Source organism: Mitsuokella apri (assembly GCF_051886055.1).
Lineage (GTDB): Bacteria > Bacillota > Negativicutes > Selenomonadales > Selenomonadaceae > Mitsuokella.
Genome location: NZ_JBJEXT010000049.1, coordinates 1 through 108607 on the forward strand (window position 1 = coordinate 1; position 108607 = coordinate 108607).

Here is a 108607-nt window from a genome sequence, read left to right on the forward strand (position 1 = left end):
ATGAACTCCATCATCACGAGAATTACTGCTTTGCCGGCGAAGATGTCAAAAAGGGCACGGTACTTGTCAAAAAAGGCACAGAGCTTACGGCGGCACACCTCGGGGTGCTCGCGAGCCTCGGCTTTGGCAAGGTCAAGGTTTTCCGCCGCCCGCGCATCGCGATTGCGAGTACGGGCGATGAGCTCGTACTGCCGGGCGAGCCCCTGCAGCCTGGCAAAATCTACAACAGCAATCTCTACGTGCTGGCCGGACGTCTGCAGGAACTCGGCTTCGAGCCGGAAGTTCTCGGCATATTGCCGGATGATGTCGAGGAAGCAGCTAAATTTATTGATGCCTGGCGCGACAAGGCAGACCTGTTTTTGACGACAGGCGGCGTATCGGTCGGCAAGAAGGACATCATGCACGGCGTCGTCAAGAAAATCGGCACGCGCCTTTTTTGGCGCGTCTGCATCAAACCGGGGGCACCGGTCATTGCCTACACGGCGGGAAATATGCTCGGCATTGCGCTTTCGGGCAATCCCTTTGCTTCGTATGCGACGTTTGAACTCTTGACGCGGCAGGTGCTCGCGAAATTCTCGGGACGCTGTTCGGTGCAGTATACACCGGTGGCAGGCTTCCTCGCCGATAAATTCCCAAAGCCAAGTTACGGACGCCGTTTTATCCGTGCGCATTACAAGGATGGGATTTTCACGATTCCTACACAGCATGATTCGGGCTCGCTGTTTTCGGCCGCGGGCTGCAATGCACTCATTGATATCCCTGCGGGCACGGGGCCTGTGCCTGCAGGCTCTCGCGTCCAAGGCGTTCTTTTGTGAGGTGAAGGTCATGTACGACCGCTATCAGCGAAAAATTGAATACGTGCGCATCTCGCTGACGGACCGCTGCAATCTGCGCTGCCGTTACTGCATGCCGGAAGAGGGCATCAAGAAAATGCGCCATGAAGATATCCTGACATTTGATGAGATTCTTCGCGTCGTGCGCGCGCTGGCGGCTCTCGGTGTGCGCAAGGTCCGGCTGACCGGCGGTGAGCCTCTGGTCCGCCGCAATATTGCCGAGCTTGTCCGCGAAATCCATAAAATTGAAGGCATTGAGCAGATTGCCCTGACGACGAACGGCGTGCTGCTGGCCGATATGGCCGATGAACTCGTTGAGGCAGGACTCACGGGCGTCAATATCAGCCTTGATACGCTCAAGGCCGCGACGTTTGCCGACATCACACGCCGTCCTGTGTTCTCGCGCGTCGAAGCGGGCATCGAAGCCGTGCATGAAGCTGGCCTTACGGATGTCAAGTTCAACTGTGTGCCGATGCAGGGCATTAACGAAGCGGAACTGCCCGCGCTGGTCGAGCATTTCACGCATCTGCGTCCCTGGAAATTCCGCTTCATCGAACTCATGCCAATCGGCTGTGCCTATGAAGCCGGTCTCAAGGGCATCCCCATGGCCGAGGTGCGAAGTATTTTAGAGAAGGCGCTGGGGCATCTGCGTCCCATGCAGCCGGCCAAAGGCGTATACGGACCGGCCGTCTACTATCAGGCCGAAGGATTCCGCGGACAGATTGGCTTCATCGATGCGATGGAGCATAAATTCTGTTCTTCGTGCAACCGCGTGCGGCTGACAGCTGAGGGCTTTCTCAAGCTCTGCCTTAATGCGAAGACGGGACTTGACCTCAGAACACTGCTGCGCAGCGGCATTGGCGATGAAAATCTTCGTCTGGCCCTGCAGCAGGCCATTTACCATAAGCCGGAGGAGCATTTCTTCAAGACTTCTTCGTATGAGGAAAAAGACAGCCGCGCCATGTATCAGGTCGGCGGCTGATTCACAGCAGATATATGCTTGCTGTTATGAATTCGTTGAACGAAATATATATAATGGAGGACTTTCATGGGAACGATTAAGGCACTTTGCATCAGCGAGAAAAAAGGCACGCTCAAGACACCGGTACATAAGGCTCTTTTTCATACCGAATGGGGCATGGTCGGCGATGCTCATGCAGGCCGCTGGCACCGTCAGGTCAGTTTCTTAGGGCTGGCCGAGATTGAAGCATTCCGCAAACGCGGCATCGATGTCAAACTCGGCGCTTTTGGCGAAAATATCGTAGCGGAGGGCTTTCACTTCAAGGAACTGCCTGTCGGCACGCGCCTGCGCGCCGGTGAAGTCTGGTTTGAGATTACGCAGATTGGCAAAGAATGCCATAAAAGCTGTGCGATACGGAGTCAGGTCGGCGACTGCATTATGCCGCGCGAGGGCGTTTTTGCGCGCGTACTGCATGGCGGCTGGCTCGAAGAGGGCGATGAGCTTGAGCTTGTCACGGAGAAAATGCCCCTTGACGCGGCCATTATCACGGCCAGTGACAAAGGCAGCAAGGGACTGCGTGAGGATACGAGCGGTGCGAAGGTACAGGAAATGCTCGAAGCTGCTGGTTATACGGTAGCGCAGAAGGTCATTCTGCCGGATGAGCAGCAGGACATCGAACATAAGATGCGTTCGTTCGGCGACCTGGGCATCGGTCTCGTCGTGACGACGGGCGGCACGGGCTTCTCCGTGCGCGATGTGACGCCGGAGGCGACACTTGCCGTCTGCGAACGCTTGACGCCGGGTATCCCTGAGGCGATGCGCGCCCTTTCGATGCAGGTCACGCACCGCGCGATGCTGAGCCGTGCACAGGCGGGCATCTACAAGCGGACGCTCATCGTCAATCTGCCGGGCAGCCGCAAAGCGGTAGAGGAATGTCTGGGCTTTGTGCTGCCGGAACTTCAGCATGGCCTCGACATCCTGCGCGGCGATGCGAGCGAATGTGCACGCAAATAAGAGGGTGACAGCGTGGATTTTTCAGATGTTGCACTGCTCATTATTGCGGGCGGCCGGAGTTCACGCATGGGCGTGGATAAAAGATTTCTCACGTTTCAGGGGATTGGTCTGTTGGAGCGCCTTTGCCTGAAAACTGCCAAACTGCCCTTTGCCGAGCGCTTTCTCTGTGTTGAGCAGGTCTCGCCGGAGCTGCAGGAGCTGGCGGACCGTTTCGGGCTGACGCTCGTGACCGATGTTCTTTTGGAGCGCGGCCCGATGGAGGGCATCCAGCGCGGCCTCAGTTCGATGAAATCTTCGTATGCGCTGGCCTTATCCTGTGATATGCCGTTCCTGTCTTTGGCGAAGCTGCGCTTTTTGCTGGCCGCGGCCCATAAGCAGCCAAATCTGCGCGCGGTCCTGCCGCGTACGGAGCGCTGGCAGCCGCTGGCATCTCTTTACCATCGCGATATGGCGGGGCATTTTGCCGCGGCTTTGGCCCGCGGGGATGGCAAGCTCGGCATCATCATCGATGAAGTACCGCATGCCTGCGTGGATTTTCCCGACTCATGGGATTTCTTCAACGTCAATACCATGGCCGACTGGCAGCTGGCCTGCGGCCGCATGGCCAATGAAGAAAGAATCGTGCCGCTGGTGACCATCTCTGCCCCGGCTTCCAATACAGGCAAGACGACGTTCATCGAGAAACTGCTGCCAAAGCTCACGGAGCAGGGCCTGCGTGTCGGCGTGGTCAAGGGCGACTGCCATGGCTACGATGTCGATGAAGAAGGCAAGGACAGCTGGCGCTTCAAAAAAGCGGGGGCCAGCGGCGTGGCTGTTGTTTCGCCGCGGGGCTATTTCATTGAACAAAAGACACAGCAGCGTGAAAACCTCGTGGAAATTGCCAAGCGGCTCCATGATGTGGACCTCGTGCTCATCGAGAGCCGCCGCCATGGCACAGCTCCTGTTATTTCCCTGTATCGCGGCAAAGGCGAGGCGGAGCTTACGGAAGATACGGCGGTACTTTTTTCGAAAACGCCGCAAGGCATAGAAGGGGTTCGCGAATATTTACTCGATGATATTGATGCCGCCGCACGGCTTGTGATGTTTCTGATGGGCAGTGCCGGATTAAATTGACATGAGAACATCTTGGTGGTATCATACAGGCAAGGGAGTACTCCCGCAAACAAGATCTAGATTGAAACTGCTGAACAGCTGATGGCTTCTGTTTTTTCGACAGGAGTATCAGCTGTTTTTTTCTTGCCCGGACTGCAGCCGGACGAGTAAGAACATGAAAAATGCTGCAATGATTCAGGGAATGTGGAGGTTTATCATGAAATCGCGAAAAAGAATATCAACAGCGATGACATTTATTCTGCTCTTCGGCGTGGTCAGCCTGTTTTCGGACATGACCCATGAAGGTGCTGACAGCATACGCGGTGCGTACTTATCGATTATCGGTGCTTCGGCTGGCACGATTGGTTTTATTTCCGGCCTCGGTGAACTCATCGGCTACTCGCTGCGCTATGTATTTGGCCGTATCTGCGATAAAACGCGTGAATACTGGCGTATGACAATTCTTGGCTATGTACTTGATGTCATCTGCGTACCGGCTCTGGCCCTTGTCGGCGAGCATGGCTGGATTGCCGCCTGCGTCCTGCTCGTCTTCCAGCGTCTGGGCAAATCCATCAAGAAACCGGCAAAAGATACCATTATGTCATTCGCCGCGACGCGGGAGGGCGTGGGCAAGAGTTTTGGCATTCAGGAAGTGCTCGACCAGATTGGTGCGTTTCTTGGCCCGGTGTTCCTCTATGTCATCCTGCTCAGCAAGACGACGGGCACGACATTTGAGCGTTACAGCTTCTGTTTTGCTATGCTGTTGATTCCTGGCCTGCTCACGCTGTTTTTCCTCATCCTGACGAAATGGAAATTTCCGAATCCGGACCAGTTTGAACCGGAGCCAAAGCAGTACATTCCCTTCCATATGAAAAAGCATTTCCGCTTCTACATTGCCGGCATCAGCTTTTTTGCCTTTGGCTTCATCGACTATGCCATCATTGCCATGCATGTAGTGCGGACGTATATCGACCCGGCGGGCGGTTCTCTCCTGACGCAGGAAAATCTGCCGCTCCTCTATGCTCTGGCCATGCTGGTGGATGCGGTGGCAGCGCTGTTTTTCGGCCTTCTTTACGATAAAAAGGGCATGAAGGCGCTGGTCATTTCGACGCTGCTGTCCGCGCCTTTTGCCATCTTTATCTTCGGTGCTCATTCTTTTGCCGCCCTGCTGCTGGGAGTCATGCTCTGGGGCGTCGGCATGGGGGCTCAGGAGTCCATCCTCAAAGCCGTGGTGGCAAAGATGGTGCCAAAAGCGAGCCGTGCTACGGGCTACGGCGTTTTTGAATGTTCGTTTGGCATTTTCTGGTTCCTTGGCAGCTGGCTTTTAGGCCTGCTCTATGACTGGAATCTCACGCTGATGATTGCCGTATCGGTCCTTACTCAGCTGGCAGCCGTACCGTTTTATCTCAAAGTGGACAAAGAACTTCGCCGCAGCATCTGACTATTTTCTGTGCATAAATAAAATCACGATGTGATATGCAGCACTCTGATAGTGATGAAAATCACTGCCTTATTTCAGAGAGAATATCACAGCGTGATTTTTTTATGCATTTTCTATGTTTTTTCGATGTTAAAAACGTTTTGCAATATAATTTGTGCTTTTATGATTGATTTTGTGTGAAAAAAGTTGTTTACAGGCAGAAAGATAAGTGAGATAATAACTTTGCAATATAAAACAAGCATAAACAATAAATCTGTTTTATATATTATAGGGGGGATTTATGATGAAAGCAAGAGAGGATGAACTCACCGATTATCCGGTCATTCGCTATGTCAGTCAGCAGGATTCTTTCATTGACGACCATAAGTACACGTCAATGGAATGTTACCTTGACATCAATCTGAACGGCAACCGGTTCACGACCTCGTTCTGCTCACCGGGGGACCATGTGGATTTGGTTATCGGAATCTTGGCACAAATGGGACAGATTCGCAGTTACGACGATATCGTCAGCCTCGATATTGACGAAGAAGCACTGCAGGCCGACGTCATGACGACAGAACTGGCACAGGCCTGGGCGGCAAATCATGCGAGTGACCCGCGCTATTTCCGCGCACGCGAGATTCTTGACTGTGAACCGGAAAAAATCTTTGAGCGGCCGCGCGATGTACGCTTCAAAGCCAGTGACATTTTAGCCTGTGCCGACAAACTCTTGGCGGAGCTTGCAGCGACGCATGAAAAGACGAACGGCGTGCACAGCGGCATCATCTGGGACCAGCAGGCCGAGAAGATTCTTGTGTTCCGCGAGGACATCGGCCGCCACAATGTCTTTGACAAGCTCTACGGCTGGACATTGCGTCATCATATCGATATCACGGATAAAATCATTATCTTCAGCGGCCGCTGCTCGTCTGAGATGATGATGAAGCTCGGACGCATGGGCATTTCGACCGTAGCCGCAAAATCCGTGCCAACGACGCTTTCATTGGCCCTTGCCAAAAAGCTCGGCATCACCTTGGTCGCACGCATGGCACCGGGCAGCTTCTGTGTTTACACAAATCCAGAACGCATCATCTGCTAAATAAAAAAATTTTACGAATGAGGATAAATATTTAATATAACGCAGTGTAAATCATATTTACATAAATTATATCTTAATCAAAGGAGAGAGATAAGATGGATTTGAGCAGACGCGATTTTCTCAAAGCCGCTGGTATTGGCGGCCTCAGTCTGGCATTCTCCAGTCTCGGTTTTGACCTGCAGGAGGCCAAAGCGGCGGCACATACGTTCAAACTCAAGGGAGCGCGTGAATTCACGTCAATCTGCCATTTCTGCGCCTGCGGCTGCGGCGTCGTCGGCTATGTCAAGGATGGCAAGCTCATTCAGCTCGAAGGTGCGGTAGACAGTCCGATAAACCGCGGCGCACTCTGCAGCAAAGGTCTTGGCTATGCGACGATTCCAAATTCCAAGGAGCGCGCGACAAAGCCTCTGTACCGCGCGCCGGGCAGTAATCATTGGGAAGAAATCAGCTGGGATGAGGCCATTGACCGCGCGGCTAAAGCGATGAAGAACGCCCGCGAAAAAGGCTGGAAGCAGACCGAAGAGATCGACGGCCAGACGTATGAAGTCCGCCGCACCGACGGCCTTTCCTTCATTGGCGGCTCGCAGATCAACAATGAGGAATGCTATCAGAACATCAAGATGGCCCGCGCGCTCGGCGTTGTCTACATCGACAATCAGACGCGCGTCTGCCATGCCAATACGCCGCCGGCCATGGGTGCTGCGTTTGGCCGCGGTGCTATGACGAATCCTTGGGGCGATCTCAAGAACACGAAGCTCGTCTGGATTGAGGGCTCGAACCTCGCCGAATGCCATCCGATGGGCCTCAAGAATGTCATGAAGGCGCGCGAGCAGAACGGCACGAAAATCGTTCATGTCGATGTGCGTTACACGCGTACGTCGAAAATCGCGGATGATTTCTTCCAGCTGCGTCCGGGCACGGATATTGCGTTCATGGGCTATATCATCTCGCAGATGCTCGAGACGGGCAAGTTCAATAAGGACTATGTCCTGCGCAATACGAACGCTGCCTGCCTGCTGCGCGATGACTTCAAATTTGACGACGGCCTGTTCTCTGGTTTTGATGAAGCCAAGAAATCGTACACGAATACGGAGACGTGGGGCTATGCCCTTGGTGCCGATGGCAAACCGCAGAAGGCAAATGACCTCTTTGCACCGAATACAGTCATGTCGCGGCTCAAGGAATTCTACAGCCGCTATACGGTCGAGATGGTTTCGAACGTCACGGGCATGCCGGCCGCAGATATCCAGCGCGCGGCGGATATCTGGGTCAACCATGAAGGTCCGGCCATCATCATGTATGCCCTCGGCATGACGCAGCATACTATCGGTGTACAGAATATCCGCTGCTTCACGATTATGCAGCTGCTCAAAGGCAATATCGGTATCCCGGGCGGCGGCATCATCGCCATGCGCGGCCAGCCAAACGTACAGGCCTCGACGGATTTTGGCATCGAGTTCAACATGCAGCCGGGCTACCTCATCGCGCCGACGCATAAGACGAACACCCTCGCGAAGTGGACGGATGCTTATGGCACGTTCCGCCGCAAATGGTATGTCAATATGACCAAAGCATGGTTCGGCGAGCACGCAACGGCCGAAAACGACTACGGCTTCAATTACGGCGCCATCCGCAATGCCAATCATCCGGATTCCATCTACGCAATTTTTGAGGATGCTTACCGCGGCACGATGCACGCCCTCTATCTCTGCGGCCAGAATCCTCATGTGACAAATGCCAATGCCGGCCTTGTCCATGATGGCCTCTGCAAAATGGATTCGCTCATTGCACAGGATATTTTTGTCAACGAGACAGCAGAATTCTGGAACCGTCCGGGCGATAATCCTGCCGACATCCAGACCGAAGTCATCTTCCTGCCGGCCTGCTCGTACCTTGAACGTGAAGGCTCCATCACGAATTCGATGCGTCTCATTCAGTGGCGCATGAAAGGCCCGGATGCGCTTGGCGATTCCAAGCCGGATTATGAAATCAACGATATGCTCTGGAAACGTATTGTTGAACTTTATAAGGATTCCACGGAGCCGAAGGACGACCCGATTAAGTTCATGACGTGGAATTACTCGAAGGAGCATTACCTTGAGGATGTCATGAAGGAAATCAGCGGCTACGATGTCGCAACGGGCACGGTGGTCAACGGCATCGGCGAGCTCAAGGACAACGGCGAAACGGCTTCCGGCATGTGGATTTATGCAGGCTATTACGGCCGCGAGGGCAATATGACGGCGCGCCGCGGTCAGGAAGACCCGGGCAACGTCGGCATTTTCCCGAAATTTGGCTGGGCATGGCCGGATAACATTCATATCCTTTACAACCGCGCTTCGTGCCTTGAAGACGGTTCGCCAGCTGACAAAGAGCATCCGCTCGTCTGGTGGGATGCCGCTGCAGGCAAGTGGACGGGCTATGATGTGCCGGATGTCGGCAACCGCCAGCAGGGACCGGATACACCGGCAGGCCAGAAGCCGTTCCGCATGAATGGTGAAGGCTTTGCCCGCATTTATGCAGCGCCGTACAAGGACAAGAATCCGGACGGTACGACGCGCGATGCTTCTTCGACGCCGGTTGACGGCCCGATTCCGGAGCATTATGAGCCGTTTGAGAGTCCGACGCACAATGCCATGCATGAAAATGACAGTGCGCAGCACAATCCGTGCATCAAATATCCGCGCCTGCCGGAAAAACAGCCCATCGGCACAAAGGATAAATTCCCGTACGTACTCTGCAGCTCGGGTATTGCGGAGCATTGGTGCTCTGGCACGGTCACGCGCAACATCCCGTGGCTCAATGAGCTCGTCAAGGAGAATTTCGTGGAAATCAGCGAACAGCTGGCTAAGAAAATCGGCGTCAAGGCCGGCGATAAAGTCAAAGTCAGCTCGGCACGCAGCGAAATTACAGTCAAGGCCATGGTCACGAAGCGCGCACAGCCGCTTATGGTCAACGGCGAGGAGACGCACATGGTCTGGATGCCGTATTCCTTCGGTTTCAAGGGACTTTCGACGGGACCGAGCACGAACTACCTGACGAATGATGCCCTTGACCCGAATTCAGAGGAGCAGGAATTCAAGGCCTGCCTCGTCAATGTACAGAAAGCATGAGGGAGCGTTTTATGAAATCTGCTAACGAAACGAAGTGGGATGCGTATCTTGAGCAGCATGCGTATCTCAAGGAGACGGCCGGCTGGCGGAAATCTTTTGAAAAGGTTCTGCTCGAGACGGTTTCTCCCATCTCCCTGCCGCCGCAGGATACCTGGCAGTCTCTCGTAAAGGATGGTCTGCCGCTTTTGCAGCATGAAGAGCTGCAGCAGGAAATTACGGCGGCTGCTGCAGCTAAGCTGCAGGATGTACTGCAGAGCCTTTTAAAAGGTTCCGATATTGTTTTGCCAGAAGCAATGGAAAATTCCCTGAACGCGCTTGCCGCGTGGGCTGGGCAGACAGAACTTCCTTTGCGGCAGCAGCTTTTCCTTCTATTATTAAAGCAGGAAGACAAAGCCTTTGGCGAGTTTGTCAAAGTGCAGCAGCTTGAGGAAACCAGCCTGCGTCTCTTGGGCTGGGCTCTTCTCGACGCTCTCGTGCCGGCAGAAGCAAAAGACGCTGCTGTCTGGGAAACGATTGGCTGGAAGAGAAATTACTGTCCGGTCTGCGGCCGTCAGCCGGTTCTTGCCGTTCTGCGCAAAGAGCAGGAAGGCCGCGCGCGCTTCCTCGTCTGCGACGGCTGCCATACGGTCTGGCCGTATGCACGCGTAGGCTGCGTTTACTGCGGCAATGAAGACTTAAAAAAGATGCACGTACTGGAGCCGGAAGGCGAAGAAGCGATGCGTCTCGATGTCTGTGACAAATGCCATGCTTACCTGAAGACGTATCAGGGCAAGGATGAAAATGGGGAAGAAGAGATTTATCGTCACGACTGGGCAACGCTCCACCTCGATATTCTGGGGTCGGAGAGAGGCCTTGTGAAGAAGGGCAGCGTTTTGCTGGCCTCTGCAGAAGGGGAGGAAGAGTAAAATGGCACAAGAAATGGCAATGCTGCACGATATCGCACGCTGCAGCGCCTGCAGGGCCTGCATGGTCGCCTGCAAGCAGTGGCATGACCTGCCGGCGGATATGTCAACGCCGTTTGAGGGACAGTATCAGTCTCATAAGGATCTGACACCGACGACATGGACGCTCATTCGCATGACGGAACGCGTCGATGAGAAGAAAAAGTTCCATTGGGATTTCGTCAAGACGCAGTGCATGCACTGCGGAGATCCTGCCTGTGCGAAAGGCTGTCCGGAAGAGGCTATCGACAAACTGCCGACGGGCGCCGTGGTCATCAATCAGGATAAATGTGTCGGCTGCGGCTACTGCGTGGCCAACTGCCCGTTTGGCATTCCGAAAATCAACAAGGAGACGCATAAATCAACGAAATGCGATCTCTGCTTTGACCGCATCGAAGAAGGCATGACGCCTTCGTGCGCGAAGACCTGCACGGCCGATGCCCTGCAGTTTGCACCGTACGAAGAGATTGAGGAAATTGCCCGCCAGCGCGTGCAGGAACTCAAGAATGACGGGTATCCCGATGCCAATGTCTTCAATCCACAGGGCGTTGGCGGCGTGCACATGATTTATGTGCTGCCGGAAAAACCGGAGACGTACGGCTTTAAGCCGCAGGCTGTTACGCCCGTCTCCATTGATATCTGGAAGGATGTCGTACGTCCGCTTGGCAAGATCGCCGGTGCGGGTGCCTTGGTCGGTGTGCTCGGCCTTGCTGCAGTCAAGGGCCTGACGGGCAAGAACAAGGATGATAACGGAAAGGGGGAGAAATGATGTCAAAAAACACGACTTATATCAAACGCCATAAGAAAGGGTTCATCTACTTTCACTGGGTCAATGCGATTACGTTTTTCCTCTTATTCCTGACGGCGATGCCGCTTTATACGAATAAGTTCCTGTTCCTTTATGAGACGTTTGGTGCTGAGACGCTGCAGACCTGTCATCACATCCTCGGCGTCATTTTCCTGCTGAATCCGATTGTGGCCTTACTCTTCACGGCCCGCAGTGGCATTCTGACACTCATTCGCGAGGTCCTGCGTTTTGACAAGGATGATATTAAATTCCTCGTCAAATTCCCTGCAGAACTCATCGGCAGAGAGCCGAAAGATATGCCGAAACAGGGATTCTATAACGGCGGCGAGCGTTTGAATATTCTGCTGCAGGCCCTTCTCTGGCTCGGCTTTGTGGTCTCCGGCCTGACGCTCTGGCTCGGTGCCGGCCATATCTCTCCCTCTATCCGCACTTGGATGATTCCGCTGCACAGCATTTGTGCAGGCCTCGGCTTTGCCGCTGCCATCGGCCATATTTATCTGGCTATCGGCGTCAATCCCGATTCCTTCCACGGCATGCGCGACGGCACGGTCAAGGAGAGCTATGCGAAGCATCATCATGCGAAATGGACGGACCAGCTGGAAACAGAAGGCCGCCTTGAGCGTGAAATTAAATGAGTTGGAAAATCAGCTGTAATATTGACCTAACATAAAATAAAAATCCTGTCATGGTTTTCATGGCAGGATTTTTTTACTCTTCGGCGAAAAAGAATATATAGTTGTTCATAGCATAGATTGCATCGTATAGGAAACCTGAAAAAACGAACCAGGATATATTCATTTTGTTTTGCAACAAGGAAGAAGGGATCATCATGATCTGCAGGAAATGTGGCCGTATGCTGGAGTCGGGGACGCGGATCTGTCCCTTCTGCGGCGAGCCGGCAACGCTGGCAGCCAGTCCTTTAAAACAGGGCATGCCGGAACTCATATTATTGAAGAATTTGGCACCCGTGCCGGCGACACGGCAGGAGACCATCGCAGAACTGCGCCGTTTAGAACCGTATTTTTTGGAGCTTGAGGATAAATATGCGACACTTTCGGACCTCTGGCTCAAGGCCGTCTGCTGGCAGCCGCCGTCGAAACAGCGCTGGGGCATTGGCGGTTTCCTTTTGGCGCTGCTGCTCTATCTTTTAATCGGCGTTCATCTGCCGGCTGCATCTGTCTTTATTTTTGTCGTATTGTGGGGGTTGATTTCGTATTTTGGTTATGCGAATTCCTTAAAAAAATTCGAATCGTATAAATTCCAGAATGAATGTGCCATCCGCAGAATCGAGAATGAGATACGAGCCCATTATAATGAAGCAAAAAATTGTTTTCTGCCGCTTGATTACACGTCACCGGCGGCCCTGCATGAACTGATAGCAGGGCTTGATTCCGGTATGATTGCCTCGTTTGAGGATTACCGCATCAATAATTGACGAGAAATTGAAAAGGGCATAAAAATACCGCATCGTGCTGATGCGGTATTTTTTAGTGGAATTTTTCTATGAAAGGATATGTCAGCCCGTTACCCAGGAGACGAAGTAAATGCAGAGTGGAATGGTCACGCAGGCAATGCCGATGATGTCGATATAAACACCCGTGCGGATCATCTTGGTGATGGGGATGTATCCGGATGCGTAGACAATGGCATTTGGCGGTGTCGAAACCGGCAGCATGAAGCCGAGCGAAGCCGAAAGGGCAATTGCAACCGAGACCGGGATGGGGCTCATGCCGGCGGAAACGGCTGCGGTGATGGCCAGGGGGCCAATCATGTTTGTCGCAGCCGTATGGCTCGTGAGCTCGGAGAGCAGCAGGGCCATGACGGAGAAGATGGCAACCATGGCAATCGGGGATGGCTCGCCGCCCATCATCGCGATGATGGCATCGCCGACCCATTTGGAAAGGCCGGTCTTATACATCATACCGCCCATGGCAAGGCCGCCGCCGAAGAGAATCAGCGTACCCCATTCGATGCCGTCTTTTGCATCTTTCCAGCTCAGCGTAAACTCGCGTTTCTTGAAATTGACGGGAATCAGGAAGAGCAGCAGAGCGCCAATCATAGCGGCGACCGCTTCTGGGAAGAGTTTATTATACATCTTGAGGACGGGCGAGCCGCTGCCGAGGGCGATGGAGAGGATGCCCGGCAGTACCCAGAGCACGACGGCCACGACAAAGCAGAAAACCGTATTTTTCTGCGCGCGCGTCCAGCTGCCGAGTTCTTTGAGTTTATTCTGGATGAAATTCTCAGCACCGTCGATTTTTTCAACATCGGCAGGGAACATGCGAATCAGGACAACGTAGGCAATGATGAAATAAGCAATCATAGCGATAATACCCCAGGTCATCCATTCAAAGAAGGAGACCTGAATATCCGTCATCTGGTCGAGAAAGCCGAGCATGATGAGGTTAGGCGGGGTGCCAATTGGCGTCAGGACGCCGCCGATAGAGCAGGCATAAGCGGTCATGAGCATGAGGCCGGTTGCATATTTATAATCGTAAAGGTCAATCTTGCGGCCGTTGACGGCAAACATCTCTTTGATGGAAGCGAGCAGGCCCAGGCAAATCGGGAACATCATGGCCGCGGTCGCCGTGTTGCTGACCCAGCCGGAGCAGAGGGCTGCGGCAAGGCCGGTAGCGAGGAAAATACGGCGTGGGTTGGAGCCAACCCAGGATCTTGAGAGCAGCCAGTAGGCAAAGTGTTTATCGATGCCATGTGTCATCATGGCTTTGGCGAGGATGAAGCCGCCCATGAAGAGAAAAATCATGGGGTTGGCAAAGGCGGAAAAAGCCATGCTGACCGGCACGACGCCCGTGATGACGGCCAGAGTCGGGCCAATCAGAGATGTTACAGGAATGGGAACAGGCTCAGTAATCCACCATAATGCAACGAGTACCATAATGGATAAGAGTTTATGGGCTTCAAGTGTCAACCCGTCAATCGGGGTAAAGAATACGAGCAGGGCAAGGATGGGCGCGCCAAAAAGTCCGATGGTGCGGCGGCGGCGGTCAAAGAGCTGCTCCGCGCGTTTCACGGCCAGCGCCTCTTGGTTGATCTGGTTCATGGATATTCCTCCTTCGACGTAGTAGTGGGATTGACTGCGCAAGTCAGAACTGTGTTATACGTCTTATGATACAGAAATATCAGAACTTTATCAATAGAAAAATGGCATTCAAACGATTCTTTTTAGGAATGATTGAATGCCATGCAATTAAATTCCATTATTTATAATGGAACACGATATGTTATTCATCTTCTTTTAAGTAGCGGCGGTCGAGAAGATCTTTGACGGTGCGCTGCTTGTTATTCTCAATATAGCGATGAATGAAGATGTTCGGAATGGCCACGCCGATGGCAATACCGATGATGATGGTAACGGCAGCCACGCCGTCGCGCATCATGGTGAGCAGGGCCGCAGGCGTGATATCCTGGATGTTTAATAGGGCAAAGAGGACGCGGTAGAGCAGAACACCAGGAATCATCGGGATGGCCGAGGGGATGGTCAGGATGATATTTGGTGCGTGGAACCAGTGAATGGCCTTGAGCGCAATGAGACCGACCGCAGCAGCCCCGAGGAAGGAGCCAGCCGTCTGGGAGAAGCCGAACTGCAGGACCATGACATTGCGCAGCAGCACGGTGATGATGCCGCCGACTGCGACGACGGGCAGCAGGCGCCGCGGGATATTAAAGATGATGGAGAAGCCCATGGCTGATATCGCGGCTGCTATGGCCTGCGAGAAGTAAATATTGTCCGGCTGCAGACTGACCGTTGTGAAGTCTGAGACATTGCCGAGACGAATCGCTATGACAATGCCAAACGTCATGGCCCCGACAATCAGCAGTGTGTGAGTCGCTCTGGTCATGCCGGAAACGATGAAATTATTCAGGAGATCATCGACGGCATTGATGAGCGGGATACCGGGGACGAGGAACAGTGTACAGGAAATGAGCGGATACCAGTTCATGCTTCCTGTCAGGAACTGCGTTGCCCAGGCATACATCGTGGTCGCAAAGGACGTGATAGCGATGACAGCATAGGTGTTGAAGGCATAATGATTGCAGAGTCTTCTGGTATAGAACCCGAGAAAAGCACAGATGGCCGTAAGCAAAAAATCCAGCCATGTGCCGCCAAAAAGCTTGCAGAAGCCGCCGCAGGCAGCGCCGGCGCCGAGTGCTGTAAGCCAGACAGGATAATTGCGCGGCCTGTTCTTGATGCGCAGCAGATGGCGTTCGAACTCGTGCAGAGAATAATTTTTTTGCAGCGCACGCCAGGTCAGTTTGCTGACAGCCGTAAGCGTGGTCATATTGATGCCATGTGTCTTGCATTTGCGGAATTCCGTATAAGAATGAGTCTCATCGTTGACATTGAGCATCAAGGTCGTGTACATGACATGCTGATGAATGCGGTCTTTCGGGATGCCCATGTAGGCTGCTGCACGCATCATATCGCGTACCGTACGGTCACTGTCGGCGCCATTTTCCATCAGAAGCTGTCCGGTGTGCAGGAGAAGATGCATCTTAGGACCGATTTCGGCGAAAGGTTCCTTGAGTTCTTCAAGTGACTTCTCGTCCTTTGTCTCCATGATTTTGCCCCCTTTTTGCTGTTTTTCATGAAGAAAGACTATGGTATATTGAAATTATACAATGCTTGGAGATGGCTTTCAAGCGAGTTGATAATTGACTAAACAAAGTATTTTCAGTGTCTCTATTTTTTGCTATAATCAGGTCAGAAGTGAGGCGGGAGGTGTCTTATTTGTATCCTTGGCAAAGAAATTGGCGAAGAAAAATGTTGGCTGTGTGTATAAGCGGTACCATTGGGCTCGGTACGGCTTTTCTGCCGGCAGGCAGGGCGGAAGCCGTTGATGCCTGGGCTGTTGCCGCGCAGTCTTTGGGTGTTTATGCCGCTTATAAATCGAGTCTGTCGAGTATCCTTGCTCTGGGCAATGATGTCAGCGCGCAGGTGCAGAGCGCCCGGCAGGATTTAAAGGAAAATGGCGAAGATGGGAATCATCACGATTGGGACGTCGTCAATCGCGTTATGAGGCAGCTGGTCAATAAAGGTCAGTATGTCCTCAGGACGAATTCCCTGCCCTTCATATGGGGCGTGAATAACAGCAGCGATTTCAATGCCTCGTGTTTCCCGACGGATTATGTCAGCATCAACCGCGCTCTGGTACGCGGCCTTGAGTGCGATGAGGATGAACTCGCAGCCGTCCTCGGTCATGAGATGACGCATGGTATTGAACAGCACAGTGCAAAAAACTATGCCAAGGCTGTCGCGCAGTATTACGGCATGAGTTTTCTCAATATGGATGCAGGGCTCATGGATTGGAATAAACTCAATGCCCTGGCCAATTATTCCATTGCAAAAAATGTCACGCTGCCGACGGAGTACGATGCCGATGCAGGCGGATTTTATATTATGACGAGTGCCGGCTTCAACCCGGGCGGCCCTGCTGCTGCCATGTACCGCATGGCTTATTATCTGACGTATGAGACGCGCAATGTACTCGAGTATCAGGACCCTGACGATAAGAAAAAGAATCAGGAGAATTTTTCCGACCATCCTGAAACAGAATTGCGTGAAAAGAGACTCGCGCAGATGATGACGGATTATGGCTGCGGCCATGTGACCGTCAAAGACCGCAAAACCGTCTGCATCGATGGTCAGGATTTGCTGACCGTGGATTTGACACGGGATGATTACGATAATACGGTGGAAAATGCGTATTATGTCGCAGGCGGACTCGCGAAGGCTTTCCACGATTGCGATTCTCTGGAGGCATGGAATTTTCGCGATGATGGCGAGGGCGGTCTGAATTTTTTGACATCCGACCGTGTCTATAAGCCCCTGCAGGATTTTGTGTCCGTCCAGCACCTTGGCAGCCGCCTGCAGGAACTGGTGCAGAATGCATATGCAGGAGAAGCAGCAACAGGTGCCCGCACGAAAATGAAAGAGGCCGAGGCAGCGCGTCAGCAGGAACTGTCAGCAGCTAAGGCTGAAGTGGCTGCTGCCGATGAAAAAACAGTCAAAAAGATGCGCGAGAACGGCGATGCCTACAGTGATTATGGCATGGGAAAGCAGGCTCTGTGGGAACTGGGGCGCGTTTTCGCGGCCAAGCATATGGATAATGAGGCGGAGAGCTACGTGATCCGTGGCCGGGCCAAAGCCGTGGATGGTGATTATACAGGCGGCCTGGCTGATGCAGATCAGGGCCTTGCCCTGGATGATAAGAATGCCTATAATTTCCTCAACCGCGCTGATATTTACCGCATGCTCGGCAATCGCGAGGCAGCTCTTGCGGACTGTCAGAGTGCCATGAAGGTCGATGCGGAAAACCCATACAGCTATCTTATGAGTGCGGAAATCGAAGATGAGATGAACCGCAAGGATGAGGCGCTGGAGAGTTATCAGAAATTCTACAAACTGCGCCCCGCTGCCTTTCGCCGCATTCCTTCGGAATATCTGCAAAAGATTTCAGAGAAGGATTATAAGACGTGGCAAAAAGAACAGGCGGAGAAGGAAAAGGCAAGACTGGAGGCCTGGAAAAAGAAGCAGAAGGAAAAAACGGCACAGACCGCGAAAACGGAAAAAACAGAAGCCTCTGCCAAAACAGAAAAGGATCAGCAGAACAGAAAAAAATAAACAGTTCGAAAAAAGCCTTTCTCTGTCAGATTGGGAACTCTGACAGAGAAAGGCTTTTTTTACTGTTTGAGCAAAATTAACGGCCGCAGGGATAACCGGCTCCGCAGCCGCCGCGGTAATGACCGCGCTGAGGCCCGCTGCAATAGGCGTTATCGTCACGGCAGTAAGCGCGATTGCCACTGCAGTATGCACCATTATTGCAGGCCGCGTTATTTTCGTAGCAGCTTCTTACCGGGCACGTGTTGTTATCGTCCGCTGAAGAAGCAGCCAGTACCGGCACAGCAATTGAGATGAGCAGTGCTGCCAAAACAGCAGCTATGACTTTCTTCATAAAAATCCCTCCTTGGCATTTGCCGCTTTGAAAGAAGAATACTCTAAATACTACCTTTATTATACCAGAGGGATGCAGATTTTTCTGTACCTATTTTCAGAAGTGGTTATTTATTTTTAGAAGAAAGTATGTACGATGCCAATGGCAAGTCCCATGATGACGAACGAGCAGAGAATGGCGCCAATCAGAGGGCGGATGCCTTGTTTGAGGATGACGCCGAAATTGACGTTGAGGCCGAGTGCAGCCATGGCCATGCCGAGCAGCAGATAGGCGAGCTGGACAAAGGAAGGAACATACTGCTCAATGCCCGGCACATAAGAGCCAACGGCACTGGCGATAATGAAGCCGCCCATGAACCAGGGGATTGGTACAGACATTTTGCCTTCGCTCTCGCCATTTTGTTTGCGGAAGCGGCGTGCTTCGAGGATGCCGACAATGATTGCGACAGGGGCGAGCAGCAGGACGCGCGAGAGCTTCGCGATAATGGCACTGTCTGTGCCGACAGGACCGGCTGCGCCGCCAGCCGCTACGGCATGGGCAATCTCATGCAGGCTGAGGCCGGCCATAACGCCAAACTGACTGTCCGTGAAGCCTAAGAAAGGCTGCAGGCCGACTTCAATCAGGGTAAAGACGGTACCGAGAATGGCGACGATTGCCACAGCCAGCACGGATTGATTGGCCTTGGCCCTGACCGCACTGGAAACGCCCATGACGGCGGCCGCACCGCAGATGCTGCAGCCGCAGGCCGTGAGCAGGGCAAGGGTGTGTTCTACCTTGAAGAAGCGGGCAACGGCAAAATTCAGGGGAATCATGATGGCAACGACCACGACGGCAGCTTCGAGACTCTTGAGTCCGGCACTCATGAGGATGACGAGGTTGAGCTTGAAGCCTAAGAGGATGATGCCGGCACGTAAAAATTTATTGGCGATGAACGGCGTACTGACCTGTGCGGCCAGCGTTACCGGCCGCAAAAGCTGCAGGCACATGCCGAGCAGTAAAGCGAGCACGAGGTGTCCGACGAGGGAAAAGCCCGGCAGTTTGGCGAGGTATTGTCCGGCAAACGAGCAGATCAGCGTGACAAGAAAGCCAATGCTTGCGCGATGCCAGATGAGATTGATATTACGAATGCTCATAAAAGAAAATCTCCTTATTCTGATATTTTGACCTGCGCAAAAGTCAAGTTGATTATAAATGGCAGGGATAAAAATGTAAAATTATGTATTATAATATATCGATAAGATAATATTATTAACAGGAGGGCATGATATGTTGGATTTTCGGGTGGAGACCTTTCTCTGCGTCTGCCAGACGATGAATTTTACACAGGCTGCCAGGCTGCTGAATATTACGCAGCCGGCTGTTTCGCAGCATATTCATTTTCTGGAGGATGCTTATGGTGTAACGCTGTTTCGTTATGAGAATAAAAAACTTTATCTGACGCCATCTGGCGAAATCCTGCGCAAGCGCTTTTTAGCGATGAAGAACGATGAGGCGGAGCTTATGGCCGAGCTGCACAGTCAGATACAGGGAATTGAAGAGCTTTCTCTTGGCGTGACCATGACAGTTGGGGAATATGCTGTTATTGAGCCGTTGGCCAAAATCCTGAAAAAACATCCGGAGCTCAATATCAAACTGGTCTTTGGCAATACGCAGCAGCTGCTGCAGATGCTCGCGGAAGGGCGTATACAGCTGGCGCTCGTCGAGGGATATTATCCTCAGGAAGAATATGAACATTGCCATTACAGCACGGAGGCGTATATCGGCGTCTGCGCATCTGAGCATATTTTTGCCGCAGGTAAGCCCCGTTATTTCCATGACCTTTTGCAGGAGCGCCTGCTTATTCGCGAACCTGGCTCGGGCACGCGCAATATCCTTGAACGCAATCTCGCTCTGTACGGCATGAAGGTCCGTGATTTTATCCATTTCACGGAAGTCGGCAATATGCATACCATCATTGGCCTGCTGGAACGCGATGCCGGGATCTCGTTCCTTTATAAAATCGCTGTGACAAAGGAGCTGCAGCAGGGCATCCTGCAGGAAATTCCCCTGGCAGATTTCTCGATGAAACATGATTTTGATTTTATCTGGGAGAAGGGCAGCATCTACACGGAGAAATATGCTGCCTTTTGTCAGGAACTTCGCGAAGCAGCCGGATTTTGAAAAGAAGCTTCTGAAAAAAGAAGGGATGTTTGCATGGGAGGGCGAATATTAAAGTAGATTATTGAGGTCAGTTAATACTTCTATAGAAGCCTTTTTCTGTTTTTAGTCAGGGGGGATTGTGATGATCAGTTTGACTGACAAAAAGGAAATCTGGCGCAATATGCCTGAAGATACGCCGGAGCAGCAGCTTTGGGCAGATAATTATTACGACGCCGAGCTCATGCCGATGGCACAGGCACATTTCAGGAATCATTATGCTGCTGAAAAAAAGGATTATTACGGCATCTTCCTGCTCATGGGCTCTGCATGGGAACTTTCGACCTTTACCGTGTCCCTTTTTGAACCGCAGAACGTGCATATATTCTGCCGTAAGGAACAGGCCCTGCAGGTCAAGCTCCTGCAGAAAAATCTCGGACTTGACGAGGGCAGCCTCTGCTGCACGTATATTCAGGGAGAGGATGTTTCCTCGCTTTACCGCGTCATGAAGAAGCAGCATGACATCTGGGACTCCGTGGGCCGCAGCGCCATCGATATCACGGGAGGTTCCGCAACGATTGCATCGGCAGCAGCAATGGCCGCCACGTATCTCGATATTGATGTCTACCGCATTGAAAGCCAGTATCTGGCAAAATACCATCATCATGACCCTGGCTCTGAAAAGCTTTGTTCGATTCCGTCTGTACAATCCGTCATTGGTGAGGAATGAGCAGATTTTTTTGATTCTTAACTGGCTTTTCAGAAGAGTTTATGCTATAATGAATATAAATTAATTAATAAGTATTATTTGTTAGGAGGAGCAAAAATGGCAGAAGAAAAGAAAAATCCGTATGCAGGTACGCAGACTGAGAAGAATCTTTTAGCGGCGTTTGCAGGCGAGAGCGAGGCAACGAATAAGTATACCTATTTTGCTTCGCGGGCAAAGAAAGACGGTTTTGAGCAGATTTCCGCCTTGTTCCTGAAGACCGCCAGCAATGAGCGCGAGCATGCGAAGATGTGGTTTAAAGAACTCTTCGGTATTGGCGATACGGCAGAAAATCTCGGCAACGCAGCTGACGGCGAGAACTACGAGTGGACGGATATGTACAAAGGCTTTGCTGAGACGGCTGAAAAAGAGGGCTTCAAGGCATTGGCTGCGAAATTCCGTATGGTCGCCGAAATCGAAAAGCATCATGAGGAACGCTATCGCGCTCTCTTGAAAAATGTCGAGACGGCACAGGTCTTTGAGAAGAGCGAAGTCAAGGTTTGGGAGTGCCGCAACTGCGGCCATATCATCGTCGGTACGAAAGCACCGGAGATTTGCCCGGTCTGCGCACATCCGCAGAGCTACTTCGAGGTTCATGCCGAAAATTATTGAGATGGAGAAATGTCATCCAGACGTTTCGTGTCTCGTGACTGAAGCCAAAATTTAAGATTGACAGAATAAAAGCCTTTGGAAATGCGTTTGCTTCCCAAAGGCTTTTTGTTTTTTGCGTATTTATTTATCGTCAGCAGGGCTTAAGGTGCGCAAAAGGGCCTGACAGCCCTTGAGAACATCGTTATAGGTAGCATCGAAATTGCCGGTATACCACGGGTCCGCGACTTCGCGGTGTTCGCCGGCAAAATCGAGCAGCAGGCAGGTTTTATGCAGTGGGTCCCCGTGGGTCAGGCGCCTCAGGTCGCGCATGTTTTCCTGATCCATGCCAATAATCTTGTCATAGGCTTGATAATCTTCTGCTGTAATCTGACGGGCATGGCGCGGCGTAAAGGGGATGTTCATCTCTCGCAGTTTTTCTTTGGTGCCCCAGTGTGTATCCGAGCCGATTTCATCGCGCCGGCAGGCTGCCGAGTCAATTTGGAACTGATCGGCAAGGCCTGCCTTGCGTACGAGGTCTTTCATGACAAATTCGGCCATTGTTGAACGGCAGATATTGCCGTGGCAGACAAATAGAAGTTTATATTTTTTCATGGAAGAAATCCTTTCGTTATTTTGTCTTATCCATTATAACACGATTTATTCAGTTAAAAAAAGAAGATTGTGACAGGATTACAAATAGAACAGCGATGATGTTCATTTACAGTAGACAATAAAATTATTATAAGTTATTGAAAGATAAACGAAAAATATATAAAATATATGTAAGGAATCAACAGAAAAATCTTATAAATTGAATGGAGGTTTTCTTATGTTACTTGCAGGAGGTCTCATCGTCGTCCTGACGTTCGTGCTGATTGTCAAGAAATACGAGGCAAGGCTTGTCCTTTTTTTGGCTGGTCTTTGCATGTGTTTGATTGGCGGCCTGCCCGGTGATGTCATGAAGGCATTTACCAAGGCAATGGTCAATAATTCTTTGGTGCCGACAATCTGTACCGTCATGGGTTTTTCGTACGTCATGCGTTTGACGACCTGCGACCAGCATCTCGTACAGTCAATTTCAGGTCTTTTGAAAAAGGGACGTGCCATTTTAGTGCCGATTTCGTTCTTTCTGACCTGGTGGATCAGTCTGGCCATTCCCTCGGCGTCAGGCTGCTCTGCTGCAGTCGGCAGTATTCTGATTCCAACGCTCATCGCGGCCGGTGTCCATCCGGCCATGGCGGCAGCGACGGTGCTGGCGGGCACCTGGGGCAGTGCGATAAGCCCGGGCAATGCCCACAATCCCTTCGTGGCGGATTTGGCCGGTACGGACATGATGACGGTCATCATCAATGAGACGCCGGCTTCTGTCATTGCTTCGATTGCCTGTGTTATTGTCATGACGGCTTATGCAGTCATTCGCAAAGAAGGAGCGACAGACGAACGCCGTCAGGCGTATCTGGCTGCTCTTGGCGAAGATTCTGCCAAGACAGAAGAATTTCATGTGAAACCATTATTGGCCGTTGTGCCGCTCGTGCCGCTCATTCTTTTGATTCTTGGCTCGAAGCAGGTCGGCGTACTGCCGCCTGTCAGCGTACCGCTGTCGATGCTCATTGGCGTGGCTCTTGGCTTCCTCGTCACGCTGCAGGATGCACAGGCCATCTGCCGCAAATTCTTTGAGGGCATGGGCAATGCCTATGCCGATGTCATCGGTCTTATCGTCTGCGCGAGTGTCTTCACGACAGGCATGACGGCTATCGGCCTTACGGGTGCGCTGACGGACCTCATGGAAGGTTCGCAGGCAGCCGCGGCCGCTGCGGGCACGTTTGGTCCTTTCTTCATCGCCGTCATTTCCGGTTCAGGCGATGCGGCGGCGTTTGCCTTCAACGGTGCCATCACGCCGTTTGCGGAGCAGTTCGGACTTTCTATCATGGACCTTGGTTCTCTGGCGCAGATTGCCGGTGCCATGGGCCGTTCAATGTCGCCGATTGCCGGCGCTGCTATCATCTGTGCCGGCCTTGCCAAAGTCAACCCGATTGAAGTATCCAAGCGCAATGCACTGCCATGCATCGCCTCTGCCATTGTCTTGATGCTTTTGTTATAATGTAGGAAGGAAGTCATAACATGATTAATGAGGCACGTGTGCTTAAGGAATTTCTGGAGCTTATCCATATTCGCTGTTCGACGCATGACGAACGGGAAATTGGCGACCTTTTGACAAAACGCTTGCAGGAACTCGGCGGTAAGGTCAAAGAGGATCATGCCGGCGAGAAGCTCGGCGGCAACTGCGGCAATCTCGTGGCCGATTTTCCGGCAACTGCAGGGAGAGAATATGTGCCGACCGTCATGCTTACAGCTCATATGGACTGCGTAGAGCCCTGTGCGGATATTCATCCCGTTATTGAAAATGGCATTATCCGCTCCGATGGCACGACGATTCTTGGTTCGGATGATAAGGCAGGCGTTACGGCTATTCTGGAAACGCTGCGCCAGCTGCAGGAACAGAAGCTGCCGCATGGCCCTCTGCAGGTTGTCTTTACGATTTCGGAAGAAAACGGCGTGCATGGCTCACAGAACCTCGACAGCAGCCTGCTGCATGCGGATATGGGCTTTACGCTCGATACGCACGGTCATCCGGGTGTCATGAGCTATAAGGCGCCGGGCAAGAATCAGATTCATATTCATATTGCCGGCAAGGCTGCTCATGCCGGCGTTGAGCCGGAAAATGGCATCAATGCGATACAGGCAGCCGGTGTGCTGCTCGCCGATGCTCCGCAGGGACGCATCGATGCCGAGACGACCTGCAACATTGGCCGCATTGCAGGCGGCAGTGCGACAAATGTCGTGGCAGACAGCTGCGATATTTATTACGAGTCGCGCAGCCGTGATAAAAAGAAGCTCGACGAAATCACGCGCCGCATTGTCGACCATTTCAAACTGGGTGAAGAATTAACCCGCTGTAAGATTACGGCAGAAGTCAGCCCCGACTATGGCCCATATGAGATTCCGAAAGATTCGCCAGCCATTGTCATTGCTGCGTGTGCGGCTGAGAAGCTCCATTTCCCCATCGAGCTTGAAGAATCGGGTGGCGGCTCGGATGCGAATCATTTTAATACCTATGGTGTGCCGACGGTCGTGCTCGGCGTGGGCATGACGAACTGCCATACGAAAGAAGAATATATTGAAGAAAAAGACCTCTATGATGCGGCCAGATGGGCTCTGGCCATTGTCTGCGAAGCTGCTAAAGAGACAAAATAAGCGGAGTAAGAGAAGCGGCTTCGGCGGCAGAGGGGCAGGAGAAAAATATGACCTGGATTTTATTTGACTGGGCCGGTACACTGGCTTTTGCCGTTTCGGGGGCCATGGTCGGACTGTCGCGCCGCATGGATATCTTCGGTGTCACGGTTCTTGCCGTGTTGACGGCCGTGGGCGGCGGCATGGTCCGCGATGTCTTAGCCGGCGTGACGCCGCCCGTGGCTCTGCGTCAGCCTACGGACCTGCTGCTGTCGGTCGTGACGGCCGTCATCGTTTCCTATGGTTATGAAACGTTTCAGCTTGACCGCAGGCGCCGCAAAACGATGACGCGGCTCTACGATATTTCCGATACCATCGGGCTCGCATCTTTTACGGTAACCGGAACCTTGACGGGGCTGACGCTGGGCACGGGGAATCCCTATGTTTTCCCGATGATGCTCGGTGTCATCACGGCCGTGGGCGGCGGCATGCTGCGTGACCTCATGGCACAGCGTGTGCCCGTCGTCCTGCGCATGGATGTCTATGCCGTGGCCTCGCTCGTCGGTGCCTGGTTCATGTGCTGGAGCTGGCCGATCTGGGGAGCAGACGTGTCTTCGTGGCTTTGCTTTGTCATTGTGCTGGTCCTGCGCGGCTGCGCCCTAAAGTTTGGCTGGCAGCTCTATCATCCGCGCCCCGGCGGCCGCATTTTTCGCCGGAAGCCCTGAGGCTGCAGGCATTTGCAATGGTTATAACATGGCCATCTGCCTTGTTTTTTGAGGCAGATGGCTTTCTTTTTAATTTTTTTTCAAAAAGGTGTTGACAAACGCGGTATAAATGGGTAAAATAGTTTTTGTCAGTCAGCGAGACACAAGTTCTTTTGAATGTCTGCTGAAGGATAACAACAAGATGAGATGCGGAAATAGCTCAGTGGTAGAGCACCACCTTGCCAAGGTGGGGGTCGCGAGTTCGAGCCTCGTTTTCCGCTCCATTTGCGGAAATAGCTCAGTGGTAGAGCACCACCTTGCCAAGGTGGGGGTCGCGAGTTCGAGCCTCGTTTTCCGCTCCATTTGCCTGATTCCGCTATGCGGATCACATATATCAATGGGCCTATAGCTCAGTTGGTTAGAGCAACCGGCTCATAACCGGTCGGTCCTTGGTTCGAGTCCAAGTGGGCCCACCAAAATACAACTTTATAACCAAACTAACACATGACTCAGTAGCTCAGCTGGATTAGAGTATTTGACTACGAATCAAAGGGTCGGGGGTTCGAGTCCCTCCTGGGTCACCATTGTGGGTAGGTGCCCGAGTGGTTAAAGGGAACAGACTGTAAATCTGTCATCTTCGGATTACGATGGTTCGAATCCATCCCTGCCCACCACCTTGAATGCATAGCGTCGCGCAAGCGGCGCTTTTTTCGTGTGTGTGCAATCTTGCCGCCCTTAGGGGAAGATGCTACTATAATGATAATATGAAGAAGTTATTAGCGAAAAGGAAGAGGCATATCATGAAATTTCCAGAAGGATTCCTTTGGGGCGGCGCAGTGGCAGCCAATCAGTGTGAAGGTGCGTATAACGAGGATGGCAAGGGCCTTGATATTCAGGATGTCATGCCGAAAGGCGTGCTGACGGGACCGACGAAAGAGCCGACGCCGGATAATCTGAAGCTTACGGGCATTGACTTTTATCATCGTTACAAAGAAGATATCAAACTGTTTGCCGAGATGGGCTTTAAGGTATTTCGCACTTCGATTGCCTGGAGCCGTATTTTCCCCAATGGCGATGACGCAGAGCCGAATGAGAAGGGGCTGCAGTTCTACGATGACCTTTTTGACGAATGCCATAAATACGGTATTGAGCCGCTCGTGACGATTTCGCATTATGAGACGCCGCTGCATCTTGCAGAACAGTACAACGGCTGGGTCAACCATGACCTCATCGGCTTTTACGAGCGCTATGTGCGCACGATTTTCAACCGCTATAAGGGCAAAGTCAAATACTGGCTGACTTTTAACGAAATCAATTCTGTGCTGCGCCAGCCGCTGCTGTCCGGCGGCATCCTGACGCCGCGCGAGGAGCTCAGTCTGTCGGACCTCTATCAGGCCTGCCATCATGAGTTCGTGGCTTCGGCCCTTGCGACGAAATTGGCTCATGAGATCATGCCAGACGCCAAAGTCGGCTGCATGATCCTCGCCCTGCCCATCTACCCGCTGACTCCTGCTCCGGATGACGTCATCGCCGTCATGGAAGCCAATCATTTCAATGATTTCTTCGGGGATATGCACGTGCGCGGCCGCTATCCGGGCTACATGAAGCGTTATTTCCGGGAACAGGGCATCACGGTAAACATGACAGCAGAGGAAGAAAAACTTCTCGCAGAGAACACGGTTGACTTCGTTTCCTTCAGTTATTATTCGAGCCTCTGCGAGGGCAGAAAGGGCAAGGAGAGCGAAAGTGCCAATCTCATGGGTGGCAAGGACAATCCGTATCTCAAGAAAAGTGAGTGGGGCTGGACCATCGACCCGCAGGGCCTGCGCTATGTGCTGAACCGCTATTATGACCGCTGGCAGAAACCGCTGTTCATCGTTGAAAACGGCCTTGGCGCCAAAGATGTGCTCGTGGATGATGGCAAAGGCGGCAAGACAGTCGAAGACGATTACCGCATCGAGTTTTTGCATGACCACCTCGTACAGCTCGGCGAGGCCATAAAGGATGGTGTGCCAGTCATGGGGTATACGACCTGGGGCTGCATCGACCTCGTCTCGGCCTCGACCGCCCAGATGAGCAAGCGCTACGGCTTTATCTACGTTGACCGCAATGATGACGGCACGGGATCGCTTGCCCGTTACCCGAAAAAATCCTTCTATTGGTATCAGAAGGTCATCGCCTCGAATGGCGCTGCGCTGGATGAATGACAGAAATAAAATATAGGGGATAAAAAAATCCGCTCCATGACGGGGCGGATTTTTATGTTAGGGCCGTTATTTCTTATTTTTCAATCGGGCAGGAATGGACTGTCCCGTCTCTGCGCTCTGCCGCGTGCTTTCCTTCGAAAAGGGCCTGACTCACGCGGCGCATGAGTTCTTCTTCCTCAGCTGCGGCGCTGAAAATGAGCTGCTTGTCTTTGGGCTGTACCTCGCCCTCAAGTGCGGTGATGGCCAGCTGCAGGCGGTGGTCCTTGTCCTTGCGGAAGGAGTAGGTGTGGCGCGTGGCCAGCCATTCCGTGATCATCTCGATGTTCTGGAAGGAAGCGTTTTTATTGTAGTCCTTGTAGACATCGGCGGCGATGGCAGCGGCGCGCTTTTTGTCTTCGCTGGCGCCGATCAGGGAAAATTCCTTCTGCTGTCCTTCGGTGACGAGTTTGGTGATGATGTAGAGCATAGAATTAATCGTTCCTTTCTATGATAATAGCTTCTGTACGGATGATACGAAAAAAGCACTTGCCGAGGCAAGTGCTTGTACTTTCAAATGGTGACCCAGGAGGGACTCGAACCCCCGACCCTTTGATTCGTAGTCAAATACTCTAATCCAGCTGAGCTACTGAGTCATGTTCTTGTTGATGCTTATCGCTGTCAACGAATATTATAATATCACCTTATGGCGGTCCTGTCAACACTTTTGGTGAAATAAATTTTTAGGCATGATTTTTTGAAATATGAAGCTCATAAAATAAAAAGATGAACTATGTTCATTTTTCTCTTTATAAAAAGTGTATTTTCCGATATAATGGAATAGTCAACAGAAGTCAGTTATAGCAAATAGACTGGAGCGATACAAATGGAAGAGAAGATGGGGCGCAGAGAGAGAAAAAAATTGCAGTCCCGCAAGGCCATCCTCGATGCCGCTGTCCGCGAGTTTTCCCACCAGGGCTTCAAGGAAACCTCCATCGCCGACATCATGAATGCGGCGGACCTCGGTATTGGCACATTTTATAATTACTTCGAGTCGAAGGAAGAAATCCTCATGTGCCTGCTCGGGCGTTTTGTGCAGGAGGTCAATGCGGAGCTGCAAAACATGCGTGAGGCAAAACGGCCTTCCTATGAGCTTTTAGAGGCAGGCAGCGCCATTACGGCAAGATTCCTCGATGAAAATCGTTTCCTTCTGCCGCTCTTTCTTTCGGCGGCCGAGCATTCGGCAAAACCGCAGGAGAAGGCACGCAGAGGCATGGCCACACCGGGATTCAAGTCCATTTTTGAGGAAATCCTGCATCAGGGGCAGCAGGCAGGGGAGATTCGCGATGATGTGCCGGCGGACCTCATTGCCGAGATGTTTCATTCCATCTATCAGGCAGCGGCTTTCAGCAAGCTGCCCATCAGCTTCCAGCAGAATGTAGCGCTCAAGACGCGGCTGCTGCTGGCAGGAATCCGCAAATAGTAAAATGTGCGGGGCCGCTGGCTTCGTTTCCTTTTACTTTTCAACGTCTTAACGTCTTAGGAGAAATTTTATGATCAGTGTTACGAAACTTTTATTTGCGCGGGAGTATTTTGGCGACCGCCTGCGCTATACGAAAAATGCCCATACGATGCGTAACGGCGCGGCAGAGGGCGTGGGGCCTGTCGTGGTCTGGAACTCGACGAAGACCTGCAATCTCAAATGCATGCATTGCTATATGAAGTCCGATGCGAAAAAATATAAAGACGAGCTGACGACAGAAGAGGCGAAGAAGTTCATCGACGACCTCGCGGACTTCCATGTACCGGTACTGCTGTTTTCGGGCGGTGAGCCGCTGATTCGCCCGGATTTCTTTGAGCTGGCAGCCTACGCGCAGAAAAAGGGCGTGCGTCCGACGCTTTCGACGAACGGTACGCTGATTACGCGCGAAGTCGCCCAGCGCATCAAGGATATCGGCGTCGGCTATGTCGGCATTTCGCTCGACGGTCTTAAAGATGTCAATGATAAATTCCGCGGCGTGGAAGGCGCCTACGAAAAAGCCATGCAGGGCATCGAGAACTGCGTGGCCGTAGGACAGCGCGTCGGCCTGCGTTTTACTATCAACCATCACAATATTCAGGAGCTCGACCGCATTTTCGATTTCATTGAAGAAGAGAATATCAACCGCGTCTGTTTCTACCATCTCGTCTATTCGGGCCGCGGCGAGCAGATGATGGATCAGGATGTCACGCCTGAAGAATCGCGCCGTGCGATGGACACAATTATCCGCCGCACGAAGGATTTCGAGGAACGCGGCCTGCAGAAGGAAATCCTCACGGTCGACAACCACTGCGACGGTCCGTACATGTATCTCAAGGCTCTGGAAGCCGGAGATGTGGAGACGGCTGCACAGATTAAAAAATACATCTCGATGAATGGCGGCAACCGCTCGGGCATTGCGTTTGGTGAAGTGGACCCCTTAGGCTATGTTCATCCGGACCAGTTCACGCAGCATCATACGTTTGGCAACGTACGTGAGCGCAAATTCGGCGATATCTGGCAGGACACGTCGAATCCCATCATGGCAGGTCTCAAAGACCGCAAGCATCTTTTGAAAGGACGCTGCGCAAAATGCAAGTGGCTCAATAACTGCAACGGCAATTTCCGCACGCGTGCCGAGGCGCGCACGGGCGATTTCTGGGAATCGGACCCGAGCTGCTATCTGACGGATGAGGAAATCGGACTGACGGAGGAACAGAAATGAAAATCATCTCGTGGAATACGACGAACGCCTGCAATATGTACTGCGCCCATTGCTACCGCGATGCCGGCTGCAAGGCCGAAGAGGAATTAAACACCGAAGAAGGCAAGAAACTCCTGCGTGAAATTGCCAAAGCCGGTTTCAAAATCATGATTTTCTCGGGCGGCGAGCCCTTGATGCGTCCGGACATCCTCGAACTTGTCAAATACGCTGCGGATTTGCATATGATTCCGGTATTCGGCACGAACGGCACGCTGATTACGCTCGACATGGCGAAAAAGCTCAAGGAAGCCGGTGCCCGCGCCATGGGCATTTCGCTCGATTCGCTCGACCCGGCCAAGCACGATAAGTTCCGCAGTTTCCCGGGAGGCTGGGAAGGCGCCGTACAGGGCATGAAAAACTGCCGTGCCGTCGGTCTGCCGTTCCAGATTCATACGACTGTCATGGACTGGAATCAGGGCGAACTTGAGGCCATGACGGATTTTGCCGTTGAGATTGGCGCGAAGGCCCATCATTTCTTCTTCCTCGTGCCGACGGGCCGTGCGAAGACGATTGAAGAAGAATCGCTGCGTGCGGAACAGTATGAAGATGTGCTCACGCGCATCATGAAAAAGCAGCAGGAAGTCGATATCGAGCTCAAGCCGACGTGTGCGCCGCAGTTTTTGCGCATCGCGGATCAGCTCGGCTATAAGACGCGCTTCCACAGAGGGTGCCTCGCTGGTCTTTCTTACTGCATCATCAGCCCGCGCGGCAAGGTCCAGCCCTGTGCCTACCTCAATATGGAACTCGGCGATGTGCGCGAGACGCCGTTTGATGAAATCTGGGCCAAGAATGAGGTCCTGCAGAAACTCCGCACGCTCGATTACAGCGGCGGCTGCGGCTCCTGTCAGTACAAGGGTGCCTGCGGCGGCTGCCGTGCGCGCGCTGCGTACTATCATAATGGCGACTACATGAGCGAAGAGCCCTGGTGCCTCTACCATGGCCGCCGCGGCGAATAATCTCTCTATATTATAGAAGCAAACAGGCAAAGAAAAACGCGAACCCATTGGGAACGCGTTTTTCTTTGCCTGTTTTATTTGCCGAGCTGCTTTTTGGCCACGGCCTTGACCCACTGCCAATGCCAGACGAGATGGAAGAGCAGGCCAATCATCATGATGTAGCCGCTGTAGGTATGGACGTTGGTGATAATCCCCTTGACGGCACGTCCATTGCCGAAGCCGGCGAAAAGATGGAAGTCGAGCACGATGCCCGTGACGATGCAGACGAGGCCGCTGAGGAATAGCAGCAGGTCAAGATAAAAATTCTTTTTCATGAGAATCCCTTCTTTCAGTCGGAGGTATTTCAATTACATTTAGTTTAGCGAGTTTAACTGAAATTTTGGTGTAGAATATATGAAAATAAAATAAAATTTTCTTATATTATTTTTCTGAGTAAGGTTCTATTTGTTTGTGCTGCAAAGCTGCCGTCATTTTTAGCAGGCAGTATCAAAAAAGATAGGAATTGATTTTCGCGCCTGCCCTGCGTTAAAATAGAGATATTCTCAATTGACTGGTCATTTTGGCGACCGGTTGAAGATGTTCCGTATTTTTGTGTATGAATCCGTGGTGAAGCATATGACCGTTACAAACAGAAATAAGATTCTTCTCATCATGATGATGTCGTCTTTCGTGACGCCGTTTACAAGCAGCGCTTTGACGCTTTCACTTCCAGACATCGGCAGGGCTTATGGCGCTGCTGCCAACGAGCTCGGCTGGGTTCTGGAAATTTTTCTGCTCGTCTCCATCGTTTTTTTGCTGCCCATGGGCAAGCTGGCCGACCGGTTGGGCAAACGGCGGATTTTCTTCTGGGGGACACTTCTCTTTACAATTTCCTCATGTCTATGTATTTTTACCCCCAACATGACGTTCTTACTCGCAGCGCGGGGGCTGCAGGGCGTGGCGGCCGCGATGCTCTACGCGACGAATATGTCCATTGTCGCTTTGGTCTTTCCGCCGGAAAAGCGGGGACAGGCCCTTGGCTGGATGGTCTCGATGGTCTATGTCGGACTGGCTTGCGGGCCGGTCCTCGGCGGCCTCCTCAATTATTACGCGGGCTGGCAGAGCATTTTCATCTTTATCACGCTGGCCTGTCTTGCCTGCGTGCTCGCGACGCAGCGTTATCTGCATGAGGAATGGCTGGCACAGAAGGTCACGGGAGTAGATGGCAAAGGTGCTGTCCTTTATGGTTTTGCCATGGTGCTGGCGATGTTTGGCCTGTCGGAGCTCGCGAATCTTTCGTGGGCCTTTGCAGTGCTTTTGGGCGGCCTTTTCGTATTTGCTTTTTTCGTACGTCATGAACTTCAGGAAAAGGACCCCATCCTGCCGCTTTATATCCTTGCCGGCAATCGTGAATTCTCGTTGTCGAATCTTGCTGCCATGATCAATTACAGCGCGACGTTTGGCATCAGTTTCCTGCTGTCCATTTATCTGCAGTCGGTTCTCGGGCTTTCGTCACGCGAGGCTGGTTTCATGATGCTGATTCAGCCCATCGTCATGGCGATGCTTTCACCAATGGCGGGGAAACTTTCCGACAAATATCCTCCGGGAAAGATTGCCTCTCTGGGCATGGGCGTTACAGCCCTTGGTATTTTGGGGCTTGTCCTCGCGGTGCATCTTGAATCCCTCTGGCTCGTCGTGCCTGTCGTCATGATCATCGGCGTGGGCTTTGCCCTGTTCGCCGCGCCGAACAACAATGCCATCATGGGCTCGGTGCCGAAGAAGTATTACAGTCTGGCGACATCGATGCTCGGTACGGTGCGCCTTGTCGGTCAGGTCACTTCGGTGGCCATTGTGACGATGATTATGTCATTGGACTGGGATTTTTTGACCTCAAATGATGAGCTCCTGCGCAATATCGAGATTTCCTTTATCGTCTTTACGATTCTCTGCGCTATTGGCATCGTGCCTTCGGCTGCCCGCAGGGAGCAGAAGAAAGCGAAATAAAAATGAAAAAACGTCTCTTTGAACGGATGTCAGAGAGACGTTTTTTGATGAACAGATAGCTGAAGGGTTATTTTTTCAGGTAGGCGTCGCGTCCTTCTACGATGGTGCGCTGAATGTGGAACGCATCGTCAAAAATCGTGATATCTGCTTTTTTGCCGACACTGAGGGAGCCGAGGTCATCATAAAGGTGAAGTTCCATGGCGGGTGTCTTCGTGACCGTGGTGATGACTTCTTCAATGGGAGCATTTGTATTTTCGTGGAAGATGCGCAGGCCGTCATTCATGCAGAGCACGCTGCCGGCGATGGTGCCGTCTGCAAGTGTGGCGAGCGTGCCTTTGACGAAAACCTTCTGCCCGCCGAGTTCCGACGGGCCGTCGCCGAGGCCGCAGGCGCGCAGGGAGTCGGTGATGAGAATCAGATGATTTTTCTTGAGCTTATAGACAAGGCGCTGGACAGCAGGATGAATGTGAACGTTGTCGACGATGAGCTCGCAGTTTGCATCGGTATCGAGCGCGGCGCCAACGACACCCGGACGGCGCTGATGGAGACCGGTCATCGCGTTAAAGAGATGCGTGATGTGCTTGGCACCGTATGTTTCAATGGCCTTACGGGCCGTGTCATAGTCGGCTGCCGTATGGCCGAGTGAGACGACGATCTGATGCTTGTGGCACTGCGCAATGAAATGTCCGTTATCGTGAAGTTCTTCAGGGGCAATCGTGATGATTTTGACGATGTCCTGATACGGGGCAATTTTCGTGAAATCTGCGGGCACAATGTTTTTCTCGGCCTGTGCTCCCTTTTTGGCGGGGCTGATAAAAGGCCCTTCCATATGACAGCCGAGCACGCGCGCGCCGTCCTGCCGTTTCATGGCCTCGCGCACATGGGAGAAAGCGCGGTCGAGTGTCTTAAAATCATAGGTCATGGTCGTCGGCAGAAAAGATGTCACACCTGTCTCAGCCTGAAACAGCTGCATTTTATGAATGGCCTCCGGGTCATCATCCATCGTATCGGCGCCGACGCAGCCGTGGATGTGGACGTTGAGGAAGCCCGGAGAGACATAGCAGCCTGCTGCATCGATAGTTTTATCGACCGCATAGCTGCCGGAAGTGAATTCCTCTTTTTCTAGGATATGGCGGATTTTCTGGTCATAGAGAAGGACAAGCCCTTCCCGTACCTTAAAGTCTCCCGTTTCATCAGGAAGAATGCATTTGCCGTTGATGATTGCTTTCATTATTGTATGTAACCTCGCATTTTATTTATTTGTTGGTGTATGTCTAAGCCCTATTATAAGACATGCTGAAAGAATCAACAAATCTGCGGTATGGCGGATTTTACGTTGTTTTGTCAGGGGTATCGTGCAGCCTTAGGTAATCGTCGAGATAAAAAGCCAGTATATAATGGAAGCAGACGATGGCATCCGCAAAATCGCTGCCGGTGATTTCACGGATTTTGTTCATGCGGTAATTGACGGTATTGCGGTGCGTGAAGGTCAGGGCAGCCGTCTGCTGCAGGCTGTTGCCGTGGAAGAGATAAGCGCGCAGAGTGTCTAAGAGATGTGCGTGATGCACCTTGTCGTATTTCTGCAGGGGAACAAGCTGTTCATCGCGCATCGTTTGAAGCAGTTTCCGGTCGGAGGCAGCAAAGAAAAGGCGGTAAATGCCGAGTTCGTCAAAACAGAGGTGACTTTTCTGCTGGAAATTGGCTGCTGCGGCCGCTGCACAGGCTTCCGCATAAGAGGCAGGGAGCTCCTGCCAATCTGCATGCATCCTGCTTTCGCCGCTGGCGGCGGGAAGTGCGCCCTTGGGCAGCTCTGTTTTTAGTTCCTGCAAAAGGCCTGACTGGATTTCCTGAGGTTTGGCGAGAATCAGGATAAGCTGCTTTTTATAGAAGAAGAGGCTGTAACGGCGGGAAAGATGATTGAGACGGCGTTTCCAGGCAAGGCGGATGGACTGCTGCTGTTCATCGGTGAGATGTGCTGCCCTGAGAGGGAAAACGAAAAGGGAAAAGGGCATTTCCTCGAGACCGCGTTCCCGAAGTTCCTGCAGGTATTTTTCAGATTTTTCCGGACGGCTGCAGGGAAGCAGCAGACTGCGCAGCAGCCGCTCCAGGTCCATTTCCTTTTGACGGGCGCGCAGCAGGCGCTCGCAGTAATCCTGCATGATGTCGGCCAGATGGACTTGCCATGGCAGGGAAAATAAGGGGAAATGCTGCTCCTGACAGAAGGCAATGATATCCGGCGTGATATCTTTTTCCTGAATGTATTTGCCGATGTAGATAATGAGGCCGCAGGCGCGATGGCGGATGAGTTCTTTGATGAAATCCTGCAGCCAGTTTGCGTGATTGGACGAGAGTCCCGTCGTGATGACGAGTTCATTGCCGCGGAAAAAACTCGCATTGCCGATGTCTTCGCAGAGCTGTACCCAGGTAAATTCTTTTGTGAGGCCGTTTTCACCGGTCAGCAGGCGCAGACCGTAGTGGGCTCCTGTTGTTTCGTAAATGGCCTGAATGGGAATGGACATGCGGAATCCTCCTTTCTCTTCTGTTGGTATTATATAAAATTTGTGCTGTAAGTACAATTCTTTAGGAGAAAATCATGTTTGCGGCCCCTTGCCGCGCGGTCGGCCCTGCGTTAAACTAAATGCATAAAACAAAAGAGACAAAAGCGATACGGCAATGGCGCTGGTACAGGCAGCCTGCCGTATCGCTTTTCTTTTGCCAAAAATGCAATTGGAGGGATTCATCATGTTAAGCGATGCTTTGCCTGAAATCATTACTGATACACTGCCGGGGCCTAAGTCGGCGGCTTTGATTGCCCGCCGTGAACAGGCCGTTCCTGATGCCATTTCCTGCGGCTACCCAGTCGCAATGAAGCGGGCGGCCGGTGCCATCATCGAAGACCTCGATGGCAACCGCTTCCTCGATTGGATTGGCGGTGTCGGTGTCTTAAACATCGGTCACTGCCATCCGGAAGTCGTGGCAGCCGTCAAAGAACAGGCTGACAAATATTTCCACGGCATGTTTAACGTGGTCACGCATGAAGGGTATGTCAAGCTCGCTGAGAAACTCAACAGCATGGCACCGGTGCGCGGCGCGAAAAAACGCACGTATTTTGCCAACAGCGGCGCGGAGGCCGATGAAAATGCGGTCAAGGTGGCCAAGGCTTTCACGAAACGACCGAATATCATCGTCTTTTCCGGTGCCTTTCACGGCCGCACGCTGCTGACGATGTCCATGACGGCGAAAAAAGCTTACGCGAAAGGCATGGGGCCGTTCCCCGACGGGGTCTATCGCGCGGAGTTTCCTTATCTTTACCGACGTCCGGCCGGCATGCCGAAAGAAGCGGCTCTGCCGTATTACATCGGGAAATTGAAGGAAGTCTTTGAGAATGCTTCACCGGCCGAATACGTTGCCGCCATCGTGGTGGAACCGCTGCAGGGCGAAGGCGGCTTTATTCCGGCCCCGATTGAATGGGTCAAGGCCGTGCGGAAAATCTGTGATGAGCACGGCATTCTGCTGATTGCCGATGAAGTGCAGTCGGGGTTCTGCCGTACGGGACGCATGTTTGCCTCGGATTATTGGCAGGATGCCGGCGTACAGCCTGACATCATCGCCACGGCCAAGTCCATTGCCGCCGGCGTGCCGCTGAGCGCCATCATCGCGCGGGAAGAAATCATGCAGTCGGTGCCAAAAGGCGTCATCGGCGGCACGTTTGGGGGCAACGCGCTGGCCTGTGCTGCAGCCCTCAAGACCATCGAGATCATGGAGCGCGATCATTTGGCAGAGCGTTCCGTATCCATGGGCCGGAAGGTCATGGCCCGCTATGAGGAATGGAAGCAGAAATACGGTGTGATCGGCGATGTACGAGGCCTTGGCGGCATGGTCGGCATCGAATTTGTCAAAGATCTTTCGACGAAAGAGCCTGCCCCCGAACTCACGAAGGCCATCATCGAGGAAAATGCCCGTCATGGCCTGCTCGTCGAAGGTGCCGGTATTTACGGCAATGTCATCCGCTTCCTGGCACCGCTGGTCATGACGAATGTGCAGCTTGAGGCGGGCCTGCGTATTTTTGAACAGTCCATCCGCAAAAGCATTGGTTATAAAGAACAGGTCCATGCAAATGTCGGTGCCTGAAGTCAGCCTTTCAGCTATTTGTTTTTAGATATGGATGCATTTCATTAATTTTGGAGAGGAGCAGAAAAAATGAGAGTGGAACATGATTTCCTCGGTGAGATGGAAGTGCCGGATGAAGTGCTGTATGGCGTACAGACGATGCGTGCCATGGAGAATTTCAAGATTACACATCAGCATCTGGACCCTGAATTCATCGCTTCGCTGGCGAAGGTCAAGAAAGCTGCTGCTATTGCCAATATGGAGACGAGCCGTCTGACGCCGCGCATCGGGCAGGCCATTATCACAGCGGCTAATGAAGTCATCAATGGCCGCTGGGATGACCAGTTTCCAGTGGACCCGATTCAGGGCGGTGCAGGTACTTCCATCAATATGAATATGAATGAAGTACTCGCCAACCGTGCCCTTGATCTTCTCGGAAAGCCGCGCGGCTCTTATGACATTGTTTCGCCGAACAATCATGTCAACATGGCCCAGTCCACGAATGATTCCTTTCCAACTGGCATCAAGGTATGCCTCTGCAGCAAGAGTCAGCGCCTGACTGCAGCGCTTGATAAACTGGCAGACGGCCTTGACGCCAAAGCCAATGAATTCCATGATGTCATCAAGATGGGCCGTACGCATCTGCAGGATGCCGTGCCTATCACGTTAGGGCAGGAGATGGCGGCATATGCTTCAGCTGTGCGCCGTGCCAGCCGCCGCCTGCAGACTGCCATTGCGGGCATCCATACCATCAATATGGGCGCAACGGCTGTGGGGACGGGCCTTAACGCCGAGCCGAAGTACATCCGCCTTGTCGCCGAGCACCTTTCCGCGATTACGAAGGAAGACTTCCATACGGCCGACAATCTCGTGGATGCCACGAATAATACGGATGGTTTCGCCGACGTTTCCGCAGCCATGAAAGTCACGGCCCTCGTCCTCATCAAGATGGCCAATGATATCCGCCTGATGGCCTCAGGTCCTCGCTGCGGACTCAACGAGCTCAAACTGCCGGCGCGCCAGCCGGGCAGCTCCATCATGCCGGGCAAGGTCAATCCGGTCATTGCGGAAGTCCTTGACCAGGTCTGCTATCAGGTCATCGGCAACGACCTTGCGCTGAGCATGGCCGTGGAAAACGGACAGTTCGAGCTCAATGTCATGGAGCCGGTCATGGCCTTCAATCTGTTCAATTCGATGAATTACATGACGGAAGCCGTCAATACGTTCCGCGAAAAACTGCTTGAGGGGCTTGAGGCCAACCGCAAACAGTGCACGGAATGGGTCCGTCACAGTGTGGGCGTTGTCACGGCCCTGCTGCCGCATATCGGCTATGAAAATTCGGCACGCCTCGCGCGCAAGGCCTATCAGACCGGCCGCCCCATCGAAGAAATCGTGGAGGAAGAGGGCCTGCTGCCTGTCAGCCGCCTGCACAGCATCCTTTCCCCGGAACACATGACGACGCCGGGCATTGCCAGCTGATTTTAAATATCCTGAAACCGTCCATTTTTATTCCCTTTTCTTACGCTCAGACTGCTGCATCTCCTCGATGCAGCAGTTTTTTCTGCATTGAAACCAGCCGGCCATTCCTGTTATAATGAGAATGTCTTTTGATGCTGTAAGGACCGCTTTGGGCGGGTTAGAAGTTTAGATTGTGAGGGAATGTATGATAAAGATTATTTTCTCGGATATGGACGGGACGCTGCTCGATGACCGGGGCAATGTGCCGGCAGGCTTTGACGAAATCGTGACAGAGCTCAAGAAGCGCGGCGTGATGTTCGCGCCGGCTTCCGGCCGTCAATACTATTCTTTGGAAGACAGCTTCCAGAACTACAAGGACGACTTCCTCTTTCTCGCGGAAAATGGCACGATGGTCATGTATCGCGATGAATTGATTTTTTCCTGCCCGATGGACAAGCAGCTGGCCCAGCAGGTTTTAAAAACAGCAGAAAGCCTGCCGAATATTTACGGCGTTTTCTGCGGCATGAAGAACGGCTATGTGCTCACGAGACAGTATACGGAGGAATTTCTTAAGGAGCTTCATAAATACTATACGCATTCTGAGCCGATTCCGTCGTTTATTGATGTGCCGGATACGCCAATCAAGACGTCATTTTTTGACCCTTCCGGTCACGCAGCGGAGACGATTTATCCCGTTATGAAGCAGTTTGAGCCGCAGCTGCAGGTCGTTTTGTCAAGCGACTATTGGGTGGACCTCATGCATCCGCATATCAATAAGGGCATTGCCGTGCAGGAAGTGCAGCGGCGCTTTGGCATCCGTCCCGATGAATGCGCAGCGTTTGGCGATTTCATGAACGATGCGGAAATGCTCGCTTCGGTAAAATACAGCTTTGCGATGAAAAACGCCTATCCGGAAATCAAGAAGATTGCCAACTTTGAGACGGATACCAATGAAAATAAGGGCGTGCTGCTTGGCATCAAACGTATGATGAAAGAAGGACTGATGTAAATGCGTACGGATTATCACATGCATTTTGAAAAGGGCTCTTACGATGAGAATTGGGTCGAAGGGTTCTTTACGGCAGCGAAGAAGCGCGGCCTCAAAGAAATCGGCATCTCGGAGCATTCGCATACGTTCCCTGAGTTCAAATCCCTTTACTATGAGGACCTCGTGCTCGATGATTCGTTCATCGGCAGGTTTCAGCAGCAATGGCTCAAGAGCAATAAGTTCAAGTATACGATTGACGAATACTTTGCCTTCATGCACAAGCTGCAGCAGAAGCACAATGTCAAGATTGGCATGGAAGTCTGCAATTTTCAGGATCAGGGGAAAGTGCGGGATATCCTCAAGGACTACGACTTTGACTATCTGATTGGCTCCGTCCATTTTCTGCATGGCTGGGCCTACGATTCATCGGAAATCAAGGCAGAATGGGACAAGCATCCCCTTGAGGATATTTATGAATGGTATACGGAGGAAGTCGAGAAGCTTGCTGACTCGGGCCTTTACGATGTACTTGGCCATCCGTTCAACATCCGTCTGTTCCGCTATCTGCCGGATTTTGATGTCACGCCGTATCTCACGCGCGTTGTTAAAGCGCTCAAGAAGGCCAATATGGTCGTCGATGTCAATACAGGGACGTATTACCGCTATCCCATTCATGAAATCTCGCCGTATCCGGACTTCATGAAGCTCGCGGCGCAGTATGACCTGCCCATCATCACGACATCGGATGCGCACAAGCCGGAGGACTGCGGCAACTACAACCAGATGGCTGTGGACTATGCGAAACGCTTTGGTTATACGGGAACAGTCCGCTTTGATAAACGCAAACGCACCTTTACTTCATTCGATTTGAAATAAATTTCGTATATTGTATCATGTTTTTTATTGATTGCCTCTTGACGATTGGAACCGGTCACGGTATAATAATCATCGAACCGGGATACAACTCAGCTTGAAAGAAAGTCATCTGATTAACAAGATGGTGGCACAGACTTTTAGCAGCGTGGATGTTCTCCTTGAGAACCAGCACATGAAGGAAAGTTTGTCTTGTGATCTGGACGATTGACAGAAGTGAGTCGTGGGTGTTTGTTACCATTACTGATTTTGCGATCATGCAGTTCAAGGAGAGATTATCATGAAAGTACAGATTTATTCGCAGTGGATGGAAGAAGTATACGTGCCGGTAAGAGTCAGACAGTTTGGCAAAGCTGCCAAACTCATGGGCAAGAGCTTTGCAGAATACGCAGCCGGCTCGGATGTCAAGGCAAAGGAAGCCGATGAGCATGAGCTCGTAGAGAAATGGCTCAATAAGCGCACGGCTGTTGCTGCAGAGGGTGTTGCCTAAACAGCTGCTTAAATTTTGTTCAATAAAAAAAGACTCGTCACAAGAGACGGGTCTTTTTTCTATCTAATGCAGGTATTGGCAGATAGGCTGTATATTGCTATATATTAATGAAGCTTTTTCTTAGCAGCTTCAGAAGGGGCGAGTGGAATGTCAAGAGGGACTTCCTGTACGGCAGCTGCTTCTTTACGCATCATGGCCGGTGTTTTTGTCTGCCAGATTTTTTGGACCTTTTTGCGGAAGCCTTCGTCGGAGAACGGCTTCTTTTTTTGTGTCTCAACGTGTTTTTGGATGATGGCCCGGCATTTATCATTCAGTTCAATGTCACGCTGAGCCAGCAGAATCTGCAGGGTCGTATCGACTAAATAGAGATGAAGCGTCTTATCCTGCAGGCTCTTTTCGTTGGGCAGGAATTTCGGTTTCAGGGTATGCAGGGAAAGCGGCGCATCGCCCCAGCCTTCTTTGAAGATGCCGTCAATCTGGTAAAGCAGAAAGAGAAGTCCATCCTGCTCGTAGAAGGCAAATTCCATTTTGCCCGTGCGGAAGGCTTCGCGTGCAATGACATCTGTGTGTGAAAGCTGCAGGATGAACATGGCGCCGTTGGCGTCGACCTGGAACATAGCACCATCGGCCTGCGTGGCAATCGGCAGTGGAAATTTCTGGCCGACTTCAAAATTTGTGTAATCGCTCATGGTAAAACCTCGTTTTCTTTACTGGAATAATTCTATTTTATCATGGGAAGGTATTTTCTGCTATGATATACTGAAAGCATGAGAATGGAGGGAATGTGTGATGAGTCTTAATGATACGCCGAGGGCCATGCGCCTGCATATCGGCCTGTTTGGCCGCCGCAACAGCGGCAAATCATCTCTTGTCAACGCTTTGACAGGGCAAAATGTCGCCACGGTCTCGCCGGTGCCGGGAACGACTACGGATCCTGTCTATAAAGCCATGGAAATACACGGCATTGGGCCGGTTGTCTTTATCGACACGGCTGGTTTTGATGATGTGGGCAGTCTTGGCGGGCTGCGCGTCTCCCGCACGAAGGACGCAGCGAAGGAGACCGATATTGCACTGGTGCTGTTTCATCAGGATGAAATTTGCGAAAAGCGCGCTGCGGAAGACGATTTTGCCGAGGAATTTTGCTGGCTGCAGTCTCTGCAGAAACGCCAGATTCCAGTCATTCCGGTTGTCAGCCGTACGGATGAAATGGAAGATGGCGGCCGCGCGCTGGCAAAATGTATTTTTGAGGGGACAAAGATTTCGCCGGTCTGCATCAGCTCGAAGACGGGAGCTGGCATCGAGAAACTGCGCGCCGAAATCGCAAGACAGCTGCCGGAAGATTATCAGGCCCGCTCCATCACGGGCAAAGTCTGCCAGAGCGGCAGCCATGTGCTTTTGGTCATGCCGCAGGATATTCAGGCCCCTAAGGGGCGTCTGATTTTGCCGCAGGTGCAGACCCTGCGCGAACTTTTAGACCGCAAATGCCTGGTTTCGTGCTGTACGACGGACTGTCTGCCGGGTATGCTGGCATCATTTGTCAGGCCGCCGGAGCTTGTCATTACGGATTCACAGGCTTTTCGTGAGGTCCATGCACTGCTGCCAAAGGGCAGTCAGCTGACTTCTTTTTCGGTTTTGTTTGCTGCTTATAAGGGCGATGCTGCCTTTTTTGCGGCTTCGGCGCGCCAGCTGCTGAAACTTTCGGCAGATGCACATATTCTGATTGCAGAGGCCTGCACGCACAAGCCTCTGCAGGAAGATATCGGCCGTGTCAAACTGCCGCGCCTGCTTCGCAGAAATTTAGGCAAAAGCATTGAAATTACCGTGTGTTCCGGACATGATTTTCCGGAGGACCTGTCTTCTTTTGATATGGTCATTCACTGCGGGGCCTGCATGTTCAACCGCGCTTATGTCATGAGCCGTGCAGCTGCCTGCCGCAGGCAGAATGTACCCATGACGAATTACGGCATGGCCATTGCGGCACTGCTGGGCATTCTCGACGATGTCAGGATTCCGGGCGTCCAATGATGCGAAATGACTTACAATTTTACAGACGCGGGCTGTCCTTTATACCGAAGCAGATGTCTTTTGTCCGGCTTGGCTGACTTTTTTTACAGCGTCTGTGGTATAATAAAAAAGATTATACCTTTTGCACGTTTTATTTGCCGCAATTATCATGTAGAACATGTCTGAGACATGTTTGTGGCATGTGGAAGGAAGTGTTTTCATGCCAATTAAAATACCGAACAATCTGCCGGCTGCCCATATTCTCGAGGGGGAGAATATCTTCGTCATGGATGCAGACCGCGCCTATAGCCAGGATATACGACCTCTTAAGATTCTCATTCTGAACCTCATGCCGATTAAATACATCACGGAAACGCAGCTTTTGCGTCTGCTCGGCAACACGCCGCTGCAGGTTGAAGTGGATTTTATTTATACGGAGTCGTATACGCCGAGCCATACGCCGCAGGAGTATTTGACGGAATTTTATGGTACATTCGCCGAAGTTCGCCACAAAAAATACGATGGCATGATCATCACGGGCGCTCCGGTCGAGATGATGCCGTTTGAGGAAGTCGCTTATTGGGACGAAATCTCCGAGATTATGGAATGGAGTAAAACACATGTCTATTCGACGTTCCATATCTGCTGGGGCGCTCAGGCTGGTCTTTACTATCACTACGGCGTTCCCAAGTATCAGGTGCCGCAGAAAATCTTTGGCGTTTATAAGCACCATCTCTGTGTCGAGCATGAGAAGCTCTTCCGCGGCTTTGATGATGAATTCTATGTGCCGCATTCGCGCCATACGGAAAATCACCGCGAGGATATCGAGAAAGTTCCGGAACTCACGATTCTGGCCGAGGCAGAGGGCGATGCCGGCGTTTATGCCATTGCCAATCTCAAGAAGCGCCAGTTCTTCATCACGGGCCACGCAGAATACGATCCTCTGACACTCAAACAGGAATACGACCGCGATGAAAAGGCTGGCATGCATCCGAAAATCCCGCAGAATTATTATCCGGATGATGATCCTACGAAAAAACCGATTGTGCGCTGGCGCAGTGTAGCGCATCTCCTTTTTGCCAACTGGCTCAACTATTACGTCTATCAGGAGACGCCGTATGTTCTTGATGAGCTTTACAAAGAGAATGATGATTAAAGCGTCCTGAGACTTCACTTAACTTTCAGCCGCCTGTTCTATAATAATCTCATTCCAGAATATAGGGGGAAAATTCTTCATGAGAGCTATGAGAATCATCAAAAATGCATGTTTCGGCGTTATGACAGCAGCTGTCCTTTTTTCGGCGGTACCGGTTTGTCAGGCGAGTGCACGGATTGAAGTGCCGGAAACAGTCTTTCAGTGGGTGCAGTCGACTTCGCGCCAAAATTATTACTTCAATAAAGAGCAGATGTGCTACGGCGTTAAGCCAAATGGTGATATTGATATCGGTACCCTGATTGTGCCGACGCTGCGCACGTTTGACGATGTGCAGAAGCAGGATGTCATCGACAAGCGCCGCTGGAAGATGGAATCGGTCAAGGGCTACGATGATCTCGTCGGCTCGGCCGATTATCTCGCCATTGATTTGCGCAGCCGCACGGTCAAAGTCACGAAACATGATGACCTCGACAGTACCTGGTCGGCACTGAGTTCCAATACAGATGGTCCGACGATCGATATGAACAAGATGTCCGGCAAAGATGTGGAATCCAAGTTCTGCAATGCCATTTTGCAGTATGCGGCCAAACATCAGGATGAACTCTTAGCGCGTACAAAGGGCAAACTCAGTGCAGCGGACGCCAAAATCCTCAAGACGAAGAAAGATCCGCTCTTCCAGCCGGCTGTGAATCCTTTGCAGAACGACACGGTGACGAAGACTGCAGCGAAAAAATGATGACTGGCCAAACTCTTGAACAAAAACTCATAGCAAAGGCGGAGACGGCGCATCAACTGACAAAAATGGAAATTGTACATTTGCTGCAGGCTGTCGGAGCAGAAGATGATTTGGCGAAGGCAGCAGACAGGGTCAGGCAGATTTTTGTGGGAGATGGCGTGCATCTGCGCGGGCTTATTGAGTTCTCGAATATTTGCCGGCAGGACTGCATGTACTGCGGACTGCGCCGTGACAATCATAAGATTGAGCGCTACAGGCTGACGGCTGATGAAATCGTCCGTCTTGCCCAAAAGGCAAAGGGGTATGGCTATCAAACTGTCGTACTGCAGTCCGGTGAGGACCTGTATTTTACGGCAGAGCGACTGGCGGAGATTATTCGGCGCATCAAGAGCATGGACCTTGCTGTCACGTTATCCGTGGGGGAACGCAGTTTTGACGAGTACAAACTCTGGCGTGAAGCTGGGGCTGACCGCTATCTGCTGCGCATTGAAACGACGGATCAGGCCCTTTATGAATCTTTGGATCCCGGCATGAGCTATGAAAACCGCGTGCGCTGTCTCATGGACCTGCGCGCTCTCGGCTATGAAGTCGGAACAGGGACGCTGGTAGGTCTGCCGGGGCAGAGTGTAACTTCCATTGCAGAGGATATTCTCTTTTATCAGCAGCTCGATGCCGATATGGTCGGCATCGGCCCGCTGATTCCAAATCCGGACACGCCTTTAGGGAAGGCGGACAAGGGCGATTTTCATTTGACGCGGCGTATGGTGTCGCTTTTGCGCCTGCTTCTTCCGGAAGCGAACATCCCTGCGACGACGGCAATGGAGACGATGGTGCCGCGTGGAAGAGAGCTCATCCTCGCGTCAGGAGCCAACGTCGTTATGCCGAATGTCACGGAAGGGGATTCGCGCCGGAAATACGCACTTTATCCCGGCAAAATCTGTGTGGCCGATACGCCGGCACAGTGCCGCAGCTGCATGGGCGGACGCATCAAGGCGATGGGGCGCTATGTTGCATCAGACAAGGGCTTTCGTCATCACCGGCAGGTGCAGCAGGAGCGTTCCTGATATCAGGCCGATAGAATATAGAAAGGAAGGGACTTTATGAAAAAATATGCTGTCATCGATATAGGCGGTACTTCCATCAAATATGGCTGTGCTACGGAAGAAGGGTCCTTCCTGGAAAAATCTTCACAGCCGACACGGGCACGTGTTGACGGCGGTGCCGTCATCCCGCAAAAAGTCATCGCGATTGTCAGGGACCTGGCAAAACGTCACGAACTTGCCGGCGTGGCCATTGATACGGCCGGTATTGTGCGGCCGGGCACAGATGGTGAGATTGTCTTTGCTGGCGAGGCGACTTTTCCCGGGTACAGCGGCACAAAGCTCGGTAAAATTGTCCGCGAGGCGGTCGGTCTGCCTGTTCTCGTTGAAAACGATGTCAATGCAGCGGCACTCGGCGAGGTCTGGCTGGGCGCTGCTAAGGATGCAGAATCCGCCTTTATGATGACCATTGGCACGAATCTTGGCGGCTGTTTTGTGCAGCAAGGCAGAATCTGGCATGGTGCAAGCTTCAGTGCCGGCGAGCTCGGGTATCTGCGCCTGCACGGAGAGAAGCGCATTTTAGAAGATGTCGCTTCGACCCGCGCCCTGATTCGCGACGCCGCTTTTGCCAACAATATGAGCCCCTCGGAAATTACGGGCGAGATGGTCTTTGAGTGGGCGCAGGAGGGCGATGAAGATGCGCTGACGGCAATTTCCACCTTGGCGGATAATCTCGGCGAAGGCATTGCGGCCGTCTGCTGCCTCTTAAATCCTGAAGTCATCGTACTCGGGGGCGGCATCATGGCTCAGAAGAAAATCATGGGGCCCATGCTGCAAAGAAGACTGGAAACGCTCGTTATGCCGGCCATGCGGGAACATACGCGTTTGGAATTTGCCGTACTTGGCAATGATGCGGGCATGCTCGGCGCATTGTATGCACTGCTTCATGCATGAAAAAACAGGTCATCCTTTTGGGATGGCCTGTTTTTTATTGCCCTGAAGGCATCAGTGGAATAAAATCATGATGATGCCGCCGACTGCCGGCATGCCGACAATGGCAACTTTCAGGAGGGGCAGGGGGGCGAGATGCGTGCCTTTGGCGCCGAACCAGGCGCCGACCATGAGCCCTGCAAGTGTCTGGATGAAGATCGGAAAATCGAGACGGCCGTTGAAGAGATAGCTGAGGCCGCCGGCTGCCGAGATCGGCAGGATGACCATCATGCAGGTACCGATGGTCTGCAAAAGCGGTACGCCAAAGACGACCATGAGGGCGAGCTGAATATAGGCAGCGGCACCGATGCCGAAGGCACCGGAGATAAAGCCCATGAAAACGCCGATGGCAATGCCGTGTGTCCATAGTTTGCGGCCGGTCAGGAGTTCATGGCGGACGTGAAGGTGGCGGTCAAGCCACTTGGCTTGATAGAGCTTGATGTAAAGCGTGACGGCGCTCGAAAAGAGCACAAAGCCCGTGATGGAGCTCAATAAATTAGAAGGCATCATATTGGAGAAATTCGCGCCGAAGATGGCACCGACAATGCCGCCAAGGCCGAGTACGGCACCCGTCTTGATGATGACTTCGTGCTGGCGGAAATGACTGATGGTGCCGGAGAGCATGGTAAAGACCATGGAAGCCAAAGCCACGGCAAGGGCGGTGTGAATCGGTACATGAAAGCCGACGGTCAAAAGGGTGATGGTAACGCCGGCACCGCCTGCACCGACGAAGCCAATCAGGGCGCCGAGGGCAAGCATAGAGGCAAAGAGCATGGGAATCGTCCTTTCTAACTTTTATAAGTCGTATAAGAAGAAAGAGAAAAATAAAAAGCCAGGAGCTTGCGCGTCCTGGCTGTAATTTCAAATGGTGACACCTATGGGATTCGAACCCATGAACCCGGCGTGAGAGGCCGGTGTCTTAACCGCTTGACGAAGGTGCCGGAGTGGTGACACCTATGGGATTCGAACCCATGAACCCGGCGTGAGAGGCCGGTGTCTTAACCGCTTGACGAAGGTGCCGGAGTGGTGACACCTATGGGATTCGAACCCATGAACCCGGCGTGAGAGGCCGGTGTCTTAACCGCTTGACGAAGGTGCCACGTAACTGACTTAAATAATTATATTACAACTCCTGCAGTTTGGCAAGACTTTTTTTGAGGCGCTCCATAGAAATTTTTTTGCCAAGCAGCGAGAGAATCTCCGTAGCACCGCCCGGCGTGACTTTCTGACCGGCAGCAGCAATGCGCAGAACCCACATGGCAAGGCCTTTTTTGATGCCCTGTTCTTCAATATACGCATTGAGTTTTTCGTAAAGAGCATCGTTGTTCCAATTTTCTTCTGGAACGGCCTCGAGCAGGGCCATCATGCCCGGCAGGAGTTCAGCGGCTTTTTCCGGCGTGACTTTGTTGCGCTTGTTGACATAGAGCTCCGCGTCAAAAGCCGGTTGCTCGATGAGGAAGGCGATTTCCTGCGGCAGGTCGCCAAGGCGCTGGATGCGGGTTTTGAGGAGTGATGAGAGACGGCCCCAGTTCTTTTCGAGGTAATCCGGCAGCTCGCCTGCGAACGGGCGCGCCATCTTGGCAAAGTCTTCGTCGCTCATGGCCTTGAGGTATTCGCCGTTGATCCAGCCGAGCTTGTCGTAGTCGAAGACGGCCGGCGATTTGGAAAGGCCCTCGAGGCTGAAGTGTTCAATGAGTTCATCCATCGAGAAGATTTCCTGATTCGTCGTTTTCGGATTCCAGCCGAGCAGGGCAACGTAGTTGACAATGGCATCGGGCAGATAACCTGCCTTGACAAGGTCGTCGAAGCTCGTGGCACCATGGCGCTTCGAGAGTTTCGACGTGGAACCGTCGGCGTTCTTGCCCATGACCGGAGCGAGGTGGATAAACGTCGGAACTTCCCAGCCAAAGGATTCATAGAGCAGGATGTATTTCGGCGTAGACGTGATGAATTCGGCACCGCGCATGATGTGCGTGATATGCATGAGGTGGTCATCGATGACGTTGGCAAAGTTATAAGTCGGCATGCCGTCGCGCTTCAAAAGGACCTGGTCCTCGAGTTCTTCGTTCTTGATGGTGATGTTGCCGTGCAGCACATCGAAGAAGGTCGTTTCGCCCGTCAGCGGCATCTTCTGACGGATGACGTACGGATCGCCGTTTTTGAGGTGTTCTTCAATGACTTCCGGGGAAAGATTGCGGCAGGTGCGGTCATAGCCGCCGAATTTGCCGGCCGAATGGTCTTCTTCCGGATCGCAGAAGCAGTAGTAGGCATGGCCCGTCTTGACGAGTTCTTCTGCGTATTTCTTGTAGAGGTCAAGGCGTTCGCTCTGGACGTATGGGGCATAAGGGCCGCCAAGCGCCGGGCTTTCGTCCGGGATGATATGGGCCATCTCAAGCGTGCGGTTGATGAAGTCGACGGCATCGGCGACGTAGCGCGTGCGGTCGGTATCCTCAATGCGCAGGATGAACTGGCCTTTCTGGGATTTTGCATAAAGATAGCCGTAAAGGGCGGTGCGCAGGTTGCCGATATGCATGTAACCTGTCGGGCTCGGCGCGAAACGCGTGCGAACAATCTGCTGTGTCAATGGAATTCCTCCTCTTATATATAGAAGCATTGTCTTCGAAATATCTTTTAAAAGTATACTACAGAAACTGTTTGGAGACAAGAAAAGACAAGGGGCTCAGGCCGCCTTGCCTTTTTGTGTATCTGCTGTTTTTATTTCTTGAGGAAATTATAGAGAGCGCGGTACATGAGCATCGAGCTCACGGCGCCGGGGTCCTCATGGCCGATGCTGCGTTCTCCGACGAGACTGGCGCGTCCGCGGCGGGCAGCGACCGTCTTCGTGAAATCAACGCCTTCCTTTGCGGCGTGTGAAGCTTCCTGCAGGACTTCAAACAGCGTTTTGCCTTCGGCATTCTCAGGCAGGAAGCAGTCGTGAATCGGAATCAGGGCATCGAGCATGGTCTTATCGCCTTTTTGGGCATGGCCGCGTTTTTCAATGCCTTCAATAGCGGCACCGAGCAGCTTTTCAAAAGAAGCGATATTGAGCTTGGTCTCGTCATCGCAGACTTCGGAAGCTTTGACAAAACCCGTGCCGTAGAGAGGACCGGCGGCTCCGCCTACATTGTGAATGAACGCTTTGCCGATGGTGTAGAGGACAGGTCCTGGTTTTGTCGTATCGTCCATTTCTTCTACCGCATCGACGGCAGCGCGGAAGCCGCGGGCCATATTGATGCCGTGGTCGCCATCCGCAATCTGCCGGTCAAGGTCTGTCAAATAATCTTTCTGGGCAATGATCGCGGCAGCCACTGCGTCGAGTGCGTCTTTGATTCTTGTCATATGAAAAACTCCTTTTTATAACATAACGATGTCATCAATCGCAATTATCCCGATAATACAAATTATATTATAGCATGAGCTCTAAAAATCACAAGTGTGAATTGACAGAAATATAGGAGAAGAATAACTCTTCCAATCTATAATTTTATGGAAAAAGATTTGCCTATTTTTGAAGGAAAAAGTATAATAGCATAAAGAGATATAGGACGTATGAATATTTGCTATAGACGACGGCTTGGTCCGGAAAGAGAGAGTATTATGGAAATCAAGGATATGCGGGCATTTTATGCCATTGTGGAAGAAGGCAATATCAGTCACGCGGCGCAGAGGCTCGACATCGCCCAGCCGGCACTTTCCAGGCAGATGAAGAGACTGGAGACATCGCTCGGCGTGCAGCTCTTTGAGCGCGGCAGCCGCCGCATCCGTCTGACGGATGCAGGACGCGTGCTGTATTCCCGCGTGGAACACATTCTCGGCATGGTCGATGGTACCGTGCGCGAAATTACCGAAATCGGCTCTGGCGTGGCTGGTTCCATTCAGCTCGGCACCATCACGACCTCCGGGGCTCTTTTGCTGCCGGAACTCATCTCGGAATTTCATCGCCGTTATCCGCAGGTGACGTATCAGATCTGGGAAGCAGAGGGGGCGCGCATTCTCGAGCTTCTCGACAACCGCGTCATTGAGATCGGCATCACGCGCACACAGGTCGACTCCAAAGTCTATGAGTCCATCGTCCTGCCGAATGAACCGCTCGTCGTTGTCATGAATAAGGAAAAAATCCTCGGCGGTTCGCGGCAGGAAATCCGCATGGAAGAACTGCGCGATGTGCCCATCATTATACCCCTGCGCTGGCAGAGCATGTTTGTGGCCAACTGCCGCAAACTCGGTTTTGAGCCTCATATTGTCTGTGTTTCGGACAGTATTGTACAGGACCTTCTGCTTGCTAAGATGGACATGGGGGCAGCTATTCTGCCGGTTTCTTCAAGGACACTGCTGACGGACGGCAACCTTTATTATAAGAAACTTGTGGAGCCGGAGATGAGCACACATACGGTCATTGCCTGGCTCAAGAACCGTACGCTGTCTTCTTCGAGCAAGCATCTCATCAAATTGTTCCGTGAGATGTTCCTCGGGGAGCAGGACCGTTAATATAAGATCGTTGTTTGAAAGCAATTAAATTCGAATTAAATCAGAAGAAAGGCCTTCCTTTTTTCCTGCAACTGCGATATAGTAGAGATATATTAAAAAATATATCTCTTTTTTTCTTATCTTTTGTTCGTGCATACATGCATAATGGAGGGACAGACATGGATAAACCAGTTCGTATCTTTATTGTAGAGGATGAACGCCGCATTGCGCGTTTCCTGCAGATTGAGCTTGAACATGAAGGCTTTGAGACGGAGACGGAAGAGAACGGCACGCGCGCGTATGAGCGCATCATGCAGGGAAATTTTGACTTGGTGCTTCTCGATGTCATGCTGCCGGGTATGGATGGCCTGACCATCTGCAAGCGCGTGCGTGAGGTTTCCTCGCTGCCCATCATCATGCTGACGGCCAAAGATGATGTGGAAGATAAAGTTGCGGGCCTTGATATCGGTGCCGATGATTATATGACGAAACCGTTTGCCATCGAGGAACTCATGGCGCGCATCCGCAATGCCCTGCGCAAGCATATACCGGATCAGGATGGTGTGCCCCTCGAAGAACGCCTGCAGGTCAAGAATCTCGTCATGTATCCGAAGCGTTATGAAGTTGAGGTCGATGGCGAGCCGGTCCATCTGACAAAAAAAGAATATTCTCTGCTCGAGTACATGATGCGCAATAAGCGCACGGTGCTGACGCGCGACCAGATTCTTGAAAAGGTCTGGGGCTATGATTACAGCGGCGACACGAATGTCGTCGATGTCTATATCCGCTATCTGCGCGCCAAACTTGACGACCATTTCCATGAAAAATACATCTATACGGTGCGGGGCGTAGGCTATGCTGTCAAAGAGTAAGGCCGCTTTGCGCAGACTGTATCTTGAAAGTCCTCTGTGGCGCATGAAGATTTCTACAAAAATCACCTGCCTTTACGCAGCTATCCTGCTTTTGGTACTGGTGCTCACGAGTGTCATCATGGGGCTCGGCACCTATTACACCTTTTATCATGAGGCGGAAACCGAAATCAAGATCGCCATGGAGCGCATGCAGGAGGGAATCGAAGAATCCAGCAGTCTGCAGGCTTACTTGAATGAGAAGGATCTTGTTCCGCCGGGAATTGTGCTGCGTGTGACGGACATTACGGGACGCATTGTCTACGAAACGGACTCGCATTATCCATCGCTTGATGTTCTGGATGCGAATCGTGTCAAGAATCCGCCTTTTTGGGCCAATAAAGATATGGATGTTGTGAAGCTGGACCGATTTGTCTTTTACCATGCCAAAATGGATGTAGTGGATCACGGTCAGTTTTACCAGCTTCATTTTTTTAGGACCATTACGGCAGAGAATGTATTTTTGGAAGATCTGCAGATTCTGCTCTTCATCATTACGATTGCAGGTTTCATCATCGCGCTGGCAGCGGGCTATTTTCTCAGCAGGCGTATCCTGCAGCCAATCCGCGATTTGACACAGACCGCGCGCAAGATTGAGGTCGAACGCATGGACAGACGCATCGAAGTGCCGCCGGCCAAGGATGAACTGGCAGAACTTGCGTTGACTTTCAACCACATGCTTGACCGGCTGGAACGCGGCTTTAAGCAGCAGCAGCGCTTCGTTTCCGATGCTTCCCATGAACTGCGGACGCCGGTGACAGTCATTTTGGGGTATTCGGATCTCTTGTCACGCTGGGGCCGTAAGGACACGAAAGTCCTCGATGAAGGCATCACGGCAATTCGCTCGGAGGCCGAAGACATGCAGGACCTCATTGAGAAGCTGCTGTTCCTTGCACGCGCAGACCAAAAGCGCCAAATCCTGCATAAGGATTATGTGAATCTGGCGGAGATTGTCGACGATGCCGTGCGCAAGATGAAACTGGTCACCAAAAACCATACTGTAACACTGACTGCCAATGAAGCGGGCACGATTTATGCAGACCCCGCGACGATGCGTCAGATGATGCGCATTTTCCTTGAAAATGCTGTCAAGTATACGCCGGAAGGCGGTCATATCACAATATCTTCCAGACGTATGCCAGGGGAAAAGGCGATGAAACTGGTCTTTGCCGATGACGGCATCGGCATTGCGGAAGATGACCAGAAAAAGATTTTTGAGCGGTTCTACCGCGCAGACAGTTCCCGCACCAAGGCAGCGGGCAGCGTCGGCGGCACGGGCCTGGGGCTTTCTATTGCCAGCTGGATTGCAGAGCAGCACGATATCAAAATCGAGGTGGAAAGCCAGCTCGGCGAGGGGACGAAATTTATTCTGACCATTCCGCTGGCCGCTGAGCAGAAAAAAGAGAACAATTGATACATCAATACGGCAAAAAGTCCGCCGCGATATTTTCGCGGCGGGCTTTTTTGTTATGACTATATTTTGTGATTTTGCAGGTCAATCAGTGGAACAAACGGCCGAACAGATTCTTTTTCTCGCTGGAAGCGATATGGCGGATGCTGAGTTCATCTGCACCGTTAAAGAAAGTGTCCGGGTCTGCAATTTCAGCCAGCCATTCTTCGGAGTAAATCGGCTTATCAATGAGCATGGAGCTGATTTTTTTGCGGATGACCTCAAGTTCTGCTGCATCGGTTGTGTGCATGGCCTGGGCCAAAAGCTGTCCGACCATGACCATTTCCTTTTCTTTCAGTGAGCGCGTCGTCGGATTGAGACTCGAAAGGCGCAGGACAGGATGGGCAGGGGCATTATCCTTTGAGGACAGGCGTGCTGACTTGACATGGAAACCCGCACGGTGCATATGCTGTTCAATCTGCTGCGGGTCCGTGCCATCTGGCAGGGAAGCGACGACGAGATGGCAGTCTGTATCTCCGCCCCAGACGGTGACACCGGCATCCTGTAAGACGATGCTGAGGGTCTTGGCGTTGTCAATGACCTGTTTTCCGTACAGCCGGAAATTTTCGCTGCCGGCCTCGAGCAGGGCGACAGCAAGTGCGGCCAGGCGGTTTTTATGCAGGGCAGCGTGGCCTGTGTTGACAACAGCGCGGTCAAGCGTTTCGGCAAATTCTTTTTTGCAGAGGATGATGGCGCCCTCAGGCCCCTGCAGAGAGTCGTTCGTCGGGAACGTCACGATGTCGGCATCGGCAACCGGAGAGGGGAGCAGCCCTGCGGCGACAAGTCCGACATTCTGCCCAATATCGACCCAGAGCAGGGCGCCTGCATCATGTGCTGTTTTTGCCAGGCGTTTCGTATCGATGTTGAAGGGGAAACTCGTTGGCGAGAAAATCACGATTTTTGGATGATGGCGTTCAATCTGTTCCCTGAGCTCCTCCCAGTCGATATCGCGGTGCTCCCAGTCGGCACCGAAAGAGGAAAATTTGTAAGAGAGACCGCGGCAAAGCTCCTGCTTGCGTCCATTGAAGGAAAGAACGGGGTCGCCGGGTTTCAGTAAGGCCAGAAAGACAACACGGGAAGCCGAGCGGATGCTGCTGAGACGGACGATGGCGTGCTCTGCACCAAAACGCCTTTTTGCGCGTTCAGCTGCGATGTGCTCGAAACGGCCCGTGCGGCTGATGCCGTGATAGTCCGTGCTGACGTTGGCAAGGATGCTGCCCTCAAGATAAGCAGCGAGTGGGGACTCGGCATTGATGGTCGGGATGAGCGACAGGGTAAAACGCTGTTCTTCGATTTCATCCTGGAACTCCGCAAAAACTTCTTCATCGAGTTTTTTCAGTGTGCCCAATAATTCTTCTCTATCCATATGATTACCTCGTATTCTAAAAGATTCGTAAAAATATCACAAAATCATCGTCTGTATCTATTGGCAGCTGTCCTTAGAACGGCCATACGAGCGGGATGATGACCGCACATACAATCAAAGAAATGAAGACGAGCGGCAGACCGACTTTGACATAATCCATGAAATGGAATTTGCCCGGGCTCAGGACGAGCGTATTCGGCGGCGTAGCAACTGGCGTCGTGAATGCGCAGGAAGCGGCGATGCCGATGGCCATGAGTACTGGGAACGGCGAAACGCCGATGGACTGGGCAATCGAGATGCCAATTGGCGCCAGCAGGGCCGCTGCTGCCGTGTTCGACATGAACTGCGTGAGACCGCAGGAAAGCAGGAACAGTGCTACGACGATGATCATCGGGGATGCATTGGAGCCGATGATGTTGACAACGAAGGCTGCAATCATGGCGCCGGCACCAGTCTTATCCATGGCCTCTGCCAGCGGCAGCATGCCTGCAAACAGGAAAATTGTCGTCCAGTCAATGCCGCCGTAGGCCTGTTTTTCACTGAGGCAGCCCGTAATGACGCAGGCCAGTGCACCGATGATGGCAGATACCTGCATCGGGACGTTGATGGTCTTGGAGAGGGCCATGGCGACGACCACGAGAATCAGGATGGCTGCGCAGATGGCCATTTTGCGCGTATCTTTTGGCAGGTCCGAAGTGAGATCGCTCAGGGCACTGTCGATATGGCCATGCGGGCAGAGGCGGCGTCCGATTGTCAGCATGTAAATGAGGCCGGCCAGGGACAGCGGAATGCCGATCCAGGCGAATTCGAAGAATCCGAAAGGCTGCAGGCCGCTGGCGGAAAGCGTTGCACTCATGAGGATGTTTGGCGGCGTGCCGATCATCGTGATGGTACCGCCGACGTTGGCAGCTACAGCAAGGGCCATGAGCTGCGGCGAAACGGCAAGGCGTGCAACCGCGCAGATCTGGATGACGACGGGCATAAGGCAGGCGACCGTAGCCGTATTCGAGGAGACGGATGACAGGGCGATCGTGACAATCATGATGGCGGCCATCAATCGTTTTTCGCCTGTGCCGGCAGCATGGACGACAGTGATGCCGATGCGTTGGGCAAGGCCTGTCTGGAACATGGCCGCACCGATGACGAACATGCCCGCGAACAGGACGACCGTGGAATTCGAAAGACCGGAAAATACCTGCTTTGGCGTCAGGACGCCGAGCAGACCGAGCGCGATAGACGCTCCCATGGCGGTAACGGCCAAGGGAATGAGCTCGGTTACGAAGAAGAAAGCGGCAACCCCGAGGACAATCAGGGTCAGTACTGCTGGATCCATACATCAGGCCCCCTTAAAAAAATAAAACAAATAAACAATCTTATTTGCTTTATTTATTCGGCGCTTTTTGTATTTTTTCCTTGTTGGTTTAAAAATTTTATGGGAAGAAGCGTGAAGCGTATTTTATTTTTTTGTTTCCGTGGCAGCAGGGAACTGTTTTTTTCGATAAAGATAGACGATGCCGCGGGCGATGTAAGGGAAGACCAGCATGATGAAAAGCAGCCGCGTGAGCTGATATGCAACCATCGTTGAGCTGTCAGCACCGACAACGAGCGCGGTGATGCCCATTTCAGTCAATCCGCCGGGCGCGGTTGAGAGAAAAGCCGTGGCGAGGTCGATGCCCGTTAGATTTGAAATCGTATAGCCAAGGACCATGCTGATGCAGAGCACGAGCAGCACGCCGCCTAAGAGGAGCTTGCCCATGCCGTGATATTGATGCAGGCGTGTGAGGTCGACGCTGGAACCGATATAAGCACCAACGAGAATCTGTGCGGCATTGATGTAATGAACCGGAACAGCTGGCGCGGAAGAATCCGTGAGGACGACAAAAGCTGCCGTGCTGAGGATAGGACCGAGCATTGGCGCGGTCGGCAGATGAATTTTTTTGGCGATGATGGCGCCGAGAATAGCGACAGCGGCAAACATCAGGATTTCTGTCAGGGAACCTGCCTGATGCACAGCCTGCGCTGTTCCTGTATGAGAAGCAGGCGGCAGCACATGGATGGTCAGGAAAGGGATGACGAAAACAACGGAGAGCATGCGCAGCGTCTGCATGATGGTGACAGCGGTGAGGTCGGCATCGCGTATTTCATCGGCGAGGATAACCATCTGGGAAAGGCCGCCCGGCACGCAGCCTAAAAGGCAGCTCGTGAAATTGATCTTTGTATGGCGGAACATCAGCCAGGCCGTGAACACGCCGGCTGATACCGTGATGAGGGTGGCCGAAATCATCAATGGGAACTGCGAGAGGATGGCACGGCCCGTCTCGATGGTAAAAGGACGCCCCATGGCATAGCCGAGCAGGATGAGCGCTGTATTGCGGATGCGCAGGGACCAGCAGAAAGGCCGTTTGCGGATGAGGGACCCCAGGGCGACGAAGACAATCGGACCCAGTGTCCAGGGCAGCGGTGCATCGAGAAAGCTCATGACGATGCCGCCGATGATGGAAAGAATCAGGGTTTTTAAGTATTCCATAAAATCTCCAATATCCAATATTAATGATACAAAAAGAAAGTAAAGCTCTGTGCGACTCACTCAGTATAACATAGATACGCAAATAAGAAACAGGGAAAATCTTTCATTCTATACTTTTCTAGAATAGAAGCAGGAAGTTTGTACTTTATGGAAGAATAGATAAAAAGATTTAAAATGCGAATATGTGAAACACATCGATGCGGAGTGAGAGAAAGAGAAGGGAGTTTATGAGCATGAGGGTACTGGTTACGGGTGTTACGGGGCAGCTTGGCCACGATTGTGTCCTGGAACTGAAGGACAGAGATATAGAAGTACAGGGGGTATCAAGCAGGGACTTTCCCCTGACGGATGCGGAGGCAATGCGCCGTTATATGGAAGCATATAAGCCCAGCGTGGTCATTCATTGTGCAGCTTATACGGCTGTAGACCGTGCAGAGGATGACGAGGCGCGCTGCATGGCTGTAAATGCTCAGGGAACAGCGGCCCTGGCACGCCTTTGCCGTGACTTTCATGCGAAAATGGTTTACATCAGCACGGACTATGTCTTTCCCGGAGATGGAACAGAGCCTTATGAGATTGATGATCCAAAGGGGCCGAAAAACGTCTATGGCAAATCGAAACTGGAGGGGGAAGAAGCCGTACAGCAGATACTCAGGCGTTTCTTCATCGTGCGGATCTCATGGGTATTTGGCATCAACGGGGGAAATTTTGTTCGCACGATGCTGAGACTTGGCAGAACGCATAAGGAACTCACGGTCGTCGATGACCAGGTCGGCTCGCCGACTTACACGCGTGACCTTGCGGTGCTGCTGGCAGATATGATTCAGACAGAGCGCTACGGCATTTATCAGGCGACGAATGAAGGCTTCTGTTCGTGGGCGGAATTTGCAGCCGAGATTTTCCGTCAGGCAGGCATGGATGTCAAGGTGGTGCCGGTGCCTTCTTCTGCTTATCCGACGCGCGCTGTGCGTCCGCATAATTCAAGACTCAGCAAGGCTAGTCTGACGAAAGCAGGATTTTCTCTTTTGCCGCGCTGGCAGGATGCCATAGGGCGGTACTTCATCGAATTGGAGAGCCTGAAGGAGCAGGAAGCGCGGGAAGAAGAAATGGCACAAGTCTGATTTACAAGAACTGTATTCCAAGCGTGCACATATTTATGATATGTGCACGCTTTTTCCATGGGCTGGATACAGAGTACGCGTATAATACACAAAAAACGTAAAAAGTCTTGCATCCTTACACTGTTTAGTATATACTAACATATGTATTTTTGAGAGAAACGCTTGGCGTTCAAGGAGGATTCATATGTTACATAAGATTGGCAAGAAGTATCAGGAGACCGCTCTCATCAAGCTCATTGCGGTCGGTCTGGTGCTCGGTATCATCATTGCCCTGGCTGCACCGCAGGCCGTACCGGCTGTGGCAGTTCTCGGCGATCTCTTTGTCCGTGCCCTCAAGGGCGTGGCTCCGATTCTCGTCTTTATACTCGTCATGAATGCACTGGCACAGAAGAATTCGGATGCCAGTGCCTCGATGAAACCGATTGTGCGGCTCTACATCGTGGCTACGTTCTGTGCATCGCTCGTCGCCGTGGCATATTCTTTTGCATTTCCGACGGTCCTGCACCTGCAGGTCGCTCCTGACGCGCAGCTGGCACCGCCGTCCGGCATCATCGAAGTTCTGCACAACCTCATTCTGTCAGTTGTCGATAACCCGATTCATGCCCTGGCAAATGCAAATTACATCGGCATCCTCGCATGGGCCTGCCTGGCGGGCATTGCGCTGCACGCTGCCAACGATACGACAAAGACCATGCTGAACGATTTTGCCAAGACTGTTACGAAAATCGTGCAGTGGATTATCCGCTTTGCTCCGTTCGGTATCATGGGCCTCGTTGCCAATGCCATCGGCACGAGCGGTCTCGGTGCACTGCTTGGCTACATCCAGGTCCTCGGTGTGCTGCTTGCCGCGTTCTTCTCGGTCGCTTTGATCATGAATCCGCTTATCGTGTACCTTCATATTCATCGCAATCCGTATCCGCTCGTCTGGACGACACTTAAGGAAAGCGGCCTCTATGCATTCTTTACGCGCAGTTCGGCAGCAAATATCCCGGTTAATCTTTCCCTTTGCAAGCGCCTCGGCCTAGATGAGGATACGTACTCGATTTCCATTCCGCTTGGTGCGACCATTAACATGAGTGGTGCAGCCATTACGATTGCCGTGCTTTCGCTCGCCGCAGCGCATACGCTCGGCATCAGCATTGACCTGCCGACGGCCCTGCTTCTCTGCATCGTTTCGACCATCGGCGCCTGCGGTGCGTCGGGTGTTGCCGGCGGTTCGCTGCTGCTGATTCCAGTTGCCTGCGCATCCTTCGGCATCGGCAATGATATCGCCATGCAGGTCGTCGGTGTCGGCTTCATCATCGGTGTCATTCAGGATGCCTGTGAGACGGCCCTCAATAGTTCGACGGATGTCCTGTTTACGGCAACGGCGGAATTTGCCCAGCGTGCTAAGGAAGGCAAACTGCGCGATGAAGACCTTGTCCCGCATAACAACTGATTGCAGCAAATCATGAAATGAGAGCATAAAAAATGCTGTCCGTTTTCGGACAGCATTTTTATTTTGCAGATGACAGGAAGCGTCCGTCACTTGCGGATGATCAGGGCCATGAAGACAAGGTCTTCGGTTTTTGAGATATTGCGGATACCGTGTTTTTCTCCGTCCGGGCAGAACGTGGTCGTGCCGGCGCCGATTACAGACTCGGTGCCGTTGTCGTTGTAGAGGGCCTCGCCCGAGAGAATGTGATACGTCTCGGTGTTGCCTTCGTGCTTATGGACATCGATGCCGCAGAGGGGCGGGACGATGACTTTTGCGTACATGTCGCATTTGCCGTCGAGCTCTGCCGGCGTCAGGAGCTTGACGAGCGAAATCGTGCCGATGCCTTTATTTGCCTGCATGGGTGCTGGTTCAATGAATGCCATGATAAACTCTCCTTTTTAACGAGTGAATGCCTTGCCGCAGGGCGGCAAGTCTGATACAATGGATATACAATTTATAGTTTCTAGATAAATGCGGGGATTCCTCTATGCAGATGGAATTTGCGCTTTATTTTTTTGGATGATATTTGGAGGATATGAAATGGTTTATCTCTTGAAGTTCGGAGCGAGCTGGATTCTGCCGCCCGGTATCTTCATCCTGCTGTTTTTTGCTTTAGCCGTCTGGCTCTGGAAAAAACGCGGCGAAAAAAAGGCTGCAGCCATACTATTTGGACTGACTTTCGTCTTTTATCTGCTCTGCACGGGCTTTGTGGCTGAAAAGACGATGGGCAGTCTCGAATCTGTCTATGCCCCGCCGGAGAATCCTTCCGGCGATGTCATCATCATGCTGGGCGGCGGTGCGTATAATGATACGCCCGATGTTGACGGCACGGGGACGCTCTGTTCGAGTCCTGCCAGCCGCCTGCTGACGGCCGTGCGACTGCAGCGCAAGCTCGATGTGCCCATCTTGCTTTCCGGCGGGCAGGTTTATGAAGATACAGGCGCGGAAGCAAAGATTGCCAAGCGCGTGCTCATGAGCCTTGGCGTGCCGGAAGATAAAATTCTGACGGAGACCAAGAGCATCAATACGAGCCAGAATGCCAAATATTCAGCGGAAATTTTGAGGGAAAACGGACTTTCCCGGCCAATCCTTGTGACGAGTGCCTTCCATATGAAGCGTTCGGTGCTGAATTTTGCGAAGCAGGGCATAGATGTGGAGCCGTTTCCTACGGATTATATGGTGGCGCATCATCCTGTTTTTCACTATACGAAGCTGCGGCCGCAGACGGAGACCCTGCTTGACAACGTGACGGTCCTGCAGGAAACGCTGCGCACGTTTGTGACGAGGTATCTGGAATGACGAAGAATCTTACCGAAGGCTCGCCGGCCAAATTGATTTTTTTCTTTACGATGCCGCTGATTGCCGGCAATATTTTTCAGCAGCTCTATGCCTTTGTCGATACGCTGATTGTCGGCCGCTTTTTAGGGGTCAACGCGTTGGCTGCTGTTGGCTGTACAGGCTCTTTGATGTTTTTGATGCTCGGCTTTGTCATCGGCTTTTCGACGGGGCTCTCTATTTATACGGGGCAGCGCTTTGGCGCGCGTGATGAAGAGGGGGTACGTCAGAGTGCGGCTGCCTGTGCCGTGCTTTCCCTGTTTGCTTCTATTATATTGACGGCAGTCGGTGTCCTTTTATGCCGCCAGCTGCTCATCTGGATGCAGACGCCTGTTGAAATTCTCGATGGTGCTTATTCCTTTATCAGCATTGTTTACGCCGGCATCGGCCTGTTCGTCTTCTATCAGACGCAGACGAATCTCATCCGCGCGCTTGGCGACAGCAAGACCCCGACGATTCTTCTGGCCTGCGGCCTGACGCTCAATATCATCTTTGAGCCAATTGCCATCCTTTGCTTTGGCTGGGGGATTCCGGGCGCAGCCCTCGCCACCTTGGCTTCGCAGGTCTGCGGCAATCTCTTGTGCCTGCTCTTCATCATGAAGAAAGTGCCGGCCCTGCACACGCATAAAAGCGACTGGCGGCCCAATCTCAAATTTTATTGGGAGCATCTGCGCATTGCCCTGCCCATGGGCTTTCAGTCGAGCATCATCGCCATCGGCGCGGTCATCCTGCAGGTCGCTCTGAATGACCTTGGACCTCTGGCCGTGGCGGCTTATGCGGCTGCGCAGAAAATTGAATCCATTGCCATGATGCCGATGATGTCGTTTGGCATCGCTATGTCGGCGTACACGGCTCAGAACTACGGTGCACGGAAATTTGAGCGCATCGGCGAAGGCGTGCGCAAATGCTGCTATATGTCCGTGACCTTTGCCGTGCTGGCCGGCGCGGGGCTGATTTTCTTTGGCCCATCCATCATGCATCTCTTTGTCGGGGATGGTGCCCCAGAGGTCATTGACTTTGGTCATGAGTATCTGATTGTCAATGGCTCGTGCTATTGGATTCTTTCGTTCCTATTCATTTTCCGCTATACGCTGCAGGGGCTCGGACAAAGCATCGTGCCGACGATTGCCGGCATCATGGAACTGCTCATGCGTACGGCGGCTGCCCTTTTCCTCTGCAGCTGGCTCGGCTATCTCGGGGCCTGCCTTGCAAATCCCATGGCCTGGATTGGCTCCTGTGTGCCGCTGACCATCGCGTTCTATTGGACGCACAGAAGCTTCCAGAAAAAATATCATCTCAATTGAACGGACTGATGGCAGGATAAAGGCGTTTTCTGTCGAAAAAGAACTATAACAATAGTGGACAGCTGTTGCTGACCGACAAAAGTCAAAATACGATTGCTGACAATGGATTCAGGAAGGGATGGATATCTATGTATCAAGACGAGTACAAACGCTGGGCCGCTGCAGACCTCATTGATTTTGACCTCAATAAGGAACTCAATGATATTGCAGGTGATGATGAGGCCATCAAGGACCGCTTTGCTGTAGCTCTGGAGTTTGGCACGGCTGGCCTGCGCGGTGTGCTGGGCGCCGGCACGAACCGCATGAATATCTGGGTCGTTCGTCAGGCGACGCAGGGCGTAGCCGACTGGGTTAAAACGCAGGGCGGCACGCAGACCGTGGCCATAAGCTATGACAGCCGTCTCAAGGGCTGGAATTTTGCTCGTGAAGCCGCCGGCGTTCTGGCGGCCAATGGCATTCATGTACGCCTTTATGAGGAACTCATGCCGGTGCCGGCCCTGAGCTTTGCGACGCGCTACTATAAATGCAATGCCGGCATCATGATCACGGCTTCGCATAATCCGGCTCAGTACAACGGCTACAAGGCCTATGGTCCCGATGGCTGCCAGATGACGGATGACGCTGCTGCCGTGGTTTACGATTCCATCCAGAAGACCGATGTCCTGACGGGGGCTAAGCATATCAGCTTTGCCGAAGGCGTCGAAAAAGGCCTGATTCAGTTTGTCGGCGAGGACTGCAAAGATGCCTTCTACCAGGCCATCGAAGCACGTCAGGTCCGTCCGGGCCTCGCCAAGACGGCAGGCCTTAAGCTCGTTTATTCGCCTCTGAACGGCACGGGCCTTGTGCCGGTTACGCGTGTCCTCAAGGATATCGGCATCACGGATATCACGATTGTGCCGGAGCAGGAATATCCGAACGGCTACTTCACGACCTGCAGCTATCCGAATCCGGAAATTTTCGATGCTCTCGCCAAGGGCCTTGAGCTTGCCAAGAAAGAACAGGCTGACCTCATGCTCGCGACGGACCCGGATGCAGACCGCGTGGGCATTGCAATGAAATGTGCCGATGGCACGTACGAGCTCGTCTCGGGCAACGAGATGGGCGTACTGCTGCTCGACTACATCTGCCAGGGCCGCATTGAGAAGGGCACGATGCCGAAGAATCCGGTCGCTGTCATGTCCATCGTTTCGACGCCGCTGGCCGATAAGGTCGCAGAGCATTACGGCGTAGAACTTCGCCACGTATTGACGGGCTTCAAGTGGATTGGCGATCAGATTGCCCAGCTCGAAGCAGCAGGCGAGACGGACCGCTTCATCTTTGGTTTTGAGGAAAGCTACGGCTACCTCGCCGGCCCGTATGTCCGCGATAAGGATGCTGTCGTTTCGTCCATGCTGATCTGCGAGATGGCCGCTTATTACCGCTCCATCGGGTCTTCCATCAAGCAGCGCCTTGAAGAAATTTATCAGCAGTATGGCCGTTATTACAATAAGGTCGATGCCTTCTCGTTCCCGGGCCTTTCGGGTATGGACAAGATGAAAGGCATCATGGTGAACCTGCGCAAAAATCCGCCGACGGAATTTGCCGGCAAGAAGGTCGTGGCGACGATTGACTATGCGGAGCCTGAGAAGACGGGGCTGCCGAAGGCCAATGTCCTCATCTATAAACTCGATGACGGTTCTACGGTCGTCGTTCGTCCATCCGGTACGGAACCGAAGATCAAGACGTACTTCACGACGCTGGGCAAGGATCTTGCGGAAGCAAAAGCAGAGAAAGATAAACTGGCAGAAGCCGTCAAGCCGCTTTTGGCCTGAGCTGCTGCCTGATAAAAGTCAGAGGTGTATTGGATGAATTTATCGGCAAAGGGCTTTGGTGCTTTTGACATCCGCGGCCTTTATCCGGAAGTAATCAATGAAGAACTGGCCTATCGCATCGGCCGTGCTTTTCCGGCTCTGTTTGACGCTAGGAAAATCGCGGTCGGCCGCGATATCCGCCTGTCGAGCCCGGCTCTTCAGGAAGCGCTTGTAAAGGGGCTGACGGAAGCCGGCTGTGACGTCATGGATTTAGAGCTCTGCGGCACAGAGATGATTTATTTTGCTGTGCTGCATCATGAACTGGATGGCGGCATCATGGTTACAGGCAGCCACAACACGAAGAAATACAACGGTTTTCAGCTGGTACGCCGCGGGGCACAGCCGATTTCGGAAGATACGGGGCTCAAAGAGCTCGCCGCGGCCGTCATGGCAGGAAATTTTGCCACAGCTGACGAAAAAGCCGGACACGTCGAAAAGATGGATGTCATGGACGATTATATCGACTATCTTCTTTCTTATGTTGACCTTTCCGCTCTAAAGCCCTTTAAGGTCGTGGCGAATACGGGCAACGGTTCTGCCGGTCCTGTCATCAATGCCATAGAAAAGAAGCTGCCGTTTGACATCGTCAAGATTCATAATATCCCCGATGGCGATTTCCCGAACGGTGTACCGAACCCGCTGCTGCCTGAAAACCGCGAAGCGACCGCAAAAATTGTGCGGGAAGAAGAGGCTGACCTCGGCGTGGCCTGGGACGGTGACTTTGACCGCTGTTTTCTGTTTGATAAAGACGGGAACTGCATCGATGGGTATTATCTCGTGGGACTGCTCGCAGAGGCTTTTCTCAAAAAGCAGTCGGGAGAGAAAATCGTCTACGATCCGCGTCTCATCTGGAATACGGAAGAAGTCTGCCGCAAATTTGGCGGTGTGCCGGTCATTTCACGCAGCGGCCATGCCTTTATTAAGGATAAGATGCGTGACTGCGGTGCCGTTTATGGCGGTGAAATGAGCTCACATCATTATTTCCGCGACTTTTCATACTGCGACAGCGGCATGATTCCCTGGCTTCTCGTCATGGAACTCCTGTCGAAGACCGAGGGCAGCAGCCTGTCGGATTTTGTCAAAGCGTGTCGGGAGCGTTATCCGATATCAGGGGAAATCAACAGCAGGGTGGAAGATGCGGATGACGTCATGGCCAAGGTTGAAGCGGCCTATGCAGGTAAAGGCGAGGTCACGAAGATCGACGGACTGTCCATTGCCTTTGACAAGTGGCGCTTTAATCTCCGGAAATCCAATACGGAACCCGTCCTGCGCCTCAATGTAGAAACGCGCGGCGATAAGAAGCTTTGTCAGGAAAAGACGGATGAGCTTTTGCAGCTCATTCGCACATAAGGGAATATTCACAGGAAAAGGGATACATGATATAATAAGTACGTATGGAACCATAGACCTGCTGCATGTATCCTTTTCCCGTGACATCATGCAATGAAAATGGGAAAAAGAAAAGCAGTCAGAATAAGCAGAGGAGTGTTAAAACATGAGTTTGAAACTGAAATCCGGTTTTACGTTCGACTATGACAATCTTTATGGTGAAGGTAAAGTCACGGAAGCAGACCTCAAGTCTTACGAGGAAGACCTCAAAAAAGCGCATGAGGCCATGAAAGTCATGCGTGAAACGGGCTTCATCCGTGCGCATCTTTCCAAAGACGGCGAACCGGAGAAAGTTCTCTTTTCTCAGACGCCGTATGTAGAAGAAGGCCATATCAACAGCCCGAGCTCTTTGAAGCGTCTGCAGGAGCTTCAAGACCATGTCAAAGGCAATGTTGATGTTGTCGTTTCGATGGGCATCGGCGGTTCTTACCTTGGCAACAAGGTTCTCTTTGATGTACAGTGCGGTGCTTATTGGAATGAACTGCCAAAAGAGGAGCGCCATGGCTTCCCGAAAGTTTATTTCAGCGGCAACAATATCGATCCGCGCAGCACGGGCGACCTCATCCATCATCTCGAGAATGAGTCGAAGATTCTTCAGTATCATGAGAAACGCAATCTGAAGGTCCTGCTGCTCGTCATCTCGAAATCCGGCGGCACGCTCGATACGATGTCGGGCTTCATGGTCGTTTATGATGCTCTGCAGAAGTTCCCAGGCATTGACGTGGAAGTCGTCGCTGTCACGGACCCGAACATGGAGAAACAGACGCTCCTCAAGAAGCTGGCCATCGAGAAGGGCTGGCCGCAGTATGCTGTTCCGGACGGCGTCGGCGGCCGTTTCACGGTATTCACGGAAGTCGGCCTGACGCTGGCTGCCTGCATTGGCTTCGATATCCAGTCTTTCCTCAATGGTGCAAAAGACATGGATAAGGCCTGCCAGAACGATGATATCTGGCAGAATCCGGCTATGCTAAACGCAGCTCTGAAATTCGCCGCTTCGGAGAAACACGGCCGTGATATCGAAGTCATGATGCCGTATGGCGATTACCTCAAATCCGTTTCGGAGTGGTACATCCAGCTGCTCGCGGAATCCCTCGGCAAACAGTTCAACAAGGAAGGCAAGGAAGTTTGCTACGGCCGTACGCCGGTTGTTGCTGTCGGCACGACGGATATGCATTCCCAGACGCAGCAGCATCAGGAAGGCAAGCTCAATAAGGTTGTCCAGTTCGTCAAAGTCGAGAACTGGAAAAATGATCTCGTCATCCCGAATGTATTCCCGGAGGCTAAAAAGCTTGCCGATATCTCGGGCGTTACGATGAGCGAGGCCCTTGAGGTTGCTCGCCAGTCGAATGCGGATGCTCTGTCTTCGAACAAGCGTTACAATGCCTGCTTCACGCTGCCGGAACTCAACGCTTACCATCTTGGCGAACTCCTCTATATGCTCGCTATGAGCGTTGCTTATGAAGGCGAACTCGCAGATGTCGATGCCTTCAACCAGCCGGGCGTTGAATCCTACAAGCGCATCATGGGCCCGAAACTTCAGGCTCTCAAAGCTGCTAAAGCAGCAAAATAAAAATATCCCGAGGCTCATCTGTGCCAATCCACAGGGAAAGTCAACGGCACAGAAAGGCTCTGTCATTTGGCAGAGCCTTTCTTCATAATTGCTTTAGTCAGAATAATGAAACATTATAAGGAGGGAGGCTGTATTGGAACAATGGACAATAAAGAGAAAAAAACAGGCTGGCTGTTTTTTGGCCGGCTGTCTGCTTCTGTCAGTGTACTTTTGGCAGTCTGATGAGGATACGGGGCTGACTGTGTCGGAGTCGGCTGTTTCGGGGCAGTCTGCTGCAGGATTGGAACAAGTCTCAAAAGAAAAATCAGGCAGTCTGGATGCTGGCCGGAAAGCACAGCAAAAGGAAAATGCACGCTACCAAAAGATACGGGGCATGGAAAGCCAGACTTCTTTAGCAGAGCTGCACAATCCATTCTCGCCTGCTCATGAAAAGCGCGGGGAAGCAGCTGCAGCGGCAAGTCGGGATTTGAAGGAGCCGGCGGGGATGCAGAAAAAAATATCGGCAGGTCCTATTGGAGCAGGAAGTCCCTATCGTAATGAGAGTCAGACTGGTCAGAAGGCTGCCGAGATGCAGCCGGAGTCTGCAGCACAGGAAAAAACGGCTGCATTGAGGCTGAGCGGGATTGTGCAGGGCGGTATGCCACTGGTCATTTTGACAGATGGACGCCAGAGTGCGTCTTTGACAGTAGGAGAGCATTTTGCAGGCTGGGAAGTGCTGGAAATCGGCTCACAAAGTGTCCATCTGCAGGGACCGGCAGGAGAGAAATGGCTGGATCTGACTTCGCTGGAATGAAGGACAGGCGTATCAGGCATATGGATCAGACCTAATGGATGGAAAATGAAAATAAAGCAGAAAAGCAGGAAAGAAGGCAGAGAAAAATTTTTTAAATGAGGAGGCTGTGAGATGACGACAGTCAAATGGAAGAAAATGATATTCGCGGGATTTTTAACGGGAATATTCCTGATGCCGGTTTTTCCGGTCCGGGCTGAGGCTGCGCCCATTGCGATGCGGGTGGTAGAGGGCGATGTTCGCTCTGTTCTGCTGACATTGGCCAGAGCTGGCCATGAAAATATCGTTCTGGATGACAGCGTGACAGGAACCGTAACGCTTAATGTCACAGAAGAGCCGCAGAAGCTCCTGCAGATGGTAACAGCTGCCAAGGGGCTGGTCGTGGTCAAAGAGGGGTCGACCTATCTGGTGACAACGGCTGCACAGGCAGAAAGTCTTCGCAGGGTCCATGTGTATCCGGTCCGCTATGCTGACCCTGCGGATCTGGCACGGGCTGCAGAATTGTCCCTGCAGCATCATGGGACAGCGTCTGAGAGCCGTGACTCTGCAGACAAAAAGGGAAAAGAGTCTCCTGCAGGAAAAGGTCAGGCCGAAGGACAGCGCGTCCTGGTGGACAGTGCGACCAATTCGCTCTTGTTCTATGGTACGGCAGCTGAGGCAGCAAATGTCGAACAGGTCGTAAAAAAGCTTGACTGCCAGCCGCAGCAGGTATCGCTTGAGGCCAAGGTTGTGGCGCTTTCGAAAGATGCTTCGAAAAAACTCGGCGTGGAATGGAATTGGTCTTCCCTGCCACAGTATCCGGATTATGAAACGACGTACCGTCATAAGGGCAGCAGCAATGAAGTGCAGGAAAAGGAAATCAAGCGCCATACGCAGGACGGGACCATTCCGGGCATCATCCAGTTCGGGCGCGGCCCTGAGGGCATTCCGTTTGAGTTTTATTACGGGGCAACGATACAGGCCCTTGTGACGCAGGGCAAGGCCAAGATGCTCGCGCGCCCGAACATTACGACGGTGCAGGGCCGCGAGGCCGTCATCAACATCGGCGGCGAAGTGCCGGTGCCGACGCAGTCCGTGACAGACAGCACGACTACAACGACTTATACATACCGTCAGGCCGGCATCATCCTGCGCTGCACGCCGCGCATTCACGATGATGGGCGCATCACGGCTTCTGTTCATACGGAAGTCAGCTCGCCTCTTTATGTCGAAGATATCAAAGCCTATCGTTTTCAGAATCGCAGTGCCGATACGACAGTCAGTCTGCGCGATGGTGAGACCATGGTCATCGGCGGTTTAATTGGCAGCGATGAATCGAGGACGCTTTCGAAAATCCCATTTCTGGGAGATCTGCCAATCCTCGGTTCGTTCTTCCGCAGCGTGCGCAGGAGTCATTCAGAGTCTGAAATCATGATTTTCCTCACGGCACATGTCATTCCGGAGCACGAAAAAGTCTAAAATCCGTCAGAGGAAGGACAGACAGGGAAGTCAGGAGCAAAAGTCAAAACGACTTTTGCTCCTGACTTCTTTTCTTTTGCGGATGCATAAGTTATAATAAGAAAGTAGTTGAAATAAATGAACGAGATTCGTAATTGATGATGATTCAGATTGAAGTGAGGGATGAGCGTGCAGTATCCAATCAATATGGAAATTGCCGGACGCGTCTGCGTGATCATAGGCGGCGGACGTGTGGCGGAGCGCAAGGCACAGGTCCTGCTGCAGGCGGGGGCTCATCTGACCATCATGGCACCATCGCTTACGAATGCGCTTTATCAGGAAGCTTCGACGGGATGCTTTTTCTGGCTGGCGAGACCGTATGAAGATGGTTTTTTGCGGCGGGTCAGGCCCTTTTTGGTATTCTGTACGGCAGATAATCACGAGGTTAACCGCTTGGCTGCTGCTGAGGCGAGAGAAGCGGATGCTCTCGTCAATGTCGCCGATGAGCCGGAGCTTTCGGATTTTTTCGTGCCGGCGAGCATTCGGCGCGGGAAATTCCTGCTGACCATCGGCACCGGCGGCTTGAGTCCTGCTTTTTCGCGCTGCCTGCGCGGTCAGCTCGAACAGGCTTTCCCGCCGGCGTTCGGCATCTGGGTGGAGCGTCTATCTGAGATACGGAATGAAATGAAGGAAAAGCTGCCGACGAGCGATGCGCGTCAGACGTTCTGGCGCTTGGCGCTTTCAAGAGAAGTGATTAATTTAGTCAGGGCCGGCCAGCTGGACCGGGCGGAGGTATTGATTCGACATGCAGTTATTGGTTTTAGGTCTCAATCATAAAACGGCACCCGTGGAGGTGCGTGAGAACTTTTCCATCCCGAAGCCGTCCATACGCGATGGCCTTGAGAATCTCAATGAATATGAAGGCCTTTCGGAAGCCGTGGTCCTTTCGACCTGCAACCGCAGCGAGATGTACGCGGTTGTTGACGATGCCAAGGAAGACCTCGCCACGCTCAAGCAGTTCTTATTCGATTTGACCGGCAATGACGATGATATTGACGAATATCTTTATTCATTCGTTGATGAAGAATGCATCCGGCATCTTTTCAACGTGGCCGCGAGCCTCGATTCGCTTGTACTCGGCGAAGGTCAGATTCTTTCGCAGGTCAAGGAGGCTTATGCGATTGCGCGCGAGGCGGGTTCGACGAGCACCGTGCTCAATACGCTTTTTCATCGCGCCATTGCCACGGGCAAGCGCGTGCGCACGGAAACGCGCATTGCCTTCAGTTCGGTTTCGGTCAGCTATGCGGCCGTGGAGCTCGCAAAGGAAAAGCTCGGCACACTGGAACAGTCAAACGCTTTGATTTTCGGCGCGGGCAAGATGGCGGAACTCACGGCTCAGCACCTCGTTTCGCATGGTGTGCGCGAGATTTACGTGGCGAACCGCCATATCGAGAAAGCCGAGCAGCTCGCGGCAGAATTCGGCGGCGAGGCCGTGCCTTTTGAAGGAGCCCTGAAGCGGGCCGTGGATGTCGATGTCATCGTGACTTCGACCGGTGCGCCGCATTACGTCGTCAAGCCTTGGGAAACGCGTCAGCTCATGACGAAGCGCAAGGGCAGGCAGCTCTTTTTCATCGATATTGCCGTGCCGCGCGATGTTGACCCGGATGTCAGCCAAATCAAGGGCGTGACGCTCTACAACATCGATGCCCTCGAAGAAGTGGTCGATGAGCATAAAGAAGAACGTCAGCAGGAAGCGAAACTCGCCCATAAGATTGTCGAAGAGGAAGTCAAGTCCATCGAGGATAAATTCCAGTATCTTTCGTTTCGCCCGCTCATGGCCCTGCTTTCCGAGCGCTGTGAACGCATCCGTCAGCGTGAGATTCGGCGTGCCTCTTCGAAATTGCCGGACCTTACGAAGGCAGAACGGCGCCAGATTGAGCATATGACGCGCATGATCGTGCGCAAGATTCTGCGCATGCCGATGATGAAGCTCAATGCCTCGGCCGGCACGCCGCAGGAAGCATTTTATATTGAAGCAATGCGGGCTTTATTCAAGCTCGACACGATAGGGGAGGCGGCAACGAGTGAAGAACGGCACAATCGTTATCGGAACGCGCAGCAGTAAATTGGCCTTATGGCAGGCCGACTACGTCGCAGGATGCCTGCAGAAAAAATATCCGGAGCTCAAAGTGGAAAAGAAGCTCATGACCACAAAGGGTGATAAAATCCTCGATGCGCCGCTGGCGAAAATTGGCGGCAAGGGGCTTTTCACGAAGGAACTCGAACAGGATATGCTCGAGGGCGGCATCGACCTTGCTGTGCACAGCCTGAAGGACATGCCGACTGAGGTGCCCAAAGGCCTTGTGATTTCGGCCATCACCAAGCGTTTTGACGCAGGCGACGCCGTCGTAAGCCCGAAGTATAAGACGTTTGCAAATCTGCCAAAAGGCGCAAAAGTCGGCACCTCGAGCCTGCGGCGCAAGGCACAGCTGCTGCACGCCAGGCCGGACCTTCACATCTGCGATTTGCGCGGCAATGTCAATACACGCCTTAAGAAACTCGAAGAGGAGCATTTCGATGCCATCATTCTCGCCGTGGCAGGCCTTAAAAGACTGGGCTTTGCGGACCGCATCACGGAGGTGCTGCCCAAATCCATGGTTCTGCCGGCTGTCGGGCAGGGGGCACTTGCCATCGAGACGCGTCAGGATGATGACGAAATCCGCGGCCTTATCGATTTTCTCAATGATGAGGAAACCGGGGCCTGTGCAAAGGCTGAGCGTGCTTTTCTTGCGCGCGTCGAAGGCGGCTGTCAGGTGCCGGTCGGCGTTTACGCGGTGCCGACAGAAGAGACAGAAGGAAAGAGTGACCTGCGTGTCGAAGCTGTCATTGCATCGCTTGACGGTCAGCGTCTTTACCGCGATGCCATAGAGGGCAGTGCGGCAGAGGCCGAAAAAATGGGGACGGAGCTTGCCGATCAGCTGCTTAATATGGGCGGCCTGGCGATTCTGCATGAAATCGGCCTGCTGCTGGACCGCTGAGAGCTGTTCTTGAGGATTTTATAGGAAATGTAAGAAGAACGGCAGGACGGGAACTCCCGTCTGGCCGTGTGTATCATAAAGGAGAGTAACATGGCAGGTATGGTATATCTGGTCGGAGCGGGTCCCGGAGACTATCGCTTAATCAGCCTTAAGGCAGTCGACTGCCTGAAGAAAGCCGATGTCGTCGTCTATGACCGGCTCGCAGATGACCGCATTTTAGGCTGGGCGCCAAAAGATGCAGAATTCATCTATGTGGGCAAGGCTTCGAGCCATCATACGATGAAGCAGCCCGATATCAATCAGCTGCTCGTCGATAAGGCCAAGGAAGGCAAGACCGTCGTGCGCCTCAAGGGCGGCGACCCCTTCGTCTTTGGCCGCGGCGGCGAGGAAGGACTGCTGCTCGAGGAAAATCATCTGCCGTTTGAGGTAGTGCCGGGCATCACCTCGGCCATCTCGGTGCCGGCTTATGCGGGTATCCCCGTTACGCACCGCGGCATCGCGACATCGTTTGCCGTCATCACGGGGCACGAAGACCCGACGAAGGGCAGGAGCAACATCCGCTGGGATAAACTTGCGACCGGTGTTGACACCTTGGTATTCCTTATGGGCGTGGCCAATCTGCCGCACATCACAGAAGAGCTCATCAAAAACGGCCGTCCGGCCGCTACGCCGGCAGCCGTCATCCGCTGGGGCACAAAGCCGGAGCAGCGCGTCCTGATGACGACCGTGGGCAAGGCGGCAGAGGATGTGGCCAAAGCCAATCTCAGACCGCCGGCCATCTTCATCGTTGGGGATGTCGTCAAACTGCGCGAAAAACTTCAGTGGTTCGATAAACTCGCGCAGAAGCCGCTGTTTGGCAGGACCGTGCTCGTCACGCGCGCCCGCAGTCAGGCTTCGAAACTCACGGCAAAACTCGAAGAGCTCGGTGCCCGCGTCATCGAAAAACCGGCCATTGCCATTGCCGCACCGGATGATGCGTATGCGGCTGTCGATGGGGCTATTGCGGAGCTCGACAAATATCAGTGGCTGATTTTTACGAGCACGAATGGCGTGGAACATTTCTTCGACCGTCTTTACACTGCCGGCAAAGATGTGCGTGCCCTCGGCTACGCCAAAGTGGCCGCAATTGGCCAGACGACAGCGAATAAGCTCAGGGAATACGGCATCATCGCCGACGTTGTCCCGCAGGAATTCCGCGCCGAAGGCATCATCGAAGCCCTGAAGGGCAAACTGCCGCCGCATGCCAAAATTCTGCTGCCGCGCGCCGCTGCCGCCCGCGAAATCCTGCCCGAAAAACTGCGCGAACAGGGCGCAGAAGTCGACGTCGTGCCGGTCTATCAGACCGTGACGGCAGCAGCCACCCCGGAAGAAATCGCAGAGCTCACCAAGGAACTTGAGGATGGCAGCATCGACTACGTGACCTTCACGAGCTCTTCGACCGTCCACAACCTCATCAAACTGCTCGGCAGCACAGAGCCTCTTGCGAACGTTAAAAAAGCCTGCATCGGCCCCGTGACAGCGGAGACAGCAAGAAAAGCCGGCCTTGAGCTGGATATCGTGGCCAAGACTTATACCATTGAGGGACTGGTTCAGGAAATCGAGCAGCATATCTAACTGGCAGGGAGGAAGGAGCGGTGAGCCATAAGCGAAGCTTCAGCCTGCTGCGCGAAGCGTTGGCTCATTGCTCCTTCCGGACGTTTCTGCACATGAGGGCAGCGTGGCATGACTGCCCAACGCTCCGCGTGGCCTGCTGCTAAACCAATTTTTTGCTCTATAATGAATCCCATCAAAAGAGCTAAACGCACTTCGTTTGAACGACGCTCTTTTGACGGGGGTCCGGTCGGCAAAAAATTGGTTCTTAACGCAGAAGGCCAAAGCTCCGCTTATGGTCAGCCATGCCACGCAGGCTGCTGTTGTATCTTTTGTGTAAGGTTTTGAGACGATTCTATAATTTGATGCAGTGATTCATTACTGAATTTTTTTAGGAGATGTTTTTCATGTATAATCAGAAGCTTCGTCCGCGCCGTATGCGCATTTCGCCGGCCATGCGTGCCATGGTTCGGGAGACGACTCTTTCGGCTAAGGATTTTGTTTATCCGATTTTCGTCGTGCCGGGTGAAAATGTCAAGGAAGAGATCCCGAGCATGCCGAACTGCTATCATCTGTCGGTTGATAATGCCGTAGAGCTGGCCAAAGAGATTTATGAACTCGGCATTCCGGCCGTTGAAGTCTTCGGCCTGCCGGAATACAAGGATGCAGACGGCTCTTCTGCCTGGGACCCGACGAGCCCTGTACAGCGCGCCATCAAGGCCATCAAAGCGGCTGTGCCGAATCTCATGATTGTCGGCGACGTCTGCCTCTGCCAGTACACGACGCACGGCCACTGCGGCCATCTCGAAGGCCACTATGTCGACAACGACAAGACGCTGAAGCTCCTGCAGAAAGTCGCGGTCTCGCAGGCCGAGGCTGGTGCGGACATCATCGCTCCTTCGGACATGATGGACGGCCGCGTGGCTGCCATCCGCGAAGCCCTCGATGAACACGGCTTCATCAATGTCTCCATCATGAGCTATGCCGTCAAATACGCTTCGGGCTATTACGGCCCGTTCCGCGATGCGGCAGACAGTGCACCGGCCTTCGGCGACCGCCGCCAGTATCAGATGGACCCTGCCAATGCCCGTGAGGCACTCAAAGAAGTCGACCTCGATATCATGGAAGGTGCCGATATCATCATGGTCAAGCCGGCTCTTGCCTATCTCGATGTCGTGCGTCAGGTCCGCGACCACATCCATCATCCTGTTGCCGTTTACAACGTCAGCGGCGAGTACGCGATGGTCAAGGCTGCTGCCCAGAACGGCTGGATTGATGAAAAACGCATTGTCCTCGAGACTTTGACGGGCATGAAGCGTGCCGGTGCCGATATCATCATCACGTACCATGCCATTGATGCCGCTAAGTGGCTCAAGGAAGAAGAATAAGGGAGGATATTCCTGTGCTGAATCTTGAAAAATCTCTCGCGGCTTTCAATGAAGCCAAGAATCTCATGCCGGGCGGCGTCAACAGCCCTGTGCGCTCGTATGCCAATGTCGACTGCAACCCGCCGTTCATCGCACGCGCCAAGGGCGACCGCATCTTCGACATCGATGGCAATGAGTACATCGATTATGTCGGCTCGTGGGGCCCGATGGTCGTCGGCCACGCGCATCCGAATGTCGTCAAGGCCCTGCAGGAAGCCGTCACGCGCGGCACGAGCTACGGCGCGCCGACGCTTTTGGAATCTGAGCTTGCCAAGCTCGTCATGAAGGTCTATCCGTCGATTGAAGTCATCCGCATGGTCAACTCGGGCACCGAGGCGACGATGAGCGCCCTGCGCCTGGCACGCGGATATACGGGTCGCGATAAGATTGTCAAATTCATCGGCTGCTACCACGGCCACAGCGACAGTCTGCTCGTCAACGCCGGTTCGGGCATGGCGACATTCGGTGTGCCGAGTTCGCCGGGTGTGACGAAGGGCACGGCGGCCGATACGATTTCGGTGCCGTACAACGATGTCGAGGCCATCACGAAGGTCATGGATGAAATGGGCGACGAAATTGCGGCCGTCATCATCGAGCCGGTGGCCGGCAATATGGGCTGTGTGCCGCCGAAGCAGGGCTATTTGCGCACGATTCGCCGTTTGACGGAAGAGCACGGCACCATTCTGATTTTTGATGAAGTCATGTGCGGCTTCCGCGCTTCTTTGGGCGGCGCACAGGCTGCCTACGGCATCACGCCGGACCTCACGTGCCTCGGCAAGATCATCGGCGGCGGCCTGCCGGTTGCCGCTTATGGCGGACGCCGCGACATCATGATGAAGGTCTCGCCGGCCGGTCCTGTCTATCAGGCAGGCACGCTTTCGGGCAATCCTCTGGCCATGACAGCAGGCATCGAGACCTTGAAGCTCATCACGGCAGAACCGGAGCCGGGCGAGGCTGACTACAGCCGCATGCTGACGCTCAAGACGAAGAAACTGCTGCTTGGCTGGCTCGAAAAGGCTAAGGAAGCCGGTGTCGCGATTCAGGCGCATCAGGCCGGTTCGATGTTCGGCATTTTCTTCAACGAGCACGAGGTCTACAATTACGACGATTCGTGTGCTTCGGATCAGGAGGCCTTCAAGGTCTGGTTCAAGAGCATGCTTGAGCAGGGCATCTACCTTGCTCCGTCGCAGTTTGAGACACTCTTCATGTCGGGCGCGCATAGCGACGAAGACATTGACCGCACCATTGAGGCGGCGGGCAAAGCCTTCAAGGATGTGGCGGAGAGCCGCAAATAATATAGGAATGAGACAAACCGTCGGTCTGTGGTGACTGGCGGTTTTTTTCTATGAGGGAATCCGGAACGGGCTGGCCAACACTGCGCGGTGTGCTGCGGCTAAACCGATTTTTCGGCACAATGTTCACTAAGGTCAGTTTCTTTTTATGCAATAGGTCAGATTTTATCTTCAAAGATGAGAAATTTTTTCTTCTAAACAAAATTGGCCATATCATAAAGCGATGGATTGAGACTTTTCGTATGGTCAGAAAAGCGTATACTAAAGGCTGTAATCATTTTTCAGCTCTTGCTGATGAGGAGGTCTTTTTAGATGAAGGAATCGGTAGAAAATCGTTATGAGCTCAACAAGCAGCTGGCGCAGATGCTCAAGGGCGGGGTCATCATGGATGTGACGACGCCGGAGCAGGCAAAGATTGCGGAGGAGGCTGGGGCCTGTGCGGTCATGGCACTCGAGCGCATTCCTGCGGATATCCGGGCGGCGGGCGGTGTTTCGCGCATGAGCGACCCGAAGATGATTAAGGGCATCCAGAATGCCGTTTCCATTCCGGTCATGGCCAAATGCCGCATCGGTCATTTTGTCGAGGCGCAGATTCTTGAGGCCATCGAGATTGACTATATTGACGAGAGCGAGGTCCTGTCGCCGGCCGATGACGTCTACCATATTGACAAACATAAATTCCGCGTGCCGTTTGTCTGCGGTGCCCGTGACCTCGGCGAAGCTCTGCGCCGCATTGCGGAAGGCGCCTCGATGATCCGCACGAAGGGGGAGCCGGGCACGGGCGATGTCGTGCAGGCCGTACGCCATATGCGGAAAATTAACGCCGAAATCGCATCTCTCACGGCTAAGCGCGGGGATGAACTCTTTGAAGCGGCAAAGACTTTAGCCGTGCCGTACGCACTCGTCAAGTACGTCCATGACAACGGCAGGCTGCCTGTCGTCAATTTTGCTGCGGGCGGCGTGGCGACACCGGCTGACGCTGCGCTCATGATGCAGCTCGGCGCCGAAGGCGTTTTTGTTGGTTCGGGTATCTTTAAGTCAGGGAATCCGGCGAAGCGCGCGCGTGCCATCGTGCAGGCCGTGACGAATTACGACAAGCCTGAGATTCTTGCGGAGCTTTCCGAAGACCTCGGCGAGGCCATGGTCGGCATCAACGAGGAAGAAATCAAGCTTCTGATGGCAGAACGGGGGAAATGATATGGCTAAAATTGGTGTACTTGCCGTGCAGGGGGCTTTCATCGAGCACGAAAAGATGTTGGCATCACTCGGCGCCAAGTGCGTGGAACTTCGCAATGCGGCAGATCTAAAAGAAAAGCCAGACGGTCTCGTGCTGCCGGGCGGCGAAAGCACGGTACAGCGCAAAATCCTTATGGAAACGGGCATGTACGAGCCGATAAAAGCGTGGCTTGACGAAGGCATGCCCGTGCTTGCGACCTGCGCAGGACTGATCCTTCTCGCTGAGCATTTGAGTAACGACACGCGGACCTGCTTTAAGACCCTGCCCGTCACGGTCCGCCGCAACGCCTACGGCCGCCAGCTCGGCAGTTTCATCACCGAGGCCGACGTCCGCCACATCGGCGTGATGCGTCAAAATTTCATCCGCGCACCCTACATTGAAAAAGTCAGCCCCGAAGTCGAAGTCCTCTCGAAGACGAATGGCCATGTGACGGCCGTACATTATAAGAATCAGCTGGCCCTGTCTTTTCATCCGGAGGTCGGGCACGATGCGCGGCTGCATCAGGCTTTTCTCGATATGACCGCATAAAAAAATCAGGAGATATCTTAACGTATCTCCTGATTTTTGTTTCTTTATTTCACGATGTGTTTGCCGCCGATGTATCTTGGCTGCCAGTAGCTGTTCGAGAGGCTGTCGATGCGGACGCCTTTGCTTGAGGAGGCATGGATGAACTCGTTGTTGCCGAGGTAGATGCCGCAGTGCGAGGGGCCGGGCTCATAGGTCTCGAAGAAGACGAGGTCGCCGGGTTCAAGCTGGCTCTTACTCGTCGTGCGCAGGCCGAGACGGTACTGGTCGTCGGCGAGACGCGGGATGCTGATGCCGTTCTTGCCAAAGACGTACTGCAGGTAGCCCGAGCAGTCAAAGGCCTTGGGCGTGGCGCCGCCAAAGCTGTAGGGCACGCCAATGTAGGATTTTGCCGTTGAGATGATACTGCTGACCTTGCTGCGGTCGAGGATGGGCTTGTTGTTCGGGACGGTCGGGCCGTAGTTTGGCGCCGTGCTCTTGATGCGTTCGAGCAGGGCTTCTTTGTCCTTTATGGAACCGTGGTAAATCGACTTTGTGTCCCGCAGGGCCCGCCACGTCGCGTTGTTGACGATACCAGTCGGACGAATGTTGTTGTCGCGCTGGAACTGCGTGACGACGCGCTTCGTCTCCTCACCGTAAATGCCATCGATGTCCTTGATCGTATAGCCGACATTCTGGAGCTTCTGCTGCAGGAGCATGACGTCGCGTCCTGAAGAATTGAGTTTGAGCACAGGCGCGGCAAGGCCTGTCGCGGAAAAAAGCAGGGAAAAGAGTCCGGCAATGAGACCGGCTTTTATAAAATGACTCCTGTGCATATGAATCGGGTCCTTTCCAAAAGTTCCAAAAGAAGTTCCAAAAGTCTATAAAAGTCGCTGGAAATCTGCGCAAACCCGTGTCAGGTCATGGATTCGCGTACGTGGTCGAGACCCTGACACATGAGTTTGACGACATGGTCATCGTCGAGGGAATAAAACGCTTCCTTGCCGTCCTTGCGGTATTTCACGAGTCTGGCCGCGCGCAGCACGCGCAGCTGGTGGGAGATGGCCGACTGTCCCATCTGCAGGGATTCCGCGATATCGCAGACGCACATTTCTTTTTCTACGACAAGCAGCGAGAGTAGTTTGATGCGGGTCTTGTCACCTAAGATCTTGAAGAGGTCGGCAAGACGCAGGCTGGTTTCGTCATCGAGTCTGTGCGACAGTGCGTCGTGTATCTTATCCGGATGGGGATGATTGATCTCGCAAAGGTCACAGAGCTCGTTCTTTCTGAGATTATCGTTCATTGGTATAACGTATTCCTCCGACTACTTACATATACTTATATTATATCAGTTTCTGCATCGAACTGGAATGAAAACTTTCTTCCGGGGGTGATGTACTGCAGCATATTGCACTCGCTTTCATCGATCATCGCGGCGACATTCGTGCGCGGGTCGGCTTCCTGCGGCGTGCGGATAATCTGGAGTTCGCCCATGTAGCGGCCGTAGCCTTTATTGTCAATCGTGATGGCGCCAATGGGGCGCATGGTTGCGTTGTCCTGTTCGATGACAGCGTTCATTTTCTTTAAGAGAGGGCGGCTTTCCTGTGCGCGGATGGCGTCGCGCGCTTCATCGAGTCGTGACGTGAACGTATGAGAAAGTAATTTTCGCTGTACGGGGTCTTTTGTCAGCAGCCGGGCACGCAGTGTAATCTGGTCCCCCTTCAGGGCTCCGAGGGCGGCGATTTCCTCATCCGTCGGCAGTGAATCGGCGAGAAAGACAGAATCACAGCCAAGAGCCACGAGATGACGGGCCGAGACCTCCGCTGCTTCATCACGGTGTTCCTCCAGTGTCGGAAGGCCGTCTTTCAGCGGGGAGCGGCGGCGTCCGTCCTGACTGGGGACAAAGGCGCCGACGCGGATGCCGTAGTGATGAAGCAGGATGTTTGCGTGCACGAGGGCCTGTTCACTGAGCCCTGTGCCGCGGCGCGGATAAAAATTATGCAGGGCATCGATGCGGGCAAAATCCGTGCCGGCGTCCTGCAAATCCTGCAGAAGGCGGTGCGTGATGGTCGAAGCGTTGAGCTGAAAGCGCATTTCCGGGAAGCGGTGGGAAAGCGAGGCAATTTCCTCCGCAGAAAAACCGTAGTCAAGCCGCAATGTCGTGATGCCGAGCATGCGGAAGGCCGTGGGATTGAACTCGGGCAGGCCGAGGAGTTTCATGGTTGCGGGAGAAACATCGGAAATGACTTCCATATGACGATGGCGGGCGGCCTTTAAGAGAACGCCGATTTCTTTTTTTAAGGCATTGACGTTGGTTTCCGGGATATGCAGGGAGGTGAAGATGCGCGAAATGCCGGCGCGGGCGGCTCTGGCGAGGAGTAGCAGGTTTTCATCGGGCGTGTTGTCGAGCCCCGGATAAAGGGAAATACCGTTTTCCATATAAAACTTCCTTTCTTTTGCAGACATTTGCTCATGCAAAAGTCAGTATTCAACTTTCTTCCGGCGGGTCATCGAAGCCGATGAGCCATGTGGCAATGAAGCCGCCGATATAGGCCGTGACAAGTCCGAGAAGATAAATGGGAATCTGGTCCGTGGCAGCCGCGAGCGGCAGTCCCGAAATGCCGAGTGTCGCCGCACCGACCATGAACTGGGCCTGCACCGCGCCGCCGCAGGCCCCGCCGATGCAGGCACCGATGAAGGGCTTGCCAAGGGGCAGGGTCACGCCGTAAATCAGGGGTTCGCCGACTCCCATGATGCCGACGGGCAGAGCCGAGGCGATAGTTTTTTTGAGGAAGTGATTTTTCGTCTTGCAGTAAACGGCAAAACTGGCGCCGACCTGTCCGGCACCGGCCATGGCGAGTACGGGCAGCAGGATGGTCACGCCATAGCGCGCGAGAAGTTCCGCGTGAATCGGCGTGAGCGTCTGATGGATGCCGAGCATGACCATCGGCAGAAAGGTGCCGCCTAAGATAAAGCCCGTGATGGCGCCGCCGGAGCCGATGGCGCTCGTGGCAGCCGTGCCGATGCAGTCGGACAGAAAGCCGCCTAAGGGCTGCAGGACGCAGATGGCGATGGTGCCAGAGATTAAAAAGGTGAAAAGCGGTGTGAGGAACAGGCTGAACATCTCGGGGATGATGCGGCGCAGCTGTTTTTCAATCAAGGCGGCGAGGGCGGCTACGAGCAGCACGGAAATGACGCCGCCGCGTCCCGGCACGAGCGGTTCGCCTGTGAGATTGACCGAGGCGAGCCCCGGATGGGCGAGCAGGGCGCCTAAAATGCCGCCCAAAATCGGCGTGCCGCCAAATTCCTTGGCCGCGTTGTAGCCGACAAAGAGATTCATGCCCCAGAAGACCGTGCTGCCGCCAATGGCCAGGAGCTGATAGACGGCCGTCTGCGCAAAAGCAGGGTCAACCTTGCTGACGACATTTAAGGTGCCGCTTATGAGGCCGCAGGCAATGAAGGCTGGAATCAGCGGAATGAAGATGCTGGCGATGCGCTTAAAGAGAAGCTTTAGCGGCGTGGCGTTCTTCGCGCGTATTTTTGCGTGCAGGGCTTTGCCGTCGCCGACTTTGGCGGCTTCGGCAGCGGCTTTTGTACTGGTCTTTGGCGGCGTTGGCGAAGATTTTGCTTCCGAAGGAGCGGAAAGAGCAGAAGGAGCCGCTTTTTCTTCCCCGCTGTCGGTACTGTCCTGCTCTTTTGAGGCAGACTGGTTGCTGAGCAGGGCCGAAAATGCCTCGGTCACGCGGTCCACGCGTCCGGGACCGAAGATGATCTGGAGCTCTTCGCCGGCATCATGGACGCCGAGCACGCCGTTTATTTTTTTGAGCTTGGCGAGCATCGCTTCATCCTTATGCACGAGGACAAGGCGCAGCCGCGTCATGCAGTGTGTGACGGACTGGATATTTTCCGCAGGTCCCGTCAGGAGATAAACCTGCCAGGCAATATCTTCATAATTCATGGGCGGTTTCCTCCTGTGCTGAGGCTTTGCCGAGTGTTTGCCGTATGGCCGCAGCGAGATGGCCATATGCTTTTTCGAGAGCATTTCGGCCTTCGAATGCGGAAATGCCCGTCACGACCATAAGAATGGCGAGCTTGGCATGGCCGTCGGCTGCAGCCAGGGCTTTTTCCGCTTCACCGCGCTCACAGCCGCTTCCTTCCATGACGATGCGCACGGCGCGTTCGCGGAGTTTCTGGTTGCTGGCCCTGACATCGACCATGAGGTTGCCGTAGACCTTGCCGAGTTTGATCATCGTACCCGTTGAAAGCATATTGAGTACGAGTTTCTGGGCCGTGCCGGCCTTCATGCGCGTCGAGCCCGTGACGATTTCAGGGCCGGTGACAGGGGTCAGGGCAATGTCGGCGAGGGCGGCAATCTTTGAATGCTCGCTGCAGGAGAGCGCAATCGTCAGGGCACCGAGCTCATGGGCATACTGCAGGCCACCGATGACGTAGGGCGTGCGTCCTGAGGCAGCGATGCCGACGAGTACATCCTTTGCTGAAAAATTGTGTTCCTTGAGGTCTTTGACTGCTAAAGCGGGATTGTCCTCGGCGCCTTCCTGTGCGCGAAAAATGGCGGGAATGCCGCCGGCGATGAGTCCCTGCACGAGTTCCGGGTCCGTGCCGTAAGTCGGCGGGCATTCCGAGGCATCGAGAATGCCGAGGCGTCCTGAGGTGCCGGCACCGATGTAGAAGAGGCGGCCGCCATCTTTCAGGCGTTGGCTTGTCGCGTCAATCGCTTTGGCGATGGCGGGCAAGATTTTCTTTATTGCAGCCGAGATTTTGCTGTCCTCCTGCTGCATGATCGTGACCATCTCCAGCGTCGTGCAGGTATCGATATGGGCAGAAGCCGGATTGCGGCGCTCTGTCGTGAGTTTTGTTAAGTCCATGGTTGTCATAAAGGGAAAGCTCCGTTTCTATATATAATAGTAGGAATCATAAATTACATAGTATAGTATACCACAAGAGGGAAAACGCCGGAAATGCAGGTCTGCGCAAAGAAAAAGACTGCCGCGGCAAGGCGGCAGCCAAGGATGTGTGTAAGCTGGCATCAGACAACGAGGGATTGACCAAAATAGACGATACAGCCCATGATGATGATGAACGGGATGTAGAACTTGACGGCAAAGTGCAGGAGTTTGCCCTCGCAGCCGACCGTGCCGATGGCCGCCACGGCGATGGCAATGCTCTGCGGCGAAATCATCTTGCCGGCACAGGCTCCCGTGGCATTGGAGGCGGCAATCCAGGCCTGTACGCTTTTGCTGGCACCAATGGCCATGGCGGAGTCCGTCTGCAGCTTGCCGAAGAGCACGCACGAAGACGTGGCCGAACCCGTGATGAAGGTACCGATGGAGCCGATGAACGCGGCGATGGCCGGATAGGCCGTACCCGTAGCGGCAACAGCCGTTTCGGCGATTTCATGCGTCATACCGGCGTAGCCCATGACTTTGGCCGTAGCGATGACGGTGATGATCGTGACGATCGTAAAGCGGAGGTTCCAGGCCGTGCGGCGCAGGCACGAGGTCATGCCGCCAAACGAAGCGCCCTGGATGGCACCGCCGATGAAGGCTGCAAGAAGAATCAGCACGCCCGGCGTTGCCAGCCAGGTGAACGTATAGGGCTCACCGCCGGGGCCGTCGTAAATGAGGACGCTGCTCTTGATGAGGTTCAGCGGGTCATGGATGGCCGGAATGAGTTTTGAGGTCATGAGCAGGAAGACGAAGATGAGGATGAAGGGCATCCAGGCGCGGATGCCGCCCGCAAGCGTGAACGGCTCTTCATCTTCGTGCGGCGGCATGGCGTGTTCGGGGTCGTTGACCGGGAAAAGTTTGGCACAGCCGATGATGGCTGCCATGGCGACAATCGCGCCGCCGACAACGGCGAGCTCCGGACCCATGAACATCGAGATGGCAATTTCGGCTGCCGAGAAGCCAACGCCGGCCGTCAGGCACATCAGGAACATGCCCTTGAGCCCCTTAAGGCTGTGGCTCGCGACGATGACCATGAGAAACGGGCAGAGGATGGTGAGAGGTGCAAGCTGCAGGGCTGTGTAAGTGGCGAGCAGGACAGGGTCCGTATCGGTGACACTGCCGAGCGTGACGAGCGGAATACCGATGGAGCCATAAGCCGTCGGCACGGAGTTGGCAATGAGGCAGACCATAGCAGAAAGGACCGGATTGATGCCGATGCCGGCGAGCATGCCGGCAGGGATGGCGATGGCTGTACCAAAGCCGGCCATGCCCTCGAGGAAGCCGCCAAAACCCCAGCCAATCAGGAGAATCAGTACGCGGCGGTCGTTGCTCACGGAAGTCAGCATTTTTTTGATGGTATCCATGGCCTTTGTCTGGAGCGTCAGATTGTACGTAAAGATGGCCGCAATGATGACGAGCAGGATTGGCCAGCAGGCAAGAGCCACACCTTCGAGGGTGGCCTGCACAGCATGCGGGATCGTCATGTCATTGACAAAAATGCCGGCTGCCAGGGCGATGACGAGTGCAATCGGGCAGGCCTTGTAAGCTGCCATCTTGAGCACACTCAGCGCGATGATGAGCCAGAGGATTGGGGAGAGCGCGATGAGAAACATTGGGTCCTTCCTTTCTAAGCTTATCGTTTAATTTGATGTACTTCATCTGAAAAAAAGATGAACGGATAACTCATTATATAGACAGCTTCCCGGGAAAGTCAATGCAAAAAATAAAGGTTTTATCTTTTTAAGAATCAGAATTTTCACCTGTAATAAAGCAAAGAAAAAACCCCCATTGCTGGAGGTTTCTTTGCTTTGTTTTCTATGGACTTCTAAGAATCTAAGCCTTAGTAAATCTTCTGGATTTCGTAGCCGTTCTTGTTCAGGGCTTCGACGATATGCTGGATATGCTGTTCGTTGTGCGTCTCAACCGTGACAGTCAGCACGACCTTCTTGAAGCTGTCCGTGACCTTTGTCTGGTCGTGGTCGAGCTTGATGACATTGGCATTCTCTTCGGCGAGGATGCGCGAAACATTGAGAAGCTGGCCCGGCTTGTCCGGCAGCTGGACGGCAAAGCAGAAGACGCGGCCGCGTGCAATCAGGGCCTTGTCGATGAGTGCCGAGATGGTCGAAATATCGATATTGCCGCCCGAGATGATGCAGACGACTTTTTTATCCGTGAATGGCAGCTTGGCAAGGGCGGCGAGCGAGAGTACGCCGGCACCTTCGGCAACGAGTTTATGCTTCTCAATCAGCGAGAGCAGGGCATTCATGATATCGATTTCGGAGACCGTGATGATGTCATCGAGGTATTTCCTGCAGAACTCAAATGTCAAAGTGCCGGCCGTTTTGACGGCACAGCCGTCGGCGACCGTATCGGCCGTTGGCAGCGTTACGATTTTGCCCGCTTCGAGCGCTGCTTTCATGCAGGCTGCGTTCTCCGGTTCCACGCCGATGACTTTGACATTCGGGTTGACGAGTTTCGTTGCGAGAGCGACACCGGAAGCAAAGCCGCCGCCGCCAATCGGGCAGAGGATGGCATCGACGTCCTTGAGGGCATCGATGATCTCAAGGGCCGTCGTGCCCTGGCCTAAGAGAACCTGCAGGTCGTTGAACGGATGGATGTAGACATAGCCGTATTTTTTCTGGAGTTCAAGGCTGTGTGCATAGGCATCGTCAAAGCCATCGCCGAAGAGGACGACCTCGGCGCCGAGAGCACGCGTGCCCTCGACCTTGAGGATTGGCGTCGTAGCAGGCATGCAGATGACCGCTTTGACGCCAAGTTTCCGGGCAGCGTAAGCGACGCCCTGGGCATGGTTGCCGGCAGAAGCCGTGATGACGCCTTTTTTGCGCTCTTCCGGTGTGAGCTGGCTGATTTTGTTGTAGGCACCGCGCAGCTTGAAAGCACCCGTATGCTGAAGATTTTCCGGCTTGAGATAAACGTCGTTATGACAGAGCTCGGAAAAATAATCGCTGTGAATGAGTCTTGTTTTGCGGGCTACGCCCTCAAGCTGTTTGGCAGCGCGATAGACGTCAGCAATCGTCGTATGTTCAACAATCTCAGCATTGGAAGGGCTGGAAGGATTAGAAACTTTTTTTTCTTCAGACATATTTAGGTTCCTCCTTTTATGAAGCGCGATACTTTCCGTATTTTATCCAGTTTATCACCATGAGCTTATAAAAGTCAATTACAACTTTACACTTGACTTGTGAAAAAATATTGGAAAAGAAAAAGAAGTTTTTGGAGAATTTAGAGGAATTTGCCCATGTGTTCGCGAATTATACCACATGAAGAAAGAATACTACGGGAGGGATTCTTGTATGGAAAGGTTGGCGCGTATCCTGGTTCCGGTTGACGGATCTGGTGCTTCCGACCAAGCCGTGCGTTTTGCCGCCATTCTGGCAGATGCAACAGGGGCTTCTGTTGACATCCTGCATGTATCTTATTTTGACAGCAGTACGGATGCGGACGAAGTATCGTGGCTGCCGGATAGTGTGGCGGGTCCCATAGGACCGGAGGCTGAGAAAATTCTGGAGCAGGCGAAAAGGCTCATTCCCAAGGCGGTGCTCTTTGAAGCACATCACCGCATTGGCAGTCCTGCTGAGACGATTTTGGACTTTGCCGAGGAAAGGCACAGCGATATGATCGTCGTCGGCAGCCGCCGCATGGATGCCCTGCATGCCGCCCTGCTCGGGAGTGTCAGCACAGAGGTTCTGTACGAGGCGAAATGCCCTGTGACCGTGGTCAAAGAAAATCCTCATCCGTAATGGATATCATGTTAAGGGGGTAATACTATGATGAAGAATATCCTGGTACCGGTCGATGGCTCGGAAGGTTCGGACCGCGCTGTAACGGAAGCGATTTCTCTGGCAGAAGCATGTGATGCAAAGCTCAATTTCCTGTATGTCGCAAACATCAATCAGCTTGCCATCAATGCCTGCCTGTCCGATGCGATCCTTGAGGCTGTTACGAAAGCGGGCAATGTGGTACTTGACCGCGCCATGGAGATGGTTCCGTCTGGCATCGAAAAAGAAGCGTTCTCAGAGACAGGATCTCCTGCCGTCGTCATCCTTGACTTTGCGACGAGCAATGACATGGACCTCATCGTCATGGGCAGCCGCGGCCTCGGCGTCGTCAAAGGCGTACTGCTCGGCAGCGTCAGCCAGTATATTGTCGAACAGTCGAAATGCCCGGTACTCGTGGTAAAATAACACGGCATTTGTGAGTCAAAAAAGAGGTGTCCATAAGCGAAGCTTCAGCCTGCTGCGCGGAGCGTTGGACACCTCTTTTTTGACGCCTTTTTTAGAGGAAAAGCCGCTCAATCTTTGTAGAGCAGCACGATTTCTCCTTTTTTGCGCGTCGCGTTCATGTCGATGACGCGCTGATTCGAGGAGCCGCGGAAGTGGAGTGTGAGGTCGCGGAGTTCCTCGATGTATTCGCCGTCGACGAGAACGTCAATTTCCTTTAAAAGGTCGTCTGTCGCTTCATCGTGACGGTTCTGGAGCTCTTCAAGCGTATAGCCGGAGTAACTCCAAATGTCGAGACCGGCCTTGTGAATTTCTTTGGCCAGACGGGCAAGCGGCGCGCACTGCAGGAAGGGTTCGCCGCCGCTGAACGTGACGCCGGTGAGCAGGGGGTTGTTTTTGATTTTCTGCAGGATTTCGGCAATCGTCTCCTCGCGGCCGCCGTCTATAGGCTGGGTTTCGGGATTTTGGCAGTTAAAGCAGCGGCGCAGGCAGCCCTGTACAAAAATCGTAAAGCGGAAACCGTCGCCGTCGACAATGGAATCTTCCACGATGCCGGCCACGCGCAGCGTATCATCCTGTCCTGACATAGTAAATCGTCCTTCCTGATTCATTCATTTTGTTATATCTATCGTATACGGGCAATAAAAAGCCGCTGCCGGGGGGATGGCAGCGGCTTTTTGCATTTCATCAAAGTGCTCAGTGCAGGCCGTGCTTGACGCGGTCATGCTCTTCTGCGCGCTTCGCGTCGTTCCAGCGGTCGATCGTGCCGACCAGATAGCCTGTAATGCGGCGGATGCGTTCGAATTTCTGCGGCTGGAGTTCGTAGCGGATATCGACCTGGCCGTCCTTCGTGGCGGAGAGTTTCAGCGTATTGACTTTTTCTTTCGTCTGCTGCTCAACATAGTCGATATAATTGACGATTTCCTGCTCGGAGATATCGTTGAGTCCATTTACCTGTACATCAATGCCGTTTACTACCATCTGGGGTCACCCGTCCTTATCTGAATTGAAATGTTTTTGCAATCTGTATGTTTAAGCATCTTCAAATATATGGCGTATCTCGAATGCTTGGGTCAATTATACAATATATATTGCCCATGCGTCAAGGCACCCACTACATATAGTTTTCTGACAGTTCTACTTATCCACAAGAAGATAAGAATAAAAATGCATAATATAATTTTATATTCATATTGACAAAATGAGGAGAGGGAATGCAGTCATGATTTATCAGGCTGTTATGGTGAAAATAGAAAAAGCGAATGAATAAAGATTCTCCATAATAAACTTATCCACAGAAAAAGAGGGATAAGTCCTCTCTTTTCTGTGGATAAAAGAGTACTAGATCTTGTGGCCGAGTTATCCACAGCCCCTTTATTTAGGGGTGGATTCGTCTGGCTGCAGAACCGTGCGTGTCGGATATGGGATTTCGATGCCTTCTTCTCGGTAGCGGCGCGTCAGGGCCTTGATGAATTCGTGCTTGAGCAGGAATTGGTGCTCAAAATAGCTTGAGTGCAGGACGACGTTGAAGTCGATGCTCGATTCACCAAACGTATGGAAGCGTACGGCAGGCTCAAATTTGACATTTTTGTCGATGCGGGCCATGACGTCGTGTGCGACTTCGAGGGTTACGCGTTCGACCTGATCGAGGTCGCTGTCATAGGAAACGCCGACCGGGATGCTGATGACGATATCCTTGCGCGGCATGCTGTAATTCGTGATATTCGAAGAAGCGATTTTCTGGTTCGGGATGACAATCATGTTGCCGCCGCCTGCCGGTACGATGGTCGTAAAGCGCCAGGTGATGTCCGTGACGCGTCCTTCCTCGCCCGTGCTGAGCTTGATATAATCGTCGATGCGCAGCTGCTTGGAAAGAATCAGATGGAGCCCCGAGAAAATGTTAGCGAGTGTTTCCTGCAGGGCGAGGGCGACGGCCATACCGCCGACACCCATGGCGGTGAGGATCGGGGCAATCGAGATGCCGTAATACTGCAGAATGACGAGCACGCCCATCGCGTAGATGATGACGTTGAGGATGGTATTGAGGAGAGTCGTTTTTGGCAGTTTCTCCTGCGAACGTTCGATGTGCAGCGAGATAAAACCATTGATGGTGCGGGCTGCCACACGCGTAATCGAGAGGATGATGACGGTGAAGAGAATGTAGGAAAACAGCCTTGTAAGCGGCTCGATGATGTTGATGGTATTGACAATCCAGTAGAGGCCGACGACAAGGCACAGGGAGACCGGCACGCCGCGCAGTGCATTGATGAAGATGTAGAACCACGAACTTTCGTCGATGTTCAGATGATTTTCGATACGGCGGTTGATGAGCTTGTTGAGCATGATGCCGATGGTCAGAGATGCGGCTAGGATGCAGACGGGGATGAAGAGCATCTCCATCAGATGCGTCCAGTCAATCCACGAGAGCCATTCGGGAAACATAGAAAAACCTCCTTCGTTGTTATGAGATTAGCAGAAATCACTTGCAGACTAAAGTATATCCATTATACTATAGATGGGACAAAAGAAAAGTCAAAAATAACAAAAAGGTTAAAAACTGAACATAAAGGAGTGTTTTTTATGGCAGAAATCCTGCATGTCGGTCATCGTCTTGAGCTGCGCAAGGCAACGATGGATGACCTCGATTTTATCATGAGACTGGAGTACGACCCGGAAAATCTCAAATTCATTGTACCGTTTGACCGCGATTTCCATACGAAAATCATTACCGAGGGCAAGGCAGCCATGGATGTCATTGTCGAGGAAATCGACACGAAGGAGCCGGTCGGCTACCTGCTCATCAATGGTCTGACGACGCCGGCCAAGGAACTTGAGTGGACCCATGTCATCATCGACAAGAAGGGCAAAGGCTATGGCCATGAGGCAATGAAGCTTTTGAAAGCCTGGGGCTTTGATGATTTGAAATTCCATCGCGCCTGGCTCGACTGCAAGGATTACAATGCCCGTGCCCTGCATCTCTACGAATCGGAAGGCATGCAGCGCGAGGGGCTGATCCGCGAAACCATCCTGACAAACGGCGTCTATGAGAATCTTGTCATTCTCGGAATTCTCGACCGTGAATATCAGGCCCGCAAAGAGCAGGGCTTGGAACTCTGATGCTTCGGATTCTATCCTGGTAAAATAAAAAGTAAAATAAAAAAGAAGGTGTGGCTGGAATGCTTTTGCATCCCGGCTGCACCTTCTTTTGGTCTTATGGCTGATTGCGATAGCGCGTAGCGGTATCTTCAAAGGAAAAGCGTTCCGGATGATGGCGGGAAATGGTGTACTCAATCTGTATGCCATTGTCGTTGAAGGTTTGGCTGGTAATGACCGCCACGCAGTTGTAATCGCCGAGTTCCAGGCACTGCCTGTCTTCTTCGGTAACGCGTTCGACGGTTATGCGCCGTTTGCTCGTGACGATTTTGATGCCGAGAACATCTTCAAGGTATTCATAGATGGACTGCTGGGCAATTTCACTCGTGAGAGCCGGAACGAGATCTGCACGGAAAAAATTTTTGTCGAGGATCAGAGGCTGCCCGTCAAGCAGCCGCACGCGGTAAATCTTCCAGAGGATTTCTCCTTTGGGAAAGCCGGTTTTCCGGGCCAGGGCTGCCGTGCACACACAGCGCTCAAAGCGGAGGACTCTTGTCTTTGACTGCAGATGATTGCGCTGGGCTGCTTCCCTAAATGTCTCGATGCCGCCTATGCGAAATTCGCTCTGGGCGGCAGGCTGATAGAGCACGCGCACACCTTTTCCCTGAATAGCCTGTACGTATCCCAGCTCAATCAATTCGCGCAGGGCCCGTCTCACGGTGTTGCGCGAGCAATTGTAGGCTGCAGTCAGTTCGTTTTCTGAGGGCAGCAGTTTTTGATAGGCATATACACCTGTTTCCACTTTCTGCCTGAGGTCCTGATAAATATCAGCAAATTTTGCTTTCGGCATGAAAAATCCTTCCTTATTCCATCATCAGTTTTCAATTCTATCATCAGTTTTCACATACTTATTATAACGAGGTGGAACGTATTTCTGCAAATTTCGACAGGACAAGGAAGAATTGCTGATTTTCACAGTTGACTTGTTTAAACAAGCATGTTATAACTGAAGTATAAGAGATGTTATTTTGTAAGAAAGAGGCAGCGCTATGACAAGCTTTCACGATAAAGTCGTCTATCAGATTTATCCGAAGTCGTTTCAGGACACGAATGGCGATGGCTGGGGGGATTTAAAGGGAATTACGGCACGCCTCGATTATCTTGCAGACCTCGGTGTCGATTATCTCTGGCTCACGCCGATTTTTCCTTCACCGCAGCGCGACAACGGCTACGATGTAGCGGATTACCGCACCGTCGAACCGCGTTTTGGCACGATGGCGGATCTCGATACACTCATTGCGGAAGCGGACAAGAGAGGAATCGGCCTGATGTTTGATATGGTGTTCAACCATACCTCGACGGCACACGAATGGTTCCAGAAGGCCTTGGCTGGTGACAAAAAATACATGGACTATTATATTTTCCGTGACGGCGCTCCCGAAACGCCGCCGACGAACTGGCAGTCCAAATTTGGCGGCCCCGCCTGGGAGTATGTGCCAAAACTCAAGAAATGGTATCTGCATCTCTTTGATGTCACACAGGCTGACCTGAACTGGGAAAATCCGGAAGTCCGCGCGGAACTCAAGGACATCCTGCGCTTCTGGAAGGAAAAAGGCATCAAGGGCTTCCGCTTCGATGTAGTCAATCTGATTTCCAAAGGCGAATACCGCGATGATTTTGAGGGCGATGGCCGCCGTTTTTATACGGATGGCCCGCGCGTACATGAATTCCTTAAGGAAGTCGTGCATGACAGCGGTATTGACGGCATGATCACGGTCGGCGAGATGAGTTCGACGACCATCGAAAACTGCATCCGTTATTCCAACCCGAAGGAACATGAACTTTCGATGACCTTCAGCTTCCACCACCTCAAGGTCGACTATAAAAATGGGGATAAATGGTCTTTGATGGCTCCTGATATGCATGCTTTGAAAGAAATCTTTGCCAAATGGCAGGAGGGCATGGAAGAGGGCAATGGCTGGAATGCCGTTTTCTGGTGCAACCACGACCAGCCCCGCATTGTCTCGCGCTTCGGCGATACCGGGAAATATTGGCGCGAGTCTGCGAAAATGCTCGCAGCGGCCATTCATCTCATGCGCGGTACGCCGTACATTTATCAAGGTGAGGAAATCGGCATGACGAATGCGGATTTTACTGACATCCGTGCATACCGCGATGTCGAAAGCATCAACTACCATGATATCCTGAGGAAGAATGGCAAATCGGAAGAAGAAACGATGAAAATCATCGCAGCGCGCTCGCGCGACAACAGCCGTACGCCGATGCAGTGGACAGCCGGCGAAAAGGCCGGTTTTACGACAGGTACGCCGTGGCTGGGTCTCAACAAGAATCATGAAACCATCAATGCTGAGCAGGAGAGTGCAGATGGAAACTCGATTCTTTCCTTCTATAAAGAGCTCATCCGTCTGCGCAAAGAAATGCCGCTGATTGCCGAAGGCACCATTCATTTCCTTGAGCGTGAAAACGACGATGTGCTCGCCTATGAGCGGCAGCTTGGCGAAGAGCGGCTGCTGGTCTTCTGCAATTTCCGCCCGCAGGAAGCAGATTTGCAGGAATCGCCGCTGACGTATGAGAAAAATGGCTGGCAGAAACTTTTGGGCAATTACCCGGAATGCAGGGCAAATCTTCGTCCGTATGAAGTCGTTGTCTTGAAAAAATAATAAAATAACAGCATAACGATTAAAAAATCAGCCTTTCCTTTTTGGGGGAAAGGCTGATTTTTGTACACGGTATCACATGAGGTCTTCCCGTGTCAGGTGTTTGGCCTGTTTATCGTGGTACATGTTGGCATCGGCTTTGCGGATGAGGTCATCGATGTTGCCGAAAGGCGCTGTCTCGATGACATAGCCGAGGGCGGCGCTGGCCCTGTGGCCCTTGAGGTTTACCTCAATGCGCTGCAGGAGATTGCCGGCACCGATGGCATTTTCACAGGGCGTGATGGACAGAAATTCATCGCCGCCGAGACGGAATACTTTGTCACGGCCCATGATTTCCGTCAGGACGAAGGAAACGGTCTGGATGAGCAGATCGCCGCGTTCATGCCCGTAGGTATCGTTTGTCTTTTTGAGGCCGTTGATATCGGTGAAGATGATGGCATAGGAAACGCTGTTTTGAATCTTGTTTTTCAGGTAATCGTTCAGCGCACGGCGGTTGCCAATGCCCGTCAGCTGGTCAACGGTGCTGAGTTCCTGCAGATACGAAATATTGTTGCGGTTGCGCAGCAATATGGAGCAGACATGCATTGCAGCTTTGAGGAAAGGTGCCACGACTGGGAATTTTTCTTTTTCCGGGTTGAGGATAGCGATATACCCGACGGAGTGGTCGCCGATGACGACATGACCGGCAGCAAAGCGCTTGAGACCGCTGACATGGAAAAGAAGATCGGGATGTTTTTGTTCATAATGAGAGATATCTTCGACGAGCAGGATGGAGTCCTGAGCGAAGGCATCGTATAATGGTTTGACATCGAGAATTGGCAAATGGCGCAGTGAAGTCTGGAGAAGCGCTGCATCTTTGCTGTGCCATTCGTAGGAACAGCTCAGATGGAAGCCATCGGGTTCCTCCTCCATGAGGAGCACATGACCTGCTGCAAGCGACCGGCCAATCTTGTCAAGCATCTTCATGATGCCTCTTGCTGGATCTTCTTCCTGAATGGAAAGTGTGACAATATCATGGATGGACGCATCCAGTACATTGATATTCTCTGGTGACGAAAAGGCATTTGTCAGATGCTTGACATCAATGCTGTCGGAAAAGATATAGTCATCGCCATTCCAGGTGATCAGGGTGTTCCAGCACCAATAGTCAGAGCCCGTCCAGGGAAGATGCAGTTTGCGGAAGGAAAAACGGTCATGTGTCAAACGTTTCCTCGGACAATTTTGACAAGGCTCTTGACTGCCGGCAATGAGTTCATAACATTTCTTGCCGGCATACTGGAAACTTTCCGGCAGGTGGAAACGGCTGAGCAGATAAGGATTGACATAGACGAGTTCATAGGTAAGAGGATCCGTGATATAGATTAGACGGTTGAGATGGTCGAATTTTTCCAGCTCAAAGGAGATGGAATCCCCATGATGCCCCGTGATGCCGAATGCCGGCAGATTGCCGAGACAGCGTTCGGAGAGGATCTTCAGAAACTCATCCGATGTGCGCGCCTCAGTGCCTTGTTCTAAGGCATAATGACATGACAGCGTGCAGGCGTAACCGTCGATTTCCGTCATTGTATGCATGGCCTTTTCGATTTCTTTCAAACGTTCGCGCATTTCGCCAATACTCATATGTTTTTGAAACAGAACAAAGATACCGCTGCCCGTATGTGCTGCAACGAGATTTTTTTTCATTTCGCGGCGTATGGTATCGCGGAGATAGAGAAGCAGGCGTTTTTGAATGTGCGGACCGTATGTCTTGGCAATCCTGTCGAATTCCGGGATGATGAGCATGGCGCCGACATAATCTTCGCCGTGCAGGCGCAGATTGTCGGCGAATTCAACGCTCGCGAGAATCATGCCGCGGTAATTGTAGAAATTCGTCTCTTCATCGACGAGATAAAGTCTGCGCTGCAGGGCCTGCTGTTTTTCCTGTTCTTCAAGGTCGCGGAATTCGCCGAGCAGGCCGACGATGTTGAGACCACTGTAAATCGGGTACTTGGAAAAGGAAATGGTATGCTGGCGTCCGTGTGTGATACAGTGACCGTGCCCATCATGGATGGGAAGGCCCTGCTTCAATACGGTTTCCTCGTGCCGGTCCATTTGGGCGTTGGAAATATGCCAGCCGATATCATCATCGGTCTTGCCGATGAGGTCGTTGATGCTTTCGAGCCCGTAAAAGCGCAGAAAAGCAGGACTGGCGCCGACAAAACGTCCCTGCATATCCTTCCAAAATAATTTCCGATGGGAAAAATGCATGAGGGAATGCCAGAGCTGTTCATCGCTGATGTTGTTTTCGCCGGTATTTTCCGGCAGACTGGTATAGCCGTAAGAAGCCATGATCGTGCGCAGCAGCTGTTCTTTTTCCGGTTGATTCTCAAAAATGAAGTCGTGCAGACAGATGAGCCGGCAGGGATGGTTTTTCTGCTGGAAAAATATGACTTCAAAGGTTTGCCAGCGGTAACTGCCATTGGCCTGCTTGACGCGGAACAGCCCCGACTCCGTATGCGGCTGAAAACGGCTGGACTGTTTCTGCTGCCCGATATCGCGAATGAAGTGCAGAAATCTCTGGCGGTCGGACGGATGGATGTGATAGGAGGCGTAGGCCAAAAAGGATTTCATAATGCCGTGCAGGTGTTCACCGGCTTTATAATGGCCAACCGTCGCTTCGATGATGTCGATGCGGTTGCGTTCCAGGTCCATTAGATAAATGTCCGGATAAATGTGCAGCAGATTGCGGACAATATGGTCATAGTGAGAGGAATTGTCCTGGACCTCGTTTTCAGCCATCAGGTGGCGGAGCTCTGCCCGCTGCAGATAAAGGCCGTTGGTGCCAGCCAGCGTCTTGAGATGAAAATGAAAATACTGGCCTTCGCCGATGCAGGTAATTTCCTCCTGTTTGTGTGAGCGGATGGCCTGATTGGCAAGTGCGCGTATCCTGTCCTGTATGATTGGGGGCAGAAACTCGATGACGCGGTTTGCTTCTTTTTGACTGTTCAGGCCGGCTGCGCGCAGTTCTTTTTGATATGCTTCATTCGCCGCGAGCAGGGAAAAATCTGCGCCGGTGTCCAAAAGAATGGCCACGGGGGTGTCCGTGATGAGATTCGTGAGGCCGGCCTGCTTAAAGATCTGTCCTTCGACCGGCGATTCAATGAGAAGTTCTTCCTGCAGTTGTTCAACGATATCCCCGTTCGTGTGTAAGAAATTCTGGCAGACGGCACCATGCACCTTCTCGCAGCCAATATTGCGGAGAAACTGACATTGATGCAGAGTCTGTACACCTTCCGCTGCCACATGGATGCCGAGATTTTTGGCCATGAGTACAATGGAAGTCAGGATTTTGCGCGTATCTTCATGGAATTGATGAAAAAAAACGCGGTCCAGACTGATTTCATCAATGGCGTAACGCTGCAGGGCCGCCAGTGACGAATAGCCGTAGCCAAAATTGTCCAGAATGATGGGGTGACCCTGCGAACGGAAGCGGCGGATCGCATCAGCCAGAACTTCTTCATGCTGCGTAAAAGCCGTTTCGGTTATCTCAATCTGAAAATTTGCGTGTGGCAAATGGTATTTTTCAGTCAATTCAGCCAGCTCTTTGCACGGGTCCATCAGCGCAAAATCACAGCGCGACAGATTCAATATGACCGGCGGCTGGATAAACTTCCGCTGCAAATGATGGTATTGGTCGATGGCGGCCTTCTTCATGATGAAATGGTCGAGCAGGTGAATCTTGTGCTCCTCTTCCAGGACCGGCACGAAAATATTCGGCGGGATTTTGCCATGAATGGGATCATCCCAGCGCGCCAATGCTTCTAAGGAACAAACTTTGCCCGTCAGGGCACGCACGACAGGCTCATAACAAATTGAAATGTGTCCGTCGTGCAAAGCTCGTTCAAAATTAAGTCGAATGTATTCTTTTATGTTGATATCCACGATGTGTGTACCCCTTCCCCGAAAACAGGTATCCACTATATGCTGTAGCTATTATATCATTTTTCAAAACGTTTTGTTATGCATATTCTTGTTCGACTTCCTGCTTAAAATGTAAAAAACTTGCGTGGGCATCAGAATTTGAGACAGATGTCCTTTTCTTTTCGTTTGTTATTGATTACAATAGAAACAAGAAAAAGCGATAGTCAAATTTAAAGAATCTGACGATTGCCAAATGCGAGAACAGGTATCCGATTTTTGTGTAATCCACTTAGAAAAATGATTCCAGAGGAGGAATTTTGATGAAGGCAGCAGAAATTCTGTCCCATGTAGACCACACCCTTTTGAAGCAGACGGCAACCTGGCATGACATCCAGCGCATCTGCGACGAGGCCGTCAAATACCATACGGCCACGGTCATGGTGCCGTCTTCTTTTGTGCCGCGCATCGTCGCGAAATACGGAAAACAGCTGAAAGTCGCCACGGTGGTCGGCTTCCCGAATGGCAATTGCAATACGGCGGCCAAGATTGCCGAGACGGCACAGGCTCTCGCCGATGGAGCAGAGGAAATCGATATGGTCATCAACATCGGCATGCTCAAGGCGGGCGAGACGAACTATGTGACGGATGAAATCCGCGCCTTGAAGAAACTCTGCGGCGAGCGCGTCCTGAAGGTCATCGTCGAGACCTGCTTTCTGACCGAAGAAGAAAAGATTGCCGCATGCCAGTGTGTCACGGAAGGCGGCGCCGATTTCATTAAGACGTCGACGGGCTTCGGTTCGGCAGGAGCGAAGCTTTCGGATATCGAATTATTTAAGAAGCACATTGGACCGAACGTGCAGATGAAGGCTGCGGGCGGTATCCATACGCGCGAAGAGATGGAAGCGTTCCTCGCTGCCGGCTGCACGCGCCTTGGGGCCAGTGCTGCGGTAAAAGTCCTGAAGGACGAACTTTAAGCGATTGCCTTCTATTATATAGAAAGGAAGTAACAAACATGAATGCCTTTAAACGTGCTTTTATCATTGTACTCGACAGTTATGGCATCGGTGCGGAGCCGGATGCCGCGGATTTCGGCGATGGCGACTGCAACACGCTGCGCTCGATTGTCGGCTCGAAGGAATACGACACGCCGAATATGAAAAAAATCGGCCTGTTTAATATCGATGGGGTAGGCTGCGGCACCCCGGAGGCTCAGCCCATCGGTGCGTTTGCGCGCCTGCGTGAACTTTCGCGCGGCAAGGATACGACAACGGGTCATTGGGAAATTGCCGGCATCATCTCGGAGCGTCCGATGCCGACGTATCCAAACGGCTTCCCGCCCGATGTCATTGAGAAGCTCGAAAAAGCTTTTGGCCGCAAGGTCCTCTGCAATAAGCCGTATTCCGGCACGCAGGTCATCCACGATTATGGCCGCGAGCAGAAAGAGACGGGCGGACTCATCGTCTATACGTCGGCCGACAGTGTTTTGCAGATCGCCGCTCATGAAGATGATGTGCCGGTAGAACAGCTCTACGAATACTGCCGTATGGCCCGCAAAATCATGCAGGGTGAGCACGGCGTGGGCCGCATCATCGCGCGTCCGTACGTCGGCGAATACCCGAACTACACGCGCACGCCGCGCCGCCACGATTTTTCCCTCGATCCGACCGGGGACACGATGATGGATGCTCTCTCTCGCAAGGGCCTTGCGACCATCGGCGTCGGCAAAATCTCGGATATCTTCGCCGGCCGCAGTATCAGCCGCACGCTCGGCATCAATAAAAATAACGAAGACGGCATGGAAAAGACCCTCAAGGTCATGGATGAGGATTTCACGGGCCTCTGCTTTGTCAATCTCGTCGACTTTGATATGACGTACGGCCACCGCCGCAATATTGACGGCTACGCCAAGGCCGCGACAGTCTTTGACCGTCAGCTCGGTGAGTTTATGGCTAAGATGAAGGATGATGATATCCTCATGATCACGGCCGACCATGGCTGCGATCCGGGCGCACCGGGTACGGACCATACGCGCGAGTATGTGCCGCTCCTGATGTACGGCAAGCACGTCAAGGCTGGCCTGAATCTCGGTACGTATCCGACGTTTGCCATGATTGGCGCGACGATTTCGGATATCTTTGACGCCGATCTCAAGACGAAGGGCGAGAGCCTGCTGCCGAGAATCATAAAATAATTTTCTGCTTTTCCCCTGCGCGGGGAAAAGCGTTATAGCAAAATTTGACAGAATACTTTAAATGAGGGGAATATTATTATGCGCATGTACGACTTGATTACGAAAAAGAAACATGGGAAAGTTCTGACGGATGCAGAAATCGAGTATATGATCAATGGCTACGTCAAGGGGGATATCCCCGACTACCAGATGTCGGCGATGCTCATGGCCATCTGGTTTCAGGGCATGACGGACCACGAAATCACGGAACTCACGAAAGTCATGGCCAAATCCGGTGATATGATCGACCTTTCGGCCATTGCCGGCAAGAAAGTCGACAAGCATTCGACGGGCGGCGTCGGCGACAAGACCACGCTGATCTGCGCGCCAATCGTCGCAGCCTGCGGCGGCAAGGTCGCGAAGATGAGCGGCCGCGGCCTCGGCCATACGGGCGGCACGGTCGATAAGCTCGAGTCGATTCCGGGGTATCAGACGGCCCTTTCGCGCGAGAAATTCTTCGATACCGTCAACAAATGCGGCGTCAGCGTCATCGGCCAGTCGGGCAACCTCGCCCCGGCTGACAAAAAGCTCTACGCCCTGCGCGATGTAACGGCTACGGTCGACAGCATCCCGCTGATTGCTTCCTCCATCATGAGCAAGAAGCTCGCGGCCGGCTCCGACTGCATCCTCTTAGATGTCAAGACGGGCAGCGGCGCCTTCATGAAGACGCTTGACGATTCCATCAAACTCGCGCAGACGATGGTCGCCATCGGTGAGCTCGCAGGCCGCCGCACGGTCGCGCTGATTACGGATATGGACACGCCGCTCGGCTACGGCATCGGCAACAGCATCGAAGTCATGGAGTCAATGGACGTGCTCAAGGGCCATGGCCCTGCCGACCTCACGGAAGTTTCGCTGCAGCTCGCGGCCAACATGCTCTATCTCGTCGGCAAGGGAACGCCTGAAAAGTGCCGCGCCATGGCGGAAAATGCCATCAAAGACGGCAGTGCATTTGAGACCTTCTGCACGATGGTCCGCGCTCAGGGCGGCGACGACAGCGTCCTGCGCGACTACACGAAATTCAAGCAGGCCCCGTACCGTGCCGACATCAAGGCGGAGCGCGACGGCTTTATCACAAAGATGAATGCCGAAGAAATCGGCGAGACGTCGGTCGTGCTCGGCGCTGGCCGCGAGACGAAGGAAAGTCCGATTGATTTTGCGGCAGGCCTGATCCTTCACAAGAAATACGGCGATGCCGTCAAGAAGGGCGACAGCCTCGTGACGCTTTATACGTCCAAGGAAAATGCTTTGGCAGATGCCGAGAAGATGTACCGCGAAGCCATTGCGATTGGCGACACGCAGCCGCCGAAAGAACCGCTTGTTTACGCACGCGTGGAAAAAGATAAGGTCGAGAAGTACTGAGACAGGGGAGATTGCATCATGAAAGACGAAGAACTCATCGATGTGGCGAAGAAATACCGCGAAAATGCCTATGCACCGTATTCGAAATTCAAGGTCGGTGCAGCTGTCCTGACGAAAAGCGGGGAAGTCTTTGGCGGCTGCAATATCGAAAATGCCAGCTATCCCGTCACGAACTGCGCGGAGCGCACAGCCATCTTTAAAGCCGTATCGGAGGGCCACCGCGATTTTGAGGCAATTGCCATCGTCGGGGATACTGAAGGCCCGTGCTCTCCCTGCGGCATGTGCCGTCAGGCTATCAGCGAATTTCGCATTCCCAAAATCATCATGGCCAATCTCAAAGGGAATTTTAAGACCGTATCGCTTGAGGAAATTCTGCCTTTTGCCTTTACGGAGAGTGACCTCTGATATATAATTGAAAAAGTGGTCAGATGTCCTCTTTTATCTGACCGAGGCATATCGCAATCCAAAAAGATAGGAGCAAATCTATGTATTTCGTGATTAATCTTCTCGGCGTGCTGATTTTTCTGGCCGTCGGTGTGCTCTTCTCCAAGAAGCGCAAAGACATTCACTGGCGCGGCGTAGGCTCTCTGCTCGCGCTCAACGTATTCATCGCGTGGTTTTTGACGTCATTCCCGATCGGGCGTGACATCGTGCAGGCGGCAGCTGCCGGTTTTACCTGGCTCGTCAGCGTCGCTTATGAAGGCATCGCATTTGCCTTCCCGGACTGGGTCCACGTACCGCAGATGAACTTCTTTACGTCGGCTCTGCTGCCAATTCTCCTCGTCGTGCCGCTTTTCGACATCCTGACGTATATCGGTTTTTTGCCGTTCATCATCAAATGGATCGGCAAGGCACTGGCCTTTATCACGCATGAGCCGAAATTTGAATCGTTCTTCGCGATTGAAATGATGTTTCTCGGCAACACGGAAGCTCTGGCTGTTTCAAGCCTGCAGCTCAAGCGCATGAAGGCCGACCGCTGCTTGACACTCGCCATGATGTCCATGAGCTGCGTTACGGCTGCCCTGATCGGTGTTTACACGAAGATGATGCCGGCTGAGTTCATCCTGACGGCAGTTCCCTTAAACGTCATCAATGCCCTGATTGTCACGAATCTCCTGCACCCTGTAAAGATTACGGAAGAAGAGGATACGGTTGCCCGCGTCAATGATGGCGGCAAGGCACGTGAGCCGTTCTTCTCGTTCCTTGGCAATTCGATTCTCGGTGCCGGCCGTCTGGTGCTCATCATCTGCGCGAACGTCATCGCGTTTGTCGCCCTCGCCAAGCTCATCGACATGCTGCTCGTGCTGATTTATCCGGCCCTCACGCTTGAGAATATTCTCGGCTGCATTATGTTCCCGTTCGCCTGGCTGCTCGGCCTCGATGCGACGGAGGCTTTTGCCATGGCACAGTACATGGGCACGAAACTCGTCACGAATGAATTCGTCGTCATGCTCAGCGTGCAGGATACCCTCAGCAATTACAGCCGCCATATGCAGGGCGTACTGACGGTCTTCATCACGTCGTTTGCGAATTTCTCGACGCTCGGCATGATCATCGGCTGCTTCAAGGGCCTGGTCGATGAGAACAAGAACGACCTGATTTCCCGCAATGTCGGGTACATGCTCCTTTCGGGCATTCTCGTTTCCCTGCTCTCCGCAGGTCTGGCCGGCCTTTTCATCTGGTAAGTCCGGTAAATTTGGTAAGTTTTTCCTGCTCATAAAATCTCCGCAGATTTTTCTGCGGGGATTTTTTTATAAAAAAGATAAAAAAGCTGTTGACAGAGCGCAAAAGGAATGGTAAGATATATATCGTTGCAGGCGGCAATTACGCGGCAGGGCAACAAAACTGAATAGCTTTTTTGGTAGAGCATTGTGGAGAGTTGTCCGAGTGGTTGAAGGAGCACGCCTGGAAAGCGTGTATACGGGGAAACCTGTATCGAGAGTTCGAATCTCTCACTCTCCGCCATTTTTATATCCTTTTTCAGGTCGGGCCGCAGTGTTTGGGTCTTGCGCAATGGAATCTCGCGAACCACGTCAGGTCCGGAAGGAAGCAGCGTTAAGCGAATCATTCCATGTGCCGCGAGGGTGCCTGGGGACTGCGGTTCGACGTGGAAAAGGATGAAGGGCAGCCTTTCGGGGCTGCTTTTTTGCTATAGAGATGCAGAGGAGGAATAGCGCGATGGCCTATGTTGCGCTTTATCGGAAATGGAGGCCGCAGACCTTCAAGGATCTGGTCGGTCAGGAACATATCAGCAGGACACTTGCCAATGCCATCACGAGCGGCCGCATCGGTCATGCGTATCTTTTTGCCGGCCCGCGCGGCACAGGCAAGACGAGTACCGCAAAAATTCTCGCGAAGGCCCTGAACTGTGAGCACGGCCCGACGCCGGAGCCCTGCGGCAAGTGTGAGCAGTGCCGCAAAATCACGGATGGCTCTTCGATGGATGTCTTTGAAATCGATGCGGCTTCGAACCGCGGCATCGACGAAATCCGCGATCTGCGCGAGACGGTAAAATTCGCGCCGGTCGACGGGCGCTACAAAGTCTACATCATCGATGAAGTCCACATGCTGACGACAGAGGCCTTCAATGCCTTGTTAAAGACTTTGGAAGAGCCGCCGGCCCATGTCGTCTTTATCTTGGCGACGACGGAAGCTCATAAAGTTCCTGCGACGATTCAGTCGCGCTGTCAGCGTTACGATTTCAAGCGTATTACAGTAGAAGAGATTGAAGGGCGTCTTCGCTATATCACGCATGAGATGAAGATGGAAGCCGAGGATGAGGCCCTCGCGATGATTGCCATTCAGGCCGATGGCGGCATGCGCGATGCCCTGTCCATCCTCGACCAGTGCGCGGCTCTGGCCGAGGGAAAAATCACGGCGGAGCGCGTACGCCAGATTCTCGGTCTTGTCGGCCATGACTGGATTTATAAGATGACAGAAGCGCTGGCTGGACGCAATGTACAGGACACCCTGCAGATTCTTGCGGAGCTTTTGCGCGATGGCAAAGACCTCAAGCAGATTCTTGCGGAACTCTCCCTGCATCTGCGCAGCCTCATGATTTTTCAGGCGGCCGGCACAGTCGAAGCGATGGATCTCTATGCCGAGCCTCAGGATGTATTACAGAAACAGAGCGGCCTTTTTGCGCCGGATGAACTGCCCCGTATGATTGGCCGTCTGCATGAGGCCATGAACGAGATGAAATGGTCGCCGCAGCCGCGCATTACGGTTGAAGTGGCACTGATGGCTCTCTGCCGTCAGGATTTGACGGCGGGCGGGGCAGAGCAGCCGGCTGCTTCGGCTCCAAAAGGCGAATACCACGCTCCTGCTGATGAAGCGCGCATTGCGAAGCTGGAGGCTGCCCTCGCCAGAGTCACGGCAGCACTGGCTTCCGGAAAAGCGCAGCTGCCCGCGCAAAATGGGCCGGCACAGGCTGCGGCCTCTGAGAAAATGCCTGCCGGCGGGGCTCCCGCGCCAGCGTCCCCGGAACCTGCTCCTGTCCATCACGACACAGCGGCAGCGGCTGAACCGGCTGCCGTGGACCAGGACGGCCTTGCCGTCTGGAACAAACTGTTTCAAGCCCTGCGTGAAGAACATAAAGCCCCGATTGTCGCCTGTCTCCAGAATGCGCAGTTTACGGGGATGTCTGCACATCAATTCCATATCCAGATGCAGAGCAGCCTCATGGCTTCTCTTGTCATGCGCAATTACCGCAAAATTATCGAACGAATCCTGCAGGCAGCAGCGGGCAGGGAATTACGGCTTGTCTGCACGGGCGAAGATGCGCCGATGAAGGCCCCGCCGCGTCCGCGCCGCCAGACCCGGCAGAGTGCAGCTCCGTCCGTTCGCCCGGCAGCAGAGCCAAAAATCAAGACTGCCGCTCCGGAAAAAGTACTCAATAAAGTGGCGCCTGAAGAACAGGCCCCGCTCAAAAAGGCCTTTGACGTCTTCGGCGCCAATGTCGTCGGCGTTGATGATGCGGCTCCTGTCCCAGAAGAACAGGATGCAGGCGGGGCCGAACCCGATATTCCCGATATTTATGAAGGCGGGGAAATCCCCCTGCCGGAAGACCAGGATGCCCCGCTGCCATCCGACAATGATGTACCGCCGCCAATGGATGAGGATGAGTAATATCGCCTCAATCATGAAAGATGAATCCGGATAAAGCAGTTGACGATATCCGTATTATTTGATAGTCTTAACTAGAAGAAATAATCAAAGTACATGCAGAAATGCATGAGAACGAGAGGTGTAATACATGTTTGGTGGAATGGGCAACATGGGCAATATGGCCGGCATGATGAAAAAAGTCCAGAAAATGCAGAACGAAATGAAGAAAATGCAGGACGAGCTCAAACGCAAGACGGTTGAAGTCACGTCCGGCGGCGGTGCTGTGAAAATCGTCATGAATGGTGAGAAACAGGTACAGGCTTTGACGATTGATCCGGCTGCTGTAGACCCTGAGGATGTCGAGATGCTGCAGGACCTCATCTCGGCTGCTTTCAATGAGGCCACGAAAAAAGTCGATGATATGATGGCTTCGGAAATGGGCAAGCTGACGAGCGGACTCGGTCTGCCGCCGGGACTCCTCTAAGATGCAGTATATCGCACCTTTAGCAAATCTGATTGAACACTTTCGCGCACTGCCGGGCATTGGCCAAAAGACGGCAGTGCGTCTTGCTTATCATGTACTCGATATGGATCCTGCACAGGCGAGGTCATTGGCCTCGGCTATTATCGATGCGAAGGAAAAAATCGGATTCTGCAATACCTGTTTTAACTTAAGCGACCAGAACCCCTGTGCCATCTGTGCTTCTTCGGAACGCGACCATTCTGTTATCTGCGTGGTCGAGCAGCCGCAGGACGTCGCAGCGATGGAACGCATGCGCGATTACAATGGCGTCTATCATGTCCTGCACGGTGCCTTGTCGCCGCTTGAAGGCATAGGCCCAGGGGATATCCGCATCAAGGAACTTTTGGGACGCCTGCAGGACGATACGGTCAAGGAAGTCATCATGGCGACCAATCCCAATGTCGAGGGCGAGGCTACGGCTATGTACATAGCGAAACTTTTAAAGCCCTTGGGAGTCAAAGTCACGCGCATTGCTCACGGTCTGCCGATTGGCGGAGATTTGGAGTATGCGGACGAAGTGACACTCTCAAAAGCCATGGAAAATCGGAGGGAAATCTGATGTTTGAGTTCATAACGGCCTTTGCTGTCGGACTGGTCGTACTGTGTCTTGTCGGCAAAGTCATATCCCTGCCGCTGCACCTGATCTGGAAGCTCATCACCAACAGCATTGTCGGTGCCATCCTGCTCTGGTTTGTCAAAATCTTTGCAGTCAAAGTGCAGATTACATTCCTTAGCGCTCTTGTGGCAGGCTTCTTCGGCGTGCCGGGGGTCATTGCCGTACTGTTATATACGTATCTATAATCATGCAGTCATGCAGAAAAAGGGATTGCCATGCTTTTTCAAGTTTTTTTGAAAAAGCTGTTGACAATCCCTTTTGTATACTGTATCATAATACAAGTCGCTGAGAGATACGGCAGATACAGACAAACAGCCTTGAGTGGCAAAACCTGTGAAAGCCAAAAAGCTTCAAAGCTTCAAAAAAGAAGAAAAAACTTCTTGACAAGCTGAGCTCGATGCGATAAGATATAAAAGTCGCTTGAAGCGAGAACGCTTCGAAAGACCAAGTTGTTCTTTGAAAACTAAACAATGCAACATGAATCATTTGTGATTCAAGCCAGATGTTATTAAAACATCGATTGATTATGAACATAAGCAATCGGCAATTTCTTTACTGAGCTTCATTTATTTGAGGTTCAGGCCAAAAAAGATTTTTAGAGCCAATCAAGGTTCTTCATATTTTATGGAGAGTTTGATCCTGGCTCAGGACGAACGCTGGCGGCGTGCTTAACACATGCAAGTCGAACGAGACGATTGAAAGCTTGCTTTTGAAAGTCGAGTGGCAAACGGGTGAGTAACGCGTAGACAACCTGCCGTAAAGATGGGGACAACAGTCCGAAAGGACTGCTAATACCGAATGTTGTCAATCTTCCGCATGGGAGACTGACTAAAGGTGGCCTCTACTTGTAAGCTATCGCTTTACGATGGGTCTGCGTCTGATTAGCTTGTTGGTGGGGTAACGGCCTACCAAGGCGACGATCAGTAGCCGGTCTGAGAGGATGAACGGCCACATTGGAACTGAGACACGGTCCAGACTCCTACGGGAGGCAGCAGTGGGGAATCTTCCGCAATGGGCGCAAGCCTGACGGAGCAACGCCGCGTGAGTGAAGAAGGCCTTCGGGTCGTAAAGCTCTGTTGTCGGGGACGAATGTTGTTGCTTAGAATATAGGTGTCAAATGACGGTACCTGACGAGGAAGCCACGGCTAACTACGTGCCAGCAGCCGCGGTAATACGTAGGTGGCGAGCGTTGTCCGGAATTATTGGGCGTAAAGGGAGCGCAGGCGGGAGATCAAGTCTATCTTAAAAGTGCGGGGCTCAACCCCGTGAGGGGATGGAAACTGGTTTTCTTGAGTGCAGGAGAGGAAAGCGGAATTCCTAGTGTAGCGGTGAAATGCGTAGATATTAGGAGGAACACCAGTGGCGAAGGCGGCTT

The 108607-nt window shown here is 52.8% G+C and carries 95 protein-coding genes, 10 tRNA genes, 1 rRNA gene and 1 other RNA gene; 74 read left to right on the top strand and 33 right to left on the bottom strand.

Features of this window, described 5'->3' with window-relative positions; translation table 11 throughout:
* The 11 genes from ACI4OH_RS07230 to ACI4OH_RS07280 all read left to right on the top strand — a co-directional run.
* A partial coding sequence (locus tag ACI4OH_RS07230; protein WP_439784502.1) for a molybdopterin molybdotransferase MoeA occupies positions 1 to 815 on the top strand: 815 nt, incomplete at its 5' end.
* 10 nt (positions 816 to 825) lie between these two features.
* On the top strand, positions 826 to 1815 hold the full coding sequence (gene moaA / locus ACI4OH_RS07235; protein ID WP_439784503.1) for a GTP 3',8-cyclase MoaA: 990 nt from the start codon (positions 826 to 828) through the stop codon (positions 1813 to 1815).
* Between the two features lie 66 nt (positions 1816 to 1881).
* On the top strand, positions 1882 to 2808 hold the full coding sequence (locus ACI4OH_RS07240; protein ID WP_439784504.1) for a molybdenum cofactor synthesis domain-containing protein: 927 nt from the start codon (positions 1882 to 1884) through the stop codon (positions 2806 to 2808).
* A 12-nt stretch (positions 2809 to 2820) separates the two neighbouring features.
* A complete protein-coding gene (gene mobB, locus ACI4OH_RS07245) occupies positions 2821 to 3921 on the top strand; it encodes a molybdopterin-guanine dinucleotide biosynthesis protein B (protein ID WP_439784505.1) in 1101 nt (366 codons plus the stop codon).
* A gap of 196 nt (positions 3922 to 4117) precedes the next feature.
* Complete coding sequence (locus tag ACI4OH_RS07250) at positions 4118 to 5341, top strand: MFS transporter (protein ID WP_439784506.1); 1224 nt, start codon at positions 4118 to 4120, stop codon at positions 5339 to 5341.
* A gap of 280 nt (positions 5342 to 5621) precedes the next feature.
* On the top strand, positions 5622 to 6422 hold the full coding sequence (locus tag ACI4OH_RS07255) for a formate dehydrogenase accessory sulfurtransferase FdhD (RefSeq protein WP_439784507.1): 801 nt from the start codon (positions 5622 to 5624) through the stop codon (positions 6420 to 6422).
* A gap of 95 nt (positions 6423 to 6517) precedes the next feature.
* Positions 6518 to 9535: a formate dehydrogenase-N subunit alpha gene (gene fdnG / locus ACI4OH_RS07260; protein WP_439784508.1), complete on the top strand. Its 3018-nt coding sequence runs from the start codon at positions 6518 to 6520 to the stop codon at positions 9533 to 9535.
* Between the two features lie 11 nt (positions 9536 to 9546).
* The gene (locus tag ACI4OH_RS07265; protein ID WP_432646547.1) at positions 9547 to 10440 is read left to right on the top strand and encodes a formate dehydrogenase accessory protein FdhE; all 894 of its coding nucleotides are present in this window, start codon (positions 9547 to 9549) and stop codon (positions 10438 to 10440) included.
* Position 10441: 1 nt separating this feature from the next.
* The gene (locus ACI4OH_RS07270) at positions 10442 to 11245 is read left to right on the top strand and encodes a 4Fe-4S dicluster domain-containing protein (RefSeq protein WP_432646546.1); all 804 of its coding nucleotides are present in this window, start codon (positions 10442 to 10444) and stop codon (positions 11243 to 11245) included.
* On the top strand, positions 11245 to 11919 hold the full coding sequence (locus tag ACI4OH_RS07275) for a formate dehydrogenase subunit gamma (protein WP_439784535.1): 675 nt from the start codon (positions 11245 to 11247) through the stop codon (positions 11917 to 11919). Before ACI4OH_RS07270 ends, ACI4OH_RS07275 begins: the two co-directional genes overlap by 1 nt.
* A 194-nt stretch (positions 11920 to 12113) precedes the next feature.
* Positions 12114 to 12719: a hypothetical protein gene (locus ACI4OH_RS07280; protein WP_432646545.1), complete on the top strand. Its 606-nt coding sequence runs from the start codon at positions 12114 to 12116 to the stop codon at positions 12717 to 12719.
* A gap of 81 nt (positions 12720 to 12800) precedes the next feature.
* On the opposite strand, the gene ACI4OH_RS07285 is transcribed toward ACI4OH_RS07280, so the two are convergent.
* Positions 12801 to 14345, bottom strand: coding sequence for an SLC13 family permease (locus ACI4OH_RS07285; protein ID WP_439784509.1), 1545 nt, complete (start codon positions 14343 to 14345; stop codon positions 12801 to 12803).
* Between the two features lie 181 nt (positions 14346 to 14526).
* Positions 14527 to 15864, bottom strand: a complete 1338-nt coding sequence (locus ACI4OH_RS07290) for a threonine/serine exporter family protein (RefSeq protein ID WP_432646543.1) — start codon at positions 15862 to 15864, stop codon at positions 14527 to 14529.
* A gap of 203 nt (positions 15865 to 16067) precedes the next feature.
* On the opposite strand from ACI4OH_RS07290, the gene ACI4OH_RS07295 reads away from it, so the two are divergent.
* A complete protein-coding gene (locus tag ACI4OH_RS07295) occupies positions 16068 to 17927 on the top strand; it encodes a M48 family metalloprotease (protein WP_439784510.1) in 1860 nt (619 codons plus the stop codon).
* A 76-nt stretch (positions 17928 to 18003) separates the two neighbouring features.
* Here the strand turns inward: ACI4OH_RS07295 and ACI4OH_RS07300 are convergent, their stop codons facing one another.
* Positions 18004 to 18258, bottom strand: a complete 255-nt coding sequence (locus ACI4OH_RS07300) for a hypothetical protein (protein WP_432646541.1) — start codon at positions 18256 to 18258, stop codon at positions 18004 to 18006.
* A 116-nt stretch (positions 18259 to 18374) separates the two neighbouring features.
* Positions 18375 to 19391: a YeiH family protein gene (locus ACI4OH_RS07305; RefSeq protein WP_432646540.1), complete on the bottom strand. Its 1017-nt coding sequence runs from the start codon at positions 19389 to 19391 to the stop codon at positions 18375 to 18377.
* A gap of 133 nt (positions 19392 to 19524) precedes the next feature.
* Between ACI4OH_RS07305 and ACI4OH_RS07310 the strand changes: the two genes are divergently transcribed.
* The 3 genes from ACI4OH_RS07310 to rbr all read left to right on the top strand — a co-directional run bounded on the left by ACI4OH_RS07310 (position 19525) and on the right by rbr (position 21772).
* On the top strand, positions 19525 to 20418 hold the full coding sequence (locus tag ACI4OH_RS07310; RefSeq protein WP_432646539.1) for a LysR family transcriptional regulator: 894 nt from the start codon (positions 19525 to 19527) through the stop codon (positions 20416 to 20418).
* Positions 20419 to 20539: 121 nt separating this feature from the next.
* Entirely contained in the window at positions 20540 to 21124 is a 585-nt protein-coding gene (locus ACI4OH_RS07315; protein WP_432646538.1) for a hypothetical protein, read from the top strand.
* 96 nt (positions 21125 to 21220) lie between these two features.
* Positions 21221 to 21772: a rubrerythrin gene (gene rbr / locus ACI4OH_RS07320; RefSeq protein ID WP_432646537.1), complete on the top strand. Its 552-nt coding sequence runs from the start codon at positions 21221 to 21223 to the stop codon at positions 21770 to 21772.
* A gap of 120 nt (positions 21773 to 21892) precedes the next feature.
* Here rbr and ACI4OH_RS07325 read toward each other — a convergent pair whose 3' ends face one another.
* The gene (locus ACI4OH_RS07325; RefSeq protein WP_432646536.1) at positions 21893 to 22363 is read right to left on the bottom strand and encodes a low molecular weight protein-tyrosine-phosphatase; all 471 of its coding nucleotides are present in this window, start codon (positions 22361 to 22363) and stop codon (positions 21893 to 21895) included.
* Positions 22364 to 22580: 217 nt separating this feature from the next.
* Between ACI4OH_RS07325 and dcuC the strand changes: the two genes are divergently transcribed.
* The 9 genes from dcuC (at position 22581) to ACI4OH_RS07370 (ending at position 27893) form a co-directional block, all read left to right on the top strand.
* Complete coding sequence (dcuC, locus tag ACI4OH_RS07330; RefSeq protein ID WP_439784511.1) at positions 22581 to 23852, top strand: C4-dicarboxylate transporter DcuC; 1272 nt, start codon at positions 22581 to 22583, stop codon at positions 23850 to 23852.
* Between the two features lie 20 nt (positions 23853 to 23872).
* On the top strand, positions 23873 to 25006 hold the full coding sequence (locus ACI4OH_RS07335) for a M20/M25/M40 family metallo-hydrolase (protein ID WP_435721828.1): 1134 nt from the start codon (positions 23873 to 23875) through the stop codon (positions 25004 to 25006).
* Between the two features lie 47 nt (positions 25007 to 25053).
* Complete coding sequence (locus ACI4OH_RS07340; protein WP_439784512.1) at positions 25054 to 25707, top strand: trimeric intracellular cation channel family protein; 654 nt, start codon at positions 25054 to 25056, stop codon at positions 25705 to 25707.
* Positions 25708 to 25895: 188 nt separating this feature from the next.
* A tRNA-Gly gene (locus ACI4OH_RS07345) sits at positions 25896 to 25970 on the top strand.
* A gap of 3 nt (positions 25971 to 25973) precedes the next feature.
* Positions 25974 to 26048 (top strand) — tRNA-Gly (locus tag ACI4OH_RS07350).
* A 37-nt stretch (positions 26049 to 26085) separates the two neighbouring features.
* Positions 26086 to 26162: transfer RNA gene (locus tag ACI4OH_RS07355), tRNA-Ile, on the top strand.
* Between the two features lie 30 nt (positions 26163 to 26192).
* A tRNA-Arg gene (locus tag ACI4OH_RS07360) sits at positions 26193 to 26270 on the top strand.
* Positions 26271 to 26274: 4 nt separating this feature from the next.
* Positions 26275 to 26360, top strand: a tRNA-Tyr gene (locus tag ACI4OH_RS07365).
* Between the two features lie 126 nt (positions 26361 to 26486).
* The gene (locus ACI4OH_RS07370; protein ID WP_439784513.1) at positions 26487 to 27893 is read left to right on the top strand and encodes a glycoside hydrolase family 1 protein; all 1407 of its coding nucleotides are present in this window, start codon (positions 26487 to 26489) and stop codon (positions 27891 to 27893) included.
* A gap of 73 nt (positions 27894 to 27966) precedes the next feature.
* On the opposite strand, the gene ACI4OH_RS07375 is transcribed toward ACI4OH_RS07370, so the two are convergent.
* Together ACI4OH_RS07375 and ACI4OH_RS07380 are read right to left on the bottom strand one after the other, a co-directional pair.
* On the bottom strand, positions 27967 to 28359 hold the full coding sequence (locus ACI4OH_RS07375; RefSeq protein WP_432646531.1) for a hypothetical protein: 393 nt from the start codon (positions 28357 to 28359) through the stop codon (positions 27967 to 27969).
* A gap of 88 nt (positions 28360 to 28447) precedes the next feature.
* A tRNA-Arg gene (locus ACI4OH_RS07380) sits at positions 28448 to 28525 on the bottom strand.
* A gap of 230 nt (positions 28526 to 28755) precedes the next feature.
* On the opposite strand from ACI4OH_RS07380, the gene ACI4OH_RS07385 reads away from it, so the two are divergent.
* The 3 genes from ACI4OH_RS07385 (at position 28756) to nirJ2 (ending at position 31608) form a co-directional block, all read left to right on the top strand.
* Entirely contained in the window at positions 28756 to 29352 is a 597-nt protein-coding gene (locus ACI4OH_RS07385; RefSeq protein WP_439784514.1) for a TetR/AcrR family transcriptional regulator, read from the top strand.
* A gap of 70 nt (positions 29353 to 29422) precedes the next feature.
* Positions 29423 to 30613, top strand: coding sequence for a putative heme d1 biosynthesis radical SAM protein NirJ1 (gene nirJ1 / locus ACI4OH_RS07390; protein ID WP_439784515.1), 1191 nt, complete (start codon positions 29423 to 29425; stop codon positions 30611 to 30613).
* Positions 30610 to 31608, top strand: a complete 999-nt coding sequence (gene nirJ2, locus ACI4OH_RS07395) for a putative heme d1 biosynthesis radical SAM protein NirJ2 (RefSeq protein ID WP_432646342.1) — start codon at positions 30610 to 30612, stop codon at positions 31606 to 31608. The genes nirJ1 and nirJ2 overlap by 4 nt, the downstream gene beginning before the upstream one ends.
* Positions 31609 to 31682: 74 nt before the next feature.
* Here the strand turns inward: nirJ2 and ACI4OH_RS07400 are convergent, their stop codons facing one another.
* Entirely contained in the window at positions 31683 to 31922 is a 240-nt protein-coding gene (locus ACI4OH_RS07400) for a DUF4405 domain-containing protein (RefSeq protein WP_432646343.1), read from the bottom strand.
* 301 nt (positions 31923 to 32223) lie between these two features.
* Here ACI4OH_RS07400 and ACI4OH_RS07405 point away from each other — a divergent pair, with 301 nt between their 5' ends.
* Positions 32224 to 33591, top strand: a complete 1368-nt coding sequence (locus tag ACI4OH_RS07405; RefSeq protein WP_435721834.1) for an MFS transporter — start codon at positions 32224 to 32226, stop codon at positions 33589 to 33591.
* A 67-nt stretch (positions 33592 to 33658) separates the two neighbouring features.
* On the opposite strand, the gene nagA is transcribed toward ACI4OH_RS07405, so the two are convergent.
* Positions 33659 to 34822 (bottom strand): N-acetylglucosamine-6-phosphate deacetylase, encoded by a 1164-nt coding sequence (gene nagA / locus ACI4OH_RS07410; RefSeq protein ID WP_435721835.1) that lies wholly within the window; start codon positions 34820 to 34822, stop codon positions 33659 to 33661.
* Positions 34823 to 34922: 100 nt separating this feature from the next.
* Positions 34923 to 36110, bottom strand: coding sequence for a PucR family transcriptional regulator ligand-binding domain-containing protein (locus ACI4OH_RS07415; protein WP_439784516.1), 1188 nt, complete (start codon positions 36108 to 36110; stop codon positions 34923 to 34925).
* Positions 36111 to 36333: 223 nt separating this feature from the next.
* Here ACI4OH_RS07415 and ACI4OH_RS07420 point away from each other — a divergent pair, with 223 nt between their 5' ends.
* The 5 genes from ACI4OH_RS07420 (at position 36334) to ACI4OH_RS07440 (ending at position 41510) form a co-directional block, all read left to right on the top strand.
* Positions 36334 to 37722 (top strand): aspartate aminotransferase family protein, encoded by a 1389-nt coding sequence (locus ACI4OH_RS07420; protein ID WP_435721837.1) that lies wholly within the window; start codon positions 36334 to 36336, stop codon positions 37720 to 37722.
* 69 nt (positions 37723 to 37791) lie between these two features.
* The gene (locus tag ACI4OH_RS07425) at positions 37792 to 39180 is read left to right on the top strand and encodes an aspartate ammonia-lyase (RefSeq protein ID WP_435721838.1); all 1389 of its coding nucleotides are present in this window, start codon (positions 37792 to 37794) and stop codon (positions 39178 to 39180) included.
* Between the two features lie 184 nt (positions 39181 to 39364).
* Positions 39365 to 40168 carry an HAD family hydrolase gene (locus ACI4OH_RS07430; RefSeq protein ID WP_435721839.1) on the top strand — a complete coding sequence of 268 codons (804 nt, stop codon included), beginning with the start codon at positions 39365 to 39367 and terminating at the stop codon, positions 40166 to 40168.
* Positions 40169 to 41023 (top strand): PHP domain-containing protein, encoded by an 855-nt coding sequence (locus ACI4OH_RS07435; protein WP_435721840.1) that lies wholly within the window; start codon positions 40169 to 40171, stop codon positions 41021 to 41023. It begins immediately after the preceding gene.
* A gap of 277 nt (positions 41024 to 41300) precedes the next feature.
* Complete coding sequence (locus ACI4OH_RS07440; RefSeq protein WP_435721841.1) at positions 41301 to 41510, top strand: hypothetical protein; 210 nt, start codon at positions 41301 to 41303, stop codon at positions 41508 to 41510.
* A gap of 104 nt (positions 41511 to 41614) precedes the next feature.
* Here the strand turns inward: ACI4OH_RS07440 and ACI4OH_RS07445 are convergent, their stop codons facing one another.
* Entirely contained in the window at positions 41615 to 42199 is a 585-nt protein-coding gene (locus tag ACI4OH_RS07445; RefSeq protein ID WP_435721842.1) for a hypothetical protein, read from the bottom strand.
* A gap of 100 nt (positions 42200 to 42299) precedes the next feature.
* Between ACI4OH_RS07445 and hydF the strand changes: the two genes are divergently transcribed.
* The 5 genes from hydF (at position 42300) to ACI4OH_RS07470 (ending at position 47400) form a co-directional block, all read left to right on the top strand.
* Positions 42300 to 43535, top strand: coding sequence for a [FeFe] hydrogenase H-cluster maturation GTPase HydF (gene hydF, locus ACI4OH_RS07450; protein ID WP_435721843.1), 1236 nt, complete (start codon positions 42300 to 42302; stop codon positions 43533 to 43535).
* Between the two features lie 199 nt (positions 43536 to 43734).
* Entirely contained in the window at positions 43735 to 44670 is a 936-nt protein-coding gene (gene metA, locus ACI4OH_RS07455) for a homoserine O-acetyltransferase MetA (protein ID WP_435721844.1), read from the top strand.
* Positions 44671 to 44749: 79 nt separating this feature from the next.
* Positions 44750 to 45406, top strand: coding sequence for a hypothetical protein (locus ACI4OH_RS07460; RefSeq protein WP_435721845.1), 657 nt, complete (start codon positions 44750 to 44752; stop codon positions 45404 to 45406).
* A complete protein-coding gene (gene hydE, locus ACI4OH_RS07465; protein ID WP_439784517.1) occupies positions 45403 to 46470 on the top strand; it encodes a [FeFe] hydrogenase H-cluster radical SAM maturase HydE in 1068 nt (355 codons plus the stop codon). Before ACI4OH_RS07460 ends, hydE begins: the two co-directional genes overlap by 4 nt.
* A 36-nt stretch (positions 46471 to 46506) precedes the next feature.
* Positions 46507 to 47400: an ROK family protein gene (locus ACI4OH_RS07470; RefSeq protein ID WP_439784518.1), complete on the top strand. Its 894-nt coding sequence runs from the start codon at positions 46507 to 46509 to the stop codon at positions 47398 to 47400.
* A 51-nt stretch (positions 47401 to 47451) separates the two neighbouring features.
* Here ACI4OH_RS07470 and ACI4OH_RS07475 read toward each other — a convergent pair whose 3' ends face one another.
* From ACI4OH_RS07475 to dhaL, 6 genes are all read right to left on the bottom strand, one after another.
* Complete coding sequence (locus ACI4OH_RS07475; protein ID WP_435721848.1) at positions 47452 to 48210, bottom strand: sulfite exporter TauE/SafE family protein; 759 nt, start codon at positions 48208 to 48210, stop codon at positions 47452 to 47454.
* A gap of 92 nt (positions 48211 to 48302) precedes the next feature.
* A tRNA-Glu gene (locus tag ACI4OH_RS07480) sits at positions 48303 to 48377 on the bottom strand.
* A 4-nt stretch (positions 48378 to 48381) separates the two neighbouring features.
* Positions 48382 to 48456 (bottom strand) — tRNA-Glu (locus ACI4OH_RS07485).
* A gap of 4 nt (positions 48457 to 48460) precedes the next feature.
* A tRNA-Glu gene (locus ACI4OH_RS07490) sits at positions 48461 to 48535 on the bottom strand.
* Positions 48536 to 48559: 24 nt separating this feature from the next.
* Positions 48560 to 50050 (bottom strand): glutamate--tRNA ligase, encoded by a 1491-nt coding sequence (gene gltX, locus ACI4OH_RS07495; RefSeq protein WP_432646358.1) that lies wholly within the window; start codon positions 50048 to 50050, stop codon positions 48560 to 48562.
* Positions 50051 to 50151: 101 nt separating this feature from the next.
* Complete coding sequence (gene dhaL / locus ACI4OH_RS07500; protein WP_435721849.1) at positions 50152 to 50775, bottom strand: dihydroxyacetone kinase subunit DhaL; 624 nt, start codon at positions 50773 to 50775, stop codon at positions 50152 to 50154.
* A 258-nt stretch (positions 50776 to 51033) separates the two neighbouring features.
* Here dhaL and ACI4OH_RS07505 point away from each other — a divergent pair, with 258 nt between their 5' ends.
* From ACI4OH_RS07505 to ACI4OH_RS07515, 3 genes are all read left to right on the top strand, one after another.
* Entirely contained in the window at positions 51034 to 51924 is an 891-nt protein-coding gene (locus ACI4OH_RS07505; protein ID WP_432646360.1) for a LysR family transcriptional regulator, read from the top strand.
* Positions 51925 to 52082: 158 nt separating this feature from the next.
* Positions 52083 to 52775: a response regulator transcription factor gene (locus tag ACI4OH_RS07510; protein ID WP_432646361.1), complete on the top strand. Its 693-nt coding sequence runs from the start codon at positions 52083 to 52085 to the stop codon at positions 52773 to 52775.
* Entirely contained in the window at positions 52759 to 54225 is a 1467-nt protein-coding gene (locus tag ACI4OH_RS07515) for a sensor histidine kinase (protein WP_439784519.1), read from the top strand. The genes ACI4OH_RS07510 and ACI4OH_RS07515 overlap by 17 nt, the downstream gene beginning before the upstream one ends.
* An 85-nt stretch (positions 54226 to 54310) precedes the next feature.
* On the opposite strand, the gene ACI4OH_RS07520 is transcribed toward ACI4OH_RS07515, so the two are convergent.
* The 3 genes from ACI4OH_RS07520 to ACI4OH_RS07530 all read right to left on the bottom strand — a co-directional run bounded on the left by ACI4OH_RS07520 (position 54311) and on the right by ACI4OH_RS07530 (position 58154).
* Positions 54311 to 55627: a serine hydroxymethyltransferase gene (locus ACI4OH_RS07520; protein ID WP_432646363.1), complete on the bottom strand. Its 1317-nt coding sequence runs from the start codon at positions 55625 to 55627 to the stop codon at positions 54311 to 54313.
* Positions 55628 to 55700: 73 nt separating this feature from the next.
* A complete protein-coding gene (locus tag ACI4OH_RS07525; protein ID WP_432646364.1) occupies positions 55701 to 56960 on the bottom strand; it encodes an SLC13 family permease in 1260 nt (419 codons plus the stop codon).
* Positions 56961 to 57083: 123 nt separating this feature from the next.
* Entirely contained in the window at positions 57084 to 58154 is a 1071-nt protein-coding gene (locus ACI4OH_RS07530; protein WP_435721850.1) for an AbrB family transcriptional regulator, read from the bottom strand.
* 233 nt (positions 58155 to 58387) lie between these two features.
* Here ACI4OH_RS07530 and rfbD point away from each other — a divergent pair, with 233 nt between their 5' ends.
* Complete coding sequence (rfbD, locus tag ACI4OH_RS07535; RefSeq protein ID WP_432646382.1) at positions 58388 to 59275, top strand: dTDP-4-dehydrorhamnose reductase; 888 nt, start codon at positions 58388 to 58390, stop codon at positions 59273 to 59275.
* 184 nt (positions 59276 to 59459) lie between these two features.
* On the top strand, positions 59460 to 60713 hold the full coding sequence (gene sstT / locus ACI4OH_RS07540; RefSeq protein ID WP_439784520.1) for a serine/threonine transporter SstT: 1254 nt from the start codon (positions 59460 to 59462) through the stop codon (positions 60711 to 60713).
* Between the two features lie 86 nt (positions 60714 to 60799).
* On the opposite strand, the gene ACI4OH_RS07545 is transcribed toward sstT, so the two are convergent.
* Entirely contained in the window at positions 60800 to 61135 is a 336-nt protein-coding gene (locus tag ACI4OH_RS07545; protein WP_439784521.1) for a cupin domain-containing protein, read from the bottom strand.
* 157 nt (positions 61136 to 61292) lie between these two features.
* Here ACI4OH_RS07545 and ACI4OH_RS07550 point away from each other — a divergent pair, with 157 nt between their 5' ends.
* From ACI4OH_RS07550 to pdxT, 15 genes are all read left to right on the top strand, one after another.
* Positions 61293 to 62051 carry a YdcF family protein gene (locus ACI4OH_RS07550; RefSeq protein ID WP_439784522.1) on the top strand — a complete coding sequence of 253 codons (759 nt, stop codon included), beginning with the start codon at positions 61293 to 61295 and terminating at the stop codon, positions 62049 to 62051.
* Complete coding sequence (locus ACI4OH_RS07555; RefSeq protein ID WP_435721851.1) at positions 62048 to 63391, top strand: MATE family efflux transporter; 1344 nt, start codon at positions 62048 to 62050, stop codon at positions 63389 to 63391. The genes ACI4OH_RS07550 and ACI4OH_RS07555 overlap by 4 nt, the downstream gene beginning before the upstream one ends.
* Before the next feature lie 128 nt (positions 63392 to 63519).
* Positions 63520 to 65202 (top strand): phospho-sugar mutase, encoded by a 1683-nt coding sequence (locus ACI4OH_RS07560; RefSeq protein WP_435721852.1) that lies wholly within the window; start codon positions 63520 to 63522, stop codon positions 65200 to 65202.
* Between the two features lie 33 nt (positions 65203 to 65235).
* Positions 65236 to 66591, top strand: a complete 1356-nt coding sequence (locus ACI4OH_RS07565) for a phosphohexomutase domain-containing protein (RefSeq protein WP_435721853.1) — start codon at positions 65236 to 65238, stop codon at positions 66589 to 66591.
* A 145-nt stretch (positions 66592 to 66736) separates the two neighbouring features.
* Positions 66737 to 68200, top strand: a complete 1464-nt coding sequence (locus tag ACI4OH_RS07570; RefSeq protein WP_435721854.1) for a phosphoglucose isomerase-related protein — start codon at positions 66737 to 66739, stop codon at positions 68198 to 68200.
* A 133-nt stretch (positions 68201 to 68333) separates the two neighbouring features.
* The gene (locus tag ACI4OH_RS07575) at positions 68334 to 68993 is read left to right on the top strand and encodes a hypothetical protein (RefSeq protein ID WP_435721855.1); all 660 of its coding nucleotides are present in this window, start codon (positions 68334 to 68336) and stop codon (positions 68991 to 68993) included.
* A 135-nt stretch (positions 68994 to 69128) separates the two neighbouring features.
* Positions 69129 to 70448, top strand: a complete 1320-nt coding sequence (locus ACI4OH_RS07580) for a secretin GspD/PilQ domain-containing protein (protein ID WP_435721874.1) — start codon at positions 69129 to 69131, stop codon at positions 70446 to 70448.
* Positions 70449 to 70616: 168 nt separating this feature from the next.
* Entirely contained in the window at positions 70617 to 71264 is a 648-nt protein-coding gene (locus ACI4OH_RS07585) for a precorrin-2 dehydrogenase/sirohydrochlorin ferrochelatase family protein (RefSeq protein WP_432646374.1), read from the top strand.
* Positions 71233 to 72552: a glutamyl-tRNA reductase gene (hemA, locus tag ACI4OH_RS07590; protein WP_435721856.1), complete on the top strand. Its 1320-nt coding sequence runs from the start codon at positions 71233 to 71235 to the stop codon at positions 72550 to 72552. The genes ACI4OH_RS07585 and hemA overlap by 32 nt, the downstream gene beginning before the upstream one ends.
* Positions 72512 to 73465 carry a hydroxymethylbilane synthase gene (gene hemC, locus ACI4OH_RS07595; RefSeq protein ID WP_435721857.1) on the top strand — a complete coding sequence of 318 codons (954 nt, stop codon included), beginning with the start codon at positions 72512 to 72514 and terminating at the stop codon, positions 73463 to 73465. Before hemA ends, hemC begins: the two co-directional genes overlap by 41 nt.
* 90 nt (positions 73466 to 73555) lie before the next feature.
* The gene (gene cobA, locus ACI4OH_RS07600; RefSeq protein WP_435721858.1) at positions 73556 to 75079 is read left to right on the top strand and encodes a uroporphyrinogen-III C-methyltransferase; all 1524 of its coding nucleotides are present in this window, start codon (positions 73556 to 73558) and stop codon (positions 75077 to 75079) included.
* A gap of 383 nt (positions 75080 to 75462) precedes the next feature.
* Positions 75463 to 76443 (top strand): porphobilinogen synthase, encoded by a 981-nt coding sequence (gene hemB / locus ACI4OH_RS07605; protein WP_432646379.1) that lies wholly within the window; start codon positions 75463 to 75465, stop codon positions 76441 to 76443.
* Between the two features lie 14 nt (positions 76444 to 76457).
* Entirely contained in the window at positions 76458 to 77777 is a 1320-nt protein-coding gene (gene hemL, locus ACI4OH_RS07610) for a glutamate-1-semialdehyde 2,1-aminomutase (protein ID WP_439784523.1), read from the top strand.
* 309 nt (positions 77778 to 78086) lie between these two features.
* Positions 78087 to 78971: a pyridoxal 5'-phosphate synthase lyase subunit PdxS gene (pdxS, locus tag ACI4OH_RS07615; RefSeq protein ID WP_439784524.1), complete on the top strand. Its 885-nt coding sequence runs from the start codon at positions 78087 to 78089 to the stop codon at positions 78969 to 78971.
* A gap of 1 nt (position 78972) precedes the next feature.
* Positions 78973 to 79539 (top strand): pyridoxal 5'-phosphate synthase glutaminase subunit PdxT, encoded by a 567-nt coding sequence (gene pdxT / locus ACI4OH_RS07620; RefSeq protein WP_439784525.1) that lies wholly within the window; start codon positions 78973 to 78975, stop codon positions 79537 to 79539.
* A gap of 44 nt (positions 79540 to 79583) precedes the next feature.
* Here the strand turns inward: pdxT and ACI4OH_RS07625 are convergent, their stop codons facing one another.
* From ACI4OH_RS07625 to ilvA, 7 genes are all read right to left on the bottom strand, one after another.
* The gene (locus ACI4OH_RS07625) at positions 79584 to 80351 is read right to left on the bottom strand and encodes a C40 family peptidase (protein ID WP_439784526.1); all 768 of its coding nucleotides are present in this window, start codon (positions 80349 to 80351) and stop codon (positions 79584 to 79586) included.
* Positions 80352 to 80431: 80 nt separating this feature from the next.
* Positions 80432 to 80818 carry an ArsR/SmtB family transcription factor gene (locus ACI4OH_RS07630; RefSeq protein WP_432647858.1) on the bottom strand — a complete coding sequence of 129 codons (387 nt, stop codon included), beginning with the start codon at positions 80816 to 80818 and terminating at the stop codon, positions 80432 to 80434.
* A gap of 35 nt (positions 80819 to 80853) precedes the next feature.
* On the bottom strand, positions 80854 to 81954 hold the full coding sequence (locus tag ACI4OH_RS07635; protein ID WP_432647859.1) for a DUF871 domain-containing protein: 1101 nt from the start codon (positions 81952 to 81954) through the stop codon (positions 80854 to 80856).
* Between the two features lie 49 nt (positions 81955 to 82003).
* Positions 82004 to 83473 carry a PTS transporter subunit EIIC gene (locus tag ACI4OH_RS07640; RefSeq protein WP_439784527.1) on the bottom strand — a complete coding sequence of 490 codons (1470 nt, stop codon included), beginning with the start codon at positions 83471 to 83473 and terminating at the stop codon, positions 82004 to 82006.
* Positions 83463 to 84401: an N-acetylmuramic acid 6-phosphate etherase gene (murQ, locus tag ACI4OH_RS07645; RefSeq protein WP_432647862.1), complete on the bottom strand. Its 939-nt coding sequence runs from the start codon at positions 84399 to 84401 to the stop codon at positions 83463 to 83465. Before murQ ends, ACI4OH_RS07640 begins: the two co-directional genes overlap by 11 nt.
* Positions 84402 to 84562: 161 nt before the next feature.
* Positions 84563 to 86095, bottom strand: coding sequence for an L-lactate permease (locus ACI4OH_RS07650; protein WP_439784528.1), 1533 nt, complete (start codon positions 86093 to 86095; stop codon positions 84563 to 84565).
* A 227-nt stretch (positions 86096 to 86322) separates the two neighbouring features.
* A complete protein-coding gene (gene ilvA / locus ACI4OH_RS07655; RefSeq protein ID WP_432648021.1) occupies positions 86323 to 87585 on the bottom strand; it encodes a threonine ammonia-lyase in 1263 nt (420 codons plus the stop codon).
* A 211-nt stretch (positions 87586 to 87796) separates the two neighbouring features.
* Here ilvA and ACI4OH_RS07660 point away from each other — a divergent pair, with 211 nt between their 5' ends.
* The gene (locus ACI4OH_RS07660; protein ID WP_432648022.1) at positions 87797 to 88243 is read left to right on the top strand and encodes a universal stress protein; all 447 of its coding nucleotides are present in this window, start codon (positions 87797 to 87799) and stop codon (positions 88241 to 88243) included.
* Positions 88244 to 88270: 27 nt separating this feature from the next.
* Positions 88271 to 88687 carry a universal stress protein gene (locus ACI4OH_RS07665; protein WP_295630651.1) on the top strand — a complete coding sequence of 139 codons (417 nt, stop codon included), beginning with the start codon at positions 88271 to 88273 and terminating at the stop codon, positions 88685 to 88687.
* A gap of 107 nt (positions 88688 to 88794) precedes the next feature.
* Here the strand turns inward: ACI4OH_RS07665 and nrdG are convergent, their stop codons facing one another.
* The 3 genes from nrdG to ACI4OH_RS07680 all read right to left on the bottom strand — a co-directional run bounded on the left by nrdG (position 88795) and on the right by ACI4OH_RS07680 (position 91165).
* Positions 88795 to 89310, bottom strand: coding sequence for an anaerobic ribonucleoside-triphosphate reductase activating protein (nrdG, locus tag ACI4OH_RS07670; protein WP_432648023.1), 516 nt, complete (start codon positions 89308 to 89310; stop codon positions 88795 to 88797).
* A 109-nt stretch (positions 89311 to 89419) separates the two neighbouring features.
* On the bottom strand, positions 89420 to 89704 hold the full coding sequence (gene nrdD / locus ACI4OH_RS07675; protein ID WP_432648024.1) for an anaerobic ribonucleoside-triphosphate reductase: 285 nt from the start codon (positions 89702 to 89704) through the stop codon (positions 89420 to 89422).
* Positions 89705 to 90097: 393 nt separating this feature from the next.
* Positions 90098 to 91165: a mechanosensitive ion channel family protein gene (locus ACI4OH_RS07680; protein WP_435721864.1), complete on the bottom strand. Its 1068-nt coding sequence runs from the start codon at positions 91163 to 91165 to the stop codon at positions 90098 to 90100.
* 138 nt (positions 91166 to 91303) lie between these two features.
* Here ACI4OH_RS07680 and ACI4OH_RS07685 point away from each other — a divergent pair, with 138 nt between their 5' ends.
* The gene (locus ACI4OH_RS07685) at positions 91304 to 91840 is read left to right on the top strand and encodes a GNAT family N-acetyltransferase (protein ID WP_432648559.1); all 537 of its coding nucleotides are present in this window, start codon (positions 91304 to 91306) and stop codon (positions 91838 to 91840) included.
* Between the two features lie 94 nt (positions 91841 to 91934).
* Here ACI4OH_RS07685 and treR read toward each other — a convergent pair whose 3' ends face one another.
* A complete protein-coding gene (treR, locus tag ACI4OH_RS07690; RefSeq protein WP_439784529.1) occupies positions 91935 to 92666 on the bottom strand; it encodes a trehalose operon repressor in 732 nt (243 codons plus the stop codon).
* A gap of 199 nt (positions 92667 to 92865) precedes the next feature.
* Between treR and treC the strand changes: the two genes are divergently transcribed.
* Positions 92866 to 94497: an alpha,alpha-phosphotrehalase gene (gene treC / locus ACI4OH_RS07695; RefSeq protein WP_439784530.1), complete on the top strand. Its 1632-nt coding sequence runs from the start codon at positions 92866 to 92868 to the stop codon at positions 94495 to 94497.
* A gap of 72 nt (positions 94498 to 94569) precedes the next feature.
* Here the strand turns inward: treC and ACI4OH_RS07700 are convergent, their stop codons facing one another.
* Positions 94570 to 98415: an EAL domain-containing protein gene (locus ACI4OH_RS07700; RefSeq protein WP_439784531.1), complete on the bottom strand. Its 3846-nt coding sequence runs from the start codon at positions 98413 to 98415 to the stop codon at positions 94570 to 94572.
* A gap of 299 nt (positions 98416 to 98714) precedes the next feature.
* Between ACI4OH_RS07700 and deoC the strand changes: the two genes are divergently transcribed.
* The 12 genes from deoC to ACI4OH_RS07760 form a co-directional block, all read left to right on the top strand.
* Positions 98715 to 99368 carry a deoxyribose-phosphate aldolase gene (gene deoC / locus ACI4OH_RS07705; protein ID WP_439784532.1) on the top strand — a complete coding sequence of 218 codons (654 nt, stop codon included), beginning with the start codon at positions 98715 to 98717 and terminating at the stop codon, positions 99366 to 99368.
* A 38-nt stretch (positions 99369 to 99406) separates the two neighbouring features.
* Positions 99407 to 100585 (top strand): phosphopentomutase, encoded by a 1179-nt coding sequence (locus ACI4OH_RS07710; RefSeq protein ID WP_435721869.1) that lies wholly within the window; start codon positions 99407 to 99409, stop codon positions 100583 to 100585.
* A gap of 78 nt (positions 100586 to 100663) precedes the next feature.
* Entirely contained in the window at positions 100664 to 101986 is a 1323-nt protein-coding gene (locus ACI4OH_RS07715; protein WP_432647243.1) for a pyrimidine-nucleoside phosphorylase, read from the top strand.
* An 18-nt stretch (positions 101987 to 102004) separates the two neighbouring features.
* A complete protein-coding gene (locus ACI4OH_RS07720) occupies positions 102005 to 102391 on the top strand; it encodes a cytidine deaminase (protein ID WP_432647244.1) in 387 nt (128 codons plus the stop codon).
* 80 nt (positions 102392 to 102471) lie between these two features.
* Complete coding sequence (locus ACI4OH_RS07725; RefSeq protein ID WP_435721870.1) at positions 102472 to 103671, top strand: NupC/NupG family nucleoside CNT transporter; 1200 nt, start codon at positions 102472 to 102474, stop codon at positions 103669 to 103671.
* A 188-nt stretch (positions 103672 to 103859) separates the two neighbouring features.
* Positions 103860 to 103951, top strand: a tRNA-Ser gene (locus tag ACI4OH_RS07730).
* A gap of 32 nt (positions 103952 to 103983) precedes the next feature.
* Positions 103984 to 104083, top strand: an RNA gene (ffs, locus tag ACI4OH_RS07735) — signal recognition particle sRNA small type.
* An 81-nt stretch (positions 104084 to 104164) separates the two neighbouring features.
* On the top strand, positions 104165 to 106114 hold the full coding sequence (gene dnaX / locus ACI4OH_RS07740) for a DNA polymerase III subunit gamma/tau (RefSeq protein ID WP_439784533.1): 1950 nt from the start codon (positions 104165 to 104167) through the stop codon (positions 106112 to 106114).
* A 127-nt stretch (positions 106115 to 106241) separates the two neighbouring features.
* Positions 106242 to 106577: a YbaB/EbfC family nucleoid-associated protein gene (locus tag ACI4OH_RS07745; RefSeq protein WP_432647247.1), complete on the top strand. Its 336-nt coding sequence runs from the start codon at positions 106242 to 106244 to the stop codon at positions 106575 to 106577.
* Position 106578: 1 nt separating this feature from the next.
* Positions 106579 to 107175, top strand: coding sequence for a recombination mediator RecR (recR, locus tag ACI4OH_RS07750; protein ID WP_439784534.1), 597 nt, complete (start codon positions 106579 to 106581; stop codon positions 107173 to 107175).
* Positions 107175 to 107417, top strand: a complete 243-nt coding sequence (locus tag ACI4OH_RS07755) for a pro-sigmaK processing inhibitor BofA family protein (protein ID WP_432647249.1) — start codon at positions 107175 to 107177, stop codon at positions 107415 to 107417. Before recR ends, ACI4OH_RS07755 begins: the two co-directional genes overlap by 1 nt.
* A 436-nt stretch (positions 107418 to 107853) precedes the next feature.
* A 16S ribosomal RNA gene (locus ACI4OH_RS07760) occupies positions 107854 to 108607 on the top strand; the annotation flags it as partial.

Bases quoted from the DNA above. Each gene is read 5' to 3' on its own strand.
- rfbD (WP_432646382.1), top strand. From the start codon at position 58,388: ATGAGGGTACTGGTTACGGGTGTTACGGGGCAGCTTGGCCACGATTGT.
- fdnG (WP_439784508.1), top strand. From the start codon at position 6,518: ATGGATTTGAGCAGACGCGATTTTCTCAAAGCCGCTGGTATTGGCGGC.
- ilvA (WP_432648021.1), bottom strand. From the start codon at position 87,585: ATGTCTGAAGAAAAAAAAGTTTCTAATCCTTCCAGCCCTTCCAATGCT.
- ACI4OH_RS07295 (WP_439784510.1), top strand. From the start codon at position 16,068: ATGTTGGCTGTGTGTATAAGCGGTACCATTGGGCTCGGTACGGCTTTT.
- ACI4OH_RS07290 (WP_432646543.1), bottom strand. From the start codon at position 15,864: ATGGAGACAAAGGACGAGAAGTCACTTGAAGAACTCAAGGAACCTTTC.
- ACI4OH_RS07560 (WP_435721852.1), top strand. From the start codon at position 63,520: ATGTATCAAGACGAGTACAAACGCTGGGCCGCTGCAGACCTCATTGAT.
- ACI4OH_RS07515 (WP_439784519.1), top strand. From the start codon at position 52,759: ATGCTGTCAAAGAGTAAGGCCGCTTTGCGCAGACTGTATCTTGAAAGT.
- ACI4OH_RS07520 (WP_432646363.1), bottom strand. From the start codon at position 55,627: ATGGATAGAGAAGAATTATTGGGCACACTGAAAAAACTCGATGAAGAA.
- ACI4OH_RS07425 (WP_435721838.1), top strand. From the start codon at position 37,792: ATGAGAGTGGAACATGATTTCCTCGGTGAGATGGAAGTGCCGGATGAA.
- ACI4OH_RS07385 (WP_439784514.1), top strand. From the start codon at position 28,756: ATGGAAGAGAAGATGGGGCGCAGAGAGAGAAAAAAATTGCAGTCCCGC.
- nrdD (WP_432648024.1), bottom strand. From the start codon at position 89,704: ATGGTAGTAAACGGCATTGATGTACAGGTAAATGGACTCAACGATATC.
- ACI4OH_RS07400 (WP_432646343.1), bottom strand. From the start codon at position 31,922: ATGAAAAAGAATTTTTATCTTGACCTGCTGCTATTCCTCAGCGGCCTC.
- ACI4OH_RS07630 (WP_432647858.1), bottom strand. From the start codon at position 80,818: ATGAACGATAATCTCAGAAAGAACGAGCTCTGTGACCTTTGCGAGATC.
- ACI4OH_RS07650 (WP_439784528.1), bottom strand. From the start codon at position 86,095: ATGTTTCTCATCGCGCTCTCCCCAATCCTCTGGCTCATCATCGCGCTG.
- dhaL (WP_435721849.1), bottom strand. From the start codon at position 50,775: ATGACAAGAATCAAAGACGCACTCGACGCAGTGGCTGCCGCGATCATT.
- ACI4OH_RS07550 (WP_439784522.1), top strand. From the start codon at position 61,293: ATGGTTTATCTCTTGAAGTTCGGAGCGAGCTGGATTCTGCCGCCCGGT.
- ACI4OH_RS07335 (WP_435721828.1), top strand. From the start codon at position 23,873: ATGATTAATGAGGCACGTGTGCTTAAGGAATTTCTGGAGCTTATCCAT.
- ACI4OH_RS07255 (WP_439784507.1), top strand. From the start codon at position 5,622: ATGATGAAAGCAAGAGAGGATGAACTCACCGATTATCCGGTCATTCGC.
- ACI4OH_RS07250 (WP_439784506.1), top strand. From the start codon at position 4,118: ATGAAATCGCGAAAAAGAATATCAACAGCGATGACATTTATTCTGCTC.
- ACI4OH_RS07640 (WP_439784527.1), bottom strand. From the start codon at position 83,473: ATGAATTATGAAGATATTGCCTGGCAGGTTTATCTCCTGACGGGACCT.
- ACI4OH_RS07240 (WP_439784504.1), top strand. From the start codon at position 1,882: ATGGGAACGATTAAGGCACTTTGCATCAGCGAGAAAAAAGGCACGCTC.
- nagA (WP_435721835.1), bottom strand. From the start codon at position 34,822: ATGAAAGCAATCATCAACGGCAAATGCATTCTTCCTGATGAAACGGGA.
- ACI4OH_RS07430 (WP_435721839.1), top strand. From the start codon at position 39,365: ATGATAAAGATTATTTTCTCGGATATGGACGGGACGCTGCTCGATGAC.
- ACI4OH_RS07580 (WP_435721874.1), top strand. From the start codon at position 69,129: ATGATATTCGCGGGATTTTTAACGGGAATATTCCTGATGCCGGTTTTT.
- gltX (WP_432646358.1), bottom strand. From the start codon at position 50,050: ATGCTTCTATATATAAGAGGAGGAATTCCATTGACACAGCAGATTGTT.
- dcuC (WP_439784511.1), top strand. From the start codon at position 22,581: ATGTTACTTGCAGGAGGTCTCATCGTCGTCCTGACGTTCGTGCTGATT.
- pdxS (WP_439784524.1), top strand. From the start codon at position 78,087: ATGAAGGAATCGGTAGAAAATCGTTATGAGCTCAACAAGCAGCTGGCG.
- ACI4OH_RS07275 (WP_439784535.1), top strand. From the start codon at position 11,245: ATGTCAAAAAACACGACTTATATCAAACGCCATAAGAAAGGGTTCATC.
- ACI4OH_RS07530 (WP_435721850.1), bottom strand. From the start codon at position 58,154: ATGGAATACTTAAAAACCCTGATTCTTTCCATCATCGGCGGCATCGTC.
- ACI4OH_RS07420 (WP_435721837.1), top strand. From the start codon at position 36,334: ATGTTAAGCGATGCTTTGCCTGAAATCATTACTGATACACTGCCGGGG.
- ACI4OH_RS07565 (WP_435721853.1), top strand. From the start codon at position 65,236: ATGAATTTATCGGCAAAGGGCTTTGGTGCTTTTGACATCCGCGGCCTT.
- dnaX (WP_439784533.1), top strand. From the start codon at position 104,165: ATGGCCTATGTTGCGCTTTATCGGAAATGGAGGCCGCAGACCTTCAAG.
- ACI4OH_RS07505 (WP_432646360.1), top strand. From the start codon at position 51,034: ATGGAAATCAAGGATATGCGGGCATTTTATGCCATTGTGGAAGAAGGC.
- ACI4OH_RS07375 (WP_432646531.1), bottom strand. From the start codon at position 28,359: ATGCTCTACATCATCACCAAACTCGTCACCGAAGGACAGCAGAAGGAA.
- ACI4OH_RS07685 (WP_432648559.1), top strand. From the start codon at position 91,304: ATGGCAGAAATCCTGCATGTCGGTCATCGTCTTGAGCTGCGCAAGGCA.
- hemB (WP_432646379.1), top strand. From the start codon at position 75,463: ATGTATAATCAGAAGCTTCGTCCGCGCCGTATGCGCATTTCGCCGGCC.
- ACI4OH_RS07570 (WP_435721854.1), top strand. From the start codon at position 66,737: ATGAGTTTGAAACTGAAATCCGGTTTTACGTTCGACTATGACAATCTT.
- ACI4OH_RS07625 (WP_439784526.1), bottom strand. From the start codon at position 80,351: ATGCACAGGAGTCATTTTATAAAAGCCGGTCTCATTGCCGGACTCTTT.
- ACI4OH_RS07310 (WP_432646539.1), top strand. From the start codon at position 19,525: ATGTTGGATTTTCGGGTGGAGACCTTTCTCTGCGTCTGCCAGACGATG.
- ACI4OH_RS07710 (WP_435721869.1), top strand. From the start codon at position 99,407: ATGAATGCCTTTAAACGTGCTTTTATCATTGTACTCGACAGTTATGGC.
- ACI4OH_RS07545 (WP_439784521.1), bottom strand. From the start codon at position 61,135: ATGGCATTCATTGAACCAGCACCCATGCAGGCAAATAAAGGCATCGGC.
- cobA (WP_435721858.1), top strand. From the start codon at position 73,556: ATGGCAGGTATGGTATATCTGGTCGGAGCGGGTCCCGGAGACTATCGC.
- ACI4OH_RS07285 (WP_439784509.1), bottom strand. From the start codon at position 14,345: ATGAACCAGATCAACCAAGAGGCGCTGGCCGTGAAACGCGCGGAGCAG.
- nirJ1 (WP_439784515.1), top strand. From the start codon at position 29,423: ATGATCAGTGTTACGAAACTTTTATTTGCGCGGGAGTATTTTGGCGAC.
- hydE (WP_439784517.1), top strand. From the start codon at position 45,403: ATGATGACTGGCCAAACTCTTGAACAAAAACTCATAGCAAAGGCGGAG.
- deoC (WP_439784532.1), top strand. From the start codon at position 98,715: ATGAAGGCAGCAGAAATTCTGTCCCATGTAGACCACACCCTTTTGAAG.
- ACI4OH_RS07680 (WP_435721864.1), bottom strand. From the start codon at position 91,165: ATGTTTCCCGAATGGCTCTCGTGGATTGACTGGACGCATCTGATGGAG.
- ACI4OH_RS07555 (WP_435721851.1), top strand. From the start codon at position 62,048: ATGACGAAGAATCTTACCGAAGGCTCGCCGGCCAAATTGATTTTTTTC.
- ACI4OH_RS07300 (WP_432646541.1), bottom strand. From the start codon at position 18,258: ATGAAGAAAGTCATAGCTGCTGTTTTGGCAGCACTGCTCATCTCAATT.
- metA (WP_435721844.1), top strand. From the start codon at position 43,735: ATGCCAATTAAAATACCGAACAATCTGCCGGCTGCCCATATTCTCGAG.
- ACI4OH_RS07525 (WP_432646364.1), bottom strand. From the start codon at position 56,960: ATGGATCCAGCAGTACTGACCCTGATTGTCCTCGGGGTTGCCGCTTTC.
- ACI4OH_RS07405 (WP_435721834.1), top strand. From the start codon at position 32,224: ATGACCGTTACAAACAGAAATAAGATTCTTCTCATCATGATGATGTCG.
- nrdG (WP_432648023.1), bottom strand. From the start codon at position 89,310: ATGTCAGGACAGGATGATACGCTGCGCGTGGCCGGCATCGTGGAAGAT.
- ACI4OH_RS07635 (WP_432647859.1), bottom strand. From the start codon at position 81,954: ATGGAAAACGGTATTTCCCTTTATCCGGGGCTCGACAACACGCCCGAT.
- ACI4OH_RS07470 (WP_439784518.1), top strand. From the start codon at position 46,507: ATGAAAAAATATGCTGTCATCGATATAGGCGGTACTTCCATCAAATAT.
- treC (WP_439784530.1), top strand. From the start codon at position 92,866: ATGACAAGCTTTCACGATAAAGTCGTCTATCAGATTTATCCGAAGTCG.
- ACI4OH_RS07475 (WP_435721848.1), bottom strand. From the start codon at position 48,210: ATGCTCTTTGCCTCTATGCTTGCCCTCGGCGCCCTGATTGGCTTCGTC.
- ACI4OH_RS07370 (WP_439784513.1), top strand. From the start codon at position 26,487: ATGAAATTTCCAGAAGGATTCCTTTGGGGCGGCGCAGTGGCAGCCAAT.
- ACI4OH_RS07305 (WP_432646540.1), bottom strand. From the start codon at position 19,391: ATGAGCATTCGTAATATCAATCTCATCTGGCATCGCGCAAGCATTGGC.
- ACI4OH_RS07715 (WP_432647243.1), top strand. From the start codon at position 100,664: ATGCGCATGTACGACTTGATTACGAAAAAGAAACATGGGAAAGTTCTG.
- ACI4OH_RS07720 (WP_432647244.1), top strand. From the start codon at position 102,005: ATGAAAGACGAAGAACTCATCGATGTGGCGAAGAAATACCGCGAAAAT.
- ACI4OH_RS07340 (WP_439784512.1), top strand. From the start codon at position 25,054: ATGACCTGGATTTTATTTGACTGGGCCGGTACACTGGCTTTTGCCGTT.
- ACI4OH_RS07725 (WP_435721870.1), top strand. From the start codon at position 102,472: ATGTATTTCGTGATTAATCTTCTCGGCGTGCTGATTTTTCTGGCCGTC.
- moaA (WP_439784503.1), top strand. From the start codon at position 826: ATGTACGACCGCTATCAGCGAAAAATTGAATACGTGCGCATCTCGCTG.
- ACI4OH_RS07315 (WP_432646538.1), top strand. From the start codon at position 20,540: ATGATCAGTTTGACTGACAAAAAGGAAATCTGGCGCAATATGCCTGAA.
- recR (WP_439784534.1), top strand. From the start codon at position 106,579: ATGCAGTATATCGCACCTTTAGCAAATCTGATTGAACACTTTCGCGCA.
- ACI4OH_RS07745 (WP_432647247.1), top strand. From the start codon at position 106,242: ATGTTTGGTGGAATGGGCAACATGGGCAATATGGCCGGCATGATGAAA.
- murQ (WP_432647862.1), bottom strand. From the start codon at position 84,401: ATGGACTTAACAAAACTCACGACAGAGCGCCGCAATCCGGCTTCTGCC.
- ACI4OH_RS07440 (WP_435721841.1), top strand. From the start codon at position 41,301: ATGAAAGTACAGATTTATTCGCAGTGGATGGAAGAAGTATACGTGCCG.
- ACI4OH_RS07415 (WP_439784516.1), bottom strand. From the start codon at position 36,110: ATGTCCATTCCCATTCAGGCCATTTACGAAACAACAGGAGCCCACTAC.
- ACI4OH_RS07280 (WP_432646545.1), top strand. From the start codon at position 12,114: ATGATCTGCAGGAAATGTGGCCGTATGCTGGAGTCGGGGACGCGGATC.
- ACI4OH_RS07265 (WP_432646547.1), top strand. From the start codon at position 9,547: ATGAAATCTGCTAACGAAACGAAGTGGGATGCGTATCTTGAGCAGCAT.
- ACI4OH_RS07660 (WP_432648022.1), top strand. From the start codon at position 87,797: ATGGAAAGGTTGGCGCGTATCCTGGTTCCGGTTGACGGATCTGGTGCT.
- ACI4OH_RS07435 (WP_435721840.1), top strand. From the start codon at position 40,169: ATGCGTACGGATTATCACATGCATTTTGAAAAGGGCTCTTACGATGAG.
- pdxT (WP_439784525.1), top strand. From the start codon at position 78,973: ATGGCTAAAATTGGTGTACTTGCCGTGCAGGGGGCTTTCATCGAGCAC.
- ACI4OH_RS07445 (WP_435721842.1), bottom strand. From the start codon at position 42,199: ATGAGCGATTACACAAATTTTGAAGTCGGCCAGAAATTTCCACTGCCG.
- ACI4OH_RS07755 (WP_432647249.1), top strand. From the start codon at position 107,175: ATGTTTGAGTTCATAACGGCCTTTGCTGTCGGACTGGTCGTACTGTGT.
- hemA (WP_435721856.1), top strand. From the start codon at position 71,233: ATGCAGTTATTGGTTTTAGGTCTCAATCATAAAACGGCACCCGTGGAG.
- sstT (WP_439784520.1), top strand. From the start codon at position 59,460: ATGTTACATAAGATTGGCAAGAAGTATCAGGAGACCGCTCTCATCAAG.
- ACI4OH_RS07510 (WP_432646361.1), top strand. From the start codon at position 52,083: ATGGATAAACCAGTTCGTATCTTTATTGTAGAGGATGAACGCCGCATT.
- ACI4OH_RS07270 (WP_432646546.1), top strand. From the start codon at position 10,442: ATGGCACAAGAAATGGCAATGCTGCACGATATCGCACGCTGCAGCGCC.
- treR (WP_439784529.1), bottom strand. From the start codon at position 92,666: ATGCCGAAAGCAAAATTTGCTGATATTTATCAGGACCTCAGGCAGAAA.
- ACI4OH_RS07460 (WP_435721845.1), top strand. From the start codon at position 44,750: ATGAGAGCTATGAGAATCATCAAAAATGCATGTTTCGGCGTTATGACA.
- ACI4OH_RS07665 (WP_295630651.1), top strand. From the start codon at position 88,271: ATGATGAAGAATATCCTGGTACCGGTCGATGGCTCGGAAGGTTCGGAC.
- ACI4OH_RS07325 (WP_432646536.1), bottom strand. From the start codon at position 22,363: ATGAAAAAATATAAACTTCTATTTGTCTGCCACGGCAATATCTGCCGT.
- rbr (WP_432646537.1), top strand. From the start codon at position 21,221: ATGGCAGAAGAAAAGAAAAATCCGTATGCAGGTACGCAGACTGAGAAG.
- nirJ2 (WP_432646342.1), top strand. From the start codon at position 30,610: ATGAAAATCATCTCGTGGAATACGACGAACGCCTGCAATATGTACTGC.
- hydF (WP_435721843.1), top strand. From the start codon at position 42,300: ATGAGTCTTAATGATACGCCGAGGGCCATGCGCCTGCATATCGGCCTG.